Source organism: Vibrio sp. PNB23_22_6, from assembly GCF_052877535.1.
On record NZ_JBNFXP010000001.1, the window covers coordinates 57,672 to 173,014 of the forward strand.

At 44.5% G+C, this 115,343-nt stretch carries 97 protein-coding genes, 6 tRNA genes and 5 pseudogenes (2 of these 108 cut by a window edge); 74 read left to right on the forward strand and 34 right to left on the reverse strand.

What is annotated here, in order from left to right; genetic code table 11:
- The 4 genes and pseudogenes from ACVA54_RS00265 to ACVA54_RS00280 form a co-directional block, all read right to left on the reverse strand.
- On the reverse strand, nt 1-402 hold the 5' end (the start) of the coding sequence (locus ACVA54_RS00265) for a VRR-NUC domain-containing protein (protein ID WP_446649289.1). It extends 1,233 nt beyond the left edge of the window; the window shows 402 of its 1,635 coding nt (coding positions 1-402); its start codon is at nt 400-402; its stop codon lies beyond the left edge, outside the window.
- A gap of 111 nt (nt 403-513) precedes the next feature.
- Complete coding sequence (locus ACVA54_RS00270; RefSeq protein WP_099077889.1) at nt 514-1,746, reverse strand: L-lactate MFS transporter; 1,233 nt, start codon at nt 1,744-1,746, stop codon at nt 514-516.
- A gap of 441 nt (nt 1,747-2,187) precedes the next feature.
- Nucleotides 2,188-2,332, reverse strand: a pseudogene (locus ACVA54_RS00275) (IS256 family transposase); the annotation flags it as partial.
- Between the two features lie 26 nt (nt 2,333-2,358).
- Complete coding sequence (locus ACVA54_RS00280) at nt 2,359-3,483, reverse strand: acyl-CoA desaturase (protein WP_446642334.1); 1,125 nt, start codon at nt 3,481-3,483, stop codon at nt 2,359-2,361.
- A gap of 271 nt (nt 3,484-3,754) precedes the next feature.
- Between ACVA54_RS00280 and ACVA54_RS00285 the strand changes: the two genes are divergently transcribed.
- Nucleotides 3,755-4,303, forward strand: a complete 549-nt coding sequence (locus ACVA54_RS00285) for a GNAT family N-acetyltransferase (RefSeq protein ID WP_099077887.1) — start codon at nt 3,755-3,757, stop codon at nt 4,301-4,303.
- Between the two features lie 68 nt (nt 4,304-4,371).
- Here the strand turns inward: ACVA54_RS00285 and ylqF are convergent, their stop codons facing one another.
- The gene (gene ylqF / locus ACVA54_RS00290; RefSeq protein ID WP_119463792.1) at nt 4,372-5,316 is read right to left on the reverse strand and encodes a ribosome biogenesis GTPase YlqF; all 945 of its coding nucleotides are present in this window, start codon (nt 5,314-5,316) and stop codon (nt 4,372-4,374) included.
- A 406-nt stretch (nt 5,317-5,722) separates the two neighbouring features.
- On the opposite strand from ylqF, the pseudogene ACVA54_RS00295 reads away from it, so the two are divergent.
- From ACVA54_RS00295 to rfaH, 28 genes and pseudogenes are all read left to right on the forward strand, one after another.
- Nucleotides 5,723-5,925, forward strand: a pseudogene (locus ACVA54_RS00295) (AlpA family transcriptional regulator).
- A gap of 198 nt (nt 5,926-6,123) precedes the next feature.
- The gene (locus ACVA54_RS00300; protein ID WP_446649290.1) at nt 6,124-6,417 is read left to right on the forward strand and encodes a hypothetical protein; all 294 of its coding nucleotides are present in this window, start codon (nt 6,124-6,126) and stop codon (nt 6,415-6,417) included.
- A gap of 9 nt (nt 6,418-6,426) precedes the next feature.
- Nucleotides 6,427-6,609 carry a hypothetical protein gene (locus ACVA54_RS00305; RefSeq protein WP_446619801.1) on the forward strand — a complete coding sequence of 61 codons (183 nt, stop codon included), beginning with the start codon at nt 6,427-6,429 and terminating at the stop codon, nt 6,607-6,609.
- A gap of 838 nt (nt 6,610-7,447) precedes the next feature.
- Nucleotides 7,448-7,846: a hypothetical protein gene (locus ACVA54_RS00310; protein ID WP_119463793.1), complete on the forward strand. Its 399-nt coding sequence runs from the start codon at nt 7,448-7,450 to the stop codon at nt 7,844-7,846.
- A gap of 9 nt (nt 7,847-7,855) precedes the next feature.
- The gene (locus tag ACVA54_RS00315; protein WP_446619800.1) at nt 7,856-9,574 is read left to right on the forward strand and encodes a polysaccharide biosynthesis/export family protein; all 1,719 of its coding nucleotides are present in this window, start codon (nt 7,856-7,858) and stop codon (nt 9,572-9,574) included.
- A gap of 5 nt (nt 9,575-9,579) precedes the next feature.
- The gene (locus ACVA54_RS00320) at nt 9,580-10,365 is read left to right on the forward strand and encodes an ABC transporter permease (protein WP_446600920.1); all 786 of its coding nucleotides are present in this window, start codon (nt 9,580-9,582) and stop codon (nt 10,363-10,365) included.
- Between the two features lie 235 nt (nt 10,366-10,600).
- Nucleotides 10,601-11,986: a lipopolysaccharide biosynthesis protein gene (locus ACVA54_RS00325; protein ID WP_446649291.1), complete on the forward strand. Its 1,386-nt coding sequence runs from the start codon at nt 10,601-10,603 to the stop codon at nt 11,984-11,986.
- Between the two features lie 18 nt (nt 11,987-12,004).
- The gene (gene rfbA, locus ACVA54_RS00330) at nt 12,005-12,925 is read left to right on the forward strand and encodes a glucose-1-phosphate thymidylyltransferase RfbA (protein WP_446619798.1); all 921 of its coding nucleotides are present in this window, start codon (nt 12,005-12,007) and stop codon (nt 12,923-12,925) included.
- A 90-nt stretch (nt 12,926-13,015) separates the two neighbouring features.
- Entirely contained in the window at nt 13,016-13,591 is a 576-nt protein-coding gene (gene rfbC / locus ACVA54_RS00335) for a dTDP-4-dehydrorhamnose 3,5-epimerase (RefSeq protein WP_119463798.1), read from the forward strand.
- Nucleotides 13,588-14,466 carry a glycosyltransferase family 2 protein gene (locus ACVA54_RS00340; RefSeq protein ID WP_446649292.1) on the forward strand — a complete coding sequence of 293 codons (879 nt, stop codon included), beginning with the start codon at nt 13,588-13,590 and terminating at the stop codon, nt 14,464-14,466. Before rfbC ends, ACVA54_RS00340 begins: the two co-directional genes overlap by 4 nt.
- Nucleotides 14,463-15,434, forward strand: coding sequence for a glycosyltransferase family 2 protein (locus ACVA54_RS00345; RefSeq protein ID WP_446649293.1), 972 nt, complete (start codon nt 14,463-14,465; stop codon nt 15,432-15,434). Before ACVA54_RS00340 ends, ACVA54_RS00345 begins: the two co-directional genes overlap by 4 nt.
- On the forward strand, nt 15,412-16,380 hold the full coding sequence (gene rfbD / locus ACVA54_RS00350; protein WP_446619795.1) for a dTDP-4-dehydrorhamnose reductase: 969 nt from the start codon (nt 15,412-15,414) through the stop codon (nt 16,378-16,380). The genes ACVA54_RS00345 and rfbD overlap by 23 nt, the downstream gene beginning before the upstream one ends.
- A 145-nt stretch (nt 16,381-16,525) precedes the next feature.
- Nucleotides 16,526-17,644 carry a dTDP-glucose 4,6-dehydratase gene (gene rfbB / locus ACVA54_RS00355; protein WP_446649294.1) on the forward strand — a complete coding sequence of 373 codons (1,119 nt, stop codon included), beginning with the start codon at nt 16,526-16,528 and terminating at the stop codon, nt 17,642-17,644.
- On the forward strand, nt 17,641-19,800 hold the full coding sequence (locus tag ACVA54_RS00360; RefSeq protein WP_446649295.1) for a glycosyltransferase family 2 protein: 2,160 nt from the start codon (nt 17,641-17,643) through the stop codon (nt 19,798-19,800). Before rfbB ends, ACVA54_RS00360 begins: the two co-directional genes overlap by 4 nt.
- A gap of 6 nt (nt 19,801-19,806) precedes the next feature.
- Nucleotides 19,807-20,766 (forward strand): hypothetical protein, encoded by a 960-nt coding sequence (locus tag ACVA54_RS00365; protein WP_446649296.1) that lies wholly within the window; start codon nt 19,807-19,809, stop codon nt 20,764-20,766.
- Complete coding sequence (locus ACVA54_RS00370; protein ID WP_446649297.1) at nt 20,767-21,780, forward strand: glycosyltransferase family 2 protein; 1,014 nt, start codon at nt 20,767-20,769, stop codon at nt 21,778-21,780.
- 344 nt (nt 21,781-22,124) lie between these two features.
- Entirely contained in the window at nt 22,125-22,949 is an 825-nt protein-coding gene (gene galU, locus ACVA54_RS00375) for a UTP--glucose-1-phosphate uridylyltransferase GalU (RefSeq protein ID WP_446649298.1), read from the forward strand.
- Nucleotides 22,946-24,721 carry a glycosyltransferase family 2 protein gene (locus tag ACVA54_RS00380; protein WP_446649299.1) on the forward strand — a complete coding sequence of 592 codons (1,776 nt, stop codon included), beginning with the start codon at nt 22,946-22,948 and terminating at the stop codon, nt 24,719-24,721. The genes galU and ACVA54_RS00380 overlap by 4 nt, the downstream gene beginning before the upstream one ends.
- Entirely contained in the window at nt 24,718-25,752 is a 1,035-nt protein-coding gene (locus ACVA54_RS00385; protein WP_446649300.1) for a sulfotransferase family 2 domain-containing protein, read from the forward strand. The genes ACVA54_RS00380 and ACVA54_RS00385 overlap by 4 nt, the downstream gene beginning before the upstream one ends.
- A gap of 26 nt (nt 25,753-25,778) precedes the next feature.
- Nucleotides 25,779-26,435 carry an ABC transporter ATP-binding protein gene (locus tag ACVA54_RS00390; RefSeq protein WP_446649301.1) on the forward strand — a complete coding sequence of 219 codons (657 nt, stop codon included), beginning with the start codon at nt 25,779-25,781 and terminating at the stop codon, nt 26,433-26,435.
- 46 nt (nt 26,436-26,481) lie between these two features.
- Nucleotides 26,482-28,212, forward strand: a complete 1,731-nt coding sequence (locus tag ACVA54_RS00395) for an SLC13 family permease (protein ID WP_446649302.1) — start codon at nt 26,482-26,484, stop codon at nt 28,210-28,212.
- A gap of 41 nt (nt 28,213-28,253) precedes the next feature.
- Complete coding sequence (gene cysD / locus ACVA54_RS00400) at nt 28,254-29,168, forward strand: sulfate adenylyltransferase subunit CysD (RefSeq protein ID WP_446619785.1); 915 nt, start codon at nt 28,254-28,256, stop codon at nt 29,166-29,168.
- A gap of 84 nt (nt 29,169-29,252) precedes the next feature.
- Nucleotides 29,253-29,609, forward strand: coding sequence for a four helix bundle protein (locus tag ACVA54_RS00405; RefSeq protein WP_446600938.1), 357 nt, complete (start codon nt 29,253-29,255; stop codon nt 29,607-29,609).
- 114 nt (nt 29,610-29,723) lie between these two features.
- On the forward strand, nt 29,724-30,353 hold the full coding sequence (gene cysC / locus ACVA54_RS00410) for an adenylyl-sulfate kinase (RefSeq protein ID WP_446645471.1): 630 nt from the start codon (nt 29,724-29,726) through the stop codon (nt 30,351-30,353).
- 277 nt (nt 30,354-30,630) lie between these two features.
- Entirely contained in the window at nt 30,631-31,593 is a 963-nt protein-coding gene (locus ACVA54_RS00415) for a DHH family phosphoesterase (RefSeq protein ID WP_446649303.1), read from the forward strand.
- An 89-nt stretch (nt 31,594-31,682) separates the two neighbouring features.
- On the forward strand, nt 31,683-33,092 hold the full coding sequence (gene cysN, locus ACVA54_RS00420) for a sulfate adenylyltransferase subunit CysN (RefSeq protein ID WP_446619782.1): 1,410 nt from the start codon (nt 31,683-31,685) through the stop codon (nt 33,090-33,092).
- A 108-nt stretch (nt 33,093-33,200) separates the two neighbouring features.
- Entirely contained in the window at nt 33,201-34,268 is a 1,068-nt protein-coding gene (gene wecA / locus ACVA54_RS00425) for a UDP-N-acetylglucosamine--undecaprenyl-phosphate N-acetylglucosaminephosphotransferase (RefSeq protein ID WP_446619781.1), read from the forward strand.
- A 33-nt stretch (nt 34,269-34,301) separates the two neighbouring features.
- Nucleotides 34,302-34,787, forward strand: a complete 486-nt coding sequence (rfaH, locus tag ACVA54_RS00430; RefSeq protein ID WP_446619780.1) for a transcription/translation regulatory transformer protein RfaH — start codon at nt 34,302-34,304, stop codon at nt 34,785-34,787.
- Here the strand turns inward: rfaH and ACVA54_RS00435 are convergent.
- From ACVA54_RS00435 to ACVA54_RS00445, 3 genes are read right to left on the reverse strand one after another with little or no spacing between them, the layout of a single operon-like run.
- Complete coding sequence (locus ACVA54_RS00435) at nt 34,784-35,194, reverse strand: tyrosine-type recombinase/integrase (protein WP_446649358.1); 411 nt, start codon at nt 35,192-35,194, stop codon at nt 34,784-34,786. The genes rfaH and ACVA54_RS00435 overlap by 4 nt on opposite strands.
- A complete protein-coding gene (locus ACVA54_RS00440) occupies nt 35,176-35,445 on the reverse strand; it encodes a hypothetical protein (protein WP_446645468.1) in 270 nt (89 codons plus the stop codon). Before ACVA54_RS00440 ends, ACVA54_RS00435 begins: the two co-directional genes overlap by 19 nt.
- A 3-nt stretch (nt 35,446-35,448) precedes the next feature.
- A complete protein-coding gene (locus ACVA54_RS00445) occupies nt 35,449-35,664 on the reverse strand; it encodes a phage integrase central domain-containing protein (RefSeq protein WP_446649304.1) in 216 nt (71 codons plus the stop codon).
- 112 nt (nt 35,665-35,776) lie between these two features.
- On the opposite strand from ACVA54_RS00445, the pseudogene ACVA54_RS00450 reads away from it, so the two are divergent.
- Nucleotides 35,777-35,983 (forward strand): annotated as a pseudogene (locus ACVA54_RS00450) (IS5-like element ISVa1 family transposase); the annotation flags it as partial.
- A gap of 410 nt (nt 35,984-36,393) precedes the next feature.
- Here the strand turns inward: ACVA54_RS00450 and ACVA54_RS00455 are convergent.
- Nucleotides 36,394-39,111: a cation-translocating P-type ATPase gene (locus tag ACVA54_RS00455; protein ID WP_446649305.1), complete on the reverse strand. Its 2,718-nt coding sequence runs from the start codon at nt 39,109-39,111 to the stop codon at nt 36,394-36,396.
- Nucleotides 39,112-39,217: 106 nt separating this feature from the next.
- Between ACVA54_RS00455 and ACVA54_RS00460 the strand changes: the two genes are divergently transcribed.
- The 4 genes from ACVA54_RS00460 to ACVA54_RS00475 all read left to right on the forward strand — a co-directional run bounded on the left by ACVA54_RS00460 (nt 39,218) and on the right by ACVA54_RS00475 (nt 44,123).
- The gene (locus ACVA54_RS00460; RefSeq protein ID WP_099077927.1) at nt 39,218-40,045 is read left to right on the forward strand and encodes a formate/nitrite transporter family protein; all 828 of its coding nucleotides are present in this window, start codon (nt 39,218-39,220) and stop codon (nt 40,043-40,045) included.
- A gap of 106 nt (nt 40,046-40,151) precedes the next feature.
- Nucleotides 40,152-42,272, forward strand: a complete 2,121-nt coding sequence (gene fdhF, locus ACVA54_RS00465; RefSeq protein ID WP_119463820.1) for a formate dehydrogenase subunit alpha — start codon at nt 40,152-40,154, stop codon at nt 42,270-42,272.
- Nucleotides 42,269-43,303: a 4Fe-4S dicluster domain-containing protein gene (locus ACVA54_RS00470; protein ID WP_446596334.1), complete on the forward strand. Its 1,035-nt coding sequence runs from the start codon at nt 42,269-42,271 to the stop codon at nt 43,301-43,303. Before fdhF ends, ACVA54_RS00470 begins: the two co-directional genes overlap by 4 nt.
- A complete protein-coding gene (locus ACVA54_RS00475) occupies nt 43,293-44,123 on the forward strand; it encodes an iron-sulfur cluster-binding protein (RefSeq protein WP_446596335.1) in 831 nt (276 codons plus the stop codon). The genes ACVA54_RS00470 and ACVA54_RS00475 overlap by 11 nt, the downstream gene beginning before the upstream one ends.
- A 37-nt stretch (nt 44,124-44,160) precedes the next feature.
- On the opposite strand, the gene ppsA is transcribed toward ACVA54_RS00475, so the two are convergent.
- The 5 genes from ppsA to acsA are packed head-to-tail and all read right to left on the reverse strand — an operon-like array spanning nt 44,161 to nt 52,034.
- A complete protein-coding gene (gene ppsA, locus ACVA54_RS00480; protein ID WP_446649306.1) occupies nt 44,161-46,575 on the reverse strand; it encodes a phosphoenolpyruvate synthase in 2,415 nt (804 codons plus the stop codon).
- 60 nt (nt 46,576-46,635) lie between these two features.
- The gene (locus tag ACVA54_RS00485) at nt 46,636-46,881 is read right to left on the reverse strand and encodes an acyl carrier protein (RefSeq protein ID WP_099077846.1); all 246 of its coding nucleotides are present in this window, start codon (nt 46,879-46,881) and stop codon (nt 46,636-46,638) included.
- The gene (locus tag ACVA54_RS00490; RefSeq protein ID WP_446649307.1) at nt 46,878-48,287 is read right to left on the reverse strand and encodes a dihydrolipoamide acetyltransferase family protein; all 1,410 of its coding nucleotides are present in this window, start codon (nt 48,285-48,287) and stop codon (nt 46,878-46,880) included. The genes ACVA54_RS00485 and ACVA54_RS00490 overlap by 4 nt, the downstream gene beginning before the upstream one ends.
- Nucleotides 48,280-50,307, reverse strand: a complete 2,028-nt coding sequence (pdhA, locus tag ACVA54_RS00495) for a pyruvate dehydrogenase (acetyl-transferring) E1 component subunit alpha (protein ID WP_446596337.1) — start codon at nt 50,305-50,307, stop codon at nt 48,280-48,282. Before pdhA ends, ACVA54_RS00490 begins: the two co-directional genes overlap by 8 nt.
- Nucleotides 50,304-52,034 carry an acetate--CoA ligase gene (acsA, locus tag ACVA54_RS00500; RefSeq protein ID WP_446608439.1) on the reverse strand — a complete coding sequence of 577 codons (1,731 nt, stop codon included), beginning with the start codon at nt 52,032-52,034 and terminating at the stop codon, nt 50,304-50,306. Before acsA ends, pdhA begins: the two co-directional genes overlap by 4 nt.
- Before the next feature lie 223 nt (nt 52,035-52,257).
- Between acsA and ACVA54_RS00505 the strand changes: the two genes are divergently transcribed.
- Nucleotides 52,258-52,980, forward strand: a complete 723-nt coding sequence (locus ACVA54_RS00505; protein WP_099077842.1) for a nitroreductase family protein — start codon at nt 52,258-52,260, stop codon at nt 52,978-52,980.
- Nucleotides 52,981-53,239: 259 nt separating this feature from the next.
- Nucleotides 53,240-54,220: a chemotaxis protein gene (locus ACVA54_RS00510; RefSeq protein WP_099077841.1), complete on the forward strand. Its 981-nt coding sequence runs from the start codon at nt 53,240-53,242 to the stop codon at nt 54,218-54,220.
- 47 nt (nt 54,221-54,267) lie between these two features.
- Here the strand turns inward: ACVA54_RS00510 and ACVA54_RS00515 are convergent, their stop codons facing one another.
- Nucleotides 54,268-54,798 carry a type II secretion system protein gene (locus ACVA54_RS00515; protein ID WP_099077840.1) on the reverse strand — a complete coding sequence of 177 codons (531 nt, stop codon included), beginning with the start codon at nt 54,796-54,798 and terminating at the stop codon, nt 54,268-54,270.
- 339 nt (nt 54,799-55,137) lie between these two features.
- Between ACVA54_RS00515 and ACVA54_RS00520 the strand changes: the two genes are divergently transcribed.
- The 3 genes from ACVA54_RS00520 to ACVA54_RS00530 all read left to right on the forward strand — a co-directional run bounded on the left by ACVA54_RS00520 (nt 55,138) and on the right by ACVA54_RS00530 (nt 57,663).
- Entirely contained in the window at nt 55,138-55,860 is a 723-nt protein-coding gene (locus tag ACVA54_RS00520; protein WP_099077839.1) for a sulfite exporter TauE/SafE family protein, read from the forward strand.
- 82 nt (nt 55,861-55,942) lie between these two features.
- Nucleotides 55,943-56,848: an EamA family transporter RarD gene (rarD, locus tag ACVA54_RS00525; RefSeq protein WP_099077838.1), complete on the forward strand. Its 906-nt coding sequence runs from the start codon at nt 55,943-55,945 to the stop codon at nt 56,846-56,848.
- A 275-nt stretch (nt 56,849-57,123) separates the two neighbouring features.
- Entirely contained in the window at nt 57,124-57,663 is a 540-nt protein-coding gene (locus ACVA54_RS00530; protein WP_182852616.1) for a phosphatase PAP2 family protein, read from the forward strand.
- Between the two features lie 78 nt (nt 57,664-57,741).
- Here ACVA54_RS00530 and ACVA54_RS00535 read toward each other — a convergent pair whose 3' ends face one another.
- Nucleotides 57,742-59,106, reverse strand: a complete 1,365-nt coding sequence (locus tag ACVA54_RS00535; protein ID WP_446579677.1) for an endonuclease/exonuclease/phosphatase family protein — start codon at nt 59,104-59,106, stop codon at nt 57,742-57,744.
- A gap of 367 nt (nt 59,107-59,473) precedes the next feature.
- Here ACVA54_RS00535 and ACVA54_RS00540 point away from each other — a divergent pair, with 367 nt between their 5' ends.
- Nucleotides 59,474-59,788 (forward strand): DMT family transporter, encoded by a 315-nt coding sequence (locus ACVA54_RS00540; RefSeq protein WP_119463828.1) that lies wholly within the window; start codon nt 59,474-59,476, stop codon nt 59,786-59,788.
- A gap of 73 nt (nt 59,789-59,861) precedes the next feature.
- Here the strand turns inward: ACVA54_RS00540 and ACVA54_RS00545 are convergent, their stop codons facing one another.
- Entirely contained in the window at nt 59,862-60,761 is a 900-nt protein-coding gene (locus tag ACVA54_RS00545) for a DMT family transporter (RefSeq protein WP_446579674.1), read from the reverse strand.
- A gap of 147 nt (nt 60,762-60,908) precedes the next feature.
- Here ACVA54_RS00545 and ACVA54_RS00550 point away from each other — a divergent pair, with 147 nt between their 5' ends.
- Both ACVA54_RS00550 and ACVA54_RS00555 read left to right on the forward strand, forming a co-directional pair.
- Nucleotides 60,909-61,361, forward strand: coding sequence for an NUDIX hydrolase (locus tag ACVA54_RS00550; protein ID WP_099077834.1), 453 nt, complete (start codon nt 60,909-60,911; stop codon nt 61,359-61,361).
- Nucleotides 61,362-61,519: 158 nt separating this feature from the next.
- Nucleotides 61,520-62,932: a coniferyl aldehyde dehydrogenase gene (locus tag ACVA54_RS00555; RefSeq protein WP_446632623.1), complete on the forward strand. Its 1,413-nt coding sequence runs from the start codon at nt 61,520-61,522 to the stop codon at nt 62,930-62,932.
- Between the two features lie 164 nt (nt 62,933-63,096).
- Here the strand turns inward: ACVA54_RS00555 and ACVA54_RS00560 are convergent, their stop codons facing one another.
- Together ACVA54_RS00560 and ACVA54_RS00565 are read right to left on the reverse strand one after the other, a co-directional pair.
- Nucleotides 63,097-63,639, reverse strand: coding sequence for an OmpP1/FadL family transporter (locus ACVA54_RS00560; protein ID WP_446649308.1), 543 nt, complete (start codon nt 63,637-63,639; stop codon nt 63,097-63,099).
- Between the two features lie 633 nt (nt 63,640-64,272).
- A complete protein-coding gene (locus ACVA54_RS00565) occupies nt 64,273-64,752 on the reverse strand; it encodes an aminoacyl-tRNA deacylase (protein ID WP_099077832.1) in 480 nt (159 codons plus the stop codon).
- A 129-nt stretch (nt 64,753-64,881) separates the two neighbouring features.
- Here ACVA54_RS00565 and ACVA54_RS00570 point away from each other — a divergent pair, with 129 nt between their 5' ends.
- Nucleotides 64,882-66,420, forward strand: coding sequence for a glutamate synthase-related protein (locus ACVA54_RS00570; protein ID WP_446618960.1), 1,539 nt, complete (start codon nt 64,882-64,884; stop codon nt 66,418-66,420).
- A gap of 159 nt (nt 66,421-66,579) precedes the next feature.
- Entirely contained in the window at nt 66,580-66,855 is a 276-nt protein-coding gene (locus ACVA54_RS00575) for a nitrogenase-stabilizing/protective protein NifW (RefSeq protein WP_099077830.1), read from the forward strand.
- A gap of 38 nt (nt 66,856-66,893) precedes the next feature.
- Here ACVA54_RS00575 and ACVA54_RS00580 read toward each other — a convergent pair whose 3' ends face one another.
- Complete coding sequence (locus ACVA54_RS00580; RefSeq protein ID WP_446618961.1) at nt 66,894-67,613, reverse strand: methyltransferase family protein; 720 nt, start codon at nt 67,611-67,613, stop codon at nt 66,894-66,896.
- Nucleotides 67,614-68,549: 936 nt separating this feature from the next.
- Here ACVA54_RS00580 and ACVA54_RS00585 point away from each other — a divergent pair.
- Both ACVA54_RS00585 and ACVA54_RS00590 read left to right on the forward strand, forming a co-directional pair.
- A complete protein-coding gene (locus tag ACVA54_RS00585) occupies nt 68,550-69,689 on the forward strand; it encodes an exonuclease SbcCD subunit D (RefSeq protein ID WP_446596342.1) in 1,140 nt (379 codons plus the stop codon).
- 9 nt (nt 69,690-69,698) lie between these two features.
- On the forward strand, nt 69,699-72,755 hold the full coding sequence (locus ACVA54_RS00590) for an AAA family ATPase (RefSeq protein ID WP_099077826.1): 3,057 nt from the start codon (nt 69,699-69,701) through the stop codon (nt 72,753-72,755).
- A gap of 80 nt (nt 72,756-72,835) precedes the next feature.
- Here ACVA54_RS00590 and ACVA54_RS00595 read toward each other — a convergent pair whose 3' ends face one another.
- Nucleotides 72,836-73,216 (reverse strand): cystatin domain-containing protein, encoded by a 381-nt coding sequence (locus tag ACVA54_RS00595; protein WP_446643805.1) that lies wholly within the window; start codon nt 73,214-73,216, stop codon nt 72,836-72,838.
- A gap of 608 nt (nt 73,217-73,824) precedes the next feature.
- On the opposite strand from ACVA54_RS00595, the gene ACVA54_RS00600 reads away from it, so the two are divergent.
- From ACVA54_RS00600 to ACVA54_RS00620, 5 genes are all read left to right on the forward strand, one after another.
- Nucleotides 73,825-74,019, forward strand: a complete 195-nt coding sequence (locus ACVA54_RS00600) for a hypothetical protein (RefSeq protein ID WP_119463836.1) — start codon at nt 73,825-73,827, stop codon at nt 74,017-74,019.
- Nucleotides 74,020-74,046: 27 nt separating this feature from the next.
- Nucleotides 74,047-74,574 (forward strand): histidine phosphatase family protein, encoded by a 528-nt coding sequence (locus ACVA54_RS00605; protein WP_446596345.1) that lies wholly within the window; start codon nt 74,047-74,049, stop codon nt 74,572-74,574.
- A 56-nt stretch (nt 74,575-74,630) separates the two neighbouring features.
- A complete protein-coding gene (locus ACVA54_RS00610; protein WP_119463838.1) occupies nt 74,631-75,167 on the forward strand; it encodes a lipocalin family protein in 537 nt (178 codons plus the stop codon).
- 261 nt (nt 75,168-75,428) lie between these two features.
- Complete coding sequence (locus ACVA54_RS00615) at nt 75,429-75,722, forward strand: SemiSWEET transporter (RefSeq protein ID WP_119463839.1); 294 nt, start codon at nt 75,429-75,431, stop codon at nt 75,720-75,722.
- A gap of 181 nt (nt 75,723-75,903) precedes the next feature.
- Nucleotides 75,904-76,635 carry an RluA family pseudouridine synthase gene (locus ACVA54_RS00620; protein WP_446649309.1) on the forward strand — a complete coding sequence of 244 codons (732 nt, stop codon included), beginning with the start codon at nt 75,904-75,906 and terminating at the stop codon, nt 76,633-76,635.
- Between the two features lie 311 nt (nt 76,636-76,946).
- On the opposite strand, the gene ACVA54_RS00625 is transcribed toward ACVA54_RS00620, so the two are convergent.
- Nucleotides 76,947-77,669, reverse strand: coding sequence for a LytR/AlgR family response regulator transcription factor (locus ACVA54_RS00625; protein WP_446608450.1), 723 nt, complete (start codon nt 77,667-77,669; stop codon nt 76,947-76,949).
- Nucleotides 77,670-77,679: 10 nt separating this feature from the next.
- Nucleotides 77,680-78,723: a sensor histidine kinase gene (locus ACVA54_RS00630; protein ID WP_446608451.1), complete on the reverse strand. Its 1,044-nt coding sequence runs from the start codon at nt 78,721-78,723 to the stop codon at nt 77,680-77,682.
- A gap of 181 nt (nt 78,724-78,904) precedes the next feature.
- On the opposite strand from ACVA54_RS00630, the gene ACVA54_RS00635 reads away from it, so the two are divergent.
- From ACVA54_RS00635 to ACVA54_RS00645, 3 genes are all read left to right on the forward strand, one after another.
- Nucleotides 78,905-79,978 (forward strand): efflux RND transporter periplasmic adaptor subunit, encoded by a 1,074-nt coding sequence (locus ACVA54_RS00635; protein WP_446608452.1) that lies wholly within the window; start codon nt 78,905-78,907, stop codon nt 79,976-79,978.
- Entirely contained in the window at nt 79,978-83,058 is a 3,081-nt protein-coding gene (locus ACVA54_RS00640) for an efflux RND transporter permease subunit (protein ID WP_446642368.1), read from the forward strand. The genes ACVA54_RS00635 and ACVA54_RS00640 overlap by 1 nt, the downstream gene beginning before the upstream one ends.
- A 232-nt stretch (nt 83,059-83,290) precedes the next feature.
- Nucleotides 83,291-84,247 (forward strand): DUF2860 domain-containing protein, encoded by a 957-nt coding sequence (locus ACVA54_RS00645; RefSeq protein WP_446649310.1) that lies wholly within the window; start codon nt 83,291-83,293, stop codon nt 84,245-84,247.
- A 136-nt stretch (nt 84,248-84,383) separates the two neighbouring features.
- Here the strand turns inward: ACVA54_RS00645 and ACVA54_RS00650 are convergent, their stop codons facing one another.
- The 3 genes and pseudogenes from ACVA54_RS00650 to ACVA54_RS00660 all read right to left on the reverse strand — a co-directional run.
- On the reverse strand, nt 84,384-84,554 hold the full coding sequence (locus tag ACVA54_RS00650; protein WP_446644736.1) for a hypothetical protein: 171 nt from the start codon (nt 84,552-84,554) through the stop codon (nt 84,384-84,386).
- 57 nt (nt 84,555-84,611) lie between these two features.
- Nucleotides 84,612-85,757, reverse strand: a complete 1,146-nt coding sequence (locus ACVA54_RS00655) for a DEAD/DEAH box helicase family protein (protein WP_446649311.1) — start codon at nt 85,755-85,757, stop codon at nt 84,612-84,614.
- Nucleotides 85,758-85,912: 155 nt separating this feature from the next.
- Nucleotides 85,913-86,125, reverse strand: a pseudogene (locus tag ACVA54_RS00660) (helix-turn-helix domain-containing protein); the annotation flags it as partial.
- On the opposite strand from ACVA54_RS00660, the pseudogene ACVA54_RS00665 reads away from it, so the two are divergent.
- Nucleotides 86,116-86,244: pseudogene (locus ACVA54_RS00665) on the forward strand (MFS transporter); the annotation flags it as partial. The pseudogenes ACVA54_RS00660 and ACVA54_RS00665 sit on opposite strands and share 10 nt — an antisense overlap.
- A gap of 137 nt (nt 86,245-86,381) precedes the next feature.
- Here ACVA54_RS00665 and ACVA54_RS00670 read toward each other — a convergent pair.
- The 5 genes from ACVA54_RS00670 to ACVA54_RS00690 all read right to left on the reverse strand — a co-directional run bounded on the left by ACVA54_RS00670 (nt 86,382) and on the right by ACVA54_RS00690 (nt 91,271).
- A complete protein-coding gene (locus ACVA54_RS00670; RefSeq protein ID WP_119463841.1) occupies nt 86,382-87,377 on the reverse strand; it encodes a succinylglutamate desuccinylase/aspartoacylase family protein in 996 nt (331 codons plus the stop codon).
- 179 nt (nt 87,378-87,556) lie between these two features.
- Entirely contained in the window at nt 87,557-89,089 is a 1,533-nt protein-coding gene (gene yfcC, locus ACVA54_RS00675) for a putative basic amino acid antiporter YfcC (protein WP_446618968.1), read from the reverse strand.
- Nucleotides 89,090-89,319: 230 nt separating this feature from the next.
- Complete coding sequence (locus tag ACVA54_RS00680; RefSeq protein WP_446642369.1) at nt 89,320-89,646, reverse strand: c-type cytochrome; 327 nt, start codon at nt 89,644-89,646, stop codon at nt 89,320-89,322.
- Nucleotides 89,647-89,726: 80 nt separating this feature from the next.
- Nucleotides 89,727-90,731, reverse strand: coding sequence for a low-specificity L-threonine aldolase (gene ltaE / locus ACVA54_RS00685; protein WP_446642370.1), 1,005 nt, complete (start codon nt 90,729-90,731; stop codon nt 89,727-89,729).
- 24 nt (nt 90,732-90,755) lie between these two features.
- Nucleotides 90,756-91,271, reverse strand: coding sequence for an NUDIX hydrolase (locus ACVA54_RS00690; protein ID WP_172438028.1), 516 nt, complete (start codon nt 91,269-91,271; stop codon nt 90,756-90,758).
- A gap of 576 nt (nt 91,272-91,847) precedes the next feature.
- On the opposite strand from ACVA54_RS00690, the gene ACVA54_RS00695 reads away from it, so the two are divergent.
- From ACVA54_RS00695 to ACVA54_RS00710, 4 genes are all read left to right on the forward strand, one after another.
- Nucleotides 91,848-91,921, forward strand: a tRNA-Cys gene (locus tag ACVA54_RS00695).
- A 563-nt stretch (nt 91,922-92,484) separates the two neighbouring features.
- Complete coding sequence (locus ACVA54_RS00700) at nt 92,485-95,772, forward strand: glycoside hydrolase family 3 N-terminal domain-containing protein (RefSeq protein WP_446618988.1); 3,288 nt, start codon at nt 92,485-92,487, stop codon at nt 95,770-95,772.
- A 333-nt stretch (nt 95,773-96,105) separates the two neighbouring features.
- Complete coding sequence (gene dld, locus ACVA54_RS00705; protein WP_446649312.1) at nt 96,106-97,812, forward strand: D-lactate dehydrogenase; 1,707 nt, start codon at nt 96,106-96,108, stop codon at nt 97,810-97,812.
- 135 nt (nt 97,813-97,947) lie between these two features.
- Nucleotides 97,948-98,193 (forward strand): nitrite reductase, encoded by a 246-nt coding sequence (locus ACVA54_RS00710; RefSeq protein ID WP_099077812.1) that lies wholly within the window; start codon nt 97,948-97,950, stop codon nt 98,191-98,193.
- Nucleotides 98,194-98,288: 95 nt separating this feature from the next.
- Here the strand turns inward: ACVA54_RS00710 and ACVA54_RS00715 are convergent, their stop codons facing one another.
- A complete protein-coding gene (locus tag ACVA54_RS00715; RefSeq protein ID WP_099077811.1) occupies nt 98,289-99,218 on the reverse strand; it encodes a CHAD domain-containing protein in 930 nt (309 codons plus the stop codon).
- 245 nt (nt 99,219-99,463) lie between these two features.
- Between ACVA54_RS00715 and ACVA54_RS00720 the strand changes: the two genes are divergently transcribed.
- From ACVA54_RS00720 to cobA, 13 genes are all read left to right on the forward strand, one after another.
- Nucleotides 99,464-99,550, forward strand: a tRNA-Leu gene (locus ACVA54_RS00720).
- Nucleotides 99,551-99,585: 35 nt separating this feature from the next.
- Nucleotides 99,586-99,659, forward strand: a tRNA-Cys gene (locus ACVA54_RS00725).
- 530 nt (nt 99,660-100,189) lie between these two features.
- Nucleotides 100,190-100,276, forward strand: a tRNA-Leu gene (locus ACVA54_RS00730).
- Nucleotides 100,277-100,307: 31 nt separating this feature from the next.
- Nucleotides 100,308-100,381, forward strand: a tRNA-Cys gene (locus ACVA54_RS00735).
- A 288-nt stretch (nt 100,382-100,669) separates the two neighbouring features.
- The gene (locus tag ACVA54_RS00740; protein ID WP_099077810.1) at nt 100,670-102,355 is read left to right on the forward strand and encodes a hypothetical protein; all 1,686 of its coding nucleotides are present in this window, start codon (nt 100,670-100,672) and stop codon (nt 102,353-102,355) included.
- Entirely contained in the window at nt 102,342-103,907 is a 1,566-nt protein-coding gene (locus tag ACVA54_RS00745) for a hypothetical protein (RefSeq protein ID WP_446608461.1), read from the forward strand. The genes ACVA54_RS00740 and ACVA54_RS00745 overlap by 14 nt, the downstream gene beginning before the upstream one ends.
- 77 nt (nt 103,908-103,984) lie before the next feature.
- Nucleotides 103,985-105,685, forward strand: coding sequence for an ankyrin repeat domain-containing protein (locus tag ACVA54_RS00750; protein WP_446642948.1), 1,701 nt, complete (start codon nt 103,985-103,987; stop codon nt 105,683-105,685).
- A 232-nt stretch (nt 105,686-105,917) separates the two neighbouring features.
- Nucleotides 105,918-105,991 (forward strand) — tRNA-Cys (locus ACVA54_RS00755).
- A gap of 354 nt (nt 105,992-106,345) precedes the next feature.
- Nucleotides 106,346-107,953 carry a DUF11 domain-containing protein gene (locus tag ACVA54_RS00760; protein ID WP_446649313.1) on the forward strand — a complete coding sequence of 536 codons (1,608 nt, stop codon included), beginning with the start codon at nt 106,346-106,348 and terminating at the stop codon, nt 107,951-107,953.
- Between the two features lie 562 nt (nt 107,954-108,515).
- On the forward strand, nt 108,516-111,080 hold the full coding sequence (nirB, locus tag ACVA54_RS00765) for a nitrite reductase large subunit NirB (RefSeq protein ID WP_099077806.1): 2,565 nt from the start codon (nt 108,516-108,518) through the stop codon (nt 111,078-111,080).
- 12 nt (nt 111,081-111,092) lie between these two features.
- A complete protein-coding gene (nirD, locus tag ACVA54_RS00770) occupies nt 111,093-111,416 on the forward strand; it encodes a nitrite reductase small subunit NirD (RefSeq protein WP_119463851.1) in 324 nt (107 codons plus the stop codon).
- Nucleotides 111,417-111,595: 179 nt separating this feature from the next.
- The gene (locus tag ACVA54_RS00775; RefSeq protein WP_446617084.1) at nt 111,596-112,444 is read left to right on the forward strand and encodes a formate/nitrite transporter family protein; all 849 of its coding nucleotides are present in this window, start codon (nt 111,596-111,598) and stop codon (nt 112,442-112,444) included.
- Nucleotides 112,445-112,618: 174 nt separating this feature from the next.
- Entirely contained in the window at nt 112,619-113,380 is a 762-nt protein-coding gene (gene cobA / locus ACVA54_RS00780; protein ID WP_099077803.1) for a uroporphyrinogen-III C-methyltransferase, read from the forward strand.
- A 113-nt stretch (nt 113,381-113,493) separates the two neighbouring features.
- On the opposite strand, the gene ACVA54_RS00785 is transcribed toward cobA, so the two are convergent.
- Entirely contained in the window at nt 113,494-113,934 is a 441-nt protein-coding gene (locus tag ACVA54_RS00785; RefSeq protein WP_099077802.1) for a DUF4174 domain-containing protein, read from the reverse strand.
- 193 nt (nt 113,935-114,127) lie between these two features.
- On the opposite strand from ACVA54_RS00785, the gene ACVA54_RS00790 reads away from it, so the two are divergent.
- Nucleotides 114,128-114,616: a LabA-like NYN domain-containing protein gene (locus ACVA54_RS00790; protein ID WP_099077801.1), complete on the forward strand. Its 489-nt coding sequence runs from the start codon at nt 114,128-114,130 to the stop codon at nt 114,614-114,616.
- 141 nt (nt 114,617-114,757) lie between these two features.
- Here ACVA54_RS00790 and ACVA54_RS00795 read toward each other — a convergent pair whose 3' ends face one another.
- Nucleotides 114,758-114,952 carry a DUF2986 domain-containing protein gene (locus ACVA54_RS00795; protein WP_099077800.1) on the reverse strand — a complete coding sequence of 65 codons (195 nt, stop codon included), beginning with the start codon at nt 114,950-114,952 and terminating at the stop codon, nt 114,758-114,760.
- A gap of 72 nt (nt 114,953-115,024) precedes the next feature.
- Here ACVA54_RS00795 and ACVA54_RS00800 point away from each other — a divergent pair, with 72 nt between their 5' ends.
- Nucleotides 115,025-115,343, forward strand: partial view of a GNAT family N-acetyltransferase gene (locus ACVA54_RS00800; RefSeq protein ID WP_099077799.1) — the 5' portion only. It continues 191 nt past the right edge of the window; only the first 319 of its 510 coding nucleotides appear in the window; it begins with the start codon at nt 115,025-115,027; the stop codon falls past the right edge of the window.

Below are 115,343 nucleotides of genomic sequence, written 5' to 3' on the forward strand. Positions count from 1 at the left end.
CTCTTCACTTAAGCACGCCACTAATGCCTCTTTCTTGAGGGATTTAGGGTGCTGAGGGTAGAGCATTACGATCTCTGGCTTGGTTAGTAGATTTGCAGCTAATTCTTGTATTGTTAGCTCAGGGGAGGGTGACACAAAATCATGAGCTGCCAATTCATCTAAAGCAGACTGGATATTTTCGATTTCTTGATAGTTTAGTTTGTCGCTACGAAACCAACACCCTTTACGGCTGTATAAACGAACCAGAAGACACTGAGCAGATTTGCTTAATTGCTCAAAGGCTGACAACCACTGATGCTCGTCTGAAGTCAATAAATCGCCGTACCATTGCGTTGCGTGTTGGATGAGTTTGAAGAAGTTATATAAATAATAATCAGGAGCGAGCTCGACACTGTTTTCCATAACCGACCGACATAAAAAAAGGCTTAACCCTTAGGTTAAGCCTTTTTCGAATCAATTTCTGCAACTCTATTAAGGTCTGCAGAATTAAGGTCTGCAGAACTTTTAAGCTGATTATGCGTTTTTCAGCTGTGCTACTTTCGCTTCAGTCAGTGGCTTAGTGATGAACGCTAGCACGATACACACCGCCATCATTACTGCTGAGATAGTGTAAGCAAGACTGTAGCCGTCACCGTTAGTCATTGAGAAACCAACAACAGCAGCACCGATTGCACCACCGATACCCCATGCTGTATATAGCACGCCGTAGTTAGTACCGTAGTTCTTCAGACCGTAGAACTCAGCCGTTAGAGTAGGGAATACCGCTAGAAGCGTACCGTAACCTACTGCTGCGATTGCTGTACCGATGATCAGCGTGAACTCAGTTTGGAACGTTGCGAACAGAACCATGTTGATGCCCTGTAGAACGAACGCTAGAAGAAGAGTACGTACGCCACCGATCTTGTCTGCAAGCATACCTGCTGCTACACGACCGCCAGAGTTAAATACCGCAAGGATAGACGCTAGGTAAACCGCGTTTGGTAGGTTCGCTTGAACACTTGCGATAGTCGTGATGTTACCGATGATCATTAGACCAACAGAAGCTGCGAACGCGTACATGATCCATAGAGAGTAGAACTGTGGCGTTTTAAGCATTGCTTTCCAAGTTAGATCGTCAGACTTTTTCACAACCTTAGGCGCTTGGCCTTCTTTTACTTTAGGTTCAGCTGGCGTGTAATCTGCTGGTGGGTTGTTGATCGTTGCTGCTAGAGGAACAGCGATAGCAAGGATACCAACACCAAGAACTAGGAAGCTTGTTTGGATGCCCATACCGTCGATCAGTGCAGAAGTCAAAGGCGCAAGGTAGATAGCTGCAAGGCCGAAACCTGCTGCGATGATGCCGTTAACCATACCTTTCTTAGATGCGTGGAACCACTTCATTGCAGAAGGAGAAAGACACGCGTAACCAAAACCGATACCTGCACCAGTAATCACACCGAAAGTGATGTTCAGCATTAGTGGTGAGTTAACAAAACTAGACGCGATCATGCCTAGACCTGTTAGAACAGTACCTAGGATAAGGATCAAGCGTGGACCCATACGGTCTTGAAGAATACCTGCAACAAGAAGACAGATAGAGAAAGTGATAGTAGCAGTTGCGTAAGGTGCAGATGCTTCTGCCGCGCTCCAGCCTGACTCAGTCACTAGTGCTTTGTTGAATACACTCCAAGCATACAGGATGCCAAGACAAAGGTTGATACAGAATCCTGCTAACAGGATGCGCATAGCTTTATCAATCTTGCTCATTTTTGTTCTCAGTAATACCTCTTGGCAGACAGCAAAGAGGGGTTGGTTTAAAGATAGGGTTAATCAAAATAAGTTTGCGTTTTTCAACACATAACGCAATGAGCGCGGATTATAACCAATAAATGTGTGATTGGAATCTCTTTTTACCCTGTTAAATAAAAATAATTTGAAACATTAAAAATGTTTGTTATAAGCGGGTTTTATGTATGAAGAAAATGTTAAATCGGCGTAAAGGTGCTTTGGTTTGGTAGTGAGATCCTAAGTGAAACAAGGTTGGTAGCTGACTGTGAATGTTTGGCTCACAGTTTAAGCAAAAAGTGTCAAAACATTTAAGTGTTAATGTCGTGTAATAAAAGTGGCAAAAATAGAGACTGTTTTTTGTAAATGCAGGATCTAAAGAGTTTATAAACTTGATAATGTTAACCGGTTGTAATAATTCAATTTTAAAGCCAACAGCGGCTCATCTTCGGTGACAGATTGATAAGATTTTCTTTAGATCAGCTGTCACCGATTTGTAGTTCTTCCAAGGGACGTATTTCACCGAGATTCGCACCATATGTACGATGAAGAGTTGTATTTGAGTCTCGAGGGTTCATTAATAAAAGTTACACGTTATGCATAGCGACGAACTAAGAGCTTCCAACTGCGTTGTTGGCGTTCAAACTCTTCCTTAATCTGCTCGTATTTCAGCTTAGAAACGGAATGTTCGTATTTCTTGACTACTGTAGCAGCCTTCTCCCCAAACACTTCTTTACGAACTTCGTAGTACTCTTGCATGTGATGCACCAGGGCATCAAATTCACACTGTAATTGATCGCGAATCGACTGACTATTTGGCTTAGCTTCTAGCTTTTCATTCGCTTTCTTTAATAATTGCGTAGCCCGCGCTTTTTCGATTCGGAATGTCGAAGTAGTACGGAGCTTTGACGTAAGTCCTAACCACGAGCAGGATTTGATCAGCCATTTCGTCGGGTCGTAATGCCACCAGTACACGCCGTTACGGTAATCATTCTCGAAGATATGATGGAAATTATGGTAGCCCTCACCAAAGGTGAAGAAGGCTAAAATGCCGTTATCACGAGCGGTGTTTTTATCGGTAAAGGTTTGTTTGCCCCAAACATGTGCCAACGAGTTAATAAAGAAGGTTGTGTGATGGCTCAGAAAAAGACGAGCGGCACCGACGATCAAAAACATGCCTAAAATGTCACCGTAGATAAGGCCAAGCACCAAAGGGAATCCAATATTGGTCGCGATGGCCAAAGGAACATAATACTTGTGCTGCCATGTCACGATCTTGTCGCGTTTTAAGTCGCGGCAGTTTGTGTATTCGTTTTCTTTTGATTTGTTGTAGTCACGAAGCATCCAACCGATGTGAGAAAACCAGATCCCACGTTTTGCTGAATAAGGGTCTTTATCATTATTGTCGACATGCTTGTGATGTACGCGGTGATCAGAAGACCAATGTATTGCGCTGTTTTGTAGTGAAAATGCGCCGCCAATGGCAAATATGAAACGTAAAATCGGATGTGCTTCATATGCTTTATGGCTCCATAGGCGATGATAACCGGCAGTAATGGATAAATTGGTAAAGCTAAACGCAATAATTCCCCAAATGAGGTGAGTCCAACCCAGCCCAAAATGGTATGCGTACCACGGGAGAATTGTAAAGGAGAGAAAGAAACTGGCAGAAAAGATGAGTACATTCAACCAAATGAGTGGTGGTTTGTTTTTTTTCACAGTGTGCATCCGACTTTGAGCTAACAACTGTTCGCCAGAATATCAGCGTACACTTGTAAGTCAAAGTAAAGTTAACATGTGGTTACATTTCTTGTGAGGTCAAACTAGCATTGTGGTTGGGATATTTTGCTTTTAAATGAATTATGAGTAGTATTAAAAGGTGAGTTGTTGCTATGAGCGCATAATATCTACCAATAATTAATCGATAAGCTGGTTAAATATGTCATAGCAGAGTGTAAAGGCAAGAAAAGTAAGAATATAGGAATACGTAATGGAGTTACGATTAGCGGAATATAAGGATTATGAACGCATTGCTCATCTTCACGTGCAGAGTTGGAAGTGTCATTATCGTGGGATTCTAAGTGACGGCTATCTTGAAAGCGAAGCTATCGATGATAAATTACTGATTTGGCAAACTCGGTTGACTAATCCACCCTTTAATCAGCACATTGTATTAGCTGAAGAAGGAGGCCTGCTTCTAGGTTTTGTTTGTGTGTTTGGGAATCACGATTTCGAACGCGGCAGTTTTATTGAAGCATTACATGTTGATGACAGCTATCGTGGACGAGGTATTGGTACACAATTGTTACTAGCCGTAGCAGAGTGGCAGCAGCAGTACTTTAAGGATAGTGGACTGTACCTTGAAGTCGTGTCTCAAAATGAACAAGCAGTTGAATTTTACCAGCATATCGGTGGCCAAGAAGGCCAAGAACGTAGTTGGAAAGCACCAGGTGGAAATGAAGTGTTGGAGAAAGTCTTCCGTTGGTCGAATGCACAATCGTTAGTTAGTAGTATCGAAAGGCATGTCATCTATTCATAGAAACTGTACGTGGCGACAAACAAAAAAAGCGCGAAGTTTCGCGCTTTTTTACAATTGATAGAATCAAATTATCGTTTGTTACGTAGATAACGTTTACGACGTTCCTCTTTACGTTTGGCTTTTTCTTCTTCTTTACGAGCCGTTTCGATTTCAACTTCGATCAGTTCTTGAGTAATCATCTCAGGCCGTTCTAGCGTGATTTGCCCAAGAGTACCTTGACGCAGTTCGTGTAACAGGATCTCAGATACTTTATGAAGATCCACTCGACCACCCGCACGAAGTGCACCACGGCGGCGACCAATTTCTTCCATAATTTCAATATCAGACTCAGGTAATTCGTCGATTTGATAGCGTTCTTTAAGTTTCTCTGGATAGTGAGCTGCTAGGTATTCGATCGTGTAGAACGCAACCTCATCGTATTCCATTGCCGTATCTTTTACAGCCCCAGTCGCAGCTAGTCGGAAGCCACTGTGTGGATTTTCTACTTTAGGCCATAAAATTCCAGGTGTGTCAGAAAGCACAATCCCGTTTTGTAGATTGATGCGCTGCTGGCGACGTGTGACGGCTGGTTGGTTCCCTGTGATTGCAATAGTGCGACCTGCTAGCGTGTTGATGATAGTCGACTTACCCACATTTGGAATGCCCATAATCATGGTGCGTATGTTCTTACCAACCTCTTCGCGGTGTGGCGCGAGCTTACGGCAAAGCTCCATGATTTTGTGTACTTCACTCGTTTCATTTGTCGTGATAGCCATCGCTTTCACATTTTGTTCTTTTTCTAAGTGGTCAATCCACAATTGAGTCAACTCAGGATCTGCAAGATCACGTTTATTCAGTACTTTTACGACTGGTTTATCACCACGTAGTTTCGAAATCATAGGGTTTTCGCTACTGAATGGAATACGTGCATCAAGTACCTCGATGATCACATCAATTTGCGGGATCGCTTCGGCAATCTCCTTTTGTGCCTTATGCATGTGACCAGGGAACCATTGAATGTTGTTGTTAACCATTTGAAAATTATGCCTTTTAATTTATGGTTAGACTGGTGGGGTATCAGGTGGGGTACCAAGTCTCAAAATTAGTTTTTTGGGGGTACCAAAGGAACTGTTCAACTTTCCCATAGCCGCATCAGCCATTAATGTGATAATGATAACATTTACTAGTAAATGCGAATAGTAGAAACGAGATCGTTAGAAAGTAGTAGGTGTTGCCTGATTTGGTAAGGGACTCCGCCTCCTGAAGGAAAGTCAATATATAAATTACGTCAAAATCGTTATTCGTTCGAGCGTGATCGCAAAACGGTAAGCAAATTACTTTTCAGGTAAGTAGGCTCGCTAGGGTATTGAATAAATAAAGCCAACTAGAGCCAAGCTTTATTCGTTTGGCATTCAGTATTGTTGATTGCGGGTGAACCTCATGAGATTTATAAAATTGGAAGAAGTAAAAGAAAAAACCGGATTAAGTCGCTCGGCTATCTACAGAAAAATGAACGATGACACTTTCCCTAAGTCAGTCTAGGTGACCGTGCGGTTGCCTGGTTAGAAAGTGAAGTAGATGATTGGATGGAAAGTCTTGTACTAAAGCGAAAAGCAGGAGAGGAGCGATATCCTCAGGGTTGATGATGAGATTGTTGTGAATTGGTTGACGAGAGCACAGTAACATTAATGCTGCACAGTGCATGTCGATGATAGAGATCTGTTGTGGAATGATTTTCTTGCCTCCCTTTAACGGAGGAGGGTAAACAGAAAGACGCGTAAGTTGATATTTGCCTAGTTATTTCATCACCATCTATTAGAGTGCGTTGGGAATGCCAAGCCGTGTACATCCGTCCTAACATCAACACGAGGCGCCAAACCAAGCAAGCCGACGAAAGCTATCTTAGCCACGGTGAGCGCAAGCATTGGGTGTGTGAAACGTATTTCCAAGAAATGGGAGTGCGATGTCCAATGCAAGCCGGTGTCGCACACGGTAAAGCGCATTACCAATACATTGCCAACGCGCTTAATATCATCAAAGCGGAGAGCAAAAAACGCGACTATGCCGTACGTTTGATGATTTCGAAGTTACTTGGGCATCATCGAGTGACTATTACCAATGCATATCTTGGCTAGAGGGGCTCTGTGAACGCACACACCAAAAAGCAAGTCCTGACGATCATGGCGCCGTACCACAAGCGCGGTATCTCTTATCGTAAAAAACAAGTCAAACGCTTGCTGATGATCTTGGATGATATTTTCAAGCATGAGCCCTATGTGGCAGAGCAGCTAAAACGAGTAGGGCGACGACAAATTATCGGTTACTAGGAGCGCACGAAGCATGAGAGTGCACAGGTTCGCAAAGAGAAGTACGCCATCTTGAAGCGGTTTCTGGAGAAACAACGTCATTTTTCTTGGTCTCTATGAATAGACCTTTTATCTTCAAGGGCATGCACCCCGACAACACCATCAAACAATTCTTCGAACGACAGGGCACCTGCATCGTGTATCCTGGCTTAATTGCCACGGCGTTAATGGAGCTAGCCATTCTTATTACAAATTTCGTTTGCCTCGTCTCATCTGGTTTTATACCCACGTAATATTAAAATTAATGATTTATAAGCTCTTACCAATTTAAGCTATTTGTTGCTTAATGTTGCGTTTTTTTTGCTGGTTAAATATTGCACCTAGTTCGAAAAATTTTGTTATTTTGGTGTTTTATTTCTAGAGAGTTATTTTTATGTTTTTTATGTTTTTTATGTTTTTTATGTTTTTTATGTTTTTGTGTTAACTAGTTGAGAATGCAATGATTGTGCGCCATGCGTTGCGCCTTTATAAGTCTTTTATAACTTTTAATACCCTCTCTATTGTGATAATCTCCTGCCGTTTTTTGCGACCTCTATTCCAATGTTTTAGAAAGTTGAAGCCGCACGACTCTTGTTCCATTTGTACGTTTGGAAAAACGGAAGTGGAAGCCCGTTAGAGTAAACGTCCACAAAATGGATAAACAGATAGTAATGCCAATGCGTTTAATGAATAGCGCGGAAACAATCAACGGGCGGTAGCGTAGCTAAAACAGACATCTTCAGGTGTCGCTAATAATATTGCTTTAAATATGCGTTAAATGAATAGCGCGACAACAATCATCGGGCGGTAGCGTACCTAAATGAAACCAAAGAACACCATAAAGCGCGTATTATTTGTATTTTCTTTAATCACTACACTTAGCGCATGTGCAAGCAAACCGAGAGAAGTGGTTGCTGAACGTCCTTTAGTTGCTCAGTCTTTTGTAGATATTCCAGGCGAAAAAATCCCTGCGAAATATTGGGAGCAGTTAAACCAGGCGAATATCACGACCATTATGCATCCTCAATATCATCAAATTATCTTAGGTAAACCTTATATCTCTGCACTAGGAACGCAATGCAGAGAAATATACATTCAGTATGGGAAGCAAGGTCGTACGCAAGTTGCGTGCGCGGTTATTGATGGTTTGTCATCTAACGCAAATGAATGGCGCTTAATGCCCGTGTTAGAGAGTGGCGTTAAGACTATCGCTTTATAAGGTTAAAAGATGAACAACATTCGTTTACTTTCTGTATCACTAGCATTGCTGGCTTTCAAGGTTACGGCATCAGGCATAAGCTCGGGCTTATTAACAAACAGCAACTTTACCTCACAACCGTCGAAAAGTGTCATCGCGCCAAACCAAAGTTTGGAACAGGGTGAGTACTCTGTTGAAAACCGTCATGATGTGTTGTTACCAGGGGAAGTTGATGTCAAAAAGCTTTTACCATCCTCGGGCGATTCGCAAGTGCCACCTTATGGTGCGAATCTTTTTGCGGGCGGGTATGAGACAGAGCGAGTCGATGGTCTAAACGATAACTACCTCATTGCTCCAGGAGATAAAATCAATCTTTGGTTGTGGGGCGCGGTGAATTATTCCAATGTCATGACGGTCGATAATCAAGGTAATATCTTTGTGCCAGAGGTTGGGCCAATCCAAGTTGCCAATATACAAGCAAGCCAAGTTAACGCATTGGTGACAAAAAAGATTAAGCAAGTGTACACAAACAACGTCAATGTCTACGTCAACTTGTTAACCGCAACGCCGGTAAGTGTGTATTTAACAGGCCCAGTAATACGCCCAGGCCAATACGCAGGCATGGCGTCAGACTCCATTCTTTATTTCTTAAAGCGTGCCGGTGGTATCGATAGTGAACGTGGCAGTTATCGAGAAATACAAGTTCTGCGTAATCGCAAAGTGATCGCCAGCATCGATCTCTACGATTTTATTCAACAAGGTCATTTGTCATCACCGAGCTTTAAAGATGGCGATGTGATTTTGGTTAAACCACAAAAAGCGACGATTACCGTCACTGGCGGAGCAAGAAACCCATTTCGATTTGAGCTTGAACAGTCGATAGAAACAGGAAAACAACTGTCAGCGTATGCGAAACCATTGGCGAAAGTATCGCATGTTGGCATCGTAGGTAATCGTAGCCATGGTCCGTTCTCTTTATATATGGACTATCAAGCATTTCAAAACTTTGAGCTAAAAGATGGCGACAAAGTTTTGTTTAATGATGATCTGCATGCTCAGGTTATCGATGTGCAAGTGTCAGGCAGTTACCTTGGCCCATCCTACTTTGCCGTCAATAAGCGCACGCGTCTGCACGATTTACTCAGCAATATTGAGATAGATCCTCTCCTTGCCGATTATCAATCGATCTATTTGTTACGCCCAAGTGTGGCGAAAAAGCAAAAAGAGATGATTGATGAGTCATTAAATCGCTTAGAACGCAGCATCTTTACTGCACCAGCATCGTCGGATGGTGAAGCCGCGATACGCGCGAAAGAAGCGGAAATGGTGATGTTGTTTACCGAACGTGCTCGCAAAATCCAGCCTCTTGGCAAAGTCATCGTTGCCGATCAAGGTGCGATCGCGAATATCCTTTTGGAACAGGGCGACACCATTGTGATCCCGAGCAAGACGGACTTAATTCAAGTCGGCGGAGAAGTGTTGATGCCTCAAGCTGTGGTTTTCAACCCAGAAGCCACACTGGATGATTACATTGCTTGGGCTGGTGGCTTTACAGATCGAGCAGAAGACAACCGAATTGCGATTGTTCGTGCGAATGGTTTGGTGGAATTTGAAAGCGACACGCCAATTCAACAAGGCGATCAAATTCTAGTATTGCCGAAAGTCGATACTAAGACCATGCAAGCGGTGAAAGACATCACGCAAATCATTTATCAGATTGCGGTTGCTGCGAACGTTGCGATTAAATAACAATCATGGCAAAAGTAATCAAACGTAGCGTATTACAGGTATGGGCGGACGTGGTGTTCGCCATCTTCCTGCGGGAGATCAAAAGTACCTTTAGCGACAAATTTGGCCTGAGCTGGGCATTGATCTCACCGATGATCATGATCACCGTCATGGTGTTGATCCGTAACCCATTTGACGGTGGCAACACACACAGTATGCCAACCGTATTCTTTGTGGTTTATGGCGTAGTGTTAGTGCAGTTTTTCCTTGGGACACTAGAAAAAACCGCCACCGCCATCCAAAAAAATAAGCCCTTGTATGCGTTTAGACAAGTGCAACCAATCAGCTCTTTGATTGCAATCAGCGGGTTTGAACTGCTCAACAAGTTCGCACTGTTACTCTTACTTGCCGTGTTGGCTTATCTGCTTCAATTTGAGCCAAAGATTGCCGATCCGTTATCTGTGCTGACAACAATATTTAAAGTATGGCTATTGGCGTTATCACTAGGGACGTTATTTGCGCTGGCGAGTTGCTTTGTCCCTGAAGTCAATAAAGTGAAATCCATCTTAACCAGACCACTGTTTTTTATTTCAGGCATCTTTTTTAGCTTACAAGACATCCCACGAGAATACTGGCCGTACTTAGATTGGAACCCATTACTTCATGCAGTGGAACTGGCCCGTTACTACGCTTATCCCGCTTATGGCAAGGTTGGCGTGAGCGAGTTCTACCTTGATATCGCCACCATAGGATTACTGACATTGGCCTTGTGTTGCTACCAAATCAGTTGGAAGCAAGCCATTAGCCGCTAAAAGGCATAAGGAGAAAGGGACAAGGTACAAGTGTCGCTTCGCTCCTAAAGTAGAAAGGTGAAAGAGACGCTGCGCTCCTAAAGGTTAAAGAAAAAACAAAAGTAAGAGCAGAAGCAAAAGTAAATTGAAAAGATAAAGCAGAAAACCACAGTTTAAGGCTCAAACTAAAGATGAGTCAGCCATCGTCGTTCCGAAAATGGAAGACGCACTATTCGAACGCTGAAAAGAAAGCAAGATGACAACGCAAACAGTAGAACAACGATTTCAAGCGTTACGACAAACGCTTAAACCAGCCGAATTTACCAGTATTGAATTTTTAGTCGCTAAAGCTCAGCAGATTGAAGCCACAGACCCTGAACTGGCACAGCGTATATTAGTGCGTGTAACTAACTTGAAAAAGCAAGTGAATAGCGGCGAGGTACAAAAGCACAAGGAGCAAGGAAGCAAGGCAAAAGTAGAGAGCAGCAAGATGAAACAAGACGGCAAAAAAGCCAAGCAAAGTAAGCTTGCGCCTTTAGCCTTGTTACTTGAGCCTGTATTTAGACGTCCTTATATCGCTTTAGTGGTTATCCCAACCCTTATTTTTGCAATATACCAAACTTTTTGGGCGTCTGAACGATACGTCAGTCGCGCGCAAGTGATCGTCCAACAGCCGGATGGTATGGCAACCATGGATGCCTCCATGGCAGTTTTAACTGGATTAGGCGTATCCAATACTGGCGTGGCGGATACGGAACTGGTTAAGGCGTATATCTTATCGAACGACATGCTTAAGTATCTTAACGAGAAGTTAGATATCGTTACCCATTTTAGCCAATCCAACATCGATTGGTTTAGCCGCATTGACGAAGAAGAATCATGGGAAGCCGTTTACGAGTACTACCTAACTCGGATAGACATTTACATCGACTCAAATTCCAACATCGTGCATGTAGAGACACAAGCGTTTGATCCCGAGTTTGCAAACCGCTTAACGCAAACCATCGTGGAGCGTGCGGAGTGGTACATTAACTCCATCGGCCATCAGCTTGCCAATGCCCAATTAGCGTTTATTCAAAAAGAACACACTAATATCGAGCGAAAATTACAAGATGCCCAAACCAAACTGTTAAGGTTTCAGCAACAATATAACTTGCTCGATCCAACGGCTGAAGGGGCGGCAATGCAGCAGATCACTTATGGATTGGAAGGGCAAATTTCTGCCAAAGAAGCCGAGCTGAAAAGCCTGAGTGCCATGATGAGCAGCCAAGCGCCGCAAGTGCTCTCAGTGAAAAATACCTTAGCCGCACTAAAAAGCCAGTTAGATAAAGAACGAGCGAAATTATCGAACACCGAAAACCACGCAATGTCGGTCAGTGAGATTTTAACGTTATACACCGATCTCAAGGTAAAAATGGAGTTAGCACTTCAAGCTTATACTTCATCACAGATTTCATTGGAAAAGTCTCGAATAGAAGCCTATCGCCAACTGAAATACCTTGTTGTTGTAGAGGCGGCCACAGAGCCGCACCAAGCCAAGTACCCAGATGTGTTTTATAACATTACGTTGTTTGGCGTTATTGCAACCATGTTATTTGTGATTGGTCGCATCGTGCTCTTGACCATTCAAGAGCTGAAATAAATATATTGAGGAATAGAAATGCCAACGTCACGCGCATGTAGTAACCCGCTTAACCGTAAAGGGATCATCCTTGCTGGTGGTTCTGGTACGCGACTGTACCCAATCACCAAAGTCGTAAGCAAACAATTGATGCCAGTTTACGATAAGCCAATGATTTATTACCCAATTGCCAATTTAATGATGGCTGGGATCCACGAGATTTTGATCATCTCCACACCTCAAGAAATCCATCGTTTCCAGAACTTATTAGGCGACGGATCTCGTTGGGGTATTAAGTTTGAATACTGCGTCCAACCCTCTCCAGACGGCTTAGCACAAGCATTTATTTTAGCGGAAGACTTTCTTGCCGGTTCACCAGCGGCGCTAGTCCTTGGTGATAACCTATTTTATGGTCACGATTTACCGCAACTGCTTAATAAAGCGAACCGTCAAGAGCAGGGCGCAACGGTGTTTGGTTACCATGTTGCGAACCCAACGTCTTACGGCGTGGTGGAATTTGATGCTAACGGCCGAGTGTTATCAATAGAAGAAAAGCCACAACAACCGAAATCGAATTATGCGGTTCCGGGCATGTATTTCTTCGACAACCGTGTGGTCGAGTTCGCCAAAAATGTGAAACCATCACCACGTGGTGAGCTAGAAATCACGGATGTGATTGACCAGTACCTTAAAGCAGAAAATTTGCGCGTCGAGATCATGGGGCGCGGTACCGCATGGCTGGATACCGGAACATTGGATGACCTATTAGATGCCGCCATCTACATTCGTGCGATAGAAAAGCGCCAAGGGCTAAAAGTCAACTGCCCTGCAGAAGTAGCGTACCGTATGGGGTACATTGATGATGCGCAAATCGCTCAAATTGCACAGGACAAAATCAAATCAGGGTATGGTCAATACTTGATGGGGATCCTAGAGCAGCCATTACAAGTCAGCGCCTAAACGCAAACTTTCCACTCATTATTAAAATCATCACTCATCCGCAATGCCATCAATCATCGCGGATGAGCTTTTCATGTCGAGCAGTCAAAAATGAAATTCATTGAAACAGCGATCCCAGACGTTAAGATCATCGAACCACAAGTGTTTGGTGATGATCGTGGCTTTTTTATGGAAACGTTCCGTAGCACCTTATTTGATCAAAACTGTCATCCGCGTCATTTTGTGCAAGAGAATCACAGTAAGTCAAATCACGGTATTCTGCGCGGCCTGCATTACCAAACGGAAAACACACAAGGTAAATTGGTTCGTGTCACCAAAGGCGAAGTGTTTGATGTTGCGGTTGACATGCGAGCTGGTTCTCCAACGCTTGGTCAATGGGTTGGGGTATTGTTATCCGCAGAAAACAAACGCCAACTCTGGGTGCCGGAAGGGTTTGCACACGGTTTCTACGTGACATCAGAAGAAGCCGAATTTGTCTACAAATGTACCGATTATTATAACCCAGCTGCAGAAGTGAGCATCCGTTGGGATGACCCACAATTAGCGATTGAATGGCCATTATTAGACGGCCAACAGCCGCAATTGTCAGCGAAGGACGAACAAGGGCTTAGCTTTGCCTCCGCACCTCGTTGCGTGGTTGCTCAAGAGCTTGCTGTATCATCGTGACCCTATTTATTTCAGTCATCTCGCATGATCATGATCACATTATTGAACAACTAGAAACGTTAGCACGGCTTGCTACTTACCCTCAGATAAAAGTGATTTTTCGTGATAACGTGAAATCGCAGGAATTACAGACTTATTGCGAAAGCATCGGTATTCAATATCACAGTAACGACAAGCCGTTAGGCTTTGCTGCTAACAACAACCTCAATTTTTTGCTAGCGCTGGCCATGGGGCTTTCTGGTGAGGACTATTTCCTCCTGTTGAACCCTGATGTTGAGATCTCCGATCTAACGATCAAGCATCTGCTTAGCACATTGGCACAGAGTAACTTGCCAATGATGGCGCCAAACTTGTTTCTCGATAGATCGTTTAGGCTTGCAGATGACAATCTGAGAAGATTCCCAACATTTGGCACGTTCTTGAAAAATTACCTGCTTCGTAGTCGTAGCTCGGTCGTTGACAGAACACTGCCAACAGATGGGGAAACATTTTGGGCCAGTGGTGCATTTCTTGTAGTGAAAGCTCACGTCTATCAGCACTTAAATGGGTTAGATGAACGATATTTCATGTACTGTGAAGATATTGATTTTTGTTTCAGAGCATTACAAGAGGGTATCAAGGTAAGTTACTTGCCGGACATTATTGCGATCCATTATCGCCGATGCGCAAGCAGAAGGTTTGGTTCACGATTGTTTTTTCATCATGTCAAAAGCACGATTACTTATGAACTCACTCGTCGTAATTGGCAACGTTCGTGGCACAGAAAAAGCAATCCTATCACTGTCTCCGCAAGTACTGGGACCTCAAGCAAAGGGGCGGTGTTAGATAGCGCCAATCTTGTAGCAGAGGCGAGCACGGTAGATAAGCAGTCATGAACTCAACATTGAATATTGCAGCCATGGTGATTCACTATCACCCGACCGAGCAAGACTGGGAGAATACGTATTATCTCAGTCAATTTGTTCCAGTCTTGGTCGTTGATAACAGTGAGCCCCATGGTCGCCAGCAGAATGACTCCAAGGCCACTCAAGTAGAAATTAATGCGCCGAGTGATGCTTGCACATACCCCATAGTGATAATAGAAAACGGGATGAATCGCGGGGTTGCGAAAGCGCTCAACCAAGGGATTGGATACTGGCAATCCAAGAACATAGATTGGTGTTTTCTGTTCGATCAAGACAGCAAAATCTCTCAAAATTTTGTTCAAGAAATGCTGAGTCCGATTCTAGAAAGCCAGCCGCAACAAATGAACAATGTTGCGGCTTGGGTTCCCAAGTACTTTGCGACAAACCTCAATGGTTATGGCAGTGCAATTCAGGTGAGCAAATGGCGGATTAAACGTTCGTCGGTTTGTCATATAGATGGCCAAGAGGTGAAGAGCAACGGTTTATCCGTGTCTTATGCCATTACATCCGGATCGCTTATTAATATGAACGTGTTCGATGCTATCGGCATTCATGACGAGTCGCTGTTCATTGACTTTGTCGACATTGAATGGGGGTTGCGTGCCAATGCGAAAGGGTACGGGATACGGATGAACACCGACGCAACATTAACTCACGAGCTAGGTGGCGAGCCGATAAAGTGGTTGGGTAAACGCGTTGTGAACCACTCACCTATGCGCCACTACTACTATTTTCGTAATGTATGTCACTTATTAAAGATGCCACACATTCCAACCGTCTGGAAACTCACTGAGTTGTACAAGCTTCCTCTCCGGTTTGGCTTTTATGCCCTATTGGGCACTCAGAGAAAGCAACACGTTAAAGCCATGCTGAGCGGCTTAAAAGATGGTCTGAATAACAAAACAGGTAAAAGAAATGAAAGTACTGATCACCGGTAAAGGCGGTCAACTCGCATGGGAGCTGGAGCAAACGGCGCCTGCCCATGTTGAGTTGGTCAGCTTCGATGCGCAGCAACTCGATATAACCAATCAAGCACAAGTAAATGAGATAGTGCTTGCTCATGCTCCAGATATCGTGATCAATGCTGCTGCCTATACGGCCGTGGATAAAGCCGAAACCGATCAAGAAACCGCCTTTGCGGTGAACGAGAAAGGCAGTGAGTACTTAGCGCTAATCTGCAAAGAAATAAACGCCAAGCTTATTCATGTCTCGACCGATTTTGTGTTTGATGGCACGAAAACGACACCATACCAAGTCGATGATACGCCAAATCCCATTAACGTCTACGGCGAGTCCAAACTTCAGGGTGATTTAAAAATCAGTCAAATCCTTGGGCATCAAGCCACGATCATTCGTACGGCTTGGGTTTACTCGGCACACGGTAATAACTTCGTTAAAACCATGCTTCGCCTAATGGCAGAAAAAGAGCAACTTGGCATCGTCTACGATCAAGTTGGCACGCCAACCTGGGCAAAAGGCCTAGCGCAGATGATCTGGCAACTCATTGAGAAGCAAGGGACAAGGAACAAGGCGCAAGGTGCAAGTGAAAAAAACGTAGCGTCTTTAACCCTTGAGCCTTCAAGCGAAGCGCCCTTAACTCTTAAACCTGCAGCTACGCTGCTGCACTGGACAGACGCTGGCGTGGCCTCTTGGTACGATTTCGCGGTCGCGATTCAAGAACTCGCGATAGAAAAAGGCATGCTAGATAAGGCGATTCCCATTCGCCCAATCCCTGCGAGCCATTACCCAACGCCTGCTAAGCGACCAAGCTTTAGCGTCATCGACAAAAGCACGGCAGAGAAAGCCAGCGGGGTAGAAACCAAGCACTGGCGAGCGCAGCTATCCGCCATGCTGGATGAACTAAAACTGCAGGTTCAAGGCTAAAGTGAAAAGGGTGTCGCTTCGCTCCTTCAAGGGAAACGAAACAAATAAGCCAAGTTATTGTTGAAATACAATATCAAGCGCTTATTTCTTGCACCTTGCTCAACTTTCAACTTTCAACTTTCACTTTCAACGTTAATTGCAAAAAATGAAAACAAGAAACATATTGGTAACAGGCGGCGCTGGTTTTATTGGCGCTAACTATGTGCTTTATTGGCTGGAAAATAATCCACAAGATAAAGTGGTGGTATTGGATGCGCTGACGTATGCAGGTAACCGCGCGAATCTTGCATCGGTAGAACAACATCCGAACTTTATTTTTACCCATGGTGACATTTGCGACACTAATCTAGTAGAGAAACTGCTCAAAGAACATCAGCTGGACACTATTGTACACTTTGCAGCAGAATCTCATGTAGACCGTTCAATCACGGGCCCAGATGCGTTTATCGAAACCAACATCTTGGGAACTTACAGCCTACTAAAAGCGGCAAAAAAAGTCTGGATTGATGAACCAAAAGCGGAAGGAAAATCACCTTTAGCTCACCGTTTCCATCATGTCTCTACAGATGAGGTGTACGGCACTCTCGCTCCAAACGATCCTGCGTTTACTGAGCAAACGGCTTATGCGCCAAACTCGCCATACTCGGCATCAAAGGCAGCATCAGACCATCTAGTACGTGCTTACCATCATACCTATGGATTAGAGGTAACGACCTCAAACTGCTCAAACAACTACGGGCCTTACCACTTCCCTGAAAAGTTGATCCCACTGATCATCACCAACATTTTGCACAACAAACCACTGCCAATTTACGGTGATGGTCAGCAAATTCGTGACTGGTTATACGTAGAAGATCACGCTCGCGGCATTGAGCTGGTATTAAACAAAGGCCAAGTCGGCGAGAACTACAACATCGGCGGCCACAATGAATGGGCGAACATCGATATTGTAAAAGTCGTGTGTAAGCTAATGAACGAATACTTCAGCAACGAAGGTACTTCCCTTGAATCTTGCACCTTGAACCTTGCTCCTGCAATGCTTAAAGAGAAATTCCCTGAGGCCACTTTAGCTGCTGAAAGTAGAACTGAAGAGCTGATCACTTACGTCACCGACCGTGCCGGCCACGACCGTCGCTACGCGATTGATGCGACCAAAACCAATAACGAACTTGGCTATAAGCCAGCAGAATCGTTTGAAACAGGGATCAAGAAAACCGTAGAGTGGTATTTGGGTAATGAAGATTGGTGGAGTAAATTGCTGTGATAAACGTGTTGTCAAAACTATTTAAGAAAAAATCATCAGTATCTGAAGTTGTCATTGATCATAGCTTTGATCAGGGCGTTTATGACGTCATCAACGAATCGGGACTTTTTGATGAAGGTTTTTACACTAGCCTTATAGATACAATTTTGCCTTATGAGACACCACTGGCTCACTTTGTTGCTATTGGTCATGCACAAAAACTATCACCATGTGCTCATTTTTCCACTGCCTATTATTTGGCACAGAACGCTGATGTAAAAGAAGCTGGCATGAATTCGCTAGCTCATTACATTAAACATGGTGAAGCAGAGGGACGTTGTCCTAATGCCTACTTTAATCCACATCGTTACTTAGAGCTTAACCCAGATCTAGCTCAATTCGATAAGACGTTGCTCCTCCACTATATGGTATTTGGTCGTGATGAGGGGAGACGCTTTATCTACCCAGCTATAGTGCAACAGGAAGTAAACGATGATCCTTATGCCAAATGGATTCATGCGAATGAATGCGAAACCTACCATCAAATAAAGTGTGGATTAGAAAGCTTTAAGCATAATCCACTTATATCGATTGTTGTTCCTGTATACAATCCAGATGAGCAATTGTTGATAGATTGCATTGAGTCGGTGTTGGCGCAATCTTATACCAATTGGGAATTGTGTTTGGCTGATGATAAATCACCTAAACCTCATGTTCGTAAGGTACTAAAAGCGTACGCCCGTAAAGAAAGTCGCATAAAGCCAATTTTTCGTTCGAAGAACGGTCACATTTCTGCTGCAAGTAATAGTGCATTACAAGAAGCTCGTGGAGAGTGGATAGCACTTCTCGATCATGATGATGAATTACATCAGCATGCTTTGTTCCATGTTGTTAACGCGATCAATGAACAACCTAATGTTGAACTTATCTACAGTGATGAGGACAAAATCGATCAATCAGGCAAGCGTATAGACCCGCACTTCAAATCGGATTGGAATTTAGATCTGCTTTATAGCCAAAACTACGTTTCGCATCTTGGTGTCTATAAAACGGATATCGTTAATAAAATCGGCGGATTACGTTTAGGTTTCGAAGGCAGTCAAGACTATGATTTGCTATTGCGTTATTCACGTGAAATTGATCATGCCAATATTGTTCATATACCAAAAGTACTTTACCACTGGCGTATGGTTGAAGGCTCAACGGCGTTAGGTTCTGGTGAAAAATCGTATACGACAGATGCTGGTATTAAAGCGTTAGAAGATCATTTTGAAGCGCTAGGTAAGTCAGTTAGCGTTGAGATGGGTAAGCACGATAACATCTATAAAGTGAACTGGGCCATTGAGAATGAGCCATTAGTTTCGCTGATTATCCCTACATATAATGGTTATGAGATCACTAAGCAAGCGATCGATTCTATTATTGAAAAATCAACCTATCGTAATTTTGAAATTTTACTTGTTGACAATAATTCGAATGACCCAACGGCCTTGGAATATTTTGCAGCGATTGACCAACACGATAAAGTTAAAGTACTGCGTTACCCATATCCATTTAATTATTCAGCGATCAACAACTTTGCCGCTAAGCAAGCCAATGGCGAGATCATTGGTTTAATTAATAATGACGTAGAAGTGATAAACCCTGAGTGGTTAACTGAGATGGTATCTCACGCGCAGCGTGAAGATGTAGGTTGTGTTGGCGCAATGCTTTATTACCCGAACGATACCATTCAACATGCGGGAGTGATTATTGGTATTGGTGGTGTTGGCGGGCATTCGCATAAACATTTCAAGCGTGGCGATCATGGTTACTTTAGCCGTTTGAACATTGTACAAAATTTATCAGCGGTTACGGCGGCATGTTTGCTTGTACGTAAATCAGTTTTTGATGAAGTGAACGGCCTAAATGAAGAAGAGTTAACCGTCGCTTTCAACGATGTGGATTTTTGTTTGAAAGTGCAGGCGGCAGGTTATCGTAACCTATGGACGCCTTATGCTGAGCTATACCACCATGAATCTATCAGTCGTGGTGCAGAAGATAATCCTGAGAAGATAGCTCGATTTAATCAAGAAATCAAATACATGTTAGAAACGTGGCAAACAGATAAGAAACAAGATCCTTGCTATAGCGTTAATTTAACAAAGACTAGAGAAGATTTTACGGTGGAAGTGTAATAAGTTATGGGTATTGAACAGCTAGAAAATAAAGGCTTTGCCTTTCTAAATACAGAAAATATCAATGTTGATAAACGACAAATAGTTATTGTGGGAAGCGCTCGTGGTGGAACGTCTCTTGTAGCAGGAGCATTGCACCATTTAGGGATCTTTACGGGTGAAAAGAGCAATGCCCCTGTCTTTGAAGATGTTTTGTTGAGTGAAGCTTTCGAAAACAATGATATAGAGTTAGCAAAAGAGATTTCACAAAAATATACAAACGATCACGATGTATGGGCATGGAAACGTCCCGCAGCACTAAACTACTTAGATAAGGTAGAAGAGGTTATTCCAAACCCTTTTTATATCTATATTTTTAAGGATATCTTTGCTATAGCAAATCGAAATAGTATTTCTATGCAATCAGATATTAGTAAGGGGATGCAACAAGCGTTAATAGATTATGGTAAAATTGTTGATTTTATTTCTAAGTCTGACAAGCCGATAATGCTTGTATCCGCAGAAAAAGCGCTGCAAAACAAAGCTGATTTTGTTAATGCTCTTGTTGAGGCTAATAAAGAGTTTTTGGGTGAATTAATTCCAATTGATAATGCGATTAATTTCATTGAACCTAACTCAAAGCAATATCTTGATGCAACTAGGATAACAAAAGCTGAGGGGCGAGTTGATTTGGTATCTGACACTAAAATTATTGGGTACGCCATGCATGTTCATAATAAGAATAAGCCAGTTATTGTTGAGCTTTATTTAGGTAATGAGATATACCGTTCTGTAATAGCTGATGAATATAGACTGAATATACATGAGTGTGGTAAGCACCCGACAGGGAAGTGTGGTTTTTCGTTTGAAATAGATAAGGTGCTAAGAGAGGCTGAACAGCAAATTACTATCAAAGTGAAAGATGAAGTAACAGAATTAAATAACGGTAAATTTAATATTATAGATGCTCAGAAGCTTCAAAGTTAAATGAAAGTACATGTGTATTTGCTTTGCTATAACGAGTCTGAAATTATTGAAAGCGTTATACGCTATTATGAGCAGTTTTGTTCAAAGATCTTTATTCTAGACAATTATTCAACAGATAATTCAGTAGAAATAGCCAAAAAATTTTCTAAGGTAACTGTGATTCCGTGGAGTTCTGGTGGGAAAATCGATCAAAAACTTTATGTAAAACTAAAGTCGACGACTTTTAAGAGTTACAGTCGTGTTGGGGGCCAATATACAACTGAAGTGGCTGATTTTGTGATTTGTTGTGATATGGATGAAATTTTATACCATCCTAATATATTAGAGGTTCTAAGTAAATATAAGGATGAGGGGGTTACCGTTCCTCATATTACGGGTTTTAACATGTATGGAGAAAATACAGTTTCCCCTTATAAGCCAATCTTCGACCAGTATGTATATGGGGCTAGAGCGGTTGGTTTTGATAAAAGAATAGTTTTTTCATCTGATTTTGATATGTCTTACTCTGTTGGTTGTCATCCAAAGGGTGTGGGATTTGAATATATGAAAAATACTTATGGTTATAAGGCGTCGAATAAATACCCTTTAGCTTTGTTACATTATAAATGGATTGGAACAAGACAAATGAGCACAGCGTTGAAAAACGTTGATAGATTGCCAGTTGGACAAGTTAAAAAGGTCGGAAAGCGTTATATTGGTTTAGGTGCTCATTATCAAGCCATAGTCGATGGTGCGATAGTCGTCAATAAAATTGATACAAGAGTCATTGATGATAATGGAGTAGTCTTATTTGAAAATTTTCTTCCTACGACTGGAGAGGCTGGGATGAATTCTTCTCGAGCGACTATATTTCAAGAGGATGTTGATGTTTTAAGAGATCTGGCGATTAGTTGTGAAAATGATAAATTAGAAGATTCATACAAGCTAATGAAAATTGCTCATAAAGCAAGGCCAGATGGACCTTTTATAAGGCAAAAAATAAATGAATATGAGACTAAATTAAAAATTTTATAACCTAAGGAATTAAGAACCTATCCCACAAGATAAATGGGGTCAGAGTCAATTAACGGCTTAGCTTGACTCTAAGTATTTATCAAGGATGATTTTATTGCTTTTGGCCCTCAAAGCGTTGTCTGTTTTCTAGCATGCTGATGTTGTTTCTTAGATAGTGGTCGGAATTCACTCTGACCCTATTTGAGAGGTATCTATGCCAAGAAAGCCAAGATTTGCGCCGTTGGGGTTGCACAACATGTTATTCAACGTGGTAACAACCGACAAGTTTGCTTTTGCAATGATGAAGATATGCTGGCGTATCTTGAGTGGTTAAAAAACATGCTAATAATAAATTAGAAATTATTATGATTAAAAAATGCTTATTCCCGGCAGCTGGCTACGGCACCCGCTTTTTGCCGGCCACCAAATCCATGCCAAAAGAAATGATGCCCGTCGTCAATAAGCCGTTAATTGAATACGGCGTAGAAGAGGCCATTCAAGCGGGCATGGATGGCATGTGCATTGTTACCGGTCGTGGCAAGCACACGCTGATGGATCACTTCGATAAAAACTACGAATTGGAACATCAAATCAGTGGCACAGATAAAGAAGCCCTATTAACCGATATACGTCGCTTAATTGATTCTGCCCATTATACCTATATTCGCCAACGTGAAATGAAAGGCTTAGGTCACGCTATTTTAACAGGGCGTGAATTGGTGGGCGATGAACCGTTCGCGGTGGTACTGGCAGATGACCTTTGTGTCAACGAGGGCGACGGTGTACTAGCACAAATGGTGGCGCTGTATAAACAGTTCCGCTGCTCGATTGTTGCCGTACAAGAAGTGCCAGAGTCAGAAACGCATAAATACGGCGTGATCTCTGGCGAGATGATCAAAGAGGATTTGTACCGTGTGGATAACATGGTTGAAAAACCAGAAGCAGGTACGGCGCCTAGCAATTTGGCGATCATTGGCCGCTATATTTTAACGCCAGACATCTTTGAATTGATTGAGCAAACCGAACCGGGCAAAGGCGGAGAAATCCAAATTACCGATGCATTATTGAAGCAAGCTCACAACGGTTGCGTATTAGCGTATAAATTCAAAGGAAAACGTTTTGATTGCGGCAGTGTAGAAGGGTATATAGAGGCCACCAACTACTGTTTTGAAAATCTCTACAAAAAATGAATAAGTTGAAATCGTTATTGCCGGCCTCTGTGATTCATGCACTCAAACGGCAGGACTGGGCGATTCGGGCTTATCAACGTTGGGGCTTGAAACAAGCCCCAATTCATGGCTTGCACCATTACGAGTTGATTTGCGCTCAGCAAACGAATTTATTGGTGGGTTTGCCGTCAGTTGATTCAACTACTGCATTTTCCATTGTGGTGCCCGTTTATAAACCCGATCTTGCTTTGCTGCGCGAGATGGTGCAATCGGTGCAAGCGCAAACTTACCATCACTGGCAGTTGATTTTGGTCGATGATGGCAGTGCATCTGAATCACTGACCGAACTGCTCAACCAGCTAAAATCAAACAAGATCCAAGTGGTGGTTAGGCATCAAAACGGCCACATCTCAGCGGCGTCTAACTCTGGCCTTCAAGTGGCGACAGGCGAGTTTGTGGTGTTGCTAGATCAAGATGATCTGCTTCACCCAGAGGCGTTAAAATGCATGGCGCATTATATTGCGCAGCACCCTAACGCCAATGTGCTTTACAGCGATGAAGACAAAATCGATGCACAGGGTAAGCGTAGCGAGCCGCACTTTAAGCCGCGCTTTAACCGTGATTTGCTTTATTCGCATAACTACATATCACACCTTGGTGTGTATCGCCGTAGTTTGCTAGAGCAGATCGGTGGCTTTCGAGAGGGGCGAGAGGGCAGTCAAGATTACGACTTGCTATTGCGGTGTGTGGCGCACTCTGAACCTGAGCACATTGTGCATGTGCCGTATGTGCTTTACCATTGGCGAGCGATTGCTGGCTCGACCGCGCTAGCAGAGAGTGAAAAAAGCTACGCGCAACAAGCTGGCCTTGCCGCGTTGAGGGATCATCTTGCCGATACTGGTGCAACAGTCAGTGAAGGTAAATTGGCCAATACCTACAAAATCACGTGGCCAGTGCCAGATCCAATGCCCTTGGTGTCGATCATCATCCCGACCAAAAATGGTACTGAGTTGGTGAAACAATGCATTGACTCTTTGTATCGTTTAACCACGTATCCCCATTTTGAGGTGCTGTTGGTTGACAATGGTTCGGATGATGCAAACGCGTTGGCCTATTTTGCTCAGTTAACTGAGCAAGGTAAGGTGCGTTTGCTTAATTACCCACACCCATTTAATTATTCCGCGATTAATAACTTTGCCGTGGCGCAAGCGAAGGGAGAGTATTTGGTGTTGATGAATAACGACATCGAAATCCTTTCTCCTAACTGGCTAAGCGAAATGGTGGGGCATTTAGCAAGGCCAAATGTTGGCTGCGTGGGGGCTAAGCTTTATTATCCCAACGGCACCTTACAACATGCTGGGGTGATCACTGGTTTGGGTGGCGTGGCTGGTCACTCTCATAAGCATTTCCTAGGAGAGCATCCGGGTTACTTTAAACGCTTACAACTGACGCAAGATCTTTCTGCCGTCACAGCGGCGTGTTTAGGTGTGCGCAAAGCGGTGTTTGAACAGGTCGGTGGCTTAAACGAGCGCGATTTAACCGTGGCGTTTAATGATGTTGATTTTTGCTTAAAGGTCGATCAGGCTGGTTACCGGAACATCTGGTCACCCTACATGGAAATGGTGCACCATGAGTCCATTAGCCGAGGCCATGAAGACACACCAGAAAAGCAAGCGCGTTTCGCCAAAGAAATAGAATACATGAAACAGACTTGGGGGGATCGTTTACTTGATGATCCGCATTACAGCCAATGGTTAACCCTAGACCGAGAAGATTTTAGTTACCGAGTATGATCCGTCAATTTTTAAAAAAACAAATACCACAACCATCGTATGGCACAAGCGACGTCGTTGAACCGATAATTGAAGTCGAACCGACCATTAAGCCACTGTTTTTTGTCCATATCCCGAAAACCGCCGGCACTAGCTTTCGTAAGGCGCTAGAGGCGATGCAGCCAATGGAAACGGATTACGGTGCAACAGCGTGTGAAACGTCACCTCTAGTGCGCACACACATGCATGATGAGGTGAATCCTTATGCGCTGAAACAAGCGATGATGGCAAGCCCTTTCGCGTTAACCGGACATGTTCATATTCAAAAATATGCCGACTTTTTTGATGTACGTAACATCGTCACTTTCGTCCGAGAGCCGATTGGGCAAATTGTGTCTCACTACAATCATTTTGTGACTCATAATGGACTTAGCGGTGACTTTGTTAAATTCTACCGTTCGGCGCAGTTTCGCAACGTGCAGGCTAGGTACCTCAATGGATTTCCTATTACGTTGCTCGGGTTTACCGGCCTCACTGAACACTATAATGATTCGTTAGCCTTGATTAACCATGGTTTAGATCTCGAGTTGGCTCCGCTCAAGCAAAATATTGCGGCGAAAACACATCAAAAGAAAGAGGGGTTGCCCCAAGCGGTTTCTGATGAGTTAGTCAAACTTAACCAACAAGATATCCGTTTGTATCAACAAGCCCTCGAGTTGCACCATCAGCGCATGGTGCTGTTTGAGCAAGGTAAGCCCTGGGCCCATTTGTATGCGCATGTTAATCCAAATGATGTGTTGCATGGCTGCGCTTATTTTGCCTCAGGTGACGAGCCTGTGACGGTCGTGGTAAAAATAAACGGTGAAGAGCAGGCGATGCTAACCGCACAAGAGTATTGTGGTATGTTTCCTAAGTTTGTTTTTCCGCGCCAGCGTTATATTGGGTTCAGTTTGCCATTGGCGAAATGGCGCGAGGCTGGGATCCGCGAGTTAGAATTGATGGTGAGTACGACAGGGCAAACTTATCGTGTCGATTTGCCCGAGCAGTTTTAATTCAATATTTAACGTAGTAAATAACCATGATTACCCTATCTCACTTAACCAAGTATTACCCGTCAGATTTGGGTAAGCAATACATCTTTCAAGATCTCAGTTTTATTTTTCCTGCAGGGCATAACATCGCCCTGTTAGGCTCCAATGGTGCAGGTAAATCCACGTTATTTCGTATCCTCGCGGGGAGTGAATACCCAAATAAAGGAAAGGTAATTTCTGATAACGCCATTTCTTGGCCGGTCGCATTGGCAACAGGGATCCACCCACAAATGACGGGGCGAGAGAACACACGCTTTATTGGTCGTGTGAATGGCGTGGCGGATCTGGATGCGTTTGAGGAAAAAGTAAAAGCCTTCGCCGAGCTCGGCTTGAAATACGATTTGCCGGTAAAAACTTACTCTAGCGGTATGCGGGCTCGGTTAACGTTTGGTTGCTGTATCTCGATTGATTTTGATGTCTATCTGATTGATGAGGCCACCTCGGTCGGTGATGCTAAGTTTCGCCAAAAGGCCAAGCGAGCGCTGTTAGATAAAAGCCGAAATGCTAGCTTGATCATGGTCAGCCATGATATGAAAGAGATCCGTGAATTTTGTGACAGTGCGGTGATTTTGCATCAAGGTGAGTTAACCTTCTACGATGATTTGGAGCAAGCAATAACGGTCTACAACGGCTTAGGGAAATAGAATTTAGTACCTAGGACCTAGGTACTTCCATATCGAGAAATCCATCATGGATCAGTTTTCTGCATTTTTTGTTATCGTTTTATTTATTTTAACCATCGTTGGTTTAGTGCGTTATCAGGCGCAACCGGAACGGGTTTTTGGTGTGCTACTGCTTACCTTGTATTGCACCAACATGGTCACCACTGAGCAAGTGATTAACAGTTTCGCGAATAAAGGCTTGTTAACGTTAGTGTTGCTCATGGTATGCTCCATTGCCTTGGAGAAGACCAAATTATTGCGCCAAGTGGCGGCGTTTGTGGTTAAACCCAACTATGCGCAAACTTGGTTCCGCCTTTACAGTGTGACAGTGTTTTCTTCGGCGCTGCTGAATAATACCGCTGTGGTCTCTACCATGTTGGCCCCAATCCGAAATAATCCGCATCATGCGGCGAGTAAGTTGCTGTTGCCACTCTCTTATGCGGCAATTTTGGGAGGGACGCTCACGCTTATCGGCACCTCTACCAACCTTATCGTAAACAGCATGGTGCTAGATGTCGGTTTAGCGCCTCTCAAATTTTTTGATTTTACGTTAGTGGGCAGTGTTTTGGTATTGGGCTGTGGTGTGTTGTTATTTGGGGTGTCTCGGTTTCTACCAAACCATGCCAATGCAAAAACGGTCGCTGCCGATTACTTTACGGATGCGAAAGTTTTGGCATCTTCCTCTTTGATTGGACGTACCATCGAAGAGAACGGTCTTCGTAATCTGGAATCCTTGTTTTTGGCCGAGATCTTGCGTGATGGCCGGTTGATCTCTCCTGTCTCGCCTCAAGAAGTCATCGAAGAAAATGATCGGTTATTGTTTAGTGGCGACATTAAAAAAGTGACCTTACTCAACCAGTTTGACGGGTTAAGTTTGTTTGCCTATGAGAATGGATTACCGCTGCAAAATTTAACGGAAGTGGTGGTTCGCCCAGAGAGTTTATTGGCGGGAAAAACGCTGAAAGATGTCGGGTTCCGAGCCTTGTTTGATGCGGCGGTGGTTGCCGTAAAGCGCGATGGTAAAGCACTCTCGGGTAAGCTAGGGGACATTGAGCTAAACCCCGGAGATTACCTCATGCTGGCGGTCGGTAAAGACTTTCACTCACGACACAACTTGAGCAAAAACTTTTACTTTATTAGTGGGGTAGAGACAGAGCACCTGCTAACGGGGCCTAAAGCGCATTTGGCCACTTTTGGTTTTTTTACCGCGATCGCGTTAGCAGCATTAGAACTCGTGCCGCTTTTTCAAAGCATGCTGCTGTTACTCGGCATGCTACTATTAAGCCAATGTTTGTATGCCAATGAGGTGATTGCAAGGTTACCTCGGCAAATTTGGCTGATCATCGCTTCGGCACTGTTGCTCTCCCAGGCCCTGTCTAATACGCAAGCATTAGCGATGTTCAGCGGGGTTATCTCACAACATCAGCACGCGCTTAGTCCATTTTGGGGTTTGGTATTGGTTTATGTTTTCACTTGGCTCATTACCGAGCTGGTGACGAATAATGCCGCTGCGGCGCTGATGTTCCCGATTGCTTATGGGATGGCAATTAGCCTAGACAGTAATTTGCACAGTTTTATCTTGGCGGTCGCGTTTGGTGCGAGTGCCAGTTTTATTAGTCCTTACGGCTATCAGACCAATTTGATGGTGTACAGTGCCGGGCACTACACCTTGTCCGATTTTATCAAGGTCGGGCTTCCGATGAGTTTGCTTTACGGCAGCATTGTTATCTCTGCCATTGTCTATTTTTATGGGGTGTGATCGCTATGCCCCGCAGTTATTTGTTATAGGAAAGTTCTACAATGACGATTTCTCCAGAACGTATGACACATTTGAAACAGCTTGAAGCTGAGTCTATCCATATCATGCGAGAAGTAGCCGCTGAGTTTGATAACCCAGTGATGCTGTATTCGGTGGGTAAAGATTCTTCAGTCATGCTGCACTTGGCGAAAAAGGCCTTTGCGCCGGGAGTCCCTCCGTTTCCTTTGATGCATGTGGACACGACATGGAAGTTCAAAGAGATGATCGAGTTTCGTGACTACATGGCAAACAAGTTAGGCATGAAGCTGATTGTTCATCAAAACCCAGAGGGTTTGGCAATGGATATCAACCCATTTGTGCATGGTAGTTCAATGCATACCGATATCATGAAAACGCAAGGGCTTAAGCAGGCGTTGGATAAGTACGGTTTTGATGCGGCATTTGGTGGCGCACGCCGTGATGAAGAAAAATCGCGAGCAAAAGAGCGTGTTTACTCTTTCCGAGATGAGCATCACCGCTGGGACCCAAAAAACCAACGTCCTGAGTTGTGGAACATTTACAACGGTAAAGTACACAAAGGTGAAAGTATTCGAGTATTCCCACTCTCTAACTGGACGGAACTGGACATCTGGCAATACATTTACCTAGAGAACATCGAAATCCCAGGTTTGTACCTGTCGAAACTTCGCCCTGTGGTTGAACGTGATGGTATGTTGATCATGGTGGATGACGAGCGTATGGAATTGAAAGAAGGCGAAGTCGCAGAAGAGAAAATGGTTCGCTTCCGTACTCTGGGTTGCTACCCACTGACTGGTGCGGTGGAATCAGAAGCCACGACGCTACCTGAAATCATCCAAGAGATGTTGCTAACCACCACGTCTGAGCGCCAAGGCCGAGCGATTGACCACGACAGTTCTGGCTCAATGGAAAAGAAAAAGCGCGAAGGTTACTTCTAAAGCTTCTTTGTAGGTGAAAGGTTAAAGTCGCAAGGTAAAAGGAAAAGACCAAAATAGGGACATAAATAGAAGCAGGAGGCTAGGATGCGTTTTGAAGATCTAGAAGTATGGAAACGTTCTGCACGGTTATCGGCAGAAGTTTACAAATACTTTATGAAATTAAAGGATTTTGGTTTTAAAGATCAAATTACGCGCAGCTCATTGTCAATATCTTCAAATATTGCAGAAGGTTATGAGCGCAGGAGTGATAAAGAATTTATTAATTTTTTGTCTTATGCTCGCGGATCTAGCGGTGAACTGAGGTCTCAAATATATATAGGCATTGAGATCGGTTACATAGAAAGGCAAATAGGAAAAGCTTGGATTAAAGAAGCCGAAGAGATCTCAAGAATGATTTCAGGCCTGATGAAATCAAGATCAAAAGGTTTGATTAAAAGTTAGTTACTTCAAACTCTCCTTGAACCTTGAACCTTGAACCTTGAACCTTGAACCTTGAACCTTGAACCTTGAACCTTGAACCTTGAACCTTGAATTGTTTTTCAACTAAGGGACAAAATGTTATCTCCTTACGAATTTAAAGCGAATGAGTCAGTAAGTGACGACGTGGTGTGGCACAACACGACAGTGACGCACCAAGACCGTATTCAACTTAAGCAGCAAAAGCCCGTGGTACTATGGTTTACCGGCTTAAGTGGTTCGGGTAAATCGACGGTTGCGAACGCAGTAGAAAGCAAACTGCTAAGCCTAGGTAAACACAGTTATCTGCTCGATGGTGATAATGTGCGCCATGGACTGAATAAAGACCTCGGTTTTAGTGATAGCGACAGAGTCGAAAACATTCGCCGCATTGGTGAAGTGGCCAAGTTGTTTGTTGATTCTGGTTGTATTGTTCTTACAGCGTTTATTTCTCCATTTATAGCCGATCGTGATCAGGCGAGGGCACTGCTTGAAGATGGTCAGTTTCTCGAAGTGTATATCGATACGCCATTAGAGGTGTGCGAGAGTCGCGACCCGAAAGGGCTGTACAAAAAAGCACGTGCAGGAGAGATCAAACACTTTACCGGGATCGATTCTGCGTACGAAGCGCCAACGGCACCAGATATTCACGTGAAAACAGCCGAAAAATCAGTTGAAGAATGTGCAGAGTATGTCGTTCAGCAACTGCAAGAGTTGAAATATATTTAAGGTAAAAGGTAAAAGGTGAAAGTGGTGCGTTCGCACCAAAGCAAGAGCAAAAGAAAAAGGATAAAGGTGCGCTTTGTGCCAAAGGGAAAGTAAGAGCTGAAGAGAAAACGAAAGAAATAGCAGGAAAAGCAGTCAAAATTAACTGTTGACTGGTTTGTTAGGTGAAAACCCACTTGCTACTTGCTACTTGCTACTTGCTACTTGCTACTTGCTACTTGCTACTTGCTACTTGCTACTTGCTACTTGCTACTTTCCCTTCCCGAGAATTGGAATATTTATGCATTATGATGTCTTTAATGGCGATGCAGATGGGATTATTTCACTACTGCAATTACGCTTCGCACAGCCTAAATCAAGTCAGTTGGTTACCGGCGTAAAGCGAGATATAAAATTGCTTCGCCAAGTATCAGCGCAGGCAGATGTCGATTCAGTGACGGTGCTTGATATCTCGATGGAAAAAAATGTCGAACCGCTGATGGCTTTATTGGAGCGAGGTGTTTCGGTGTTTTATTGCGATCATCACCGAACGGGTGATGTTCCGGTCTCTGAAAGATTAACGGCCCTAATCGACTTAGCGCCAGAGGTGTGTACGAGCCTTTTGGTCAATGAGCACTTACAAGGACAATTTGCTAAGTGGGCGGTAGTGGGGGCTTTTGGTGACAACTTGTTTGCTCAAGCTCGCCAATTGGCAGCAACACTATCACTCAGCGAAGAAGACACCGAATTTTTACTCGAGCTCGGTACACTCATTAACTACAACGGTTATGGTGCCAGCTTGAGCGATTTACATATTGAGCCTGCCGAGTTGTACCGCAAACTCTTGGCATACCCATGCCCACTGATGTTGCGCGAAGACATGGCTTCTCCTTACTACCAGCTTAAAAGTGGTTATGCATCAGATTACCGCTACATCGTTGACCTTGCTCCGCTAGAAAACACGGATGTGAGCTGTGTGTATGAGTTGCCCAATGAAGCATGGGCAAGGCGAATTAGTGGCGTATTTGGCAATGATTTAGCCAACACTACCCCAAGCAAAGCACATGCGGTGCTGACGATGAACGAGTCAGGCTCCGATTACACTGTCAGCGTCCGAGCGCCATTAAATAATCGTACTGGCGCAGATGAAGTCTGCTCTGTATTTCCGACGGGCGGTGGACGAAAAGCCGCAGCGGGCATCAATCAGTTACCTGTAGCAGATAAAGCGAAATTTATTCAGGCATTAACTGGCTTTTATGCTTAGTTAATTTGAGGTGCAAGGATCAAGATTCAAGAGGCGTTTCCCTTAAATCAAATACCTTGTACCTCACAACCTAATTTAAGGATTTTAACATGTCACACTCTTCTGATTTAATCGCAACGGACATCGAAGCGTATTTAAACGTTCATGAAAATAAAGATCTTCTTCGTTTTTTGACGTGTGGTAACGTCGATGACGGTAAATCAACGTTGATTGGTCGCTTGCTTTTTGACAGCAAACTGATTTACGAAGATCAAATGGCGGCGATTGAAAAGGACTCGCAAAAGTTCAATACCACCGATGAAGCGTTTGACCTAGCGTTGCTGGTGGATGGTCTGCAATCTGAGCGTGAGCAAGGGATCACGATTGATGTTGCCTACCGTTACTTCTCGACAGATAAGCGTAAATTTATCATTGCAGATACCCCAGGGCACGAGCAATACACTCGTAACATGGTAACGGGTGCTTCTACCTGTGATTTGGCGATTGTGATGGTGGATGCTCGTCATGGCATTCAAACTCAGACGCGTCGTCATAGCTACATTTGTAGTCTACTTGGCATTAAGCACATTATTGTTGCAATCAACAAAATGGATTTGATGGATTACAGCCAAGAGGTGTACCAAAAAATCAAAGCCGATTATCGTGAAATGGCGAAAGGCTTTGCGATTGACGATATTCGTTTTGTGCCGATTTCTGCGTTGAAAGGCGATAACGTGGTCACACCAAGTGAGCATATGGATTGGTACCCAGGCGCGACGTTGATGAAGTTACTTGAAACGGTAAAAGTGTCTCAAGACAAAAACTTAGAGCAGATGCGCTTCCCGGTGCAATATGTGAACCGTCCTAACCTCGATTTCCGAGGCTTCTGCGGCACATTGGCATCTGGTGTTGTACGTATTGGTGACGAAGTTATTGCACTGCCATCGGGTAAGCGTTCGCGTGTGAAGTCTATCTTCACTTACGATGGTGAGTTAGCGCAAGCGCAACCGGGGCAAGCGATCACTATCACCTTAGAAGATGAAATTGATGTTTCTCGTGGTGACATGTTGGTACATGAAGGGCATGAGCCAGCAGTAGTAAACCAACTGGAAGCTCACGTCGTGTGGATGGATGAAACGCCATTACGTACTCATAAAGAATACGCGTTTAAGTTTGCGACCAAATCTTGCTTCGGCAAAATCAGTCAGTTGATGCATAAAGTGGATGTAAATACGCTAGATAAGCATGCAGAAAATGCTGACACGCTCGCTTTGAATGAAATTGCACTGGCAAACGTTAAGTTAACCGATAAAGTAGCGATTGATGAGTATCAGTCATTACCACAAACGGGTTCTTTTATTATTATTGATCGCCTATCTAATGTGACGGTGGGTGCTGGCATGGTGAGTGCTGTCACTGTGGGTAGTGACGACGCAATTCGCCAGTATTCAAGCGCAGAGAAAGAGCTTAACGCATATATTCGTAAACATTACCCAGAATGGGGCTGTGCAGAGATTTAATTCTAACGCGAATCGAAATTGAAAAAGAGCAGGCGACCAACGCTTGCTCTTTTTTGTTGGAGTGCGCATTGAGAATGCCTCTACATTTAATCCAGATGGACGCCTTTCATGTTGTTTCTGTTTGTATTTACGCTCGTGATAGCGAGCATCAGCTTATTGCTACTTGGTAAATGGGCCCGTGTTATAGGCTTAGTGGATAAACCGAACAGCAGAAAGCGCCATCGCGGTGACATTCCTTTGGTCGGTGGCATTGCTATCTATGTGACCTTATGTGTTGTGTGTCTTTGGAAACCTGAGCTGATCCCGAACCAGAGTGTGTATTTATTATGTTGTACGTTACTTGTCGTAATTGGCGCATTAGATGATAAATTTGATATTAGAGCCAGTGTTCGCTTAGTGGTCTTAATCGCTCTTTCCTTGTGGTTAATCTATTCGCAAAAAATCGCTTTTGTTTCGCTGGGGAACCTGTTTGGTTTAGGGAATGTCTCACTTGGGTCATCATCTTGGTGGTTTACCATGGTGGCGATCATTGGTGCAATGACCGCATTTAATATGATTGATGGGCTTGACGGCTTACTCGGGGCTTTGTCATCAGTGACTCTGCTTGCGTTGTCGTTTTTGTTCTTCCATCAAGGCGAAAACAGCGTAGGTATTTTTTGTCTTGTTTTTATCACAGCGCTTGTGCCTTATATGATTTGCAACTTGTCTGAATTATTTGGTCATAAAATGAAAGTCTTTATGGGGGATGCGGGCAGTGTTTTGCTTGGGTTTACGGTTATTTGGTTATTCCTCCACGCTTCTCAACCTATGGCATCTGATGTCGATGAAATTGTTATAAGCCCAGTTAACGCTCTATGGCTTGTTGCTCTTCCTGTAATGGATATGAGTATGGTGATAATACGCCGCTGTAAAAAGCGCGGCTCTCCATTTAAAGCCGATCGACTGCATCTGCATCATATCTGTATGCGGGTAGGCCTCAGCGCTTCACAAACGCTGATATTGTTGTCAATGGCTTCTTTGCTGTTTGCCGCCGTTGGTGTGTGGGCAGAAATGAGTCAGATTCATGAACGCTATATGCTGCTTGGATTTTTGCTGCTTTTTGGTGCTTATATAAACGGCATGAATCGCCTTGGAATATGGATAAAAGCTCGAAGATTCAAGAATATTCATGTTTAAAGTTTCAATTAAAAAAAGAGTGACGGTCAACTGATGAAACGATGGTATTTAGTCTACTGTAAACGATATGAACAGCAGCGTGCCTTTCAACATCTAACAAATCAAAATGTAGAATGCTTTTATCCAAAAATAAAAGTGATGAAAACCTCTAAGAGTAAAATACAGCAAGCTGATGAGCCTTTGTACCCATCTTACATGTTTGTCAGTTTTAATGTTCAGCAAAGTTTGCTGTTTAGTGCAATAAGGTCAACGCGTGGGGTGGTGGATTTTGTGCGCTTCGGCACCAACCCAAAAGAGGTGCCAGCAGAGCTAGTGGCAACACTCAAGTGTTATGACTCCCTTAACGACCTGCATAGAAAAAAACTTGAGCCAATAGATAGAGACGTGGAAATGCATAGCCATGGTGGGATTGACGCCGTGTTTAAAGAAAAATGTGGAGAGCGGCGAGAGCACCTCTTTTTACAAATGTTATCTCAATACAAGTCTCCATCCGTCACATCAATGCCTATTCCGACTTAAGAAATAGACAGACCTTTAGAGGCTTTTTCAATATACTCACTCCACCAGCACATGATTTCTTTTCTTTGCTCGAAGAAGTCTGAACGATTGTAGCTTGGTCTTGTCATATTTTCATCCTTATGTGCTAAACAAGCTTCTATGTGCAGTGTATCGAACCCTTGCTCATGCAATACAGTGGAAGCTATCGCTCTTAAACCATGTGAAACGAGTACACCTTTATAGCCTAAACACCGTTTTAAAGCAGCATTAGCAGTGGAGGAGCTCATATGGCTATCAGGATTTCGTTGATTTGGAAAAACAAATCCTTTGCCTTCGCTTTGTGCCTTGATCTGCTCAAGAATATTCATTGCCTGTTTGGTCAGAGGAACCCTGTACTTCCGTCTTCCCTTTATCTCTTCGGCAGGTATAGTCCAGCATTGATGTTTACATTAATGTCTTTCCAGCGTGTTCTCACCGCTTCTTTTGGGCGGCAAATCGTGTGTAACTGCCATAGTATGAGCAGTTTGGTCTTATCTTGGATGTTTTCATTCTGCAACAATCGAGTCATTAGCGCACCTAGTAGCTCAGGGCGTATAGTCGGCATATTTTTAACTTTATGTTTCTCAAATGAATCGATCATCTTGGTTAGTGGGTTAGCGCGAATCACATCAATTGCCACAGCTTATTCCATTATTTGGTCAAGGCTCTGACAAATTCTTTTGATAGTGGACAGTTTCCTATCATTTTCTAGAGGGCGAAGAATTTCAATGGCATCACGTCGACTAATAGCACTTACTGGAAGAGCTCCTAAGTGATCAAAAACGTAGTTCTCAAGTGCTCTCCAGATTCGCTTAGCATGATCAGGGCTGACTGACTTACGTTTCCTCTCAAACCACATCGTTGCGACTGTGAGAAAATTATCGTTGTGCTTTCGTAATTCTTCGGTTTTTTTATTTTCTCTGGAACGTTTTGGATCGATACCTTCTGCTATTTCTTTTCGGTATTCGGCTGCTTCTAAAAACGGCACAATAACGGAGTGGAAACCTGAGTCTGGTTACCACTATCGCTCAATATCTGAGACCGCAATGTCTCGATATAAAGGACTAACCAGCGGTAAATTGAGCTTGAGATGTTACAACGCTCAAGTGGGAGAAATCATGGCAAATGTCAAAGCTATAAATAAAGTCATAGGACTAGGTTTGCCTATTAGAAACTAACGATTAGTCAAATTATGGCGTCGTTGACCCTCAAGCTGATTTGATCAACAACGTGGTTCTAAATTGAAAATTGTTAACAAAGCATGTGAACCAAGGCCCTTATTATCAGCAAATAGGGCCCTTTGAGAGCGTGTCACGGAAGTCCGTTCTTTGTTGAATAAATAGCATCGTCAAACAGCTTGGAAAAAGCTGCCTATTACGCTTCGTTGTTTTCCTTTCTTATTTTCGGTAATCAGGGAATCAGTGACAACGCTCTGAATCCTGCATCTTGAAGTCACTTAGGTATAGAGTTAGTCGTAAAGAGGCATTGACGATGAGAAGTGCTAGAGAGCTTTTTGCTGCTGCGGTGATTGAGATGGAGGTAATGCATTTATACCTAAGCACCTTGAGGAATATTGTCAATTCTCACATTACTGCCTATTTCTCAAATAATACTTCTCCAATTCGACTAAGAACAGTACCGAAGATGCGACGAGGCATATTCGTAGCCATACCTCTAATTCGAGTCCACTGGTACCAAATAGTCTCTGCATCGTTGGCAAATAGGTGAAACATGCCTGAAAAACCGTGAGAAAGCCTATCGCGACGAGTACGTAAACATTGCCCAATAAACCTTGGCGGCAGAAAACGGAACTGAGGATAAATCGTGCGTTGAATAGGTAAAATACCTCGAACATTACCAACGTGTTGACAGCAATCGTCCTTGCTCTGGCAATGTTGTCTTGTTGACCCATTTCCCAAACAAACATCCCTAGTGTTCCTAACATAAGAATGAGAGAAACAAAGATAACTCGCCAAATAAGGTGGGAGGTTAAAAGTGGGGATCCGGGTGGTCGTGGTGGACGTTGCATCAGCTTGGGTTCTTTGGGCTCGAAAGCTAGCGATAACGCAAGCGTGACGGCGGTGACCATATTGACCCAGAGAATTTGAATCGGTGTGAGGGGGAGTTCTTGAAAACCAAACATCACAGCTGCCAAGATGATCAGTGCTTCACCGCCATTGGTTGGCAGAATAAATAAAATGGCTTTCTTTAGATTGTCATATACCGCTCGTCCTTCTTCAATTGCTGCCGTAATGGACGCAAAATTATCATCAGTCAGTACCATTTCTGCGGCTTCTTTGGCTGAGTCGGTGCCATTGACTCCCATTGCGGTGCCGATATCTGATCGCTTTAATGCGGGGGCGTCATTGACGCCATCTCCGGTCATCGCCACGATTTGGTTATGTTTTTGTAGCGTGTTGACCAGTCGCATTTTGTGCTCGGGGCTAACTCGAGCATAGATATCGACTTGTGCAGCAAGGGCGAATAGTTCGTCATCAGTAAACGAATCGATTTGCTGGCCAGTGAGGGTATCTTGGCTATTGATAAGCCCAATCTGTTGGCCGATCGCTTGTGCAGTCAGCACATGGTCGCCGGTCATGATTTTTACACGGATTCCGGCATTGTTGCACTCACTCACCGCTTGAATGGCTTCCTTTCTCGGTGGGTCGATAAGGCCAAAGAGCCCTAGCATGATGAGATTGTCTTTGACATCATCAAACGTCAGTTCGAGATGGTTGAGTTCGGTAGGTCGATAGGCAAGCGCTAAAACCCGCATACCTCGTTCAGCCATTGTATTGATTTGTTGCTGCCAATAAGCGCGGTCTATGGCGGCCGTTACGGTACGGTCATTACTATCATTATTACTATTGTCATAGATTAGTTGCTGGTTACACATGTCCAGAACCCGCTCTGGTGCGCCTTTAAGAAAAATAAAAGCCTCTCCTTCGTGGCTGTGGTGTAGTGTGGCCATGAAACGGTGCTCTGATTCAAATGGAATCAGGTCGGTTCTTGGACAAAGCTTGTTTTCAATCTCAGCATCAAACCCGGTTTTGATTCCAGCAATAAGCAGCGCTCCTTCCATTGGATCGCCTTGAACTTGCCACTGTTGTCCATGCTGAATGAGTGTCGCATCGTTACACAATACTGCGGCACGAATGGTCTGGTTAAGTAGAGGTTGTTGTTCGGGGTAGGTCGCTTGCTGATTAATACTCACCACGCCATGAGGATCGTAGCCGGTACCGCTGAGCTCAAATTGATGATCACTGGTGATGATATTTCGCACGGTCATTTCATTTCGCGTCAGAGTCCCAGTTTTATCGGTGCATATAACCGTTACTGCCCCTAGTGTCTCTACTGCGGGAAGCTTGCGAATGATGGTGTTCCGCTTGGCCATTCGCTCGACCCCTATCGCGAGCGTGATGGTCATAATGGCAGGTAAACCTTCTGGAATCGCAGCAACGGCCAAGCTGATGGCCGCTAGCAGCATATCAGTGATTGGGTAACCGCGAACCAGTAAACCAAAGGCAAAAGTGGCGATGGCAATGATCAAGATGAATGCGGTCAGCCATCGACTAAATTGAGCGATTTGTTTTAGTAATGGTGTCGTAGCAGGTTCAACCTGAGAAACCAATGCGCTTATTTTTCCTAGCTCAGTATTTATCCCTGTGGCCACAACCACTCCTGACCCTTGACCGTGGGTAACGATGGTCCCTGAATACGCCATGCAGCGCCGCTCTGCCAGTTCACTGTCTGCGCTGACGGGAGTCGTGGCCTTTTCAATCGTCACGGATTCGCCCGTTAATACCGCTTCGGCAATCTGGAAGCCTTTGGTACGAAACAAACGAAGATCGGCGGGTACGCGATCCCCTGATTGTAGGATAACCACATCACCAATCACTAATTGTTCGGCTTTGATAGTTTGTTGATGACCGCCTCGTAATACTAATGCTGTTGGCGCGAGCATTGCTTGAATCGCATTTAGTGCGCTTTCGGCTCGACCTTCTTGTACAAAACCAATGATGGCATTGATAAAGACAACGCCAGCAATCACGCCGGCATCGATCCAATGACCAATAAGTGCCGTGATCAGGATGACGATCAGCAGTACATGAATGAGCACATTGTGAAACTGGGCAAGCAAACGCTTGATTACGGAACGACGTTGAGAGGTTGGTAGTTTATTGGCACCGAATTTAGCAAGACGTAGTCCAGCTTCGCGTGAACTCAGCCCTTGTGGCTGGGTAGAGAGCTCAGAAAAGGTATCTTCGGTTGACTTGTGGTGCCAGCCGTTAGTGATTTCTTCCATACGAAAGCCTCCTGCTTTTTGCACGCTGGAGAACATCTTTATTGATTGATAATTATACGATATGAACTAGGTTATGGGTATGGCGTGGGCGAAACTGGAGGTTCGCATGGCTGACATTTATGGTTTTGATGCGTTTTCACCCAAGCAAATTGCCGAGAAAGTCGATTCGATTGGTGTGACGAAAGCTCGCTTACCATTGTTGTCGATGGTGATGCTCGGGATTTTGGCGGGTGCTTTTATTGGTCTTGGGGGATTGTATTTCACCATCGTTAAGTCGGATGCCTCATTGGGTTTTGCCACGCAGCAAGTGTTGGGAGGGTTCACATTCTCCTTGGGATTGATTCTGGTGATTGTTGCGGGCGCAGAATTATTTACTGGCAATAACTTATTGGCTATGGCATGGGCCGACAGAAAAATCACCACCGCTGAACTTTTGCGAAACTGGTTGGTCGTCTGTTTGGCGAACTTTGTCGGCGCGGTTGGGGTCGCGCTCTTGGTCTTTCTTTCTGGGCACCCAGAGATGAATCAGGGGGCGATTGCGCTAACCTACGCCAAGATAGCCGCAGCGAAATGTGAGATGCCGTTCTGGACGGCTTTCTTTCGTGGTGTGTTGTGTAATGTACTGGTGTGTATGGCGGTATGGATGGCACTTGCGGGACGCAGTGTGGTAGATAAAGTGGCCGCGATCGTTTTTCCTATCTCCGCTTTTGTGGCGGCAGGCTTTGAACACAGTATCGCCAATATGTACTTTATTCCACTGGCGATGATGCTGCAAAGCTCAGGTACCGTTGAAGTCGCTGATTCGGTCAGCACTTTGGGGTTTCTTGGTAATCTGTTACCTGTGATTCTAGGTAACTTAGTTGGTGGCAGCGTGTTCGTCGGGTTGGTTTATCACGTTATCTACTTACGCGGGCCAACACATCATCGCGAATAGTTTATTCATCGGCCATCACGCCCAAAAGAAAGGCTAATAGGCCTTCGGGCGAAGGGGGTAGGCGACTGCTATAATCTAGCTAGTTTCAAGTGGCAAGGTTATAGCGATGCGAAAAAACAAACATAGGCCGTCTAAAACCCCACGACCCACTCAGACCGTCTGCCCATTTTGTGGTGTTGGGTGCGGAATGCTTCTTTCTTGTGACGACGGTGGGCAAGTACGTAGTGCAAGCCCCTTGCGTCACCATCCTATTAGCCAAGGCCAGTTGTGTGATAAGGGGTGGAGTAGTGTTTATGCTATTTCTCCTGACAATCGAATTACTCAGCCTTTAAAACGCATCCGTGATCAGTTTATCCCAGTGAGTTGGGAGGAAGCGCTCGATGGTATCAGCACCACGCTGAACGATATCATTAACGAGTTTGGGCCTAACGCGACAGGGGTGATCAGTAGCGCCCGTGCAACCAATGAAGACAATTACGCGGCGCAGAAATTTGCCCGAGCCGTATTAGGCACGAATAATATTGATCATTGCGCGCGTATTTGCCACAGCCCGACGGTAGCCGGGCTGAAACAGGTACTCGGATCTGGCGCGATGACCAACAGCACCAAAGATTTGTTTGAAGCGGAGGTCATTGTGGTTATCGGCGCTGACCCAACCGAGAACCATAGCGTGCTTGGTGGGCAGGTGATACGCGCCCAACAGTCAGGGGCGAAGTTGATTGTCATTGATCCAAGGACAACGCGTTTAGCTAAGTTGGCCGATCTACATTTACAGTTAAATCCGGGCACGAACATCGCGTTAATTAACGCCATGATTCAGGTAATTTTAAGTAACCAATGGCATGATAAGACGTTTATTAACGATCGCTGTGAAGGGTTTGATGCGTTGGCGAAACAGGTCGAAGAGGTCACGCCGGAGTCGGTAGAGCAAATCACAGGCCTTAATGCTCATTCGATCCGTGAAGCGGCGGAGTATTATAGCCAAGCTGATCGTGCGATGATTTTATACGGAATGGGAATCACACAATTTGTTAGTGGTACTTCAAATGTGATTGCTTTAGCGGATCTGGCATTGGTTTGCGGGCACATTGGTAGGCCCGGAACGGGAATCAATCCGTTACGTGGGCAAAATAATGTCCAGGGTGCCTGCGACATGGGTTGTCTGCCGAATGTCTATCCCGGCTATCAATCCGTTGATGATGCAGATACCCAACAGCGATTTACTGAGTATTGGGGCTGTGAAGTGGCAGCAACGCCAGGGCTGACTTCATTAGGGATGACAAAAGCGGCGTTGGAAGGAGAGTTTCGCGCGCAAATCTTATTTGGTGAAGATCCTGTTGTTACGGACCCAGATCAAAACCACGTTCGTGAAGCGTATAAGTCGTTAGAGCTGCTGGTGGTCGCGGAATTGACCATGACAGAAACGGCTAAATTGGCTGACTATATTCTTCCTGCGGCTTCTTTTGCCGAAAAAGCGGGCACATTTACCAATTGTGAGCGCCGCGTTCAACGTATTAACCCTGCGATGTCACCGATTGGAGAATCGATGGGGGACTGGCAGTGGTTACAAGCCCTCGCACAAAGGATGGGCAGTCAGGCACTCAATTGGCGTGATAGTGAAGAGGTCTTTGATGAAATGGCCTCTGTGACACCATCTTATCAAGGCATGAGTTACGCAAAGCTAGCGGAGAACCATGGCTTACAATGGCCTTGCAATGATGACGCGCCTGAGGGAACGACGGTGCTTCATCAAAATACATTTCCTATTGGGCGAGCACGCTTAACGCCGGTGCACTATGTACCTATTGCAGAACCCGCAGATGAACAGTATCCACTGTTATTGACCACCAATCGTCTTCATTTCCATTATGGTTGTGGCTCCATGACCCGTAAATCCCCGCTGCTTGAACGAGAAATTCCGCCCGGAATATTATTTATTAATCCCCAGGACGCCAGTGGGTTAGGCATTTCACTATATAGTCCTGTTGGTGTTCGTTCTCGTCGCGGATACATAGAAACTCGTGCAATGATTACGGACGATGTACCACCTGGTTTGGTGAGTATGCCTTATCATTTTAAAGAAGCACCTTCAAATCAGTTAACCAATACTGCGCAAGATCCAATTACTAAAATGCCGGAGCTGAAAGCGTGTGCAGTGGCGGTCGAACCTCTAGCTGTAGATCATCAGCCTAGTGCGGTTTGGCAACGACAGGAGGGGACAAAATGAATAAGACGTATCTGTTAGATTCATTAGACGCGATGAGAACACACCTATTGCGTCAGCGAGCATTGTATCAGGTTGTCGAGCACAGTGAAAAAAAGCAAGGGGATAGCTACTGGCAACAAGTAGACAGCAGTGATTTACCCCCGCTGGTGGACAGTAAACCGACGCATTCTGCCAAAGCATTTTTCTTCGCAGAGCAAGAACCTCTGTATGTGTTTGATGGGCAGTTTTTTAAGGAAACGCTACCCGACGTAGAGCCCTTTGTTTTGTTTGGTGTGCAAAGTTGTGATTTGATGGCGATTCACTACCAAGATCTGTTTTTTGAAAACGATCCTTATTACCAGGCTCGCCGTCAACAAGCATTATTGATTGGTGTTGATTGTATTCAGCCGTGTGAACATGGTTTTTGCCCAACGGTAAATGCTGGCCCAAGCGTGCGAGATGAGACCGCAGACTTAGTACTGCATCCACTTGATGGTGATCGTTGGTTATTAGTGGTGCTGTCTGAGCGAGGGGAACTGTCATTGCAGGGACTAGAGCTGGAGCTCGCTACGCCCCACTATATGAGTCTGCGCTGGGAAAATATAGCACACTGCGAGCAGGCTTTTCCTGATGATCAGTACTTACTGGATGGCATCAGCAAAGTGACGGAGGGCAGAATATCACCGGAGTTTTGGCAGCAGATTGGCATACAGTGCCTTGGCTGCTCTGGGTGTACAACGCTTTGCCCGACCTGTTCTTGCTTTGGTACTCGCTCAATAACGACCTCGGATACTGCGGCTCAGGTTAGCACTTCTCAAGTGAGGTTCTGGGATTCCTGTTTGTATGAAGGCTTTCAACGTGAAGCAAGTTTCCACAATCCGTCTAAAGAAGCAGGGACAAGGGTTGAGCGATTTTGGTATCACAAGTTTAGTCTGGACTTTGTGCCTGAATTTGGTCGTTATGGCTGCGTGGGTTGCGGTCGGTGTGAACAGACGTGCCCAGGCGTCATTGGAGTACATTCATTAATGAAAAGGATGGCTGATGATGTATAGCCTAACACCAGTTCGTATTGAAATTATTGATTTTTATGACGATGGGGAAAATACCCGCCATTATCATTTTCGATTACTTGAGGTGACATCTACGTGGCTGAAAGCGCAAAGCGGGCAGTTTTTTATGCTGTGTGTGCCCGGCGTTGGTGAAGCGCCATTTACCTTCACGGCGTTACCCGATGAAAAGGGAAACTTTCGCGCACTTGTCCGTATGATGGGGGGCGTGACACAAGCACTGTTTGAGCAAAAAATCGGTGATGTGTTAGGCGCACGAGGCCCGTTTGGTCAGGGGTGGCCTGTTAATGAACTGGCAGATAAAAAGGTTCTTATCATTGGAGGAGGGTGCGGAATGGCTCCTTTGGTGAGCATCACAGAGCAGCTTATTGAGCAGGGTAATTTTGATCAGTTAGCGGTGGTGTATGCGACTCGCAGTAAAAACACCTTGATGCTAACGCCTGAACGGGATCGCTGGCAGCACCTTATACCTATCTTTAATGTGGTTGAAGATGCTTCTGATTTAGAACCGCTTGACTATTACCCAGGGACTGCGGTGAGCATTTTGCCCAAGGTATTAGAGACCTTTGCTGAATTGCCAGAACGCGTGTTGATTTCTGGGCCAGAATTGATGATGTGTGCGGTCATCGAGTATTTAGTCGCTTGTGGCATTGATGCCCACTCGATTTATTTGTCATTGGAGCGTCGGATGCATTGTGCGGTGGGTTTGTGCGGGCATTGTTATGTGAAAAACCAATATGTGTGCACTCGCGGCCCAACGTTCAGCTGGACCGATGCAAGAGCGCTCCTATCCCCGTTAGAATAAAGAAACAGAGTTAACTCAAGAACCACTCAGTGGGAGGTTATGGCTTGGTATCATTTGTTAGCGATCCTTCTGCTTTCGCAATCACCTCACACCCTTTGGCAAATGAGTCCGGATTGAGTGAGATTGAGTCGATACCACATGAAACGAGAAACTCAGCAAATTCAGGATGATCCGATGGTGCTTGGCCACAAATTCCGACCTTTCTGCCTTTGCGGTGAGCGACCTGAATGACCTGTTCAATGAGACTTTTAACTGCATCGTCTCGGGCATCAAACATCGGTTTTAGCTCCGCAGAGTCACGGTCAATGCCTAACACTAACTGAGTTAAATCGTTACTCCCAATTGAAAAACCGTCAAACCTTTCGGAAAAACGGTCGGCGAGAATGACATTGGAAGGGATCTCACACATGACGTAGACTTCAAGCCCGTTTTCTCCTCGTTTGAGTCCGGCTTGCGCCATAACATCCAGGACTTTATCCGCTTCACTGACGGTTCGACAAAATGGGATCATGACGATGATATTATCAAAGCCCATTTCTTCTCTGGCTTTCTTGATTGCCTTACATTCAAGTTGGAATGCTTCACGATAGCGAGGGTGGTAATAGCGTGATGCCCCTCTTAGCCCGAGCATTGGGTTTTCTTCATTAAGCTCAAAATATTGGCCACCTAACAGACCTCGATATTCGTTTGATTTGAAATCGGACATGCGGACGATGACAGGTTTTGGATATTGGCTGGCGGCAATTTTACTGACTCCGAGCGAGAGGTTGTCAGTGAAATAATCCGCCAGAGTGGTAAACCCTTGGCATCGTTGTTTAATGTCGTTATTCACTTCTGGGTCGGTAACCTGCTCTGGATAAAGCAGCGCCATAGGGTGCAATCCAATTTGGCTTGAGATTATGAACTCAATGCGAGTTAACCCGATCCCAGCCGTGGGCAGTTGCCACCAATGAAAAATGCCATCCGGCATTGCTGCGTTAATCATGATTTGAGTTTGGGTCGACGGTAAAGAAGTCAGGTCAATTTGTTGAGTATGGTAGTTGACGACACCGTCATAAACTTGACCAGTGGCCCCCTTGGCACAGCTTAATGTTACGGTCTGCCCTGTGGTGAGCTTTTGTGTCGCGTGTTCCGTCCCCACGATCGCCGGAACTTTAAGCTCACGGCTGACAATGGCGGCATGGCTTGTTGGTCCCCCAGAGTCGGTAATGATCCCCGCCGCTTTTCGCATAAGAGGAACCCAATCAGGGTCGGTTCGCTCGGTCACAAGAATCGCGCCCTCAGGGAAGGCGTCAATATCGTCTGGTGACATGATGGTATACGTTTCTCCTACGGCAACAGCGCCGCCCACACTGGCTCCTTCAAGAAGAATAGGTGCGGTGGTTTTCTCCAGTTGATAATTGACGATCACGGCTCGGTTTTTATGGGTTTCCACGGTTTCTGGCCGAGCTTGAAGCATAAACAATTGTTGGCTATGGCTGTCTTTGGCCCACTCCATATCCATGGCGCAGCCATAATGTTGTTCGATAATCATCGCCCAATGGCTAAGCTTTAAAACCTCATCATCATTGAGCACTAACTGGTTACGTTCCACTTCATCGGTCGGTAGAGTCATCGTGGGTTGTTCGGTGTTTCCTGGTTCACTGAACACCATTTTTTCTCGTTTATTACCGAGCTGTTTTTCAATAATCGGTCGTTTGTTTTCCTGTTTGAGTAGAGGTTTGAAGACCATGAATCGATCTGGCGTGACGGAGCCTTTGACTATCGTTTCGCCCAACCCCCAACTGCCATTAATCAACACCACATCTGGGAAGCCGCTTTCCGTATCAAGGCTGAACATAACACCGGCGCATTGCGATTCGACCATTTGCTGTATACCCACGGACAACGCGACTTGCTGATGTTCAAACCCTTGCTCCTGGCGATAAACAATTGCACGATCAGTATACAGTGAAGCAAAACACTGTTTGCAGGCGGTGAGTACGGCCTCATCACCACAAATGTTGAGGTAGCTTTCTTGTTGGCCTGCGAAACTGGCCTCAGGTAAGTCCTCGGCGGTGGCCGAACTGCGTACCGCTACGGAAGCCAAGGGTACACCGATGTGCTCACTTAACAGATGGTAAGCCTCGAGAATGCGTTGTTCTTGTGCTTGGGTAAAGCTACCTTGGAAAATTAGGGTGCGGATTTCTTGTCCTGCATCAGCAAGGCTTAACTCTCCGTTATCCATTGCATTTAAGAGGGTCGCTATTGGTAAATCGAGTTCATTTTGATGAAGAAAGTCACGGTAGAGTTGTGCGCTAGTGGCAAACCCGTCTGGCACACGGATACCTGACTGACCGAGCTGATTGAACATTTCACCTAGGCTCGCATTCTTGCCACCAACAAGAGCAACATCACTAGCACGGAGCTGGCAATAGTGATAAATCAACGGTTGTGTGGTGTCTGCTTGCATGGCGAATCTCCTTATCTTGGCTGACTAATTTAGGATGGGTATTTAAGAGTGAGTTCTGTTTTACTGAATATGCATCTGCAAATATTGCTGTAATTGGTTGTAACTGCGTACCTTGGCGTAATCGCTTTCCGGGATGCTCACCCCCGTGCTTTGCTTAATTGAAGTAAGCAGATTTAGAAAGTCCATGGAGTCGAGATCACACTCCTCACGCAGATCTTCATTAATGTCGATGTCATCAATTTCTATTTCTGGCGCGATGCGGGAAAGCGCTTGTGCAATGCTGGCTGTGATAGTGTCGTTATTCATAATGCCTCTGGATGTTGGAGTTGTTTGGCGAGTGCGTGCAGAAAACGAGCTCCACTGATCCCATCACTTACACGATGATCCGCTGCAAGAGTAACGGTCATCACTTCACCAATTTCAAGTTTATCGTTGTTTATAATTGGGGCTTTTCTTAGCCGGCCTAAACCGATGATTGCGACTTGAGGTGGGTAAATCACACCAGTTAGCATATCGGCACCGCGCTCACCAATACTGGTGACGGTAATGCTGCCTTGGCTGATTTCGGAACTGCGTAATCGTCCATGCCTACCGCGCTCAGTGATATCCCGTAGTAAATCCATGACTTGCTGGATGCTGAGTTGATCGGCTTTAAGAATGGCTGGAGTGACAAGACCACCTTCACGAAGGCTGATGGTGTTTGCGATGTTGATATTGGTGGAGGGAGTAAAGCACCCGTCATGATAAAAACCGTTGAGTTGAGGAAAACGGACCAGTTGACGCGCTATCGCGGTGAGCAATAAGGCAGGGAGCAATAAACGTTGTTCAGGTTCGCGTTGTTGATTCTGTTGCGTGAGCCATTTCTGTGCGTGAGTGAGGTTGATTTCCTGCGCAAGGTAATAGTGAGGGATCTCTTGTTTCGAACGTGTCATTGCGTCGCTGATCGCTTGGCGCATGGTTGAAGCGGCTGACGCTGCGTTTTTCGTTTCGGATTTACGCAGAGGTTTTACTTCACTTGAGTCTAAATGAGAGAGTAGGTCTCGAAGCACAATAGCGCCTTTTGGTCCACTTCCCGTTAAGGAAGAGAGAGCGATCCCTAAGCGAAAAGCCGTTTTTCGAACAATGGGGGAAGCGAACACTCTTTGCTTTTGCTTTTGGTGAGGTTGAGGTTCAGGTCTACTTCGCTCTTGTTCGTTCGTTGTGGGAACTAGACTATCTAAATTGCTGTGAGTCGCGCGAAGTTTTCTCGGGGGAATGTAAGGGGGGAATGGTGTCTCATCGGGTTCTATTTCTGGAGAATTTAGAGTGTTGTTGGTAGTGTTCGATACGCGCTCTTGTATTGGCAGCGCCTCATGTGCTGGCTCTTCATAGGTAAATGAGGAATCGGATACCTTGTCTTCTTGAGTGGGTGTTCTCAGTGCGTTTTCGTTTAATGCTTCACTTGTGGGACTGTCGCTTTCCATACGTGCCATGACACTACCGACGGGCAGCTTGATTTCTGGCTCTACCAATAATTCAGAGATCGTACCATTGTGGTAGGTCTCCATATCAATCGCGCCTTTGCTGGTTTCGATGACCGCAATAATATCGCCCTTTTCTACATTGTCACCGGGCTTGATGAGCCATTCAAGCAGAGTGCCGTCCCGCATATCGGCACCTAATGCAGGCATGGTGATGTCAATCAAAGAAGGGCTAGGGGCATGGTTATCCATTGTCGGATTTCCCTCCATCGGTTTGCCAGTCCGGCGCTATCAAGGTAGCCTTGGCCGCGGCGATGATGTTGTCGCTTTGTGGAATTGCGGCTTGTTCTAGATGGTGAGGATAAGGAATCGGCACTTCTTCGGTACACACTCGCTCGACGGGAGCATCAAGTTGCCAAAACGCTTTTTCCATAATGATTGCGCTGATTTCTCCGGCATGGCTCCCGGTAAACCAACCTTCATCAATGATGACCGCTCGGTGAGTTTTATTTACGCTGGCAATTATGGTGTCGGTATCGAGAGGTCTCAGTGTGCGAAGATCCACCACTTCGGCATCAATGCCTTCTGCCTCAAGCTGTTTCGCGGCCTGTAACGTTTTACCTAAGCTACCCCCATAGGTAATAAGAGTGACATCGTTACCGGCTCGGCGAACAAGCGCTTGGTTCATCGGTGCATCGGGTTTGTCACTGACCATCCCTTCTTCATTTAGCAGCATGACATGCTCGAAAATTAACACCGGATCCGGGTCAATCATGGCCTGACTGAGCATGTAGCGAGCATCATTCTGTGTGGCTGGGCTGAGTACCTTTAGCCCCGGAACATGAGCGTAGAAGTTTTCCCAACTGTGTGAGTGCTGGGCCGCCAGTTGCTTGCCCGCGCCACAAGCCATACGAATCACAATAGGAACATTGAACTGACCACCGGACATATGTAATAAGGTGGCGGCGGTATTAATAATTTGATCCATCGCGAGTAGACTAAAATTGACCGTCATAACTTCGACGATAGGGCGCATTCCTCCAAGAGCCGCGCCAATCCCTACACCAACAAAGCCCGATTCGCAAAGGGGCGTATCAATGATCCGTTCAGAGCCAAATTGCTCAAGTAAGCCTTTGCTGACCGCGTAGCAACCGCCATAACGCCCGACATCTTCCCCCATAAGGAAGGTGCGTGAATCATGCATTAGCGCATCTTTCATGCCTTCGCGCAAGGCCTCTCGATAGGTGAGCGTAGTCGGTGTTTGGCTCGACGGTATGGGTGTCGGTGGCGGTTGGCTTAGCGGGCTATGTACAAAACGAGTAAGCTGCGCTATTGGTTCCAACTCTCCGTCTTCGGCGAAGGCGATAGCATCGCTGATCTCTTGAGCAATTTTCGCTTCAATATCTGAGAGCTCTTGGTTCTGGAAGTGACTGTTTTCTTGTAACCATTGGATCAATTGTTTGACTGGGCCTTTTTCTTCCCAAAGTAAAATTTCACTTTTATCTCGATACAACTGGTTATCAAAACTGGAATGGCCACGAAAGCGGTAGGTCTGGCATTCGATGAAATATGGGCGCTGTTGCTGACGGATAAAATCAACGGCGGTAGAGGCGGCCGCTTCTACATCAACCACATTCATGCCATCGACCTGACAAGCCTCTATACCATAACCACTGGCTTTCTGAGCGATGTTGGTTTCCGACTCTGATAAGGCGAGTGCAGTGCCCATCGCATAGCGGTTATTTTCACAGATAAATAGTACAGGAAGTTGCCACAGCGCAGCTAAATTAAGGCTTTCATGGAATTCACCTTCGGCAACGGCACCCTCACCAAAAAAGCAAACCGCGATAGCATCCCGTTGCATTTTTTTATTGGCCATTGCGAGCCCTGTCGCCAACGGTAGTCCGCCTCCCACAATGGCATTCCCACCGTAGAAGTGCAGATTCTTATCAAATAAATGCATTGAGCCACCACGACCACGACTGCAACCGTTACTTCGGCCATACATCTCTGCCAATATGCTCCCCATATCCATGCCTCGTGCGAGCGCATGACCATGCTCGCGATAGGTTGCGACAATTTGATCGTTTTGAGTCAGAGCAGACATAACGCCGACGGCGATGGCTTCTTCACCGATGTAAAGATGAAGAAAGCCGCGAATTTTCTCTTGCGCGTAGAGCTCGGCACATTTTTCTTCAAAGCGGCGAATACGAAGCATTTTCTCAAGCTGTTCGAGCAAATGCTGACGATTGATATGCAGTCTCTTATTCATTGTTCATCGCTCTCCAAGGTCGAAATATCTCCTTCGGGAAGACCAAGCTCGCGGGCTTTTAATAACCGGCGCATGATTTTTCCACTGCGGGTTTTGGGTAAGTTGCGACGAAATTCGATTTCTTTTGGTGCGACGGCTGCGCCAAGTCGTTTTCTTGCCAAACCAAGCAATGACTGTTGTAGTGCTTCATCTGCAGTGATATCGGGTTTGAGAGCAACAAACGCTTTGACGATTTGTCCGGCTACTGGGTCAGGTACTCCGATGACGCCAGCCTCAGCCACACAAGGGTGCTCCATCAACACGCTTTCTACTTCGAAAGGACCGATCAAATGACCGGAGGATTTGATCAGGTCATCTTTGCGGCCGACGAACCACACATAACCATCTTCATCTTGCATGGCTAAATCACCGCTGAGATACCATTGTCCGGTAAAGCAAGATTGATATTTTTCTTCTTGATTGAGGTAGCCTCGAAACATCGAAGGCCATCCCGTTTTTAGTGCCAGTTCACCCACCTGCATCGGCTGTGTTTCGATTTGGAACTCTCCACTGCTGCTTGAGTTAATGATTGCCGCCTCAATGCCGGGGAGCGGTTTGCCCATTGAACCGGGTTTGATTGGTTGACTTGGAAGGTTCGCGATCATGATGCCGCCAGTTTCGGTTTGCCACCAATTGTCATGAAACGGCATGCCAAAAACGTTTTCTCCCCATTCGACCGCTTCAGGATTCAATGGCTCACCGACACTTGCCATAAAGCGTAAGCGAGAAAGATCGAATTGCTTGGGCAATTTATCACCAACCTTCATTAGCATGCGGATAGCGGTTGGGGCGGTGTACCATACCGTTACGTGCTGGTCTTGTAAGATCTGATACCAGCGCTGTGCATCAAATTCGGCTTCATCAACGATCATTGTCACACCAAGGCACAATGGGGCGATAATGCCGTAAGTTGTGCCAGTTACCCATCCCGGATCGGCTGTACACCAATAGATGTCATTAGGTTTAAGATCTAATGCGTAATACGCTGAGGAAATGTGATGTTTTACCGCTTCATGAACATGAATGACGCCTTTAGGTTTGCCTGTAGTGCCGCTGGTGAAATGCAGCAGTGCCATCTCTTCCGCTTGGGTGGATTCACAGTGTTTCTCAACGCTAGCACTTGCCATCAATGTTTGGTAATCGTAGCAACCGGGCTCATCGTCAGGATTTCCATCAATGAGTAATACTGCTTTGAGATGGGGTAGGTCACGCCACCAACTTTTGAGTTTTTTTCGGTATAAACTGCGGGTGGTGACGATCAGATTTGCGCTACCAATTTCCATACGAGAACGGATAGGCTCTGGGCCAAAAGCAGAAAAGAGCGGCGTAAAAATACAACCGGCTTTGAGCGTACCGAGTGCGGCGATGTAAAGCTCTGGCCGGCGACCCGCGAGAGTGAACACTCGGCTTCCGCGAGGTAAACCCAATTGCGTAAGCACGTCTGAAAAGCAATTGGTTTGTTGGCACAGTTCGAGGTAACTGAAATCAATGATACGATCATCTTTGCTGATCCAGCGAAGCGCCAATTTGTTTTGTATTGAGTGCCCAAGGTGGCTATCTAATGATTCATAACCCATGTTCAACCCCCCTTCTATCAACCCTTTTGGCGAAGGGGGAGGGAGCACTGGCGAATCAATGTGGAAGTTCGCATTGTCGGCGAGCTCTTGATGAAAGATTGTCTTGACCATATGTGGCGTCCTGCCCAAAGTAATGAATACCCAGAAAGGGGCATACCCTTGGTCAAAGTATGGTTTATAGGCGTGACTTTTCCATAGTGGAATTAAGTTAGTGAGCATATTTAGCCCTTGGTATCGACGAGTTACTCACGCTTTGCTTGTTCTAAGGTGGGAATTTCTTGCAGGGAGGTGGCCAATAAGTGAAGATCACCTTTTTTATTGTATTAGGCCTATCATGAGTTTTTCTTCTTTTGAGTCCATTGTTCATACTCGTCGTTCAGTAAGAAAGTACGATGCGAATGCTGAGTTTAATCACGACGACGTTGCCGCTGCGCTTGAGCTTGCAACGTTGAGCCCAAACAGCAGTAACATGCAGATGTGGGAATTTCATCGTGTTATTTCACCTGAAAAGCGAACCAAACTTGCGAAGTACTGTATGGGACAGAATGCCGCAACAACAGCAAATGAACTGGTTGTATTTGTTGTGACGACTCATAACTGGGAAGAGCGAGCCCAGCGCAACGCAGAGATTGTACGTCAGGCTTTCACTGGCCGTAACGACGCTGCGGCTAAGCGCGCTCTTAAATACTACGAAAAATTGATCCCAATGGTTTATAACAACGACAGGTTGGGTTTACGTGGCGTGGTGCGTAAGATCTACAGTTGGTGGTTGGGCCGAGCCAAACCCATGGTGAGAGAAGTTAGTAAAACGGATGTTCGAGTCTGTTTACATAAAAGCGTCTCTTTGGCAGCCATGACTTTCATGTATGCCATGCGTGATAAAGGTTATGACACGTGTCCAATGGAAGGTTTTGACTCAAAACGCGTTAAAACGTTATTAGGATTGCGTGATAGTGACCAGATTACCATGGTGATCAGTTGTGGTATAAGAGGTGAAGAAGGGGTCTATGGTAAGCGTAACCGTGTCGATAATGAAACCATAATAAAAAAACACTAATTGCGGCTAAACTATTTGCCTTTGTTGCCGTTAAAAGTACTGAGCTAGCTTACACGCTGAGTGTTCGAGCATATTTTGTTCAAATGTTAGACTGAGTTTCAGCATTTGATATAGAAATGTGTGGTTAGTATCCTTTTGATTATTTACAAATTATGTCTCAGTGACTACAAAAGGACTCTTGGATTTTTTGCCTGTGAAGTGATTCTCTGTGGCATTGCATTGAGTTAAATCTTGATGCGTATTTTGGATAATTGGGTTTATGAGTAACGTAACCAGCAGTATTTTGACTGAAAGTGGCACCAATGAGCTTGAAATCATTGAGTTTCACCTAGAAAAACACTTGCCAGATGGCAGCACTAAAACATGTTATTACGGGATTAACGTCGCGAAAGTGCGCGAAGTGATTCGTGTACCAGAAACCACTGATTATCCGAATGCACAGCCTCATATGGTTGGTGTTTTTTCTTCTCGTGAAGTACTGACGCCGTTAGTGGATCTTGCGGGTTGGTTAGGTGTGCCGACACGCCGCGATTTAGAGCGGAAATTTGTTATCGTTACTGACTTTAATAAGATGACTAATGGTTTCTTAATTGACAGTATTTCGCGTATTCACCGTATCTCGTGGAATGATGTTGAATCACCAAGCCAATTCCTAGAGGCAGGTGAGCAAGACTGTGTGGTTGCCGTGGTTCGTAAAGATGGCAATTTGATCATGATTCTCGACTTTGAAAAAATTATTGCTGACATTAACCCTGAACTGAGTATGGAAAAATACGACGTCACAGGCGATAAGTCGGTTGATTTGAACCAACGTATGGTTGGAAAGCGTAATGCGAAGACGATAATGGTCGTGGATGACTCTGCTTTCATTCGCTCTTTGATTCAGGATACTCTGGCTTCGGCAGGTTATAACGTGATCACCTGTAAAGATGGTGGTGAAGCTTACGAGAAACTAATGAATCTGATTGAAGTGGCGAAAGACGAAAACTTGCCTGTTCATGAGTTGCTTGATGCGGTCGTAACGGATGTGGAAATGCCGCGTATGGATGGTATGCACCTAGTGAAAAGACTCCGCGATACAGAAGCATACAAACAGACACCGATTGTGATGTTCTCCTCACTGATGAGTGAAGACAACCGAGAAAAAGCACTGTCGCTTGGCGCGAATGATACCATCACCAAGCCGGAGATTGGCCGTATGGTGAACATGATGGATAAGTACGTGTTTAAATTTGCGTAATAGATTTCATAGCATTGAAGAAGGCTGCCGATCGGCAGCCTTCTTGTTTATTCTGGGCAAGGAAGGATTTCTAACGTGTAACTCTCATTCGCGTTTTGAGGTGGTCCATAAAGGATACCGCATTGCGTTAGACTTGCTCTTGTTTCGTCCGCAGCGGCGATGACCATTTCTCGGGTTGTAGAACCCTCAGGGTGGTAGATTGTTTTCCAATCTGAACCATTTTCATTCAGTCCTTGCACAACAAGTTTCATTGATTCGCTATCTGAATCTGGATAGCCATACAGAAAAACACACTTTTTTGGGCCGTCGATCTGACAACCATCAAATGGTAGGTCAGCTTCAGGGTAATCCGTCTTAAAATTTGCTACATAACTTCTATCTTCTAACCTAGCAATTGCCATTTTCCCATACCCCATTGCTAAGCCAGACTCAATTGCTCCCTTCATTCCTTCCAAACGCGCTTCACGAACATCATCTTGAATATTTAGAAAACGTGGTGCAGCCACGATAGCCAAAATGCCGAGTATGACAATAACCACAACAAGCTCTATTAAGGTGAAACCTGATTTTCTGTTCATATATTTCCTACACGGTGGTTGCTATATTAGTCTGTCATCGTTGCGATTTTTGGTTCGACAGATTGATCTAGCTTACAAAAGGGCGAGGAATGATACCTTGCGATACATACATGGATTTATACTGCATCATATCTCATTGAGATAGTGTAAAGATTGTTAATGCATGGTTTCAGTTTTGTGTAAATTTAAAAGTAGCAGAGAATGAACCCGAGAAGCTTAATTCTTGGCATATTTTGATTGTGTTTTTCACCGCATTGGTCAATCCTACGCGGGGCCATAAATGATGCGTCCTACCTATATAATTTTCTTACTTCTACACTAACGATAAGAATCATATTGATGGAATTCGATTCGACACAATTGCTCGCGATGGGGCTGATATTTCTTGGGTCTTATGTACAAACGGCAATTGGCTTTGGGCTAGCGATCGTTGCTGCTCCTTTACTGATACTTTGGGCGCCTGAGTACGTCCCAGCTCCGATCTGTTTGGTGGCGCTGTTTATCTCTTTAATGAATGCGATGAAACATCGAAGCAGTGTCGAGATTGGCGGTTTGAAAATGGCATTGATAGGCCGGGTTCCAGGCTCAATTGCGGGTGGGGTACTGCTGTTTTTTGTTTCTACAGAAGCGTTGACGTTATGGATCGGTTTTCTTGTATTGTTCGCAGTTACGGTAAGTGTGCTGCCGTTTCGTATTGAGCCGACACCCGGACGGATGACGGTTGCGGGCTTTTTTTCAGGATTGTTCGGTACGAGCTCTGCGATAGGCGGGCCTCCGATGGCGCTGCTTCTTCAGCATCAAGAAGCCAATCAGTTACGTGGTAACCTTTCGGCGTTTTTTGTATTCAGCTCTATCATCTCCTTGGTGATTCAAATACCGGCAGGTTTTTTCAATCTGCACCATTTGCTTATCACTCTTCCGTTGTTGCCAAGTGCAGCGTTCGGGTATTGGCTGGCGATAAAAACGACACAGTCTTTACCGAAGGAGAAAATTCGTTTTGGCGCGCTTACTCTGTGTTTTGTTAGTGGCTTGACGGCGGTCATTCAAGGGTTTGCTGTGTAGTTATAAGGTTGCGTTGTAAAAGCACTTTACAAAACAAATGCGCCCTATAGAATCGCGTCACTTTTTATGTGCTGAGTTAGTTATGAACAACAGTCGTTACGGCAATTTTATGGCGGCGCTATCTTTCGTTATTTGGGGATTACTGCCGATTTATTATCGTTATTTACCGAATGCGGCAATGGATGAGCTGTTAGCGTTAAGAATTATTGGCTCTGTGCCAGTAGGCCTTCTTCTAGTGTTGATGATGACTCGACATTGGCCAAACTGGGCTGAAATTTGGCAAGACAAAAAGTCACTTGGGTATGCTTTCGTGGCAAGTAGCTTGATGTGTATCTCTTGGGTCGCATTTACATGGGCACTGACAAATCACAGAGTGATCGATGCAAGCTTAGGTTTTTTCATTGGCCCTTTGATTTCTGTTGCGTTAGGTGTTTTCGTTCTTGGTGATAAGCTATCGAAAGGCAAGTTTCTTGGGATTCTATTGGCAGCCATCGGCGTCTTGTACCAAGTGATCCACTATGGTGAGCTACCAATGGTTGCGTTGACCATGGGTTTGTTTTTTTCTCTATATGGGCTTTTTAAAAAGAAGATTAACTATAGCTGGAGCACGACGCTGTTTATTGAGGCGTTCGTATTAATGCCATTCGCTTGTGGTTATCTATTTGTTAAGCAATGGACGGTTGGAGAGCTCGCTTCAACGGTCGATGCTGCTACCTTTATGTTGTATTTGGGTAGTGCTCCGGTGACCATTTTGCCGCTGATTTTTTACTCCATTGCAATTCGTATCACCAGCTTATCGACGGTAGGTTTAATGCAATACATTGAACCAAGCCTGCAGTTTGTATTGGCGGTTGTTTTCTTTGGTGAGCTGTTTGATGGTGTGAAAGCTGTGACCTTTGCTTTCATCTGGGTTGGTCTGCTATTCACCGTTGTCGAAGGTGTTGCGATACGAGCCAAGCGTAAAAAACTCACTTCTCAGCCAATTTGATTTAGAACCACTAGATCTTCAAATTGTTGCCTCGCCTTCAAACCAAGTCATTCTCGCTGAACCTAGCGCGTGATTTAGCGAACAAACCATAGTAAATCGTTGTGCTTAACCAGTCATCTCAACTCTTCATCACTCACTGCTGTTTATATGTATTTCTGCATTAACTCACGTCTATTCACAGTCGCTTCACACTTAAATTGTTACAGTTCTCATTCGAACAAACGCGATAGCTGTGATAGCTTTCATGCGCATTTGTCATCTAGTTGGTTGTATTAATGAAGAAAATTGTACGTTTGGTTGGTGTGATATCTTTGTTTGGTTCTCATTCCGTGCATGCGATGAGTGAAAAAGATTGGGACGTACTTACCGATATCGGAGCTTATGGCTTGGTTGCAACGGCGGCCGCGGTACCTGCATATAAAGGTGATTGGGAAGGCTTTTGGCAAGCGGGATTTAGTATCGGTACTGCATCGGGAATAGGCTTAATCGGTAAGGTGTCAATTGATGCGGAGCGACCTGACAAAAGTGGTAACGACAGTTTTCCTTCTAACCATACAGCCAATGCTTTCGCTTCGGCAACAAATTTATACTTACGCTATGGTTGGGAGGCGGGCTTGCCAGCTTATGGCGTTGCAGCACTGGTGGGTGTAGGGCGTGTGGAAGCAAAAAAACACTATTGGCGTGACGTTCTTGCTGGTGCAGCTTTAGGTACGCTGAGCGCCTATGTCCTCACCGATGCTTATGATGAAAATGTTCAGCTTTTACCGTGGGTAAGCAGTGAAGATGTGGGTGTATTGCTGACTTATCATTGGTAAACTTCTGCGACCACGATCAAAAGAGCCTCGGCATACCCGAGGCTCCTGTTTTATCATTTTCTTTTCTATGCGCAGTCTTTAGAACTGAGCTTTAATCCAAATCATACGGTGGTCTGAAGAGACATCTTTGCCATTGCCGTACTTACCGATGCGATCGTCGTTAAACAGCTTACGACCTTCTTCATATGACGCTGCCCAGTAAACACCAGAATCAGCCACGTTTAGGTTTGCTGATGGCATCGCATAGTCAACACCAAGGCCGAATGTAGACGTAATGCGGTTTGGAATTGGATGTGTTGAGTTTTTGTCCACAGCATGCTCGGCTGCACCATAGCTCGTTGGATAAAGCTCACCATTCATCACATCTTGGTTTACCAAGGGGTCATTGTGGAAGTCTTGCATGATTTCACTGAAGCCATCGCCATCCAGTGGATCAAGGTTCTGGTCACCCATCATCACAAACTTCGCACCTTCAGCTAAGCCACCTTTGTTGCCTGCGTCATCGTAGAAGTACTCTTTACCTTGAACGTAGTGATGCCAAAACGCAACTTCAGCACCATTTTGTACTTTGTTTTTGCCTGGATCGAATACTGGTGGCGTTGGGTGAGACATCAACAGATGAACTACTTCATCACCTTTCTCAGTAGGGATGATAATTGGGGCATCTACGTGGTTTTTAGAAGATAGACGAACAAGATCCCACTCTTCAGCGGTGTACCATTCATCACCACACTGCATGCCCTCAGGAATGGTTTGTGAACCGTCACAGATCGTAATGGTTGGGATTTTTGCGCCTTCCATGTCTTTCCATTTGAATTCTTGGAAAGTACGTGTGTTTTCTGTGTCAATTTTGTACTTAGACATCAATGCGAACGCGTATTGACCGTGGTAGAAACCAAAGCCCCAAGCATCACCCGGTAGCTGACCTGCAGTACCGTTGTTGTCTAGATCAAGACCGCTGTTTAAGCCCGTGTTTGTTGAGTAAGACTCGGTGTAAGGATATTCGATTGGGTCTAGATTCGCTTCGCCACCTGCACCTTCAAGGCTTTGTGCTATGGATAGGTAGTTTTTCTGGAAACCTTCCAGTGCGACTTTATCTTCTCCAGTACCATCATTGTTGAATTCCGCCATCATAAGAACATCTGGACGGTTTTTTTGAATGATGGCTGCAACGTTACGAATTTGAATGACTTTTTCAGCCATTGTTTTGTCTGCGTCCGCGATTGTGCCGTCAAGGTAAGCGGTGACAAGTTCAGTTTGTTTGGCTGGTTCAACTTGCATTTCTGCAACAAGATCTTCAAAAGTACTGCGATCAAAAGAGAGGTTATAAGTGGCGATCTTTACTTCTTTAGGTTGAACATCTACGTATTCAGTGTCGTCGTTACAGCCAGTCAGTAGCGCAGCGCCGATTAGAAGAGCAAGAGGGGTTTTGATGTATTTCATTAGTATGCAATACCTTATAATTGGGTTCGCGAAAATACTAAAGTTATCAGTAATTTTTGTAAGTGACCCCTGTCACACAAACGATTGCCTGCTTACACAAATGCACAAATTTTGTGTGATTTGTGCAATAAACGCATCATTTTCAACACCAGAAGGTTATAATTAAACTGTTAAATAATGATGTCTATTTTATTTAATTGTTTTAGATTTATATTTTGTATGGTCCGATGTGGACGGATTTTGTTCATTATCAATCCGAGTTTTAGTAGTCGGAGATTTTCTTTATACTAAAACACCAATAGAAGTGAGGACGACCTCACCGCTCTTATCACAATCGGGGACGACCCCAATCATTTGGAATCTCTCAATGGCTTGGGCAATTCTTTTTCTTGCTGGACTATGTGAAGTCGCATGGGCAGTTGGGCTCAAATACACGGAAGGTTTTACTAAGCTAGCACCATCAGCATTCACTATTGGATTTATGTGTTTAAGCTTCTGGTTACTGGGTATAGCGCTTAGAACGTTACCGCTAGGTGTTGCTTATGGAGTTTGGGTTGGTATTGGTGCGATAGGAACCGCTATTGCCAGTATCTATTTATTTAATGAGCCAGCAACGTTAATCAAGCTTATCAGTTTGTTGCTGATTGTTGCCGGTATTGCGGGCTTAAAGTATGCGGCTTAAGGTCTCAATCACCGATAAATAAAGCCAGAGTCAGACTCTGGCTTTTCGCATTTCAATGTAGGAGCTTGCCTTGTTAGCGTTTGATAAATGGCAACTTTAAGTGCTGTCCAAATACGTTGACAAGCGCGCCTGTAACAATCAGTGCTCCCCCTAAGTAAGTCCAAGCGGACGGTAACTCACCAAAGAATAGGATCCCTAGCAGTACAGAGAATATGATTTGGACATACGAGTAAGCAGATGCTTTGCCGGCTTCTTGAGTCTGCATTGCTTTGGTTAACCCAAGTTGACCAATTTGAGTGAACACGCCAACGAGCACAAGCATCATAGTAAGATACAGATTCGGAATGACAAATTGACCACCCATTAAAACAATGGACGCAGGCAATGCTACCAGCGGGAAATAGAAAATAATCACCGAACTGTCTTCAGTTTGACTCAACTTTCGGACAATAACGTACGCGATTGAGCTACCAAACGCACCTAATAGCGCGATCATTACGCTAAACATAGGGAGCACATGTTCAGTGCCGGCACTTGTTTCAGGTTTCACGATCACATATACCCCTAACACACAAAGGACGATGCATACTAGTGTAGAAAACTGGATGCGCTCTTTAAGAAAGAACATCGCAAGCAGAGCGGTAAAAACAGGGTGGATATATTGAAAAATGGTTGCTTCTGCCAAAGGTAAGGTCGTTACAGAGTAATAGACACACATCAGGGCCATAGTGCCAACCGCACCACGAGCAAACAATAGTGCTTTGTTGTTCCCCCACACTGAAATGCGTTTTCTCTTTACATCTAGGTAGCTGATGACTAATGAAACCAGCGCCCTAGCTGCAACAATTTCAAAAACGGGGATGCCGTGTAAACTAACGTGTTTGACAGTCGCAGACATAAGCGCAAAGCCAAAGGCTGATAGCACCATAAAGCGTACGCCAATGGGAATCATAGAGTTCAGTGAATTAGGCATCGTACAGTTCGTTTATTGCGGAAGATCGGACTTTAGCATACAAAATGGTCAAATAGATCAGTATGTTGTAAATATGGTTATTTCTCTAATTTATACAAGATACACTGACAACGTCCTAGGGATAAAGAATTGCATAAGGAGAAGTGTATGATACCTATACAAGCCACGCACGTGTCTGGCGTCGTAATTTCCGAATTTGATGGTGTAAAAAAGATGCTGTTACTTAAGCGTGTCAAAGGAGGGTATTGGTGTCATGTTGCTGGTGGTATTGAAGAAGGGGAAACGGGTTGGCAAACACTCATTCGAGAATTGAAAGAGGAAACGAAAATCGAAGGGGTAGAGCTTCATAGTGCTGATTTTTTGGAGCAGTTTTATGAGGCGCACAAAAATCGAATCATGGTTATTCCTTGTTTTGTCATTTTTTGTAAACCAGAACAACATGTTACGCTTAATCACGAACACACTGATTACCGATGGTGTACGCTAGCAGAAGCCAAACAGCTTACGCCTTTTGCAAACCAACATCATCTCTATGAACATGTATGGAAATATTATGTTGAAAGCGTTCCGACACAATTTACGCTTATCAGTCAGATATAATTTTACTCGGTTGCTGTTAGGTTCATGCATTAATGGAATAAGATCCGAGCTGCAACTCTAACTTCATCGATACGATAATAGTAAGCGTGTTGCATTTATGTTAACGTTAAGGCGAAAGCACGGCATTAACGGTATTCAGGTGCATGAGGAGAATGATCATGAATGCGATAGTAGACGTCGAAGTTGGCTACTCATTACGTAAGACACTGGATAAGCTTAAGGCAGCCTACAATGTTGAGCCTTACCCAAGTATTGACGTGAGAAAGCAAAAGCTTGCTCTCCTCAAGCAAACTATCCTAGATAATCAGCAAGCGCTCGTCGATGCATTGAGCGCTGATTTTGGTTATCGCTCAGAATTTGATACGGCAATGACCGATGTTCTACCAACGATTTCTCAAATCAACTACACCTTAAAACGCCTAAACAGATGGTGTAAGCCAAGCCGTCGCCATGCCGGTTTACTCATGGCGCCGTCCAAAGTCTCGGTTGAGTATCAGCCAGTGGGGGTAGTTGGTATTATTTCACCGTGGAACTTCCCGGTTATTTTGAGCTTATCGCCATTAGTCACGGCACTTGCTGCGGGTAACCGTGTGATGATGAAGTTAAGTGAGTTCACGCCAGAGACCAATAAGGTTATCGCAGAGATTTGCCGTGCATTGCCTGAAGATGTCGAGGTGGTGGAAGGTGAAGCCGACGTGGCTCAAGCGTTCAGTAAATTGCCGTTTGATCATTTATTGTTTACTGGTTCGACGAACGTGGGTCGAGCGGTCGCCAAAGCCGCCGCTGAAAACTTAACCCCTGTGACGTTAGAACTTGGCGGCAAGTCCCCAGTTATTGTGGCGGATGATGCAAACTTGAATAAAGCCGTCGATGCAATTTTATTTGGTAAGTGCATTAACGCAGGGCAAATATGTGTCGCGCCAGATTACGCCTTTGTGCCACAACACAAAGTGGATGAGTTTGTGTCGTTGTTTCTTAAGCGTTTTGAAGCGTTGTACATCAATGGTGAGCAAGAGCAGGGCTTCTCTCATATCATTAATCAGCGTCAATACGATCGCCTGAAAGCGGTATTAGAAGATGCGAAAGCAAAAGGGGCCGATGTTCATTCCGTGGCGGAGCCAACGGTGCAAGGCCGTTGTCTGTATCCTCATTTGTTAACCAATGTGTCGTCAGACATGGTCGTGATGCAAGAGGAGATTTTTGGTCCACTGATGCCAATTAAGCCTTATAACGACATGGCTGAGGTGCTTGAATACATCAATCGGAATCAACGCCCTCTGGCGCTCTACATTATGACAGAGGACAAAGGTACGATTGAGCATATTGTACATAACACCCACAGTGGGGGCGTTGGTATTAATGACACGATTTTGCATGTTGGTGCCGAAGATGCACCATTTGGTGGTATTGGTGAATCGGGACTGGGGCATTATCATGGTGAAGAGGGCTTTAGAACCTTTAGTCATGCAAAGACGGTGTTTCATACGCCAACTTGGCTACCACGTGTTAGCATGCTTATGGAACGTCGCGGTATAGCGATTAAAGCGTTACAAAAGTTTTTCATTCGTTAGATAACGCACTATTTCAAAAAAGGAAACCGCCTAATCAGGCGGTTTTTTTAGTCGAGCGAACGGTCACCATCTACGCGAGTGACCGTCGATTGACTTATTCTACACAGCTCCAGCCAGTGGTATCGATGGAGTTAATCCAGTCAGCGATGAGCTGAACCCCTTCATCATGCACCACGTGGCGTCCAAGCTCTGCCACCACCACCTACGCTGAAGTTGTCATTGATACGGTAGGCAATGGCAGGATTAAAAATGACGCTCTCTAAACTGGTTTCCCCACCAATCGGCCCTGCAAGGTAATCATCCGGGTATTCGGTCGCTAATCCAAAATCGGTAAATATGCCTAAGCCCCATGACCAAGAATCATTAATTGGTGCAGCAATATAAAACGAAGGGACGATGACGTTATCGACTACGTCGTTGTGAGTGAGTAGGTTATTAAACGAATCTGACTCACCATTACCCGTCACTCGTACTTCCGGCATGATATAGGATGCGCCAACAGATAACTCATAAGATTGAAACATCGTGATGGCAGCAGCGTTATGAGCAACCACTGACGCTCCATCGGCAATAGCGGCTTCACCTGCGTTGGCTCGACCTAAACCAGCTGCGGAGTGTTCAGATAACTGAAATCCTGCGGCATATAAGTTAGGTGAGCTTAGTACTATAGATATCGCAAGAACGATTTTTGCATTCCTTGTCTTCATATCACTCTAAACTCCATGTGTTTTTTTAGGATGCGTTCTTTATTAAAGTGCTCACAAAACTAGATTGAACTTAAATGATTTAGGAAAGGGCACCACCTAAAACATAAATCCATTTAACAATTGTGTAATGTTGATTTTTTGAAATTGTCACACCAGTCTCATATACAGCATGACTAATATTAATGCTGCTAAGTATATGTAATGATTATGAATATGATGTTTTCTTATGTTCGGAATAGGTCGAGGAACCTTAGTGACTGTTTGAGGGAGAAGGTTGGGTTGGTGGCTACATGTTAATAGAACGTGATTTTGAGGAAGCTAGAAGTTAGTACGTATGTTTAAAACGGATGTTTAATAATTGTTCGCGTTGATCGTTCGCTAGTGTGTTGAAATGTGCTTACCCTAGGTGAAACCGCGCTAAAATAATTTTTCAATTAGAGTTTTTACTTAAGATTAATTGCATCTACGGCGATATATTGAATGGTTGTCCAACAATGATGTTACAACTGCGCAATATGCGGTGTGGGCTGAATGACGAGGCTTGAACTTGAGGAAGGATAAAGGCTCTTGTTCTGTTGTCATACCCAAGCATCTCAAGGTGACTTGAGTGGATAAACAAGAGCCTAAGCTTGATTAATGGAACACTTCACTACTAAAGCGTAAATAACGGCTTTCCCCCATCAACTCTTTAAAGGCCTCTTTATCGAGTTTGATTAAGGTTTCGTGGTCACCCGCTTCGAGGTAAACATAATCTAAGTTGCCTAATACCTCATCACAAACCGTTAATATATGATAAGCGCTACCCACAGGCGGAATGGCTCCGTTTTCGCAATCAGTGAACATACGGTAAACCTCGCGCTCCTTCACGAGATGAAATGTCGCATTAAATTCATCATTGAGTCGAGATAAACTGATTTTATTGTTGGCAGGCAATACTGCCATTACATGACGACCTTGATGATCTTCTAAAATCACCCCTTTGGCCAAATTGTTAAGTGGGACACCTGCAGCAACGCCACTTTGCAGTGAACTGTGACTGTGGCTGTGATTAACGGTCTGAAAATGAATATGGTGTTCAGTCAAATAGTGGTCGAGTCGGTTAGAAATAGGCATAGTCGCCTCCATCGGTTTGAGCCCCATAACATAGTATAGGTGACTCTAAGGAATACTGGCGTAACAAAGATACTGTTCTACGATTACTGAAAGCTCGTGAAGAACAGGATGTGATAAGAGGAAACCAATATGCGTAAGCCAGTGATTGCGGATAACAAACCGATAAAAGTTGAGTTAAAACAAGGTGAGGAGTATTCCTACTGCCGATGTGGAAAATCAAAATCACAGCCTTTCTGTGACGGGTCTCATGTTGGAACCGGATTTAAACCCATGGACTTTATTGCCGAAAAAGACGAAGAAGCGTGGCTGTGTCAGTGTAAATATACGGCCGACGCTCCATTTTGTGATGGTAGCCACAAGCAATTTTCGACGGATCAAGTTGGTCAGGAAGGGCCTGAAATAAAATCAGGTGACCATTCGAGCCCAATTGCAATCGCGACTCAAGAAGAACCCACTGTTGAGTTTATCCACCAATTAGCAAGAGAAGGGTTGTCTAAATTGGGGCATCATGGCCCAATGACGTCAATGGGCGTTCCAAGACATTTATTACCACATTGGGATGACTTACAAGTCATGGTCGCTCAAATGGCGACAAAACCCTTGATGGAAGAGGTACCTGTAGCGACGGAGCTTGTTATTGGCCCAAAAGCGAAAAAGCCATTGGTACTGAACATTCCTTTATTTGTGTCTGATATGAGCTTTGGCTCACTCTCCGAAGAAGCGAAAGTGTCACTCGCAAAAGGCGCGGAATTAGCCGGAACGGGTATTTGTTCCGGTGAAGGAGGGATGTTACCTGAAGAGCAACAAGCCAATTCGCGTTATTTCTATGAACTTGCGAGTGCTCAGTTTGGCTACGATGAATCCAAGCTCGTCAATGTGCAAGCGTTCCACTTCAAAGGTGGGCAAGGGGCGAAAACAGGGACAGGTGGCCATCTTCCAGGCAACAAAAACGTAGGGAGAATTTCTCAGGTACGGGGTATACCTGAAGGGCAGTCCGCCATCTCTCCCCCGACATTTAAAGATCTCCACACCGCGCAAGATTTCAAAAAGTTTGCTGACCGAGTACGTGAAATCACGGGCGGTATTCCCATCGGTTTTAAATTGAGTGCGAACCATATTGAAGAAGACATTCAGTTTGCGCTTGACGCGAGTGCGGATTACATCATTCTTGATGGCAGAGGCGGTGGTACGGGAGCGGCTCCTGCAATGTTCCGTGATCATATTAGTGTTCCAACGATACCGGCACTTGCAAGAGCGAGACGGTATCTCGATGCACAAGGTGTAGGTGACCGTGTCACGTTAATTGTCACTGGGGGCTTACGTGTGCCGATGGATTTTGTCAAAGCCATGGCATTAGGAGCTGACGGTGTGGCGATTTCTAACAGCGCGATGCAATCCATAGGGTGTGTCGCTGCTAGGATTTGTAATACCAACAATTGTCCTGCCGGTATTGCCACGCAGAAAGCCGATTTAAGGCAGCGTTTAAACGTCGATAAAGCTTCTCATCAGCTAAACAACTTCTTTGCTGCATCCGTTGAGATGATGCAAGTGATGGCAAGAGCGTGTGGTCATCACTCATTGAGTCAATTTAACCTGAATGATTTATCTACCTGGAATCGGGATATGGCGAAGCTATCGGGCGTTAAATATTCGGGGGTAAACGAGTGATGCGCGCGCAGACCCTTTACGAGATCGATATGACATTTGTGTTCGAATTGCTCACCCAGTAACTGGTATACAAGTAACTCGCTTTGATAGGTGCGATGTCAAAGAAGGTAGGGCGCATTGATATTAAAATGACTGAAAATTTGTCGCTGTTGTTTTTATATGACCACCAATGATATCCAAGCCAAAATTGCGAGTTTTTCTTGCATAGAGGAAGCTTTAGATTATTTCGACATGAGTTTTGATAGCCGCTTTATTAACACGCATCGTGTTGAACTTGTTAAGCGCTTTAATGGCTATTTGATTTTGACTAAGCCGGATGATTGGTTTTCAGCGCGGCGTGCGTTGAAAAATGCTTACTGTAAAGTGCAGCGAAATCAATTAGATAAAATTACTCGCTCTGCCTGCCGGGGCTGTACCTCGTGTCAGAGACGCTAACCTAAGATGCAGAACACCGTTTAACGTAGTGAAGCTTCTTAGTATACCCATGGGACTAACCGATAGCGCACACGTTGTACATAGTCACGATACCCCGGCAACTCTTCTTGTAGAGTTTGATCTTCAAGTGTGGTTCTGATCACAGTGATGATGGATGCCACTATTGCTGGAATCAGAGTCCATACAGAACTTAGGGCAAGAACAATACCGAACAGTGCAACGAGATTCCCTGCATAACCCGGATGCCGCACAAAGCGGTATGGGCCGCTGTCACACACCGTATGCCCTCGATCAGTCTGGATACGTACCACGCTGGAGAAAAAGCGATTCTCTGCCAATGCCCATGCGGAAAAAGTATAACCGAGCGAGATCAGAGTGAAGCCAGTCGCGATGAGCCATAGTGGAAATTCAGAAGACCAGTTATAACGGTGGTCTAGCCCTGCCACAATGGTCATAGGAAATGTGATACTCACCGCCATCAGCGGTGCAAGTACTTTGTCCCAAGCTTTTGCATTTTGGATGTTTTCAATATTCTGTCTTTCAGCTGTTAATCCGGGATGTCGTTGCTCTGCCCACATACGACTAGCAACTCCCTCAACTAAGAACAGCATTAAAAATAACCACGCCTGCAACCAGCCGATGTCGCCACCACAGATAAATAGGATCAGTGGGATCAAGAGATACACCGTAATTAACCTGAGCCACTGGCGCAGGGAAACGGTTTGGGTTGCTTGTTCATTAACCGTCTTTGATGACATTCCACATTCCCTTCCTTAAAATAAAATCGATTTGCGTGCGCGCTTAACTATCAGTTCAGGGGGGCTGAAAGAAGTGGTGCTTATCTGATCCTAGCCTCCTCCTTCTAACAGGTTAGATCGTTCATTACCGAAACACACAGTGAAGCATTAGATGACTTAAGGCACTTCATAGACAGTGTCAGTGTAAGGGGGGACTAGACATTTGCGGCAGGCAGGACGGTGTTGATACAACGTATAAGATGATGTCGTCAGTGAGGAGTGGAGATAGCCGATTTGAATGATCGGCCTATCATGTTCTGCCTAGTCAGATGAGGTAGCGATGGACAACTTATTTTGTATGGATCTCAGGGGGAGGTTGTAGCAATGCATCTAACTCTTCTCTGGTCAGTATCTCATTAGGACTCATGTTGTTAGGCTCATCCTCAAGCGCCAATTTCGTTTGGTTAATTAGGTATCTCTTTTGTGTTGGCGTTAAATCTTGCAGAGTGCTGAGCAAGTTTTTAAATCTACTGGGCTTCATCGTAAAATCCCTATACAAGCGAAAGCAAAGGTGTTGGTTGCTAATTTATTTTATTGATTAATAAGGCTAAGTTTTGGATTGTTTGTGATATTAGCCTTAACTGAAATAGTATCCAAACTACGCAGGCTCGGACAATTTAGATTAAAAATAGTAATCAAATTGCATAATTGCAAGTCTATCGTTGCATATATTGAGTATAGGGGCGAGATGCCCCTTATTTGTTAACCGTCTTTGTTAACCGTCGCTAAATTTGTTTAGACACCTGTTCTGCTCGCTTAAACAGTTCATTGACCTTTTTCATTGCTCGTCCTTACTTGTGCGATTAGTAACATAAACCACATGAAAAGCTTACGAACTCACGATATCCTAGGGGGATAATAAGACAGCGCCATGTAGATGGCAGAAAGTGAATTCGAATGAAGTTTATCCATACCTCAGATTGGCACCTTGGCCGACAGTTTCATAACGTCTCTTTGCTTGACGATCAGCAAGCGGCTCTTGAACAGTTAATCCAATATATCGAAAGCAATCCTGTAGATACGGTGGTGGTTGCCGGCGATATCTACGATCGCTCAGTTCCACCGACTATTGCCATTGAGCTACTAAACCGCGTGGTGAAGCGAATCTGCGGTGAGTTAAACACGCCCATGATTTTGATCTCCGGTAACCATGATGGTGCTGAGCGATTGGGCTTTGGTTCAGAGCAAATGAAAACAGCGGGGTTGCATATCATTAGTAACTTTGAAGATATGCTGACGCCAGTCGTTATCGAAACGAAATCGGCTGGAAAGGTGGCTTTTTACGGCATGCCTTATAACGATCCTGAGCAAGTTCGTTTTGCTTACCAAGAACCAATTTCGACGCACGACCAAGCACATAAACTTCTCGCCGAGAAAATCACAGAACAATTCAACCCAGAGCAACACAACGTGTTAGTGAGCCACTGTTTTGTGGATGGCGCAATGGAGTCAGACTCTGAGCGTCCACTGTCGATTGGTGGTTCCGACCGCGTCAGTCACGAGCACTTCCTTAACTTCGATTATGTGGCGTTGGGGCACTTGCATCAGCCACAGAAAAAAGGCGAAGAGTACATTCGTTATTCTGGTTCATTGATGAAATACAGCTTTGGTGAGCAGAACCAAAAGAAAGGTTTCACGCTGGTGGAAATCGACCAAAACGGTTTTGTCTCGGCAGAACATGTCGAACTCACTGCGCCTCATGAAATGCGAATCATTGAAGGTGAACTTGAACAAGTGATAGAGCAAGGTAAAACGGATCCGAAAAACGAAGACTACTTGCTGGTGCGCTTAATGGATAAGCATGCGATTTTAAATCCCATGGAAAAGCTACGTGCTGTTTACCCAAATGTTTTGCACCTAGAAAAGCCTGGGATGTTGATTGGTGTTGAACAAGAGATGGCGCAAGCGAAATTGGCGAGAAGTGAGATAGATATGTTCCGAGACTTTTTTACGGAAGCGCAAGACAGCCAATTATCGCAAGAACAAGATCAAGCGATCAGCGACATCATCAAACAACTTTCTCAGCAAGCTCAGTAAGGACCAAACATGAAACCGATTAAACTGACAATGCAGGCTTTTGGTCCGTTTGCTCAAGCAGAGACCATCGAGTTCGACAAGCTTGGTACTAACCCTCTGTTTCTGATCAATGGTCCTACTGGTTCCGGTAAAACCTCGATTCTCGATGCCATTTGTTTTGCTCTTTATGGTGAAACGACGGGTAATGAGCGGCAAGGCATTCAAATGCGTTGTGATATGGCTGCGCCTACGTTACTGACCGAAGTGACACTAGAATTCTCTTTGCACGGTAAATCTTATCGAGTGATTCGCTCACCAGAACAAGAAGCACCAAAGGCACGCGGTGAGGGCATGACAGTACGTAAGCATACCGCAGCTTTGTATGAGATTACGGACGAAGAAAAGCTCATCACTAGCAAAACAACGCAAGTAAAGACGGAAGTGACCAATATTATTGGCTTAAACGAAACTCAGTTCCGCCAAGTGATGGTGCTGCCACAAGGTAAGTTTCGAGAGTTGTTACTTGCGACGTCCAAAGAACGTGAAGAGATCTTTGGACAGCTATTCCAAACGGACATTTACAAGAAGATTGAATATGCGCTGAAAGACAAAGCGAGTGCCATTAGTAAAGCCAAAGACGAGTTTGATAACCAAATTCGAGGCGCACTGCAGGTAGCTGGTGTTTCTTCTGAAGCGGAGTTAACAGAGCAGCGTGAAGCGTTATCTGTTCAATTTGAAACCGTGCAAAAGCAAGAGCAAGAATCTCTGGCGCAATTAAACACGGTAAAAACTGACCTGCAAAAAGCAGAAGCATTGAGCAATGAGTTTAAAAAGCGCGAGCAAGCCGAAATTGCATTGAAGCAACATTTGCAGCAGAGTGATGCTATTTCCTTTCGTCAATTGCAGTTAGACAATGCGAAGAAGGCAAGCAAGATTGAGTTGCCTTATGTCACGTTACAAAACGCCTCAAAACAAACGCATGAGCTTGAGCAAAAGGTGGCTAAGCTTTCTCAAGATCTCACTGTCGCAGATGAAGCGGTAAAAGCCAAAGAAGGCGCATTGCAAACCGCGAAAGAACAAGCGGCGCAATTGCCAAAACTGACTGAGCATCAATACCAACTTGAAAGCATGAAAGGGAAGTTGGTTGAAAAATCAGAGCTAGAAAAAGCCATAAATGCGGGTTTGACGCAAAAGTCTGAGTTTGAAGCAACGCTGAAGAAATATATCGCTTTGAAAGAGCAGTTAACGCTAGAGGCGCAACAAGGTCAGAAGTCACTGGATCAAGCTCGAGTCGATGTTGCAAGTATTGGCAGCGTAGAGGCGGAGATAAAACAGCAACAACGTTTGATGCAAGACCTACAGAAGCTTAATGGCTTAAACCAAGACCTGGCGAAACTGGATGCGCTGACGCCGAGCAAACAAGCTTCGGTTGACCAAGCAAAAGCAAGATACATAGAACTTCAACGCTCAGCAGATACCCTTGAGCTAAGCTGGCACAATGCTCAAGCTGCGGTTTTGGCTCAGCGCTTACAAGCCGGTGAAATGTGTCCGGTGTGCGGTAGTGTAGAACATCCTCACCCCGCTCAATTTGTTGGCGAAGAGGTAACAAAAGAGCAAGTTCAAAACGCTCGGAACACAGAGCGAGAAGGGCAAGTTGCTCTGAACCAATTGAACAATCAGTTGGAGCAGCACAATATCGCAATCGGACAATACAAGCAGCAAATTGAGCAACTATCTGATGAACTCGGTCAAAACGCAGCATTGGATTTAGGCATGTTACAAGCGTCCATGCAGCAGTTCAACGAACGTTTACAGCAACTGTCTTCGATTAACTTGGTTCATTTGGAACAAAGCGTCAATGAGTTAAACCAGCGTTGCATCACTGGTGAAAGTAAGATCAATGATCTGCAAAACCAGATGGCAGCGAATGAATCGACGATAAAAGTGAATCAAGAGCAATTGGTTAAACTGTCTGCTTCGTTAGATGCCAAGTACTCGTCACTTGAAGTGCTTGAACAAGATATTGCTGCGATTCAAAAACAGATTGCGGCGTTAAATTCAGCCTTAGAGACTGCACAAAATCATTTGCAACAAGCGGTGCTGACAAAGACCAATATTGAAAGCCAACTGACAACCCATCAACAGTGGTTGAATGAGGCACTAGAGCGTTTGAACACAGCCAAAGCTGATTGGGAGCAAGCGTTGCAGGCGAGCGCATTCGAGGATGAAGCGCAATTCCTAGTAAGTAAAGTTGATGAAGCCGAGATGCAGGTTTGGCAGCAAGAAATTGATGCGTTCAAACAGACTCAAATCAAGCTAGAACAAACTTTGGCAGACTTGAGTTCAGAGTTGAAAGAGTTGGCGTTGCCTGATTTAGAAGGGCTTAACGTTAAGTTAAACAGTGTTCAGCAAGGTTACGTTGAAGCGCGCAATCAGCTTGATAGCACGCGCTCTTTGTTTGAACGTCTAGAGAAAGTCCGCAATGACATCGTGATGTTACATGACAAGAACACTAAGTTAGAAGACGAATACAAAGTGTTTGGTACCCTGTATGACGTTGCTAGCGGTAAAACGGGCAGTCGTATCAGTCTGCACCGATTTGTCCTTGGTGTGTTATTAGACGATGTGTTGATACAAGCGTCACAGCGTTTAAACCTGATGAGTAAAGGCCGTTATATCTTGGCTCGTAAAACGGAAGGTTTTAAAGGTGCCGCTGGACGAGGATTGGATTTGGTGGTTGAAGATAGCTACACAGGTAAAACACGTGATGTCGCGACGTTATCAGGTGGCGAATCTTTCATGGCAGCGTTAGCGTTAGCACTCGGTCTGTCTGACGTTGTTCAGTCATACAGTGGCGGTATTCGTTTAGATACGCTATTTATTGATGAAGGTTTTGGCAGCTTAGATCCGGAGTCTTTGGATCTTGCGATTCAAACGTTGGTCGACTTGCAACAAACGGGTCGTATGATTGGTGTGATTTCTCACGTATCTGAACTGAAAGAGCAAATGGCGCAGCGCATTGACGTTGAACCATCACGACTAGGATCCAAGGTTTCTGTAAAGTCTCAGATGGAGTTTGATTCTTAATCGGTGTCGCAGATACCAAAAATCCCGCTAAATTATCGTATAAAATGGCGGGGATTTTGGGTGCTCAGTTTCGGAAGCTCTTACTGTTCGCAGAAGCGACCTTCATTCGGTGATTGCGTAATTGCATATTCACCATCTAGGTTTCGGTAGATAACCGTGTTCCAAACTGAGCCGTCATTCAATTCAAACTCTATCGCGTAGTTCACACCACTGACAATTTGTGCATGAACGGACAAGATCTGTTTAAACGAAGCGAGAGTTTTTATTTTTTTTAGGACAAAGGCCATAGCCTTTTGAGCGTCTGGGGTAGCATCGAACTCGTTCCACCCACCTGGCATATTTCCTTGTCTATCACATACATCTGCCGAGGTTGTTGGCTGTGTAGTTTCATCCTGAGTGTTTTGTTGGCATCCGACGAGCAAAATCAAGATTGCGAAAGCTGACACTGTTTTTAATTTCATTCAAGAACCTCTATTCTGCAAGCGCCCATTATATAGGGTGGCATTCCTGCTTAATGTCTACGTTGTGCCAACTTTTTATATGAATCAAGTTAAATTCTGAGGTTTAGTCGAAAATCTGTACTTAAAGCAGTACGAGTGTCGTGAATTCGGTTCTTATGCGACAGGAGGGCAAGTACTTTGAATAAAGAGATGGTAGCGTAATACTTGTACTTACGTTTTAGTTTACAGTGTAAAGGATACGGATCGTGGTTAAATCAAGTAAAGTTGAAATGCTGAATTCTACGGTCTGGCCTCTCAATTTTTGGGTACAAAAAATGAAAGATAATACGCAGGCCTATAGATTCGAGATCGCGACTGACGATAAGGGAGTTCGTGGACTTTTACTATAATATCTATGTGCGCGGACTCATATACTGCGTCATTGCATCCCCTAATATGGCAAATGAGTTTTTCGCTTCAATGGATTTTATAAAAAGACAAAAGTGGATTTTGGAGAATAGTTGGTAGTCACGTGAATATGTACGGTCAAACTAACGAAAATCGGCTTTCAGTTTTCAATCGCCTGCTGTTGGGTGTAGATAATATGGTAAAAATAATAAGGTAATACCATGCAATCAACTCATTGGATTCAACTTTGCTTACGCGAGCTTGATGGCGGTGAACTCAATATCACGATATACAAGGGCGAAAATGCGTATGAGCTTTCAGTCGTTGGTAATCGGGAGCCCTCTATCCATTCTGCGATCGAATACAAAAACGGTGAAGTGCACTCTTATCTAAAACTTACCCCAATTTATCAATAGCAATTTAACAAGGACGGGCACCACAATATGGACATTGTATTTGTAAGACATGGTGTGCCAGATTTTTCGTTAGCGGATGAGAGGCAAATGACCCAACTGGAGAAGGACTATGCGCCACTCTCTCGAGATCATTTGCCGGTGCTGCAAGAGAAACTCAATCATCCAATCTTCGATGAAGCTGAAATCATCATAAGCTCACCTTATACGCGTACTCTTCAAACTGCAGAAATTCTCAATCGTCATCGCGGTTTGTCATTGTTTGTTGAGCATGACTTGAGAGAGTGGCGCGCTGACAAAGAGGGCGGCTACATTACGTTGAATGAAAGAGACCGACGCTGGTACGAATACCGAGAGCAGTTAAAAGCTTGTATTCCAATGACTGATACCCGCTACGAACATGTTGACGAGCTAAAAGCACGAGCGGAGTCGGTGCTGGAGCGTTACCGCCAATATCGAAAGGTTGTTGTCGTGAGCCACTTTAATGTGTTTGAAGCACTACAAGGTTTCCAAGAGGTGGGACTGTCTTGCGGAGAATTTAGACTCATTAGTGTTTGATCGATTTCTTCTCTTCTATAGTAAAATCAGTCACTAATTCACTTTCAGGTTGCTAAATGAAATCTCTCAAACTACTTCTGCTTTTATCTCTTGCGACGCTGTTTGGCTGTACTTCAAAGCCGGATGGCGTTGAGCCTGTTAATAACTTCGAACTTCGACCATATCTAGGTAAGTGGTATGAAATTGCGCGTCTTGATCATTCCTTTGAACGTGGTTTATCCAAGGTGACGGCTGAATATGAGCTTCGTGAGGACGGAGGCGTAACGGTCATCAACCGCGGTTATTCAGAAGAAGAACAAGCGTGGACGCAAGCTGACGGCAAAGCGTATTTCGTTGAAGATAAAAATACAGGTCACTTAAAAGTGTCATTCTTTGGTCCATTCTATTCGTCTTACATCGTGTTTGAGCTAGGGGAGAAGTACGACTATGCCTTTATCTCTGGCTTTAATCATGACTACTTGTGGCTACTTTCACGCACGCCAACAGTAGATGCCGCCACCATCGAACGCTTCAAACAAGTTGCGAAAGCAAAAGGCTTTAAACTAGACGAGCTAATTCTTGTTGATCAAATTCAATCAACACTTGGTCAATAAGGTACACAGAAGAAAAAATAATCGATAAAAATCGTTTAAAGACGCGAGACATGGTGCCATCAAAACGAGGATCCAAACCTGTTGCGGTCCATTAACTTGGGGAGAGTTCTACTTTCAAACTGAAATATGCAACAACGTATATACTAGTAAAGATTATGTTTGTGTCTGCATGATTGTTCATGACGTTATGTCTCATAAAACGAAGTGACCAAATTTAACGTATCACTATTTTTAATCTAACAAGTAAGGATAAGGAAACCAATGTCATTTTTAGAACGAATTGGAAAAGCACTCGAACCCCTTATGCTTGTCATGGGGTTAATCAGCCCAATTGCCACAATGCCTCAGTTGTATAAACTGTACTTCTCTCACAGTGAGCATGCTTTAGGCTTATCACTCACCACTTGGTTGCTTTATTCGTTTATCGCACTTCTGTGGACTATCTATGGCATTTATCACAAGAATCCGACCATTTGGGTAGGAAACTGTTTAGGGTTTCTGATGTATGTCGCCATGGTGGTAGGCATCATTCTTCACACCGGCGGTACTTTCTAGAAGAAATATGCGCGCAGATTTTTGTCTTTGATACTTGGCTTGTAAACGGGTAAAAGTAAGTGGGCAAATTTTAGATAACTTCTGCAATTGCAAAGCACTCGGTTTACCGACAAAGTAATGGCCAGCTTCACTCATCGACTATAACTTGAACTTTCTCTCTTTGTTACACCAGGACCCTTAAATGTCAAAATCTGACGCTTCTTCTACTAGTGAATTCATTGATAATTTTGTGGCGCCGGAGTGTCAGGCTAGGGTAGAGATCCTTTATCAAGATGCGGATATTTTATTGATTGATAAGCCGAGTGGTTTGTTAAGTTTATCGGGGAAGAATCTGCTTAATTGGGATTCAGTGCATTATCGTTTAGTGAACGGGCAAGGTGCTAACCAGGCAAACAAAGCGACGCCTACTTTTGTCGATGCTAAATTGCCACATCGGCTAGATTTCGGAACTTCTGGCGTCATGGTGGTAGGGCTTAACAGTGCCGCCTCTAAGAGTCTGAACAAACAGTTTCAGGCAAGGTCAGTACAAAAACGTTATCTCGCTATGCTAGCGGGGTGGGTTGAAGCTGACCGTGGCCAAATATCTGCCCCGATTGCTAAAGATAAGGCTCTGTTTCCAAGAGTAAAGATTTGTCACTGTACGGGAAAAAGTGCCATAAGTGACTATCAGGTAATAAGCCGCTTGGATAATCCGCCTAGAACTTTAATGCAATACACTCCCATTACAGGTCGCACTCACCAACTGCGGATCCATAGCCTTGAATTTGGTCACCCCATTTTAGGTTGTGATCTTTATAACCACCCAGAGCGAAGTGATATCTCACGGCGCTTAATGCTCCATGCCAGCGATATTTACTTTACTCACCCAACCACTGGCGAGCCTATCTATGGTCATAGCCCAAATCCATTTTAAGTAATAAGAGCCTCGCCGATGCTCGCTTCGAGAATCATGACGGCGTGATTTCTATATCGGCGCTGACACTCCGGTACGTTTGATTACGCTCCAAATGTAAACAAGCGCTTTCGGAGTTATTGTTGTTGCTTGCTTTCAAGCTTACTGTTGGACATAAATGTATCAGTGACTTTGCTAAATTAGGTTTTTTAGGATTATTTTGAGTAAGGTGATTCCATGCCGTCACAATTTGGCTTGATGGCTTTGAAAATCGTTTGGTTATTTACTTGGCACAGGGTTCCATCAAGTTATATTGGTATCATTCGTACGGTTTAGCGTAAATGATCTAATATTAAATTTACCTTTGTTCTTGCAACTGGTATCACCCGACTCACTCTGCTCAGTGACACTAGAGTATTTCGACCCTCACGTTGGACTTGGGTTATCAAACCCATATTGATGATAAAACTGCGATGTACCCGCAAAAATTGCTCAGTGCTCAACTCATTTTCAAAGTTGGTCATGGTTTCTTCTGTGACTATCGTCTGTAGCTGAAATTTTCTTTGTCCCGAGACTGTTAGGTTAACTTGTTGGTAGCGGCCGATGCTCTCTATGTAGCTGATATCGCTTTCGGTGAGTCGATAGGTTGTCTTGCCATCATTAACAAGAATTTCAGGTTCCACAGCAGGTAATACCAGAGGTGGGAGGGCTTTAATCTTTTCAAGACAGCGCTCAAGTCTGGTTTGGCGAACGGGTTTTAATAGATAGTCCACGACTTTGGTTTCAAATGCGCTCAATGCGTGTTCAGAGTATGCAGTGACATAAACCAAGTGATAAGGGACATGTTCCGTTGCTTTGGCGACCATAAACCCATCCAGCCCTGGCATTTCTATGTCCATAAACACAATGTCTGGTGTCTGTTGGCAAATTGCCTCTATTCCTTGTTGCGGGTTGTTGTAACTGCCAATGACTTCAATCTCGCTAAATGAGGCCAAACTGCGCTTCAAGGCGTGAGTGGCTGCAGGTTCATCGTCAATGAGTAGCACTCGGTACACAGTATTCTCCCTAAAAGTCATGACGAATGGTGATTTTCGCGCAGCTGATGCCATCAGCAAAGTTCATCGAAAAGCTGGCGTGGTCGTATTCTAAATTCAAGGTTTCAACAATATTGTTATGACCACTGCCAGCTTCAAATGTTGGCGTTGTCGGTTCTGGCCAACGGTTGCAGACAGTAATGCAAAGTTCACCTTGGACATAGCGCGTTTTAACGTCAAGGTGAACCGGATTGATGGTTCTACTAATGGCATGCTTAATCACGTTTTCTACCAGCGGCATGATCAACATTGGTGGAATCTGCAGTGCTTGACTCTCCTTACCAATATCGATTGAGAAATGTAATCGCTCCGTAAAGCGCGCCTTTTGAATGGCTAAATAGTGCTCAATCAGTTCTATCTCATTGCTGAGTAAAATTCGCTTCTTATCGGAGATAGCAATGGTGCCTCTTAGTAGGTCACTGAGCTCAAAAATAAGCTCTTGAGCGAGTTCGGGGCGCTCAGGAATTTCACTGTGCAGCAGGTTTAGCGTGTTAAACAGAAAGTGCGGATTAGTTTGAATGCGCAGTAGAGAAATCTCAGACTCCTTTAAGGACATTTCTAGCTCCAACGCTTGTTGTTTTAACTGCCAGCTATGAACCACCATAGTGTAAATAGTCACTTGAAGTAATAGATTCAAATAGGTGAGCAGCTTTAGCCGAACTAGCTGAAACACCGTCATGGTATCAAATGCCTTTGGAGAAGGAAGGCCGCTAGAAACGATGGCAATTGCTAATGAAGCCAGACCTAAGTTGATCAGGATTTGATGTGACAATTTATAGCGATAGGTTACACCAAACTTGATATCAAATAGTCGACGCAGCAACCAAAAGAGTGCACATATTGAGAATATGCCAGTGAGAGCTCTAAAAGCTAAACTCAAAGTAATTGGTTTATCTAGCGCACTCATGATGTAGTAAAGCGACGAGTAAAGAATGACAGAGTTGATAATTGGCCATACAACTAGCAACAACAAATCATTTCTAGTAAAGGACAACTTGGCAAACAGTGTTTTCAAAGACAGTGACCTCGAGAACAGCGTTTTTAATAACTGAGATTTCAAAATATGCTCTCTAGCAATAAGGAGTCGATAGTATAAGCGAACCTGCTTCTTGTGTTGACCCACTCATGACCGAAATAGACCCACTCGTACATTTTACCATTTTGCGACAAGCCCAGCCCATTACTATGACGCATCAATGACGCTGAAATGGTTGAATGAAATGAGAGTGCCACACAGTTATAAAAATGGGCTGACTACCCTGATAGTCGCGCTGAGCCTATTCGGCTGCAAAAAAGATGAAGCACCAGAAGTCACTTCTGTGCTAATCAAACCCGTGAAAACCTTGGTTGTCAGTCAGAAACAGCACCAGGTGAGGCACTTTACTGGGATTCTCGAGGCGAACAAAACCATCGATATGAACTTTAGAATCCAAGGTGAATTGACAGACTTGCCCATTAAATCGGGGAAAAAAGTCGAAAAGGGACAACTGTTAGCTCAACTGGATAATAGCCAACAACTGATCAATAAAAAGTCTCGTAACGCCACTTTGAAACAAGCAAAAGCAGAGTATGAACGAGCACAGACACTGATCAATAAAAATGCCATTAGCCAGGCGAATTTGGATGCGTTGGAATCCCAATATATTTCAGCGCAAGCTGCATTTGAGCAAAGCGTAAAGGATGTTGAGTATACTTCGTTGCTTGCTCCTTTCTCTGGTGTGGTGAGTCATCGTTATATCGATAACTTCTCTAAAGTTACCTCATCGACCAAAATTCTCACTTTGCAAGACGTAGAACAATACAAAATCACTATCACGGTGCCGCAATCACAGTTTGTGCAAATTCAAACCGCTGATGCCGTTAAACTCAGCGCGGAAATTGAAGGCTTTTCACAGCCATTCCCACTAAAAGTCGATGAGCTCAGTGTGAGTCAGCAAAGTAGCCAGCAGATCCATGTCACTTTAGTGATGCAGCCCCCGTCTCAGCGAAGACTGTTCACAGGGACTTCGGTTAAGGTCAAAGCGGAGGCATTTGGTGTAAGCCATTCGATGGTATTGCCTAGCCATTCTGTGCTCAGTGATGGCAACGGGCATTATGTATTCGTAGTACATCCCATAACTAATCTACTCGAGAAGCGAACCGTGCGCGTAGATGGCGTCAGTGAACAAGGTATCAATATTGTCGATGGATTATCGGACGGTGAGCGCGTTGTCGTCGCTGGAGTGAGCCAGGTTCATGACGGTCAGCAGGTAAGAGTGGAGACGAAATAATGTCGATGACCGCCTTTTCTCTAAATAACAGTCGCATAACGCTTGTCATTATTGCAGTGTTGGCCTTCTTGGGTATTCAAGCCTACAACACGATCCCAGAGGCGTATGATCCTGGGTTTACGATTCGAAATGCACAGGTCATTACTCATTTTCCCGGTGCTAGCCCAAAACGTGTCGAGGATCTAGTGACGGATCCGCTTGAAAAAGCGGTGCTAGAGCTCGCGGAATTGAACTTCGTGAAGAGCCAATCTAAAAATGGAGTGTCGATACTCACCGTCGCCATCAAAGAGGACTACTCTGAGCTACAACCTATTTGGGATAAATTGCGTCGTAAGATAGACCGCGTTGCGAGCACATTACCAGAGGGTGTTTCAGCACCTGTGGTTAACGATGAGTTTGGCGATGTATATGGCATCGTGCTAGCTATTCACGGTGAAGGTTTTTCTTATCGTGAACTAAAACAAACAGCAGAAGACCTTCGTAGTGGACTGTTTTTGCTTGACGATGTGGCTAAGGTTGACCTTCATGGTGTACAGCAAGAGCAAATCAAACTTAAATTCGATGCCAATGCGTTAGCGGCCTATGATTTAACACCCAATCAGCTGGCGGATATTTTGTCGAAACAGAATATTGTCTTGAGTGGCGGCAGTGTGGTTTTTGGTCAGGAGCGCTTACCGATTGAGCCGAGTGGTAACTACAACACGCCGGATGAGATCAAAGGTACCTTGGTGACGTTACCCAGTAGTGGTAAGACAGTGAGGTTGGACAGTCTGGTCACCATTGAATCGGGGTACGAATTTCCTATCAACAATCCAGTCTACTTCAATGGAAAGCCGTCCGTTAACGTTGCGATTGCTATGGTTGAAACCGGCAATAATGTGCGTTTGGGCGAACACGTCGACGCTTATGTTGAGCAGTTCACTCGTCAGTTACCTATTGGCTTGGAGATCAGCAAGGTCAACTTTGCTCCTAAGGAAGTGAAAGACAAAGTGGATCAATTTGTATCAAGCTTAGTGCAATCGATGACGGTTGTTGGCTTGGTGATGTTTATTTTCTTAGGGTGGCGAACCGGTTTGATTGTGTCTCTACTGGTGCCTATCAGTATGCTACTGACCATTTTGGTGATGTCTAAAATTGGGGTTGGTCTGGATCAGATCTCCCTTGCCGCGCTCATTATTGCACTCGGTATGTTGGTCGATAATGGCATTGTGATGTCGGAAAACATTCTGGTGCGCATTAATCAAGGGGTGAGCAAAAAGGTCGCAGCCATTGAGAGTGCCAATGAGCTTAAACTTCCTTTATTAACGTCATCCTTAACCACGTCCGCCGCTTTCTTGCCGATCTTCTTGGCGAAGTCGACTATGGGTGAGTATACGGGCGCATTGTTTGTGGTTGTGACCATAACGCTCTTGGCCTCTTGGCTGCTGAGCTTAGTCATGATCCCGCTACTTTGTGTACTGCTTTTAAAGCCTACCAAACAGGTAAAGGAAGAGTCACCTAACCAACTCGCGTGGTATGCTAATTTACTGACCAAACTTATCCGTTTTCGCTGGCTCACTGTGGCGACCATGGTAGTGGCAACGGTATTCGCCTTTCAAGCAATGAAGTGGTTACCGAACATTTTCTTCCCGCCTTCGGAGCGAACTTTCTTCAAAATGGAAGTGTCCATGCCAATGGGGACGTCCATTGAACATAATCAAGCCATGGTTACTGACATTGAGCAGTTCTTGTTTTCGTTGCAAGCTCAGGAATCTTCGGATGGTAAGCCGAGCGACAACGAGTTTGATATTCATAACCAAGGCATCAAAAATTGGACGGTGTACGTTGGTTACGGTGGCCCACGCTATATTTTGCCGCACAGCTCTCGAACGTCGAGCCCAGAATACTCATTCTGGGTCATCAACACCCACGACTATCGTGATAATCCGGCACTGATGCAACGTATCGAGTCTTACATCAGCGAGAATCATCCAGACGCCATCGCGACCACAAGGCTTATCGAAAATGGCGCGGCGATTCTGAATCCGGTTGAAATTCGATTAAATGGTTTGGATCAGGATAAGGTCTTTGAGATTACTCAAGAGATCAAGGCGAAATTGGCCAGCATAGATGGCCTCAAGGATGTGAGTGACGATTGGGGGCAAAAAACCAAAACCATCCGTATTGTTATAGACCAACAAAAAGCCGCGCTCGCAGGCGTGAATAACCGAGACATCGCACTTAGTTTGCAAACGTCACTGGTTGGCAAAAACTTGAGTGAGTTTCGTGACGGAATTTTGAGTATCCCTATCGTACTTTCTAATGAAGAGCATGAAGAACTTAATGTTGAGCAAATTTTGGCGCTGCCAATCTATACTCCTGCGGGAAGCGTGACGCTCGCGCACATTGCCGACGTTGATATCGTTTGGCAAAACGCCAAGATCTATCGTCGCAATAGTTACAAATCGGCCACCATTGGAGCTCAGTTAGAGCCTGGCTATACCGCGAGTGAAGGACTGAATGCGATTTTACCATGGTTGGAGGCAGAGTCTAAAACTTGGCCGAACAGCATCTTCTATGAAATTGGCGGTGAAGAGGAGAAGTCGAAAAAGTCGACGGGTAGTATCAATGAAAATCTGCCACTGGCGCTGTTTGTGATTATTGGTTTGCTGGTGGCGCAGTTTAACTCATTTAGAAAACCCATCATCATCCTATCAACGATTCCGATCGCGTTTGTTGGGGTAGTTGCAGGTCTACTTATTGGTAATAGCTTCTTTGGTTTCATGACGTTCTTAGGCGTGATATCTCTGGCGGGTATCGTGATTAACAACGCCATCGTTTTACTAGAACAAGTGGACATTGAGTTGTCGTCAGGCAAGCGTGCTATTGATGCACTGATCGCAGCGGGTAAGAGGCGAATGAAGCCGATTCTCCTTACCACACTGACCACTGTTCTAGGGATGATTCCGCTACTGATAACAGGGGGAGCAATGTGGCAAACCATGGCGATCGCCATTATTGCCGGGCTTATTTTTTCTACGTTGCTGACGCTGATATTTGTTCCTGTACTGTACAGCATCTTCTATCGAGTAGAGGTTTAATCCCACTTTTAGTTGGAGAAAGGACTAAGTGGAGGGGGGAAATGGAAATGTCAAAACTGACAAGGTGCGGTGACACTTAATGGAATGCTTTGAATGGACATTTGATACCAGATTTATACCCATTCATTCTTTGAACGCTTACCCAAAAATAAGGTTAGTTTAGAGTAGCCCATAGCAGGAAGCCAAGTTATTGGCTTCCTAAATTGATGGATTAATAAGGACACCATTACCAATGAAAAACAATTACGTCGTCGCCGTTGTCGCCCTTACCACAGCCCCTGTTTTTGCTCAGCTCTCTAGCCAATCAGGTTTTAGTGGCGAGATTGGATTCAATGTAGGCGTAAGTGGAGAAACGTCAAACCTTAATACTGACAATGACCCGTCATTAGCAAGCACTGATCAAGCGGCGAGCAGCAGCGATAAGACGACTGTTTTCCCGCTAGGTAATGTAGCTTATACTTTTGGTCAGAATCTTGATAAGCAGGTGTATTTCGGTACCGCACGTGAGGATGTTGCCGTGGGGCAGGTAGTCATTGAAATTGCTTACAAGCAAGAGCTGCAATCTGGCACGGTTGTTCAGGCTTCGTTCCTTCCAACCTTAATACCAGAGGAAAAATGGTCAAACCCCTATCAGCTTGGTAGCGATAGAACCACAACCGATGAGAAAGGTTACGCGTATCGTTTCCAGCTCAAGAATATAGCCGGTTCTCAGTTTTCGATAGATAGTGCCTATGCCATTAAAACTCTGGATAACGAGACGACAGTCAGTGAACTGCAGCGCGACTCAAATGCGATATACCTAAAACCAAGTTATCGAATGTTTTTAAGCAGAACGGCCTTCTTAGTGCCATCGGTGACTTATATTAAGAATGATGCTAAAGGAGAAGCGGCCTCTTACGATCACTGGGGTACAGAATTGACTTACTTTCAGAAGTTTAATAAGCATTCTCTTGCCTTGACGCTAGGGTATGAAAATCGAACCCACAAAACCAGCAGTCAGCTATTTGATGGGGTGAATCGCTCCGACAATACAATGAACGTATTCCTTGCATACAAGTACCAGCAATTTTTGAATCTGAAGGATTGGTCGTTTATCTCTCTTGTCGGTTATAGCCAAAGTAATTCCAATATCACGTTTTATGATAAGTCGTCATATATCGTATCTGTTGGTATGAACTATGCCTTTTGATGAGTTTAAAGGTGATATAAATGAAAGTGTCTATTTCTTGGTCGGTGATGACTTTCGCCAACACTGAAACGATTAAAGGTAAGTGGTTGGCAGAAAATAAGTCCACACAAATTGAAATTAGCCAAACCGAATCGGGTCATTGGCAGGGAGTCGTGACAAGAGTACGCTCATCATTCGCTGCACGTTGGCGTATCTCTTCTAATAGATCATCCATATTGTCCGCAGATGAACGAACTTCCACTTCTGGGTCTAACAATCCCGTTGGGCGAATAATTTGCTCAATGACGACATCATTTGACCGCTGCACTTCGTATTTACCAGGCGTAGCCGAAACAAATATCGTTTGTGGTTTCACTTTCTCGAATTAACTGAAAGTCAGCGGTCGATTGTTGAGGGCTGAGGGCAAGCGAAATCCATAGTCAATGAGCGTGTCTTTACGGCTCCGATCTGATTTTGACATGGCAGTTATTTGCGGCACCATCACATGAGATTCATCAATAAAAACCAAGCCATCCTTAGGTAGATAATCCATTAAGGTCGTTGGCGGCAAGGCTGGGTTTCTATCATTTAGGTAACACGCATAATTTTCGATTCCGCTGCAATAGCCAAGTTGCTGCTTCATTTCAATATCATACATACAGCGCTCATACAATCTTGCTGCTTCAGTCAACCTGTTTTCCGCGTTAAGTTCTGCGACTCGTGCTTCCATCTCAATTCGTATGAGATCACTCGCCTTACGAACCTTTTCTGCAGAAGATGCATATAAGGTTTTCGGTGACACTTTGTACTCACTGCATGATCGCAGTGCAACACCCGTTGCAGGGTCTATCCAGCTTAAACGCTTAATAGCACCATCTTCCAATTCAATACGAATTCCTTCTTTCTCCGAATCAGCAGGAAAGATATCTATTACATTTCCTCGAACTCGAAAGCCTGCGCGCGCTAAATTAGGTTCCGTGCGCATGTATTGTAATCGGGCTAAGCGTTCTAACAAATCATCTCGGTCTAACTTATCACCTATGACTAGTGGCACTTGTAAATCACGATAGGCCTGCGGGTCACCCAATCCATATACGGAAGAGACTAACGCAACCACCACTACATCTCTGCGTTCAATTAGTGACTTCGTGGTCGATAGTCGCAGCCGTTCTAACTGCTCATTGATAGCAGAATCTTTACGAATAAATCGGTCGCTTCCTGGAATGTATACTTCTGGCTGGAAATAATCGTAATAAGACACAAAATACTCAACAGCATTTTCGGGGAAAAAACGTTGCATCTCACTATAAAGCTGAGAAGCTAATGTCTTGTTGTGGGCTAAAATGAGGGTCGGTCTTTGCAAGCGGTGAATAATGTTCGCCATGGTAAACGTCTTACCTGACCCTGTTACCCCCTTCAACGTTTGATGGGTTTTTCCACTTTCGATGCCCGAAATCAATCTGGCGATAGCTTCAGGTTGATCTCCGGATGGTGGGTAAGCAGAATGAAGAATAAATCCATTCTTTGACATTTGGCATCATCCTCGCTAACTAGAGATCATGAGTATAGTGGGGTTAATGATTTTCGCGAGCTAGTATGTATAGATAAGAACGTAGTAATGCAGAAACGAGTTAGGCAGTAAGTGCTTTGCATTGAAATCTTAGTCACTAACGTTAAGGCCGAATTTTATAATAAGGTTCGATATTTCATAAAGCTCAGTGGTGTTTGTCCAGTTTGTTTTTTGAAGAACGCAATGAATGCACTGTCGGATGAAAACATCAAGCAATGGGCCACATCACTGACTTGTCGTTCTTCACACAACAGTTCTATCGCTTTGAATAAACGCCATTGCTGGCGCCAATCCTGATAGGACAAGCAGGTTGCTGCTTTTGTCGATCTATTTTTCGGCGTTCGCCATTGGTGTCGTGGAGTGGGGAATATTGGCGGACAAATTGGGCAGAAGGCCAACCATACTGTTAGGGTTATTGGTTTACGGTGTATCAACATTGATTGCTATCTGGTTCTTAGTTCCAATGTTGTTTGTTGTGATGGCATTGTTAGTGTGTTTAGTGACAATGTCACACAAAGTGAAATAAACCAGAGATAAAAAGCCCTACAAAATTGGTAGGGCTAAAAAATATTCAACGCAAAATAGCTATTTAATTAGTCGAACCACTAAAGAGCCTGGCGCACGAATCGATTCGATGTTGTGACTTAATACAGTACCACTTGTTGGTGCGGTGTAGCGTTGGATCTCATCGCCAAAGCTGTCGTATTGAATCGCGACTAATTGACCTTGTTCAACGGTATCCATCATTTTAACTTGAGGAAGAACAAAGCCACCCAGTTCCGCTCGGATGCTAACAACGTCATTGCCCTCGATACAAGGCGTTAGTGTTTCTGGCTCACCAGAAATCACACCGTTGCATTTTAGAATGTTTAAGATGCCTGTTACTGTGCGGTCGATCAGTTCTTGCTCAGTGTAACGCCCCATACCGACTTCAATCGTGATGCTAGGGATGCCGTTGTTGTTCCACACCGTTTCTAACACACCGGCATCGCCTGGATCGTTAAGGATGGCGTCTGGATTTATTAGGCGAGCCATTTCAAGCGATTGTTCAATACGAAAATCAGCAAATACATAAAGCGGGTAAACGGTGCCGCTGGTTTGTGTGTGTAAATCAATCGCCAGTTCTGCATTATATTTCAGCAGGTTATTCCACAATGCAAATAAGTAGCGACTTGCTTCGTTGCCGTTAACGTCACCTGGGAAAAAGCGGTTTAGGTTAGCTGGAGAGCAATCAGGATCCGCTGAGTAGAAATCACGGCTGTGGTTTAACATACCAGTCAGGTTGATAGTCGGGACGATAGTCACCGTACCTGCGAATTCTTTACCAATCAGTTCACGTGCGGTCTTTTGCGCCGCTAAAACGCCGTTGTATTCGTCACCATGAACACCGGCGGTGATCATGATTTTCTTACCCGGTTTCTCACCTTTAAATACCAATACAGGCAAATGTTGCCATTGAGAAAGGGCATTGGTTGCGATGCGGAACCAGAATTTGTGTTCGCCCGCCGGAAGGTCTGTTACGTCGAGAGATTGAATGACGTGATGACCTTGAATGACGTCATCCAAAAATTGTGTTGCCATTAAAGCGGATACTCCAAAAAAACATCGATGTTGATGTCTATACCCAAGTAACGTCAAACGACAAAATACGGTGCATTCTTGCAGAACGGCACATTTTGTGGCGACTTCGGTATATACCAATTGGCTTGAAATATAAAAGGCGAGAACCCGTCTCGCCTTTTCACTAAAAAGTATTTAGTTTACGCAAAACCCATCATGTGAGCTACGATAACGACGATGCTCGATAGGGTAAAGAGTAATAGCATAAAGCGCCAGCAGAATTTCGCCCAGTCACCCCAGTCAATACGACACACACCTAGCGTTGCCATTAGAGATGCTGAAGTCGGTACGATGATGTTTGTTAAACCATCACCAAGTTGGAAAGCAAGTACCGCAACTTGACGAGTGATACCTGCAATGTCTGCAAGAGGAGACAGTAGAGGCATTGTTAGCGCTGCTTGACCAGAACCTGAAGTCACGAAGAAGTTGAATACTGACTGGAAAACATACATTAACCACGCCGCCGCAACGTCTGGAAGACCACTGATTGCATTACCTGCACTGTTTAGGATGGAGTTAAGTGCACTTGCTTCATCTGTGGTGCCACCACCTAGGATAAGCAAAACCCCTTTTGCACAACCAACCAAAAGAGCAGGAGCTAGCATGATTGCCGCACCTTCTTTGAATGCGTCAGCCGCGCAGTTTAGTGTCATGCCGTTCAGACGGAAAAGAGTACCGATAATCGCAACCACAAAGCCCATAGTGAAGAATTGAGAAGCGATTTCTGGAATGTACCATGCATTAGCCACTACGCCCCAAACCACCCATACTGTTGTTGCGACAACCGTAAGGATCACTAGCGTATCACCTAGGTTCCAACGTGAGTCGTGGTTGCTTAGCTCTTGTTGACGGAAGTATTTATCGGTACGACGACTGTAAGAAAGCTCTGGGTTCGCTTTAATGCGAGATGCATAAAGTATGGTGAAAGCAATACCAATTAATGTAAAGCCAGCCCATAGACCCATGCGTACCGTCATGCCAGAAAGGACAGGAATCCCCGCGATGCCTTGTGCAATTGCCACTGAGAATGGGTTCATCCAAGATGTTGCGAAACCAATCTGAGTCGCAACATAGGTCACCATGACGGTTGTGATACCATCGTAACCGAGGCGAACCATCAGTGGTGCAATGATAATGGCAAACGCGACGGCCTCTTCACCCATACCAAATACTGCGCCGCCTAAAGAGAACAGCAAGAACAGAACAGGAATGAATAACGCTTCGTTGCCTTTCGTTTTGTCGATAAGGCGTAAGATACCGTTATCGATTGTGCCAGTGCGCATTACAACGCCAAATGCGCCACCGATAACCAGCATGAACATAATTACGCCGATTGCGCTGCCCCATTTAGAGCCCGAAACTAAGCCTTCAAATGGGAAGTTCATTAGACCAATGCCACCGCCAGAGGCGAAAAGGCCAACGGTGTTGTACACCAGTTCACCGTTCTCGTTGGTAGCATACGCGAAAGATGCAGGGTCGATAACGGTGCGTGTTTTTTCTGCACCATCGACCATGTAAGTTACTTGTTGGCTATCGAATTGACCAGCAGGGATTAAGTAGGTAAGAATCGCAGCAAAGATACCAACAATGAAGATTAAAATGAGAGTATCAGGCATCTGCCATGATTTTGGTGTTGCCGCCGATTCCGATGGCTGAGCGTGTGTGTGAGACATAACCTATTTCTCGTTGAATGTGGAAAGCATGAAATATCGATAAATTAGAATAAAAAGTCAATAATAGCTGAGTTTGTGAACTATAAATTCATCAATAATTTGATCTGGAGAGCCTTAATTTATAAATCAGTGTTTTATAGGTTAAATGTATTGAAGATTTGTTGTGTTTTTGGGCAGGAAAAAGATCGCATAAATATGCGAGCTCAGGTTATTTATTCAGTTTATGCGTGCTATTTGGCAAATTGAACGGATTGGCTTGCATAGAATGCCGCGACGTCGCGTAGATCGTCGTCATTCAGCACTTTTAACTGTGCTGCCATCATTTCTGCTAATGGACCTGTGCGCAGTCCATTTTGATAAGCTTTCATTGAATCATAGAGGTATTTGGCATTTTGTCCGGCAAGATTAGGGTAAGTGTCGTTATTGGTCATGCCGTTAGCACCATGGCAATACACGCAGCTTGGTGATTTTACTTTGCCTTTATCGGCATCCCCGAAAGGTTTAGCCATAATAGAGGAAGAAAGAAGAAGAGACGTCAAAAATACGTATCTAAGCATGGCGTGTTCTCGAATTAAATTACGGGGATCGAGATATAATAAAGCTTCCCCTAAGGGGAAGCTCAATGATCAAAATCAAGTTAAAGTAGAGATTTAAGGCTAGATAGGAAGATTTCGATGTCTTGTGCCGAAATATCTTTGTGTGTCACGAAGCGAATTGGATTTGCTGGTGTGATTGTAATGCCTTGCTCTTTCATTTTTTCAGCAATGCCAACGATGTCTACTTCAGGTTCAAGCTTTGCAAATACGATGTTGGTTTGAACAAATTCAGGGTTTACCGAAAAACCAGGCAATTCAGCTAAGCCTTCAGCCAGCATTTTTGCGTTGATGTGGTCTTGTTTTAACTGTTCAACCTGTTCAGTAAGCGCCAGTTTGCCCGCTGCAGCAAGAATCCCTGCTTGGCGCATGCCACCGCCGACCATCTTTCTTAGGCGACGTGCTTTAGCGATGTACTCTTTGCTGCCAAGCAATAATGAACCTACAGGGGCAGCAAGACCTTTCGACAGACAGATCGTCATCGAATCAAAATACTGACCGATCTCTTTTACAGGAACATCAAGTGCAACGGCTGCGTTAAACACACGAGCGCCATCAAGGTGCATCTGTAAGTTATGTTTGTTTACAAATTCGCGAGCTTGTGCAAGGTAAGAAAGAGGAATCACTTTACCGTTGATGGTGTTCTCTAAGCTTAGTAGGCGAGTACGCGCAAAGTGTGCATCATCTGGTTTAATCGCTGCTTCTAGTTTATCGAATGGCAGAGTGCCGTCTGGGTTGTTTTCAATCGGTTGAGGTTGAATAGAGCCGAGTACCGCAGCGCCACCAGCTTCGTACTTGTAGTTGTGTGCTTGCTGACCACATAGGTATTCGTCACCGCGTTCACAGTGCGCCATTAAGCCAAGTAAGTTAGCTTGTGTACCAGAAGTGGTGAACATCGCCGCTTCAAAACCCGCAAGCTCGGCTGCAAATTGTTCTAATTCATTTACGGTAGGGTCATCGCCGTATACGTCATCGCCGACAGGCGCGGTAAACATGGCTTCCCGCATGGCTTGGGTTGGTTGCGTAACGGTATCAGAACGAAAGTCCATAATTCTCTCCTCGGTCGAAAAGACCTAAATATAACCGCAAAGACGAGCTTTGCTTAGGCAAGCGATAGTTTTGGCATCAGTAACAATGCCTTGAATAATTTGTTGTTCGAGCTCTTCTCGTGACAATGTCACTACTTCAATCACTTCGTCATCATCACACTCGTATCGATTGGTCTTGTTCAGCTGTTCGGCAACAAACAAGTACTGGATTTCATCACAGAAACCAGCAAGCGGAGTCACTTGACCAAGCGATGTGAACTTGTCAGCGCTGTATCCTGTTTCTTCCTCTAATTCCCTTTGGGCACAATGCAACGGATCTTCATCACCTTCACGCGTACCAGCAGGCAATTCAAGCAGCCATTTGTTAAGAGAGGGGCGGAATTGATTAACAAGAACGATGTAGCCATCTGATGTAATAGGTAAGATAACGGCAGCACCGGGGTGTTGGATAGTGGTATGTGTGATCATCCGACCAGTAGGAAGTTCAACTTGTTCTTCAATTAAAGAAATCTGCTTCCATTTATGAATTGTATTACTCATGCAGCTGTGAATCCTAGATGTAACCGCGCATTGACATGTGTTGAACATTAACCACAAACCATCGGAAACAAAAGAAGAAAATGGTTTCGTACTCTTGCTAAATCAGATTATTTAGTGATCTACATCTCATAAATAAAAGCTATGGTTGCTCCCGCACGCCTGCAAAAACTTCTGGTATAAGAGGGGGTTCACAAAAAATACACTAGTAACAAAGTGATAGTAAATGTATAAAATTATATACAGCCTCAGTTCGACAGCTAGAGCTTCTATGATTCAACCATCTTTTGCATCCAATGCAGAATAGGCACTTCTTTCAGAGCGTATCAACAAGCTAGCGAAAGCGTCTTCCTTCTTGGTCTTATCATCGCAACGTGGTCGGGCGTATTCTTAACCGTGTAGGGAGTCATTAGTCATTAATGTAGCCCTATTTTTGCTCAAATAGATCAAATCTCCAGCCATTTGATTCAAAACAAAGCGAACGCACGTAAAAGCACAGATTTTTGTTTGACTATTATGCTTTAATCCGTAAAGTAGCAACGCACGCAGCGAGTACCGTATCGCAAGCGTTGACAATTTGGCGCCTTGGCAGAGTGGCTATGCAGCGGATTGCAAATCCGTGGACCTCGGTTCGACTCCGGGAGGCGCCTCCAAATTCTTAAAAGAGACGTCTTTATGGCGTCTTTTTTATACCTCAAATTCCTCTCGGTAAGCTAAATCATCAAATCTCATTTCTCTGGATTTGTACTCAATATCGAACTTAAAACGCGGTGAAAAATAATCGACTTCATTTGTGTGAATATACTTCAAAGTTATGCAACTTCACTCAATTTTAATTTGTTGAATATGGAATGCGTATCACTAGTGCACTTTGTTAAGACTTTTAAATAAATCACATTTCTATGAATCTGTAAAATAACGTTCATATCATTCAAAAGTACCAGTCGCTTTCTGTTATATGGGGTATCGCACCTTAGCAAAATTCGGCAATTTGTTTATTTGTTTCATGAACTAACATTTCTAACTAAACGAGCCATTTCTGTGACTAAAACAGAATTATTTGTTTTTTATTTCAGTAGTCTAAATAAAACCCCTGTAGTGAAAAATAAGCCGTGACTTGCACGTTTTTAACGTGTGGTTTCGTTGGATAACAAAATATTTCAGGAGCTATAACGTGCTACGAACAAAGAAAACAATCGTCAGTATTCTTGTCTCAATGGCGATGATCTCAGGCTGCAATGACTCAGATAATGACACGATTTCAACCAGTCCAATTCCTTATTTTGCAGAATGGACGGATGTCGACAGTGCCATCCAAAAAGATGATGCAATGGAGGCTGAAATTCAGAGGATTCTTGCGTTAATGACGCTAGAAGAAAAGGTGGGGCAAATGATTCAGCCGGATCTTCGCGAAGTAACACCGGAGGAGGCGAAAACCTATAAGCTGGGCTCTATCCTAAATGGTGGCGGCGGCTTCCCAAATGATGATAAATACTCAACCGCACAAGATTGGGCGGATGAAGCGGATAAGTTTTGGCTGGCATTAGAAGAAGCTTACGCAGAGAGAGGGTTTCGAATTCCTTTTATGTGGGCAACCGATGCAGTTCATGGCCACAACAACGTTTTTATGGCGACGGTATTCCCTCATAACATCGGTTTGGGGGCAGCTCGCAACCCAGATTTGATTGAAGAAATCGGAAAAGCGACCGCAAGAGAGGTTGTTGCGACAGGTCTTGATTGGACATTTGCACCGACCGTTGCGACGCCACGCGATTATCGTTGGGGGCGTGTATACGAAGGTTACTCTGAAGATCCAGAAATCGTATATGAATATGCGAAGCGCATGGTGGAAGGTATTCAGGGTGGCGAAGAGGGCTTGAAAGGGGACACCAACGTAATCTCTAACGTGAAGCACTGGGTAGGTGACGGTGGTACGTTGGGCGGCGTTGACCATGGTGAGAACCGTTACACAGAAGAGTACCTACGTAACATCCATGCAATGGGCTACATAGGAGGTTTGAATGCGGGCGCGCAAGTGGTGATGTCTTCGTTTAACTCATGGTGGAACGATGTCAACTATGATCCTATGGTCGGTATCGACGGTGCTGAGGATGGTGGCGATTACATGCAAAACCAGAAAATCCACGGCTCACAATACCTGATCACTGATGTCCTGAAGGGTAAATTAGGTTTTGACGGTTTAGTCGTTACAGATTGGAACGGACAAGGGGAAATCAATGGCTGTACCGCCGCAAACTGTCCGCAAGCAGTGATCGCCGGTAATGACGTGTTTATGGTGACCTCGCGTAACGATTGGCAAGCGTTCTATCAGAATGTGATTGACCAAGTTAACGCAGGTATGATCCCAATGTCTCGTATTGATGATGCCGTAACCCGTATTCTGCGCGTCAAAATGCGTGCAAACCTTTGGGAGAAACCTAAGCCATCTGAGCGTTCGTTAGCGGGTGACCAATCCGTACTCAGCGCGCCAGAACACGTTGCTATTGCGCGCCAAGCGGTTTCAGAAACCTTAGTGTTGCTTAAGAACCAGGATCAAATTCTGCCTTTGAAATCAGATGCGAAATTCTTGGTAACAGGTTCAGCTGCCAACGACATCACCAAACAAACGGGTGGTTGGTCGCTCTCTTGGCAAGGTGATGGCAACACGATAGAGAAAGACTTCCCGAACGCACAAACGGTGCTTATGGCAATGCAACAAGAAGTTGGTGAAGAAAATGTCTTTACGGATGCTTCAGCTACAACACCTGAAGATGCTATTGCGCTTGTGGTTATTGGTGAAGATCCTTATGCAGAAATGTTTGGCGACATTAGCAAAGCTCAAACACTTGAATTCTCAAAGTTAAAAGCCTCTTATCAAGAGGATCTTGATACGATCAAAACGCTAAAAGAAGAAGGGTACAAAGTCGTCACGGTATTCTTCTCTGGGCGTCCGCTTTACGTTAATGAAGAGATCAACAACTCTGATGCGTTCGTTGCGGCTTGGCTACCGGGAACGGAAGGTTTAGGTATTACTGATGTGCTGTTCGCAAAAGATGGCGCGGATTTCAAAGGTAAGCTCTCTTACTCGTGGGGCGCTAAGAAGTGTTCGACCACCATCAACCGCAAAGCTCTTAATATCCCTAACTATACAACACCCATTGATGGCATAAACGGTGAGTTGATTGAGCAGGATATTGAAGGCGAACACAAGCCGTTATTCCCGTACGGTTATGGTTTGAACTACGCTAATCAGACTGATGTCCCGGCGCTGTATGAAGACTTAAACGACATTCCACTCGATTCGCGTGATTATGGTTGTGGGATGGGCGAGCCAGACAATGGTATTGCTGAGTTCCCGTTAGAGATCTTTGGTAAAGACGCAAAAGGTGAGTTTGTTGCAAGAATGTCCGGTAGTGCAAATGGTTGGGCTGGCGTTGAAATCAGCAAAGACACCACCACAATCGGCTCAGTAACGACGAAAGGCATCAACTACGATGGCATGCAGCAGTCGGCAATTAATGTGAAATTCTCGGGCGAAACTGGCGATTTCGTTGGCAATTCAGCTGCGCAAATTTACATGCAAACACCAGATGAACAGGGGGCAGACTACAACAGTTACATGAATGCCGATTCGACCGTGGAGTTTGATATTCGCATGGTAACCACAGCACCGAAGAGCTTAGTGTTGTCGACTCACTGTGAATACCCTTGCCGTGGCGAAGTCAAGATCAACAAAGTATTGCCTGAGCCATCCGATAGCGTCTGGACGACGATCAAAGTACCGCTCCAATGTTTGAAAGACACAGGCATGAGCTTCCAAATATTGAACACACCTTTCTTGATGTATTCAACTGAAGCTGTGGAGTTTGATCTAGGCAAGATTCGTTACGTTCCGAATCCAGATGGCTTACCTTCGGATGCAGTAAGTTGTGAAGATATGCTAGATGAAGCGCTCCCTCCATTGACGGGAGACATGTACAACATCTTTACTGACTTTAACGCGCAAATAAATACTTCAGACCAATATACTACGGATGGATGGGAGCCTATTCCTGATGGTGAAACCCATATGACGGCAACGCAAGCTGCTGATGGCGCGTTGGTCGTCTATAACAGTGCGAGTCCAGAGGCTTACAAGGGATTGCTGCATTTTAACTTTGATGTCCAAAACTTAGAAAATTTCACCGAAGCGGGTTCGCTGGTGTTTACGGTTAACGTATCGACATTGGGGGCACAAAAGTCTGACAACGATCAAACCGGATTGGTGTTTAAGCTGGGGAATGCTGATGGTGATACCGGTGACATTTTTGCACCTGAATTGGATGGGGAGAACATTACGTTGAATACGGATATAAAAGTGACCGTGCCAATGACCACCATCGCAGAGAAGTTTGATAACAAGTACTGGGCTCAAACCGTTAAGACGTTCACTATCTTCCCTGCGTGGGCCAACACCCAAGCTGGCGTAGAGTTTGAAATCAGTGATATTCACTTTACGAAGTAAACAGACCGTTCAGAAAAATTACTTAATCGAGTAATAACAAGGCGAGCGTCATTAGCTCGCCTTTCTTGTTGGAGAAATCTTTAAAAGCCAAGTGTGAACTTTCTTGTTCTTCGATATGGTGCACATTTGTTAACAATGTACTTTGCTATTGTTTCTTTTTGGGAACGATAAGTTTCTTTGTTGATTATAAAGTTCTGAAAATTGTAAGTGTATGAATCTATGAGTAATTAATGTGGCCGATTGTATCTGAGCGTCGTTGCCGGACGTTTGAGGCATGAACGTTCAGATTCGGACTACTTATATTGGCTGGGCATAATAACTAGAGATACGGATATGAAACAGAAGCAGCTCATCGACGCATTTGTCACCATTGTCGGAGACGAAAACGTCCTTACCGATGAAATCAAAACCAAGTATTACCGCAGCGGTTTTCGCTCAGGAAGCGGCACGGCGTTGGCGGTGGTTTTTCCCAATACTCTGCTAGAGCAGTGGAAGGTGATTAAACAGTGTGTGGACAACAATTGCATCATCATTATGCAGGCGGCTAAGACGGGGCTGACAGAAGGTTCTACGCCAAGTGGTAGTGATTACGACCGTGATGTGGTGGTGATTAATATCACCAAGATGAAGCAAATCTATCTGTTAGATGGTGGCAAGCAAGCGATTTGTCTTCCGGGGGCGAGTCTGCATTCGTTAGAAAAAGAGTTGCGAGCAGTTAACCGTGCACCGCATTCGGTGATTGGCTCTTCTTCTCTTGGCGCAACCGTTGTAGGCGGTATTGCAAATAACTCTGGTGGCGCTCTGGTTAAACGTGGTCCTGCCTATACAGAATTAGCCATATTCGCTCAAGTCGACAAAGAGGGTAAGCTCAATCTTGTTAACCATCTTGGTATTGAAGGCTTAGGCTCGACGCCTGAAGAGATCTTACAAAACATCCAAGATGGTAACTTTGATCCAGATAAAGTGATTCATGATGAGCGCATGGCATCAGACAAAGAGTACGACGAACGTGTCCGCGATGTGACTTCTGATATTCCATCGCGCTTTAATGCCGACGAGCGTCGTCTGTACGAGGCGAGCGGTTGTGCGGGTAAACTGGGTGTGTTTGCGGTTCGAGTCGACAGCTATCCAATCCCAGAGAAAGATCAGGTGTTCTATTTAGGTACTAACGATCCAGATAAACTTACCAAGCTGAGAAAAGACTTCCTTACACAGTTTGACAACTTGCCAGAAATGGGTGAGTACCTTCACCGTGACATCTTCAACATGGCGGAGAAATACGGTAAAGACGTATTCCTTTCTATCGATTTGTTAGGCACGGACAATCTGCCTAAGATGTTCTCGCTAAAAGCCAAGGTTGAAAACTTCTTAGAGCGTGTACCTTTAGTCAGTAAATACCTGCCAGATACTCTTCTCTACTACGCGAGCAAGTTATTTCCGCAGCATCTTCCTAAGCGCATGTTGGAATACCGTGATAAGTACGAACACCATCTTGTACTTAAAATGAGCGATGGCGGTATTGCAGAAGCGCAGAAATACCTCAAAGAAGTTTGGGCGGCTGAGCACGACAGTGACTTCTTCGAATGTACGCCAGAAGAGGGTAAGAAAGCGTATCTACACCGTTTTGCAGCGGCAGGTGCTGCGATTCGATACGAAACCATTCACCGCAAGGAAGTGGAAGACATTGTTGCTCTCGATATTGCGTTACGACGTAACGATGATGAATGGTTAGAAACATTACCTGAGGAAGTAAGTAAGAACCTCGTTAAGTCTCTCTATTATGGGCATTTCATGTGTTATGTGTTCCATCAAGATTATATTTTTAAAAAAGGAACAGATACCAAACGTATGAAGAAGCTGATGTTAGAGCACCTAAATACACGTGGAGCGAAATATCCCGCGGAACATAATGTTGGTCATCTGTATGAAGCAGAAAACAGTTTGCAGGCGTTTTACTATGAATTGGATCCAACCAATATGTTCAACCCAGGAATAGGGATGATGGATCGCTACAAGCGCAATTGCAATTGTTGTGCATAAGCTTACGATGTTTACTCATGTGCGACGATATTCAAATCCTCCCCCTGCGTGATGGAATTTAGATTTGATATTTGCCTTTTAAATGCTTAACTTATAATGACTTGGATGCAGATAACATAAAAGGAATAAGACGTTATGGAAGACGTACTGATAGTATTTATTGTATTTGGGGCAATATTTGGTGGTGGTATCGTTAAACTGATCCTGAACCATCGTAAGGAAGTGAAGGCATTAGAAATATCAGACCGCAATCAGATGGCCAAAGAAGAGCGAGATAGCCTCAAAAAGCAGGTTGAAGACTTAAAGCAGCGCGTAGAAGTACTAGAGCGCATCGTTACTGACAGCAAATACCAACTTGATAAAGAAATTGCTTCCCTATAGTTCAATCCAAAATCCGTTTTTTTGTTTAGGAGATATGCTCTTATCTGTTACCTTTCATCAAAAAATCTTTTTTCGAATGTACTTACTCATTAGCATCAATAAATACTGAGTGACGCGTTTTGATGGATTGCGCGCTGAAAATCTTTAAGGTGATTTAAAACGGATAACCTAGCATCAAAGTGGTGCATTTTAAGTTTTTTTAGCAACGTTTTAACAGTTTTCAGTTCCTCTTTTCCAAATACGTTCGATTCACGTTGCTGCCTAAAGAAAGCCAGTTGGGATGATGTGTCATTGAAATCCCCCAAGCTGTCTTGGAGAGACTTGAGATGTTTTACGTTGGACTTGTGCCGCTCATCGGGATAGAAAACTGAAAAATACTCAAGGAGATAGCGTAGTTTTTTACACTCAATTCTTAGGCGATGAATGGCATCGTCAGGGCTGGTGGGGGAGAGCTTTTTACTAGCTTTGATGACCTTTGTAAAGTGACTAAGTACTTTGCTATTTGAAAACGCCAGTGTGGAGTTTTGGAGCGTATCATCGTCATTACTTATTGCACGATGGAAGCTATTACTCAGTAAGACACATGTTTTCTGGTAACCATCACTCTGTAGCCATAAACTAACTCTTGATTGTTCTATACGTTGGCGTGCTTCTATATGAGCAAAGACTTTATGTAGTGATTCTTTGCGCTCTGGCAACATCGCGTAATAAGCGGCTTTACCCAAGATGAACACATCGAGATCCCTTAATTTATTGGTTTGCTTCATTAATAGTTTAAGACTCGGCTTTAGAATGCTTAATTCAAAAGGAGGCAGGGTCTCTTTTAGTAAAAGGCAGAGCGATCTGGTTCGCCTCAGAGCGACGCGATATTGATGGTTAAATTCGGGGTCGAGACTCAATGCCAGTCCTTCTTCTAAAGAACGTGCATAGTTGAATTCATGAAGAAGGAAGGCCGGGACGCAAAAATGTAGATCTGCATCTGGGTCCAAACTTAGTGTTAGTTTGTGTCTGGCTGGTAGTGTCATGATGCTCCTTAATTGCACAGCATATATTAAGTTTAGAAGGCGAGTGGTGTTTTTTCTGCCACCGCAGAGCTGGCGGTTCATTAGGCGATTTGAGTATGAAACGCTCTTTTGAGATTGCTTTTTAATCATTTGAATAAAAAGAATAAAATAACTGTTGATCTATAATCTCAATCCGTTAAAGTTCACCTCGTTCTCATGGCGCTAGTCGTTAGAGAAGATGGTGTCATCCATCGCATGATTGCGTTGCCCTGGTGGTGGAATTGGTAGACACAAGGGATTTAAAATCCCTCGACGTTCGCGTTGTGCCGGTTCAAGTCCGGCCCGGGGCACCATCTCAGTGTTTGATTCGAGAACAACAATTCAGTAAGGCGCCTTGGCAGAGTGGCTATGCAGCGGATTGCAAATCCGTGGACCTCGGTTCGACTCCGGGAGGCGCCTCCATTATTTCGAATAAACCAGCTTAGTGCTGGTTTTTTTGTATTCAACATTTTCCTCAAAAAATGCCTTAGTTAATGGTTTACCTACCTGAAGAAATAGGTGGCGAGCAGATTTCGATGAAAAATTGTTTAGAACAAAGTATCAATTGCAGCTAGCAAGTCGCTCTATAGAAAAATGATCTAGTTCATTAACGAGTTCGGGAACGTTTTGCAATGCTTCCTCGTACAGTTAAAGACGAACACACTAAGTTAAATCGTAAGAGGTAAAGAATTCGGTGTTTTTTATGATCTTAGCTTGGCCCGATAAATGGAGACTGCTGTAGATTGGTATAATGCAAAACCACAGATCAAGTGTTTAATTGAAGGTTGATTGAGCAATGTGAGTAGAGAATGTACATGTAAGTTGGCTTTTTAATCACTTGAATAAAAAGAATAAAATAACTGTTGACCTATAATCTCAATCCGTTAAAGTACGTCTCGTTCTCACGGCAACAGCCGAAGAGAAGATGGTGTCGTCCATCGCATGATTGCGTTGCCCTGGTGGTGAAATTGGTAGACACAAGGGATTTAAAATCCCTCGACGTTCGCGTCGTGCCGGTTCAAGTCCGGCCCGGGGCACCATCTAAATTATACGAGAACAACAATTCGGTAAGGCGCCTTGGCAGAGTGGCTATGCAGCGGATTGCAAATCCGTGGACCTCGGTTCGACTCCGGGAGGCGCCTCCATTCTTTTAGAAAGCCAGTCTAATGACTGGCTTTTGTCGTTTTATCCAAACAACCTCCTCAAGTATGCTTTAAAAAATGGGACGCATTTGGACAAATGTGAACCCAAACCATCTGCAATTTTCATTAAATAAACCCTGTTCTGAGTGTACGCTGAGGTGCATTTTTAGTTCCGACATTGATATGCATCAAGTGCAAGTAAAATAAACTTATAAGCAACGATGTGAGCATTCATTCTGTCCTATACCTATCGATAAGAAGTGTATTTATTCGAGTTATAAGGAGGGCAGCATGAAATTTTCCTCGTATTATGGCCGACGGCATGTTGCTACGAGCAAATTGACAGCGCTTGTGCTTTTTTTAATTTCCGTCGTAAGCCTACCTACAATTCTAATGGGTTGCCAAGACGAAGACACTCAAGCCATAAACTATTCGGTTACTCATACATTCAGTGTTGATGACATTATCGGTCAATTTGACGGCAGTACGTATGCCCAAAATCCTGCAATTCTTTGTGGGATCACGACTGAAAGTCCTGATTGCAACAATACGCAGCCACTGATTGAAAAAAAATCAGGCCAAATTCTGTACCCGATCGATAGCGAATTTGGATACGTTATCGAAGATTTTGTGGGGGCAGCATCTAAAGTGCTAGATGGTGATTATGCAGAGGGTTGGGCTAACAACATCAATCTATTGCCTAACGGAGCGGGGTTGATGGTGGCGAATGCCCCAACAGGTGTATTTAAGGCACCTAAGTTACTCGGGACTTGGTGTTCAGGATTAGGGGGAAGCTTAGTGAAATGCTCCACAGAACACTACACGACGATGGAGCATATTCTGACCTGCTATGAATCGATTCCATATGCCACTACTGATTTTTTAAATTTGAGACTCCTAGATCCACTTAGTGGAGAGCAGCGTAGCCTTGTTGATCCGAATCCTGAATTGGTTGGCCCAAATAAAATTATTGGCAGTTGTAGTGACGAGCGTTTGGATGATGAATTATTTATTGTTCGCGATGGTGTTGTGACCACAGAGCAGCTCACCAGCAATGACCCTACTGAAGGGCAAATGGCGGCGAATGAATCGAGCGTTCGTCAAGACTTAGCGCTTGGTAAAGACTACAGTGTCAGCTTAAAGGACGACGGGAAAGTGTTATATCGATGGGGGAATGCAGTCAAACGTCCAAACGATATCCGACTTTATGCTCGTATGGCGTTGCCGAATGCATGGAAAGTCCCAGGGGCGAATTATGAGGTAATTAAAGCAGAGTTAGTCGTCATCCACGAAATTACCAATAACCCAAACGATCAGTTGCGACCAGAAGATATGGAAAACGAAGCGGCGACAGGCAGACTTCCATCTTATTCGGTGGTTGGCGAAAACTGGGTTTCTACTCGCGATTGCTACGAGGGCGACGGTGATTTTATTCCAGCAGGAACGCTCTTTAAAAATAGCGCGTTTGCCAATTCAAACGGTTTTTCTGCCGATCTTACTAAAGGTCTAACCAATGCATGGTATACCACGATCGATAGAGATCCATTTGATAGCGGAACTAATGTTGGGCCTCGCTGGCGACTAAAATCGAACAAGTTTGGTCAAGATGTGCCTTCGTTAGAGATCCCATTTGCATCCTGCACACCGCCACCCTATAACCACGATAGCTATAAATACGTTGTGGGAACTGAAACTAGGACAACCATTAACTTATTGGACTACCGTGATGGTGAAGAATCGCCGTTAAGTACCAGTGAAGGCTGGGTGGATGCGAGCAAAAACTCGGTCAATATCGGCGCCTCAAATAGAACCGATGAAGGAAATGGTACGTCAATCAATGGATTGCCTTTGACAGAGGACTTTGATCTTGCAGTTTATATCAAAGGGGATGCGAAAGGGACTCGAATCTACAATGCGACACTAAATATAGATTATTCCCCAGTAAATTTGGGAGGTGACAGCGATGAGGGCTTATAAATTTAGCATTAATACCATTACCTGCCTTTTGTGCCTTACCGTCGCACCTGGGCTACTGGCGGCGCAAAATACGTTTGTTCAACGACACACATTCAGTGTCATGGATGTGCAGGGGGGTAAGGACAATGCCACTTACGCAGAGGATCAATCCGTTATATGTGGTATGACTGACAGTACGTACAGCGTATGCCCAGATGGTGCCGCACAACAGGTAACGGATAACGAGGGGATTACACTTTATCCTATTGAGAGTAATTTTGGATACGTTGTTTCAGATTTTGTTGGTGCAGCACCACGTACATTTGATGAAGACTACGCCGAAGGCTTTGCAGGGAATATTAACGATGACACCTATGGTGATGGCGTTGCTATTGCTAATGTCGAAACGAACTTATTTAAGACTCGAGATGGTTACGGAACTTGGTGTTCTGGGGTTGGTGGGTCAAGTGTGAAGTGTTCATCTGAACATTATGTGGTGATGGAACATGTGCTTAGCTGTAATGTATCGGTGCCTTACTCCACAACAGAAATCCAGCGAGATCTACTTGATCCTGCTACCGGTCAGATTGTCGATAATTGCGTGAATAATAAATTGAGTGATGTGCTGAAGATCGTACGTAATTTTGAGGTGACGGATGAAGTATTAACATCGATGGTGCCAGGGGAGCAAATGGACGCTAATGAGTCAACGGTTCAGCACGATATTGCCGTAGGTAAGGATTATTCCATTACGCTAAAAGATGATGGAAAACCGTTATATCGCTGGGGGAACTTAATAAAGCGGCCTAACGACGTTCGCCTTTATGCCAGAATGGCATTGCCACAATTATGGAAGGATAACCCTGAAACCGCTTACCCAGTAAGCAGTGCAACGTTGACGATTACCCATTCAATCACAAATAATCCGAACGACCAGATTCGTCCAGAAGATATGGAGAATGAAGCAGCAACTGGACGGCTACCTAGCTACCTAGCCATCGGTTCAAACTGGCAGTCGGTACGTGATTGTTATGAAGGTGATGGTGACTTTATTCCTGCGGGTACGCTGTACAAAAATGCATCTTTTGGACAGTCGGATGCGTTTTCTAGCGATTTAATTTCCGGTATGACCAATGCTTGGTATACCAGTATCGACCGTGACCCATTTGAAGCGGTTGAGTCTGTAGTTGGACCGCGATGGCGTCTAAAAGCCAATAAATATGGGCAGGATGTGCCAAGCCTCGAGATTGCAAATACCAGCAGCGAATGTACTACGCCACCATTTGATAAGGAGGATCAAAAATACTCAACGGGAGATTACACAACAACCACGATTGATCTTCTGGATTTTAAAGGTGTGTCACCACTATCAACGAGTCGAGGATGGGTCGATGCGAGTCAAAATAGTATTAATCTTGGAGCCGATGGTTCACCAGACGCGACGAATGGGGTCTCAATAAACGGATTGCCATTAACTCCAGACTTTGATCTTGCTGTTTACGTGAAAGGGGACAAGAAAGCGGTGAAGATCTTTAACGCTGAATTGGTTATCAACTGGGATGACTTACAATAATAAAAGGTCATACTATGAGCAGCTATGTAAATGAATCATGCAGTATGGGCTCCTGGCGGGCGATAGGGAACAACTTAGTGATAAGACTAGTCGTAACGACTGTTTTGCTCTTGTTCTCTATCGGTTTCGCGGGAGCTACCACCACAGTTCAGCCAAAAGGTGGCAGTGACCACACTTATAAGCAACAAGCGGGAAAACCGGTTAGTGGTGAATACGAAAAGACAAAGCATGCTTTATATAGCGAAGACTTCGCGACCTTAGAAAAGTCAGTTTCCAATCAGCCAGAATGGATTAACCAGATTGACCCTGTAACAGGACAAACTCTACTGGGGAGTGCAATTTTACAAGCTCACGAATCCGCTGTTCGGAGCTTGATAAAACATGGGGCAGACATCAACGCTGTAAATCGCCGAGGGCAGACGCCGTTGATGCTTGCAGCCGAGGTGGGGAATGAGATTCTTGCTAAGCAGTTGATTGATCTAGGTGCAGCGTTAAATAAACGCGACCAACGCTCTAGAACGGCACTTTATACCGCAATCCAATTAAAACATAATAAAGTGGCCAAGGTTCTTATTCATATGCGTGCTAACGTGCACCTAGCAGCAGACCAAGGGCAGTCACCATTGTTTATTGCGGTCAAGCATGGCGATAAAGCTTTGGTTGCAGATTTATTAATGGCGGGCGCGCAGCCTAACAGCCAGAATGATAAAGGACAAACTGTGTTAGCGGCCTCTATTGCTAGGCAAAGTCCCGAAATCACCAGTTTGTTGATTGAGGCCGGAGCCGAAATTGACGGACCTGACGCTCAAGGACGGACGGCGCTTCATTATGCCGCCGAAGAAGGTGATGGCAAGCTGGTCGTCATGTTGTTGAGAGAAGGTGTTAATATTCAGCCTCGTGACAATTACAACTACAATCCTTTGCACTTAGCGGCGATGAATGGAAACCTTGCGGCTACACGATTATTAGTCGAAGAGGGGGCAGAGGTTAACAGTATGCAACGTCATAATTTTACGCCACTGATGTTGGCCGCTCAAAATGGTCATGTCGCTGTCGTCAGTTATCTATTGGGTCTAGAAAATACCCTAGTAAACGCACAGAATGTAGGTGGAGTCACTGCCTTGATGATGGCGGCTGGTGGGGGATTCAGTGGGGTCACTGAATTACTGCTTGAGAACAAAGTCGATTTGAACAAGGTGAATACTCCAGGATGGAATGCGTTGTTCTATGCTATCGCAGGACGGCATTCGCGTACCGCTGCTCAATTGATCTCTGCTGGAGTTAACCTGGATTGGCAAGACCAAAATGGTGCAACCGCGCTTCTCTTAGCGTCAGGAAATCATCAAAACGATACGGTAGATTTGCTGTTGGACAGCGGCGCCAAAATTGAGCTTTCGGATCGACAGGGACTCACTCCATTAATGGCCGCTTCGCTGACAGGATCTTCTGAGTTGGTGCGCTTACTTATACAAAAAGGAAGTAAAATAGCAACGAAGGATACGCTAGGACGTACCGCATTACATTGGGCTGCTCAAGGAGGTAACGTTAACGTACTTGCCGAGCTGATTCAGGCGGGGGCAGAGGTTAATACTCTTGATCATGACCAACGAACACCACTGATGAATGCGGCGGTAAAAAATCACATTGAAGCTGTAGACTTATTGATGAAACTCGGGGCTGATAAAACGATAAAAGATCGGCAAGGGAAGACAGCTGCTGACTGGGCGTTGTTTAAAGGTAACAAGCAAATTGCTAAGCAAGTTGGAATATCACACTGAAGTGCTACTAGGCCATGGCTTATTAGGTATAATTTGCGAGAAATACGCATAGCTAGATAATTTTGTCCCATTTGGTTCGATAAAGCAGCTATTTGTTGTTTTTTATACCAAACGGATTAAAAGGGCGTTATTTTCTTTGACTATCCCACATAAATCGTTAAAGTACGCGGCATCAGAAAGGCGGTAGCCTCGAAGATACCTTTCAAATGTTTCTGTTTAGAAACGACAAAATGGCGCCTTGGCAGAGTGGCTATGCAGCGGATTGCAAATCCGTGGACCTCGGTTCGACTCCGGGAGGCGCCTCCATTTCTATTCATCCTGATTTCAATCTACCTAATATCGCAGTTAAAGCACTAATCTGTAACATATGTGAACTAGACTGTATCAAACTGTAACATCATACTCTTCACTCGTTAGTCTCTCTATTTATTACTGATTTTCTACCCTAATCGATTTTCGTTGCGATTGTGACTGAACAATGTGTCCACTTAGCTCTTCTATTACATATTCAAGTTTTAATAAATCAATAACTTAACCGATGGCATGCTCTATGCCTTAGTGATGGTGAAACGAAAGTCGTATCACGCTTTCACTCTTTTAAAGGCAATGAATGACATATGGACCTTCGTCAAGTTTTAGAAGTGTTCTAAGGAGTAGATTATGAAACCTGATAAGCCAGATCTCTGGCATACGATGACGAGCTTTATTTTTGCAGCTTTTACGAGTGTTTTGATTGGTAGTTCTGCATTTGCGACACCAACTGATGGGGTGTTTGAGCTAGAGCCAAACGCAAACGCTGTTGATGATTCAGGAGTTGGTGCACCCGACGATTGGGGAACTCCGCCACTCGCTGGCTCTGCACAAGTCTTTAGCTTTGAAGATGATACCGCCACCCCAGACACGATATTTACCGGGGGTAAAAAAGACATACAAGACATCCCACAGTTAGGTTGGAAGACCGGGTCTGTCCTCGATAAAGGGGACATTCATCATGCGTATGCAGCGGCTTATATTATCAACAATGAACTTATCTTAACCTTTGGTGCAAACCGCTTCGGCAATAGCGGCGACGCCTTTTTAGGATTTTGGTTTTATCAAGATTCTGTTGGAACGAATCCTGACGGTACGTTTTCCGGTGAACACGTCGCGGGTGACTTACTTATCCAAGTAAATTACTTACAATCGGCGAATGCTGGACCTGAGATTTTGGTTCTAGAATGGGATACAACTTGTAACAAAGCTGCGAGTAATAATCCACAAGATGGACAGTGTGCAGCTGCAAACCTTCGTTTAAAAATTAGAACCAATGCACTATGTGCTCCGGGAAATCAATTGGTTTGTGCTTCTACAAATACGTCTGATGCAACTTCGCCATGGCCGTATACTCCTAAAGATGGTGTAGACGATGTTTTCCCTCCGGAAACCTTCTTCGAAGGGGGCGTAAATATTACACAGCTTCTTCAAGCGGACACCTGTTTTAGTGCTTTTGCCGCAGAGACGCGTGCATCAAGTAGTGTTACAGCGCAGTTGAAAGACTTTGTCGTTGGAGACTTTGAGTTATGTAGTGTAGATATTACCAAAACGTGTAATCAAGCGATTGTGAACGCGACTGAAGACGGCTATATCTATAACTATAGCGGTAACGTTATTAATGATGGTGTAGGCACACTATATGACGTAGTCGTTGAAGATCTGGAAGCGGGTACCACTCACAGTCTTGGTAGTATTGCCTCAGGTCAGAGTGCAAGCTACTCAGGAAGCTTTGAGAGTACAAGTAATGGTCTAACCAACACTGTAAAAGTCACCGCTGCCGCAACACCTGGTGGACAAGCAACGATTACGGATACTGCCAGCGATCCTTGTGAGAAAATACCGTTATCAGCAATGATCAGTGTGAATAAATCATGTACCAGCGGATTCAAACAAACCTCGAGTGGCATTGTTGCCGAAGTAAGCTTCTCTGGCATGGTTTGCAATACAACGCCAGATTTGACGTTGGTTAACGTTTCTGTTGTGGATGACTCAGGCACGCCGAGTGATACCTCAGATGACGTTGTAGTACTGAGCAATGTCGTGCTCGGGCCTCCAAATAGTGGTAACGAGTGTAGCTCATACAGTGGTAGCTATATTCCTAAAGCGTTTAGCAATTCACAAACGCAATCATTCCGAGACACGTTCACAGCGGTTGGCTTCTTGAAGATTGATGGCACTAAGGGCACAGATACAGCCTCTGCTGATTGTAATATCTGTCCTGTACCAAGTAACTAAATGATGGCGTTAAAAAGCCTGGATGTTTCCAGGCTTTTTGTTCTTTGCCCGGTTTTTCTTTCCCTCCATAACTTCCGTGTTTGCCAGAATAGGGCTTTTAGCAGATCCTGCCTGTCTCTGCACAAGTCGTTTAACAGTAACCTATTGAGTATGAAAAACACGGAAGTGACTCTGCGGGGGAGAATTTAAACTAATTCGCTTTTTCAGATATTCAAAATAGCCAACTGACGCACCCAAATCTTTAGAGGTTACCGGATGTAGAAGTCTGACTGCACAATAATCCACTCTTTATCAATTATTGTCTGGGCCGAATAGAGAGTTATCAAAACGGGTTCTTTTTTTATTGTTGTGAAACAATATGAAAAATACGTTGCTTTTGTTTGTTTGTTTAAATTACACGATTCTTGCCAAAGTTACGAAAGTTAAGGCTTGTCTTATGGTTAAATATTGCTCCTACCCCTTTAGGGTAGTTTGATTCTGTAATTGATTTACATCATGTATTAATTTTCTTTCATAATTAACAATGCGCTCAGTGATAAGAACCTAACCCTTAGGAATTAGAATGAGCAAGTTGAAGCTAGTTGTCATCGGTAACGGCATGGTAGGCCACCGTTACATCGAAGACTTAGTCGACAAAACCGATGTTTCTAATATGGACATTACGGTTTTCTGTGAAGAACCTCGTGTCGCATATGACCGTGTACACCTTTCCTCTTACTTTTCTCACCATACTGCAGACGAGCTTTCCTTAGTAAAAGAAGGTTTCTACGAGAAGCACGGTATTAACATGTTGATCGGCGAACGCGCGATTAACATCAACCGTGAAAACCGCATCGTTTACTCAAGCACTGGCCGTGAAGTTCAATACGACAAGCTGATTCTTGCTACTGGCTCATTCCCATTTGTTCCACCTATCAAAGGTCACGAAAGCAAAGACTGTTTTGTTTACCGTACTATCGAAGATCTTAAAGCGATCGAAGCGTGTGCGAAGAAGAGCAAATCAGGCGTAGTTATCGGCGGTGGCCTGCTAGGCCTTGAAGCGGCAGGCGCACTGAAAGCGTTGGGTGTAGAAACACACGTTGTTGAGTTCGCACCAAAGCTGATGGCAGAGCAACTTGACCTTGCTGGTGGTAACCAACTTCGCCAAAAGATCGAGCGTATGGGCGTGAACGTTCACACCAGCAAGAACACGCTTGAGATTGCTGCAGAAGGTACAAGCGCTCGTAACGTTATGCGCTTTGCAGACGGTACTGAGCTAGAGACAGACTTCATCGTATTCTCTGCGGGTATTCGTCCTCAAGACAAACTTGCTCGTCAAATGGGATTAGATGTTGCTCCTCGTGGTGGTGTAGCGATCAATGACCACTGTCAAACATCGGATGATAACATTTACGCTATCGGTGAGTGTGCGTCTTGGAACGAAATGTTCTACGGTCTTGTGGCGCCTGGTTACAAAATGGCGACAGTTGCGGTTGATCACCTACTGGGTAATACAGAAAGCAAATTCCAAGGCGCAGACATGTCTGCGAAACTTAAATTGCTTGGCGTGAAAGTTGGCTCTATTGGTGATGCGAACGGTCGCACAGAAGGTTGTAAGAGCTACGTTTACCAAAACGAAGAGCAAGAAGTTTACAAACGACTTATCGTATCAGAAGACAATAAGAAATTGCTTGGTGCAGTGATGGTTGGCGATACGTCTGACTACGGTGATCTTCTACAGCTTATGCTGAATGAAATCGACCTACCTGAGCACCCTGACGCGTTGATCTTACCAGCACACGCAGGCGCAGAAAAACCGTCTCTGGGCGCAGACGCACTACCAGAGAGCGCAGTTATCTGTTCATGTTTCGATGTGACCAAAGGTAAGATCGCGCAAGCGGTGGCTGATGGTCATCACACATTGGGTGACATCAAAGCGATAACAGGTGCAGGTACAGGTTGTGGTGGGTGTATTCCTCTCGTGACTTCAGTACTGAACGCAGAGCTTGCGAAATCGGGTATCGAAGTGAAGAGCGACGTATGTGAGCACTTTGCTTACTCTCGTCAAGAGCTATTCCACTTGATCCGCATCGAAGAGATCAAAACGTTTGAAGAGCTTCTAGAGAAGTACGGTAAAGGTTACGGCTGTGAAGTGTGTAAACCACTGGCTGGTTCAATCTTGGCTTCTTGTTGGGGTGAGCACATTCTTAAGCCTCAATTGGTTAAGCTGCACGACACCAATGATAACTTCCTGGGTAACATCCAAAAAGACGGTACTTACTCTGTTATCCCTCGTATGGCAGGTGGTGAAGTAACGCCTCAAGCGCTGGGTGTTCTAGCGGCGGTTGCTGAGGAATACAACCTATACACTAAAGTGACAGGCGCACAGCGTATCGGTCTGTTTGGTGCTCAAAAAGACGATCTTCCACAGATCTGGCGCAAGCTTATCGATGCTGGTTTCGAAACCGGTCAAGCTTACGCAAAAGCGCTTCGTATGGCGAAGACATGCGTTGGCTCGACGTGGTGTCGTTACGGCGTTCAAGACTCTGTCGGTCTAGGCTCGTACATCGAGAACCGCTACAAAGGCATTCGTACCCCTCATAAGATGAAGTTCGGTGTTTCTGGCTGTACTCGTGAGTGTGCGGAAGCACAAGGTAAAGACCTTGGCATCATCGCGACTGACGCAGGTTGGAACATGTACGTATGTGGTAACGGCGGCATGAAACCTCGTCACGCAGACCTACTAGCAAGTGACCTAGATAAAGAAACGTTAATTAAGTACATCGACCGCTTCATGATGTTCTACATCCGCACTGCCGCGCCACTACAACGCACATCGGTTTGGATGGAAAACATGGAAGGTGGCGTTGACTACCTACGCGAAGTGATTGTTGAAGACAAACTTGGCATCAACGCTCAACTAGAAGAAGACGTAGCGAAGCTTGTAGACGAGTACGAGTGTGAGTGGACTGCGACCATCAATGATGAATCACAATTGAAACGTTTTGCACACTTCATCAACTCTGACAAACGCGATGACAACGTTGTGTTTGTACAAGAGCGTGAACAGCACCGCCCTGCAACTTTCACGGAGAAATACCCTGAAGTGAAAGGCGACATCCTACACGTAGCGATCACTGAAGCATAAGGAAGAGTTGATATGTCATTTGAAAAGATTTGCCAAATCAGCGATATCGTACCGGGCACTGGCATTTGTGCACTGCTTGGTGGAAAGCAAGTTGCCGTATTTCGTCCGACTGAAGCCGAAGAAGTTCTGGCTATCAGCAACACAGACCCGTTTTTTCAATCAAACGTGCTTTCTCGTGGTTTGATCTGTGAGCACCAAGGTGAGCTTTGGGTTGCAAGCCCACTTAAAAAGCAACGATTTAATTTAGCAACCGGTGTTTGCATGGAAGACGAGCATTTCAACGTGAAAGCGTACAAAGCGCGCGTGACTAACGGCGAAGTGGAAATTTCTGCATAAGCTCGATTTGAGTTCCCTCCTCTTTGGGGGAGGGAACTAACCGAAATCTAGATTTAATAGGCAAAGGCTTTCCGTGGTTCATCTACGGGTACAGGGAAGCTAGGTGTTACTCATCGGTAAGTCTTTCTCTATTCAATCTTTAATTTTTAACTTTCACATTTTTGAATAAGGACACATTCATGTCTACTGACTTTAAGCCTGCAGAATTCGTGCAAACCATGATCAACGTGGGTGAAGCGAAAACCAACACTAGTACTCGCGATCTTCTTCTTCGCGGTACAATGGCTGGTATTATTCTTTCTCTGGCGGTTGTGGTCGCAATTACAGCGATGGTACAAACGGGTATAGGCCTTGTGGGAGCGTTGGTCTTCCCTGTCGGTTTTGTGATTCTCAGCGTCATGGGTTACGATCTAGTGACAGGTGTTTTCGGCCTTGCACCATTAGCGAAGTTCGAAAATCGTCCTGGCATAACGTGGAGTCGCATCTTCCGTTGTTGGGGGCTTGTTGGTTTGGGTAACCTAATCGGTTCTCTGATCGTTGCTTACCTAGTGGCTATCTCTTTGACAGGCAACTTTTCTCTAGAACTGAATGCAGTAGCGAAGAAATTTGTCGCTGTTTCTACTGCACGTAGCCTTGGTTTCGAGAATATGGGTATGGACGGATGGATCACGTGTTTCGTGCGCGGTATCTTCTGTAACCTGATGGTGTGTCTAGGTGTTATCGGCAACATGACAGCGCGTTCAGTTTCTGGTCGCGTAGCGATGATGTGGTTCCCGATCTTCATCTTCTTCGCACTAGTATTTGAACACACAGTAGTAAACATGTTCCTATTCCCACTGGGTATGATTCTAGGTGCGGATTTTGGCATTGCGACATGGTTGAACTTCAACCTAATTCCAACAATCCTAGGTAACATTGTTGGTGGTTTAGTTATGACATGTATTCCACTGTACCTAACTCATGCTAAAACTGCGCCATCTATCAATGCGCAAGACGAAGTAAAAGCAGAACCTTCAATGGTGAAATAATTCGCTTGTGCTAGCCCCATCTTTAGATAGATGGGGCCATGCTTTAATCTTAACTTTCATCTGTTATTTAATTGTTTTGGCGATAAAAAGTAATCACTCTTTAGAGTAGTTTGAATCCTAATTGGATCATGTGAGTGTTACTTTTTATATCTAAATTTACCGATAGGCATTGATATGACTACAGTTCATTCATCTTTAAACCACGGCTTTGTTTCACTAGTGGGCGCAGGGCCTGGCGATCCTGATTTGCTCACAGTCAAAGGCTTAAAAGCGATTCAAGCGGCTGAAGTTGTTGTGTATGACCGATTAGTGTCGAAAGACATTCTTGAGCTAGCGCACGCATCAGCAGAGATGATCTATGTAGGTAAAAAACTAGACTTTCATTGCGTACCACAAGATCAAATCAACCAAATCTTGGTACAAAAAGCGCAAGAGGGTAAGCGGGTGGTGCGCCTAAAAGGTGGCGATTCGTTTATTTTTGGCCGTGGTGGTGAAGAGCTAGAAGAGTTAGCCGAGTTTGGCATCAAATACGAAGTGATCCCGGGTATTACGGCAGCTGCAGGTGCGACAGCTTATGCGGGTATTCCTTTGACGCATCGCGATCACGCACAGAGTGTTCAATTTATTACAGGACACGTGCAAAAAGATGGTCGTGAGATTGAATGGCACTCATTGGCACAGTCAAATAACACACTTGTGTTCTACATGGGACTAAAACAAAGTGGTCAAATCATGGATAAGCTGATCACGCATGGTTTAGATCCAGAAATGTCGTGCGCTATCATCGAAAATGGTACGCGACCAGAGCAACGTGTGTTCCAAGGGAAGTTGAGTGAATTAGCAAATATGGCTGAGAAAGCCGTAAGCCCAGCGTTGATAGTGGTTGGTAGTGTTACTCAGTTACACAATAAATTGGATTGGTTCTGCAAACATTAAGTTTCATAATACCAAGCCTCGTAATCACTAATCTTCACAATACTGAAATTTATAATAACTAATCTTAATAGCAGCCAAGTCTAATAATAACTTGGCTTCGACATTGTTAAGTATTAAATGGCACAGGGGCTGCGTTTCTGCTGCATTTCTCTTTTTCGCATTGGCATCTCATCAATGAGGTTATTGATGAATTGCCAATCGGTTTTTGCGCCCCAGCGGTGTTTTTCTTCACCGTCTTTTCCTAATAGAATTGCGGTGTGCTGTCCTTGTTTTACTTGGTAGAGTTTGGCAAGCATCTTCAAATCGAATTCTTCTTTTAACCATGCCGGTTGAGTAAACCCATCTTCAGCAATAACCAGTGTGACAATGTCACGGTCTTCGAGTTCGCATTCGTTCATTAAGGCTTCGAGTAAAAACTGCTTCACGTGGTCATCATTGCTCGGCGCAAAATACAGCACACTTCGATGCGGCCAGTGTTGATCATGTGACGGATAGCCAAAAGCAGCAGTGGACACTAGGCACGTAACCAATAGAGCGAGTACTTTGTGTATCATGGCATTACTCCTATAAACGTGAACAACAGGTCTGGTCACGTCTGTAAACCAAGTTACTCTAGCTGAACTGAATCTATGAGCAGAGCACCTTGAGATTACTTGTATACATACGTAAGTTTAGTGGAAATCGCTCATTGTGCTTTTGGGCAAAGTCGCTTAGGGTATGCAGCAAAAGATAAGGTGTACGAAATAGATGAGTTCGGAAAATAAACAAACAGTCGCGATTCTTGCTGATGTGCAGAATGTGTATTACACCTGCCGAGAAGCGTATCGAGCAAATTTTGACTACAACCAGTTCTGGTATGTGGCGACACAAGACAAACATGTGGTCAGTGCTCGCGCTTATGCTATTGCTAGTAATGATCCTAAACAGCGTCAATTCCACCATATTTTACGTGGTGTGGGTTTTGAAGTGATGTTAAAACCGTTTATTCAGCGTAGAGATGGTAGCGCTAAAGGGGATTGGGATGTTGGCATCACGCTCGATGCGATAGAGATTGCTCCAGAGGTAGACGAAGTGATACTGGTTTCTGGTGATGGTGATTTTACGATGTTAGTTGAACGTATCCAGCAACGTTTTAATAAGAAAGTCACCGTTTATGGCGTACCTAAGCTCACTTCTCAGACTCTCATAGATGCGGCGGACAGCTTTATTGCAATAGAAAATGATTTTTTGCTGTAATTGCTTTTTCTGTAATAGCTTATTTGCGGTGATGCATTTTAAGAACAGAGGTGAATTGTTCGCACAAGCAATTCACCTCTGTGATGTCGTAGAACTAAGGAAAGTCGACACTCGGTCAGCTCTACGGATTCACGAAAGTCATTAACTTTGCTCACTAACCTCACTTTCTACCGCACTATCAGCACCTTGCTCAGTCGCTTGGTTTTGCTCTTCTGCTTCCATTTTTGCACGTTCAGCTTTAGAGATGTAACGGGGCTTGTTGCTTTTGTGCAGTTTTGAATTCTGCTTTTTTAGCTTTGATTTTAAAATTTGGTTGATTTTCTTCTTGCGGTTCATGGTGTTGGTCCTTTAATTTAGCGGGGCAGAATAGTGATTTTTCCGCTAAGTTACAAGCCTAATGGATACCCTATGAGAACACTTAATACAGAGCGCCTAATACTACGTCTTGTTAGTGTAGAAGATGCGCCGTTTATTTTAGAGCTCTATAACCATCCAGATTTTTATCGCTTTGTCGGTGACAAGCAAATTCGTACCTTAGATGAAGCACAACGTTACATCGAATTGAACATGCTACATATGCAAAAACTTAAAGGCGTGAGCTTGCTGGTGGTTGAAACTAAAGATGACAACCAACCAATAGGTATATGCGGGTTAGTGAAGCGTGATACATTGACTGCTCTTGATATTGGCTACGGATATTTGCCAACGGCTTATGGCAAAGGTTATG

What these genes read in the sequence shown, in the direction of transcription:
- ACVA54_RS00470 (WP_446596334.1), top strand. Translation starts at nt 42,269, where the DNA reads ATGAATAAGACGTATCTGTTAGATTCATTAGACGCGATGAGAACACAC.
- galU (WP_446649298.1), top strand. Translation starts at nt 22,125, where the DNA reads ATGATTAAAAAATGCTTATTCCCGGCAGCTGGCTACGGCACCCGCTTT.
- ACVA54_RS00460 (WP_099077927.1), top strand. Translation starts at nt 39,218, where the DNA reads ATGGCTGACATTTATGGTTTTGATGCGTTTTCACCCAAGCAAATTGCC.
- ACVA54_RS00395 (WP_446649302.1), top strand. Translation starts at nt 26,482, where the DNA reads ATGGATCAGTTTTCTGCATTTTTTGTTATCGTTTTATTTATTTTAACC.
- acsA (WP_446608439.1), bottom strand. Translation starts at nt 52,034, where the DNA reads ATGGTCAAGACAATCTTTCATCAAGAGCTCGCCGACAATGCGAACTTC.
- ACVA54_RS00680 (WP_446642369.1), bottom strand. Translation starts at nt 89,646, where the DNA reads ATGCTTAGATACGTATTTTTGACGTCTCTTCTTCTTTCTTCCTCTATT.
- ACVA54_RS00545 (WP_446579674.1), bottom strand. Translation starts at nt 60,761, where the DNA reads ATGCCTAATTCACTGAACTCTATGATTCCCATTGGCGTACGCTTTATG.
- ACVA54_RS00365 (WP_446649296.1), top strand. Translation starts at nt 19,807, where the DNA reads ATGGGTATTGAACAGCTAGAAAATAAAGGCTTTGCCTTTCTAAATACA.
- nirB (WP_099077806.1), top strand. Translation starts at nt 108,516, where the DNA reads ATGAGCAAGTTGAAGCTAGTTGTCATCGGTAACGGCATGGTAGGCCAC.
- ACVA54_RS00530 (WP_182852616.1), top strand. Translation starts at nt 57,124, where the DNA reads ATGAAGAAAATTGTACGTTTGGTTGGTGTGATATCTTTGTTTGGTTCT.
- ACVA54_RS00605 (WP_446596345.1), top strand. Translation starts at nt 74,047, where the DNA reads ATGGACATTGTATTTGTAAGACATGGTGTGCCAGATTTTTCGTTAGCG.
- ACVA54_RS00510 (WP_099077841.1), top strand. Translation starts at nt 53,240, where the DNA reads ATGAGTAACGTAACCAGCAGTATTTTGACTGAAAGTGGCACCAATGAG.
- ACVA54_RS00345 (WP_446649293.1), top strand. Translation starts at nt 14,463, where the DNA reads ATGAACTCAACATTGAATATTGCAGCCATGGTGATTCACTATCACCCG.
- ACVA54_RS00315 (WP_446619800.1), top strand. Translation starts at nt 7,856, where the DNA reads ATGAACAACATTCGTTTACTTTCTGTATCACTAGCATTGCTGGCTTTC.
- ACVA54_RS00715 (WP_099077811.1), bottom strand. Translation starts at nt 99,218, where the DNA reads ATGACACTACCAGCCAGACACAAACTAACACTAAGTTTGGACCCAGAT.
- ACVA54_RS00640 (WP_446642368.1), top strand. Translation starts at nt 79,978, where the DNA reads ATGTCGATGACCGCCTTTTCTCTAAATAACAGTCGCATAACGCTTGTC.
- ACVA54_RS00615 (WP_119463839.1), top strand. Translation starts at nt 75,429, where the DNA reads ATGTCATTTTTAGAACGAATTGGAAAAGCACTCGAACCCCTTATGCTT.
- ACVA54_RS00455 (WP_446649305.1), bottom strand. Translation starts at nt 39,111, where the DNA reads ATGGAAGAAATCACTAACGGCTGGCACCACAAGTCAACCGAAGATACC.
- rfbA (WP_446619798.1), top strand. Translation starts at nt 12,005, where the DNA reads ATGCCAACGTCACGCGCATGTAGTAACCCGCTTAACCGTAAAGGGATC.
- ACVA54_RS00320 (WP_446600920.1), top strand. Translation starts at nt 9,580, where the DNA reads ATGGCAAAAGTAATCAAACGTAGCGTATTACAGGTATGGGCGGACGTG.
- ACVA54_RS00270 (WP_099077889.1), bottom strand. Translation starts at nt 1,746, where the DNA reads ATGAGCAAGATTGATAAAGCTATGCGCATCCTGTTAGCAGGATTCTGT.
- rfaH (WP_446619780.1), top strand. Translation starts at nt 34,302, where the DNA reads ATGAAACGATGGTATTTAGTCTACTGTAAACGATATGAACAGCAGCGT.
- dld (WP_446649312.1), top strand. Translation starts at nt 96,106, where the DNA reads ATGAAACAGAAGCAGCTCATCGACGCATTTGTCACCATTGTCGGAGAC.
- ACVA54_RS00795 (WP_099077800.1), bottom strand. Translation starts at nt 114,952, where the DNA reads ATGAACCGCAAGAAGAAAATCAACCAAATTTTAAAATCAAAGCTAAAA.
- ACVA54_RS00710 (WP_099077812.1), top strand. Translation starts at nt 97,948, where the DNA reads ATGGAAGACGTACTGATAGTATTTATTGTATTTGGGGCAATATTTGGT.
- ACVA54_RS00775 (WP_446617084.1), top strand. Translation starts at nt 111,596, where the DNA reads ATGTCTACTGACTTTAAGCCTGCAGAATTCGTGCAAACCATGATCAAC.
- ppsA (WP_446649306.1), bottom strand. Translation starts at nt 46,575, where the DNA reads ATGCAAGCAGACACCACACAACCGTTGATTTATCACTATTGCCAGCTC.
- rfbC (WP_119463798.1), top strand. Translation starts at nt 13,016, where the DNA reads ATGAAATTCATTGAAACAGCGATCCCAGACGTTAAGATCATCGAACCA.
- ACVA54_RS00585 (WP_446596342.1), top strand. Translation starts at nt 68,550, where the DNA reads ATGAAGTTTATCCATACCTCAGATTGGCACCTTGGCCGACAGTTTCAT.
- ACVA54_RS00555 (WP_446632623.1), top strand. Translation starts at nt 61,520, where the DNA reads ATGAATGCGATAGTAGACGTCGAAGTTGGCTACTCATTACGTAAGACA.
- ACVA54_RS00380 (WP_446649299.1), top strand. Translation starts at nt 22,946, where the DNA reads ATGAATAAGTTGAAATCGTTATTGCCGGCCTCTGTGATTCATGCACTC.
- pdhA (WP_446596337.1), bottom strand. Translation starts at nt 50,307, where the DNA reads ATGAATAAGAGACTGCATATCAATCGTCAGCATTTGCTCGAACAGCTT.
- ACVA54_RS00700 (WP_446618988.1), top strand. Translation starts at nt 92,485, where the DNA reads ATGGCGATGATCTCAGGCTGCAATGACTCAGATAATGACACGATTTCA.
- ACVA54_RS00620 (WP_446649309.1), top strand. Translation starts at nt 75,904, where the DNA reads ATGTCAAAATCTGACGCTTCTTCTACTAGTGAATTCATTGATAATTTT.
- fdhF (WP_119463820.1), top strand. Translation starts at nt 40,152, where the DNA reads ATGCGAAAAAACAAACATAGGCCGTCTAAAACCCCACGACCCACTCAG.
- ACVA54_RS00405 (WP_446600938.1), top strand. Translation starts at nt 29,253, where the DNA reads ATGCGTTTTGAAGATCTAGAAGTATGGAAACGTTCTGCACGGTTATCG.
- ACVA54_RS00445 (WP_446649304.1), bottom strand. Translation starts at nt 35,664, where the DNA reads ATGTGGTTTGAGAGGAAACGTAAGTCAGTCAGCCCTGATCATGCTAAG.
- ACVA54_RS00590 (WP_099077826.1), top strand. Translation starts at nt 69,699, where the DNA reads ATGAAACCGATTAAACTGACAATGCAGGCTTTTGGTCCGTTTGCTCAA.
- ACVA54_RS00505 (WP_099077842.1), top strand. Translation starts at nt 52,258, where the DNA reads ATGAGTTTTTCTTCTTTTGAGTCCATTGTTCATACTCGTCGTTCAGTA.
- ylqF (WP_119463792.1), bottom strand. Translation starts at nt 5,316, where the DNA reads ATGGTTAACAACAACATTCAATGGTTCCCTGGTCACATGCATAAGGCA.
- ACVA54_RS00535 (WP_446579677.1), bottom strand. Translation starts at nt 59,106, where the DNA reads ATGAAATACATCAAAACCCCTCTTGCTCTTCTAATCGGCGCTGCGCTA.
- ACVA54_RS00390 (WP_446649301.1), top strand. Translation starts at nt 25,779, where the DNA reads ATGATTACCCTATCTCACTTAACCAAGTATTACCCGTCAGATTTGGGT.
- ACVA54_RS00570 (WP_446618960.1), top strand. Translation starts at nt 64,882, where the DNA reads ATGCGTAAGCCAGTGATTGCGGATAACAAACCGATAAAAGTTGAGTTA.
- nirD (WP_119463851.1), top strand. Translation starts at nt 111,093, where the DNA reads ATGTCATTTGAAAAGATTTGCCAAATCAGCGATATCGTACCGGGCACT.
- ACVA54_RS00635 (WP_446608452.1), top strand. Translation starts at nt 78,905, where the DNA reads ATGACGCTGAAATGGTTGAATGAAATGAGAGTGCCACACAGTTATAAA.
- ACVA54_RS00520 (WP_099077839.1), top strand. Translation starts at nt 55,138, where the DNA reads ATGGAATTCGATTCGACACAATTGCTCGCGATGGGGCTGATATTTCTT.
- ACVA54_RS00610 (WP_119463838.1), top strand. Translation starts at nt 74,631, where the DNA reads ATGAAATCTCTCAAACTACTTCTGCTTTTATCTCTTGCGACGCTGTTT.
- cobA (WP_099077803.1), top strand. Translation starts at nt 112,619, where the DNA reads ATGACTACAGTTCATTCATCTTTAAACCACGGCTTTGTTTCACTAGTG.
- ACVA54_RS00540 (WP_119463828.1), top strand. Translation starts at nt 59,474, where the DNA reads ATGGCTTGGGCAATTCTTTTTCTTGCTGGACTATGTGAAGTCGCATGG.
- rfbD (WP_446619795.1), top strand. Translation starts at nt 15,412, where the DNA reads ATGAAAGTACTGATCACCGGTAAAGGCGGTCAACTCGCATGGGAGCTG.
- ACVA54_RS00600 (WP_119463836.1), top strand. Translation starts at nt 73,825, where the DNA reads ATGCAATCAACTCATTGGATTCAACTTTGCTTACGCGAGCTTGATGGC.
- ACVA54_RS00690 (WP_172438028.1), bottom strand. Translation starts at nt 91,271, where the DNA reads ATGAGTAATACAATTCATAAATGGAAGCAGATTTCTTTAATTGAAGAA.
- ACVA54_RS00475 (WP_446596335.1), top strand. Translation starts at nt 43,293, where the DNA reads ATGATGTATAGCCTAACACCAGTTCGTATTGAAATTATTGATTTTTAT.
- ACVA54_RS00740 (WP_099077810.1), top strand. Translation starts at nt 100,670, where the DNA reads ATGAAATTTTCCTCGTATTATGGCCGACGGCATGTTGCTACGAGCAAA.
- rfbB (WP_446649294.1), top strand. Translation starts at nt 16,526, where the DNA reads ATGAAAACAAGAAACATATTGGTAACAGGCGGCGCTGGTTTTATTGGC.
- ACVA54_RS00575 (WP_099077830.1), top strand. Translation starts at nt 66,580, where the DNA reads ATGACCACCAATGATATCCAAGCCAAAATTGCGAGTTTTTCTTGCATA.
- ACVA54_RS00415 (WP_446649303.1), top strand. Translation starts at nt 30,631, where the DNA reads ATGCATTATGATGTCTTTAATGGCGATGCAGATGGGATTATTTCACTA.
- ACVA54_RS00490 (WP_446649307.1), bottom strand. Translation starts at nt 48,287, where the DNA reads ATGGATAACCATGCCCCTAGCCCTTCTTTGATTGACATCACCATGCCT.
- ACVA54_RS00790 (WP_099077801.1), top strand. Translation starts at nt 114,128, where the DNA reads ATGAGTTCGGAAAATAAACAAACAGTCGCGATTCTTGCTGATGTGCAG.
- yfcC (WP_446618968.1), bottom strand. Translation starts at nt 89,089, where the DNA reads ATGTCTCACACACACGCTCAGCCATCGGAATCGGCGGCAACACCAAAA.
- ACVA54_RS00745 (WP_446608461.1), top strand. Translation starts at nt 102,342, where the DNA reads ATGAGGGCTTATAAATTTAGCATTAATACCATTACCTGCCTTTTGTGC.
- ltaE (WP_446642370.1), bottom strand. Translation starts at nt 90,731, where the DNA reads ATGGACTTTCGTTCTGATACCGTTACGCAACCAACCCAAGCCATGCGG.
- ACVA54_RS00325 (WP_446649291.1), top strand. Translation starts at nt 10,601, where the DNA reads ATGACAACGCAAACAGTAGAACAACGATTTCAAGCGTTACGACAAACG.
- cysC (WP_446645471.1), top strand. Translation starts at nt 29,724, where the DNA reads ATGTTATCTCCTTACGAATTTAAAGCGAATGAGTCAGTAAGTGACGAC.
- wecA (WP_446619781.1), top strand. Translation starts at nt 33,201, where the DNA reads ATGTTGTTTCTGTTTGTATTTACGCTCGTGATAGCGAGCATCAGCTTA.
- ACVA54_RS00670 (WP_119463841.1), bottom strand. Translation starts at nt 87,377, where the DNA reads ATGGCAACACAATTTTTGGATGACGTCATTCAAGGTCATCACGTCATT.
- ACVA54_RS00655 (WP_446649311.1), bottom strand. Translation starts at nt 85,757, where the DNA reads ATGTCAAAGAATGGATTTATTCTTCATTCTGCTTACCCACCATCCGGA.
- rarD (WP_099077838.1), top strand. Translation starts at nt 55,943, where the DNA reads ATGAACAACAGTCGTTACGGCAATTTTATGGCGGCGCTATCTTTCGTT.
- ACVA54_RS00485 (WP_099077846.1), bottom strand. Translation starts at nt 46,881, where the DNA reads ATGAATAACGACACTATCACAGCCAGCATTGCACAAGCGCTTTCCCGC.
- ACVA54_RS00580 (WP_446618961.1), bottom strand. Translation starts at nt 67,613, where the DNA reads ATGTCATCAAAGACGGTTAATGAACAAGCAACCCAAACCGTTTCCCTG.
- ACVA54_RS00385 (WP_446649300.1), top strand. Translation starts at nt 24,718, where the DNA reads ATGATCCGTCAATTTTTAAAAAAACAAATACCACAACCATCGTATGGC.
- ACVA54_RS00645 (WP_446649310.1), top strand. Translation starts at nt 83,291, where the DNA reads ATGAAAAACAATTACGTCGTCGCCGTTGTCGCCCTTACCACAGCCCCT.
- ACVA54_RS00550 (WP_099077834.1), top strand. Translation starts at nt 60,909, where the DNA reads ATGATACCTATACAAGCCACGCACGTGTCTGGCGTCGTAATTTCCGAA.
- ACVA54_RS00515 (WP_099077840.1), bottom strand. Translation starts at nt 54,798, where the DNA reads ATGAACAGAAAATCAGGTTTCACCTTAATAGAGCTTGTTGTGGTTATT.
- ACVA54_RS00565 (WP_099077832.1), bottom strand. Translation starts at nt 64,752, where the DNA reads ATGCCTATTTCTAACCGACTCGACCACTATTTGACTGAACACCATATT.
- ACVA54_RS00285 (WP_099077887.1), top strand. Translation starts at nt 3,755, where the DNA reads ATGGAGTTACGATTAGCGGAATATAAGGATTATGAACGCATTGCTCAT.
- ACVA54_RS00785 (WP_099077802.1), bottom strand. Translation starts at nt 113,934, where the DNA reads ATGATACACAAAGTACTCGCTCTATTGGTTACGTGCCTAGTGTCCACT.
- cysN (WP_446619782.1), top strand. Translation starts at nt 31,683, where the DNA reads ATGTCACACTCTTCTGATTTAATCGCAACGGACATCGAAGCGTATTTA.
- ACVA54_RS00370 (WP_446649297.1), top strand. Translation starts at nt 20,767, where the DNA reads ATGAAAGTACATGTGTATTTGCTTTGCTATAACGAGTCTGAAATTATT.
- ACVA54_RS00595 (WP_446643805.1), bottom strand. Translation starts at nt 73,216, where the DNA reads ATGAAATTAAAAACAGTGTCAGCTTTCGCAATCTTGATTTTGCTCGTC.
- ACVA54_RS00760 (WP_446649313.1), top strand. Translation starts at nt 106,346, where the DNA reads ATGAAACCTGATAAGCCAGATCTCTGGCATACGATGACGAGCTTTATT.
- ACVA54_RS00310 (WP_119463793.1), top strand. Translation starts at nt 7,448, where the DNA reads ATGAAACCAAAGAACACCATAAAGCGCGTATTATTTGTATTTTCTTTA.
- ACVA54_RS00560 (WP_446649308.1), bottom strand. Translation starts at nt 63,639, where the DNA reads ATGAAGACAAGGAATGCAAAAATCGTTCTTGCGATATCTATAGTACTA.
- cysD (WP_446619785.1), top strand. Translation starts at nt 28,254, where the DNA reads ATGACGATTTCTCCAGAACGTATGACACATTTGAAACAGCTTGAAGCT.